The organism is Nocardia terrae (assembly GCF_009760405.1).
GTDB classification, from domain to species: Bacteria; Actinomycetota; Actinomycetes; order Mycobacteriales; family Mycobacteriaceae; genus Nocardia; species Nocardia terrae.
The window spans coordinates 1-115,343 of record NZ_WRPP01000013.1; the positions used below are offsets into that span (position 1 = coordinate 1).

Here is a 115,343-nt window from a genome sequence, read left to right on the forward strand (position 1 = left end):
CCACCGCTGTCGTCTTCGGTTTCCTGGGCCTGGCCACCGCGTCAGTATCGGCCACGACCGCAGTCATCGCATCAGAGTTCATGTGCCACTCCTTGATTCGGAGTTACACCGTTGTTCTTACAGTCCCCGCACCTTGGTTACCGGGCCGAAAACCTGTCCAGGTAGCGGGGATTGGGGATAGGTCGGTAGCAATGACCGTGTTGTGGCAGGCGATTCTTGGTGGATCCGGGGCGGTACTTGCGGCGATCATTGCGGGATCGGTTGCGGTACGGAATGCTCGTAGGACTCCGCATGACGTGTTGAAATCGCTTCTGGACATTCTCAAGGACGAGCACATCTGGCGGGAGGACCGCGCGATTCTGGAGGTAGCGGTCCATCGGGAGATCCAACGTATTCGAGCGCTGAACGAGGCTCGGCTCCAGGGGTTCTGGGCATATCAGCGAGAGCGACTGTTGGGTGAGATCAGCCCATTAACACTCCGGCTGAGTCTCCCGGCGCTCGTGCTACCGCTATGTAGCATTCTGATGGTTTTCGTCGGACCGGTACTCGGTGTCGGCTCCTACGACGGCAGGTATTTCTACTCCAGGGGACCTGCGGAGTTCGGGCTGCTGGACAACAACTTTGGGACCGTTTCGTTCTCGCGGCTCGCGATGGGTGCAGCTGGGTACCTGCTGTCCGTCGGCACACTGATTGTGGTCGGGCTGATGATCGCGCGCCAAAGGACTACGCCTCTGTGGCGTGGATGGACGATCTTCGCGGGGCTCCTCCTGACGGCCACGTTGGTCGTCTATGTCGGATATCGAATCATCCTTCACCCCAAGACCTCGAACACCGTTGATTGTCCCGGTCTGCCTGACCCCCCTGCTAGCGGGTACTTCGCTTGCTACGGTCCGCATCCCGCAAGCATCCGGGCGTCCTGGATCGACCTTCAATTTCACTCGTGGCTGTTCATCTCTTCGCTCGTGTTGGTGATTCTTGTATCGGCTACGTATCGGTGGCTCCCGGAACTGTGGCGAGGTGCGCAGAACGTACGCAATAGGGTCGTGAGCGGTTTCTTCGACCCAACGTCGCCAACATAGAAGCCGCAGGTAGACGGCCACCCCCAATCGGTAGTCATCAGCTGCAAACGTCGAGACAGATCTTCATTGTCAACACCGTGATGACTATTCCTGGCGCGGACGCCCATCCGGATCGAGCATCATCTGGAGATCGAGTACTCGCGATTCGATGCCCTGTATCGACTGTCGGAGACAGGCGTCCACTACAGCATGGGCTTCCGCGACGACCAGGGCGCGATACTCGGCGGGTGTCCAGTGTTGGTGAAGGCCATAGCCTTCGAGTTCCTCATCGGATAGTGCCGTGAACTCGGTCACGGCCGAAAGGAACTCCCGCAATACTCCATCGCCGAGGAAACGCTCCCAGCCCTTGGACCGCCCTTCGGGCGAGGTGTTCAATGCATCCTTGGCCTTGAACTCAATCTCGTCGGCCAGAGCATGCAGCCAAAAGCGAGATGGGCCGCGGATGCTCTCCGGTGAGTACTTCATCAACCTTGTTGCCGGACTGCGCTCCCAGCGCGTGTATCGAGTGAGCTGTGCTGTGGCGAACCGTTCCAAGCCGTCGTCGATCAACTTCTCGCGAGTGCGCGGAGAAAGTGACATAAGTCACACTATCGCATCCGGTGGGTGTTTCGTCGGAGAAGCGGCCGGTCAAGTCGTGCCTGTGCGTCCAGGATGTGTCTAGAAAGTAGGGCGATGCTGGCGTTGCGTACACCCGTCCAAGGTCGTGTGCGGTTGTCTCGTGCGCTCCGGATAGTGAAGTGCTGCAACAGCTTTCGAAGCTTTCGGTACGTGCCAGATTGTATGTGGTAGTCATCCGCCCAGCTCCTCGGCAGGTTTCTGGTTCGAGTCCAGATGCGGGAGCCTAATTCGGCCCCTGACCAGATATGCCTGGTCAGGGGCCGAATTCGTTTTATCCATCGGCTTGGATCATGTCCAAGAAGGCGCCGAAATTTCAGCGCGACAAGATTCGTCAACGGGGCGCCACGCGGGAATCTCTGCTCCAGCAATCTCGACGGCACGGGCGGCTCTTTGTCGGGGGTCAGGACCAGGGTTGGAGGAGCTGGCGGGTTTGGTCGGCGAGGTGGGTTTGGAGGAAGGGGCCGAAGCTGATTCTTGCGATGCCGGTGCTGATGAGGCGTTTGGGGGCGTCGGTGGGTGTGGTGACGGCGTTGACCGGTCGGGGGAGTTCGGTGGTCAAGCGGTGCAGGGTGTCCGGGGTGTGGCGGCCGATGGGGTAGAGGACGTCGGCGCCGGCTTCGGCTGCGAGGTGGAGGCGTGCTATCGCGCGGTCGATGCGGTCGGCTTCGTCGCCGTCGTGGCGGAGGAAGAGGTCGGTGCGGGCGTTGAGAACCACGTGGATGCCGGAAGTGTCGGCGGCGCTGCGTAACTCGCCGATGAGGTCGGCGTGTTCTTGGGGTGCTCGTAGGCGATTGCCCTCGCTGTGTACCGAATCTTCGATGTTGAGGCCGATGGCGCCTGCCTGGAGTAGTCCTTCGATGAGCTGTGCGGGTTTGGCACCGTAGCCTGATTCGAGGTCTACGGACACGGGAATATCCACCGCGGAGGTGATTTCGTGGACGCGGGCCAGGACCTCGTCGAGGGTCATGCCTTCTCGGTCGGATTTGCCCGCGGCGGCGGCCAGCGGGTGGCTGCCGACGGTGAGGGCGGCGAATCCAGCTTCCTGCACCAGGTTTGCCGACCACGCGTCCCATACGGTCGGCAGGATCACGGGCGTGCCGGGACGGTGGAGCGCGAGGAACGTTGTTGCCTGGTTTGCGAGAGTCGTCATGTCGTAGTCCAAATCGATAGTGCGGAACGGTTTTCCGTGGTTCAGGCGGCGAATCCGGTGCGCCAGCTGGGGTGTCGCGGTACCCAGCCCAGTGAGCGGGCTCGGGCGTTGGAGGCGCCGCGCTCCCAATCGGCGCGGCCTGTGGTCGGGGTCGGGGCGGGGGCGCCCACGGCGGCGGCCAGGGCGGGTACCCACTCCCGGCCCGGAGCCGGTTCGTCGTCGACGATATTGACCACGCCGCGGGGCCAGTCGAGGGCCGAGACCGCGGCGGCAGCGGCATCCTCCACGTGGACGAACGACGCGACCGCATCGCCGGCGATCAGTCCGCCGAGGAAGGCCGCGGCGGGATCGGTGGTTTCCCCGCGCAGCACGTCGGCAGCCAGGCCGTCGCGGCGGTACCAGGTGCCCGGCCCGTACAGCAGGCCGTAGCGGAGCACGACGTGCTCGTCGATCTCGGCGACGGTGTTCTCCAGCTCCGCGATCCCCGCGACCATCGTCGCGCGCGGCTCGGCGGCCGCGAGATCCAGAGGTGTGTCCTCGTCGGCGGGCAGTTTCCCGGGTTCGTAGGCCCAGGCCACCGACTGCGCGATGATGCGGCCGACGCCCGCACGATGCGCCGCGTCCACCAGATGGCGGGTGCCGATGCGCCGAATGCGGCTGTTGTCGGCCGAAGTCCCGCCGTTGAGCGCGGTCAGTTGATGGACCACCGCGTCGGGAGCCGCTGCGGCAACGGCCCTTTCGGCCGCGGCGGCGTCGAAGATATCGAGCAGCGCACCCTCGGCGCCCCGGGCGCACAGCCTGTCGACACCCTGGCGGGTTCGGGAGGTCCCGACGACGTGATGGCCTTGTTCGAGCAGCTGTCCGACCAGGTAATGGCCGACGGCGCCGGTGGCGCCCGCTACGAATACACGCATGACGACTCCTTGCTTCGAGATTCGGTCATGGGATCAGCTCACCTGAACGCCACCCGCCGACCAATGCGCAGCTCGTTCCCGTAGCGATAACGAATGCTTATCCTTCGAGGCGGGGTGCCACCGGGCCGAGATGCCGTCGGCCGCCGGAGTTTTCGAAAAGCGCGCCTGATACGAAATTTGATACAATGTGGCGTGGTCCGCGCGGCGTCCAAGTGCCTGCGGCGGTCGTGAATGGGGTGTCCGTATGCGGTTTATCGATTTGACCGTAGGTGCGGCGGAGGAATGGTCCGAACTGACCAACACCTTCGTGCCGATGGAGCACAGGTACCTGTACACCCAAAGCTGGCGGTCGAGGCTGACCTGTCAGCAGAGCGGACAGTACAGCCTGCTGAGGTGGGACGAACCCGAGGGACGGATCGCTCACCGCACCCCCGGCAACGTCAAACGTGTTCCGGCGGACGACTTCTACTGGCTGGTGATACCCGACCGCAGCATCTTCGGTGTCCGGTGGAGCGATGATCCGCGCTCACCCACGCCGACGGTGTGCCGCGGTGCCGATGTGACCGCCCGTGACGTCGCCGGCGCGGCGGTCCGAGTCCCGGAGGGGCGGGCAATGGTGATGGGGCTGGATCAGGAGTGCCGATTGCGGCCCGGCGCAACCGCCTACGCCATGCAGATCCCGCGCACCGAAATCGATCACGCGCTGGCGCCGGCCGGACCGATGCGGACCTTCCTCGATCTCGACACCGGGCTCGGCCACGTGGTGAATTCGATGATTCGCAGTGCGCACGGGGAACGAGACCGGCTCTCGGAGTCGGAGTTCAACGCGGTTTGCGATCGCATCAGCGAACTGTTGTGCCTGCTGCTGACCGGCGACCTGCGCCCCCAGCACAACCACCTCACGGAAACGGCGGAGACGGTCCGGCGATACGTGCGCGAAAACATCGGGACCGGGGATGTGCGTCTACCGGCCGTGGCGACCGCACTGGGCTGGTCGCCGCGTCAACTGCGGCTGGCCTTGCAGCAGGCCGGGACGACCTACCGCGATCTGCGCCGCGAGGAGTCCCTGCGAGCGGCACGCACCATGCTGGAGCGGCCGAGCCCGCCGATCGCGGAGGTGGCGGCCCGTTGCGGCTTCACGGTGACGTGGTTCTCGGCGGCGTTCAAGGATCGTTTCGGGGAGACTCCGCGAGACTTCCGTAAACGCCGGCAAGCCGAATCCGCGGATTACCGGTTACTCGTCAAGAAGTTCCGGACGGACTTCAGGACGTAGGTCGGATTCTCTTCCAGCACCCAGTGATTCGCACCGGGAACCACGTCGGTGGTGACGTGCTCGGCGACCCGGGTGGTGAGGGATCCGATGGAGGCGCCCATGCTGTGCTCGCCGCCGATGCCCAGCACCGGGACGGTGAGTTTGCCGCCGGTGGTGATGAGCGCTTCGACCGCCTTCTCCCCGGTGTCCTGCTGGCGGAAGTACTCCAGTCCGGCGTGGGTGTGGCCGGGCTTTCCGAAAGCGGCGATCAGGCCGTCGCTTTCGGCCTTGTCGATGGCTCCGTCCGCTTCCCGGTAGATGGCGCCGTAGAAGACCGATTCCTTGCCGTCGATGAGTTGTTCGGCCAGTTCGTCTTTGGGGCCGTTGGCCAGCCAGTCCCACCAGAAGGTGCCGGGTTTGCTCTGCACCAGGGTGAGGTAGTCGGCGGGCGGCGGCGCCTCGAGGATCGTCAAATGCTCCAGGTCGGAACGGTATTCGACGGCATAGGCCAGCGCGATCGCCCCGCCCCAGTCGTGGCCGATGAGGTCGAATCGACCCAGTTTCAAGCCCTGGGTGACCGCGTGGATGTCGGCGGCAACGGCAAGCGCCTGATAGCCCTCATCGCTCTTGGCGAAGCCGGAGTCGCCGAATCCCGGCAGATCGATGGCGACCACGGTGTGGTCCTCGGCCAGGTCGGGGGCGATCTTCTGAAATGCCCGCAGGTCTTCGGGCCACCCGTGCAACAGCACGATCGCGGGACCCTGTCCGCCCTTGACATAGTGCATCGAGATCCCGTCGGCGTCGACGATGCCGTCCTGGAATCCCGGGAATGACACAGGTTTCGGCGCCGAATCGTCGCGGGCGGATGAGCAGGAAACCGCGGCGAGCAGTGCCGCGACGAGCAGCGCCGCAAGCGCGGCGACCCGATTGCCCGATGGCGTGAATTGCTTTGGCATGCTGGAACCCAACGCGATAGGACCGTCAGTTGGATGCGTAGAAGCTGCGTCCGGCGAGACCGCCCGAGACGGACCAGACCTCCACGATCCGGCCGTTCTCGGCGCGCAGGATATCGGTGCCGCTGATATCGGTGATCGCGCCGTCGGGGGCGGTGATGCGCGCCCGGTAGGGCCGGGCCACGATGCCCGTTCCGGTCTCGTCCATCTCCACGACCGGCACCGCGTCGGGCGCGAAGCTCAGCCCGGGCACCTCGTCGTGGAAGCTCTGAATCTGTGCCACAAACGATTTCGGGTCCCGGATGGCGTCGTAAGCCGAGGCGCCGGGCTGGGCATAGCGAAGCACGAATTCCGGGGCCAAGATCTTCTCGGCCAAGTCGTAGTCGCGGTTCCACATAGCGGTCCACTTGTCGAACAGTTCGATGCCGAAGTCACGCACCTGTACTCCTTGATCAGTTGGTGCTCTGGTTCGTAGGCTCAGTTCATCGGGTGGGAGCCGACGAGGGACGGGTAGTCCTGTAGTTCCAGGTTTTTCGAGCCTTCGGCCATCTTCATCATCATGTCCATGCCCTTGGAGCCGAGAAACCAGTTTCGGAACTTCAAGCCCCAGGCGGTTTTCGGGCACAGGAAGCGGCCCGCGTTCGCATCGCCGGAAATCTTGGCGTACTTGCGCATGATGTTGTCGTAGCGGGCGAAGGCCACGGTGTGATCGCCTGCCGCGGTGGCGAGTTCGCCGGCGAGAACGTATGCGCCGACCATGGCCAGGCCGGTGCCGAAGCCGGCCAGGGTGTTGCCATATCCGGCGTCGCCGAGCAGGGCAACGCGTCCGCGGGTGAATCGCTTCATCTTGCGGACCTTGGCGATGGCATCGAGGTAGAAGTCATCGAAATTGTCCATCTCGTCCAGCATCTGGGGCACTCGCCAGCCCACCTCGGCGAAGATTTGCTTCACCAGCCGCCGTTGCGCACCGACATCGTCACGGGCGTAATCGATTTCAGGCGAGGCGAACAGGTACATCTGCTGCGCCTTGGAACCACCCGAGACGGCGTAGCGGCCCGCGATGTTGTGACCGTAGGAAGTGATGCGCTCGCGCTGACCGGCCGGAGTGCCGGTCCAGGGACTGGCGCCGGCCACACAGTAGTAGTGGCCCTGGTGCTGAACGAAGTCCTTTTCGGGCCCGAAGACCAGCCGCCGGACCCGTGAGTGGATGCCGTCGGCGCCGAAGACCAGATCGAATCGCCGCGGCGCGGAGCGCTCGAATTCCACCCACATCGCGTCGTCGGTCTCGGTGAGCGCGGTGATCGAGTCGCCGAAGATGTATTCGCAGCTCTGCCAGGTCTTTTCATACATGATGTGGGACAGATCGCCGCGCAGGATCTCGACATCGCCGCCGGTGAAGTCCCCCGAGATGAACCCGACCTGCTCGCCGGTCTCGTCGACGAGAACGGTATCGGTCTTACCGGTCTGACGTGCGTAGACCTCCGCGAGGATACCCATCCGCTCCAGCACCCGATGGTGGGTTTCCCCGGTGAAGTCGACAGCCTGCCCGCCCGGCCGCAATGCGGATGCCTTCTCGACCACCGTGACCGCGAATCCGTACCGGTTCAGCCAATACGCCAGCGCCGGCCCCGCAATGCTGGCGCCGGAGATGAGAACGGTCCTGTTACGCATGATGGTTCCTCGATTCGGTGTCAAAATTTCCGTCACCCGCGTTCGCTCAGGCGCCGAACATGGCTGCCGCCTCGCGGCCGTGCTTCTGGTTGGCGGTCACGTAGGGGCGGAGGCGTTGCTCGTAGGCGGTGAACGCGGTGGTGTGGTCGCCGTTGGACTCGGCGAGGCAGGTGGCGAGGGTGTCGGCTCCGATGAGGGCTTGGGAAGTCCCCATGCCGGAAGTGGGTGCGGCGCAATAGCCGGCGTCGCCGACGAGCACGATGCGGCCCTGCGACCAGCGATCCATTTCCACCTGGCAGGCGGAGGAGAAGAGGAAGTCCGGCGCGTCGGTCATCTCCTTCAGCAGGCGCGGCACCGCCCAGCCCGCCTCGGCGAAGGCGGCGTGCACGAGTTCCTGCTGCTGGGCGCGGTCGAGCAGGTCCACCTCGGCCGATGGTGTGGCGAAGGACAGACTCACCGTCATTCGATCGGATTCGTTGGCGCTGAACAGCAGTAGCGCGCGGCCGGGTGTGCTCTGGAGCACGACACGATGGTCGAGGCCGAGGAAGTTGGTGGTGGTGAAGCCCGCGCCGGACATGCCCAGGTGGCCGACGAACCGCGAGTGCGGCCCGAACGCGAGCCGCCGCACCGTGGAGTACACGCCGTCAGCGCCGACCACGAGGTCGAAGCCGGCGGGTTCGTGATGTTCGAACCGGACTCGCACCTCGTCGTCGGTCTGCTCGAGCTCGGTGATCGAGTCACCGAACAGGTAGCGCACCTGCTCGGCGGTGATGCGGTGCAGAATGCGGGTGAGATCCTTCTTCGGGATCTCCAGGTCGCCCGCGAACGCCTCGCTGGGCAGCTCGCCGGTCTTGTTGCCCTCGGCATCCACCAGATCCGTGCCGCGCATGTGGGTGTCGTGACCGCGCACCTCGCCCAGGATGCCCATGCCGTCGAGCACGGTGAAGGCGTCGCCGCGGAAGTCGACCGCGTATCCGCTGCCGCGCAGCGATGGCGCGCGCTCGACCACGGTCACGTCATAGCCTTGGCGGTGCAGACCGTAGGCCAGCGCCGGCCCGGCCACGCTCGCACCGGAAATCAGAACTCGTTTACTCATTGCGCACTCCAGGTGACCGGCAGTCTGTGGGAACGGTGGATGATGAGAATCGGCCCAGCCGGTCTCTCGCCGATCAGTAAATGTCGACATCCGTTCGGTCGCCACCGCAATTCACAACTCTGCCCCGCAACCGAATTCCGTTGTCACGAAACGTAAGTACGAGGCTTTCTCCAACCTGTTGCTACGCAGTCATTCTCGTGCCGAGGCCGGGGAGGGGGAGGGTTGCGACCCATTCGCGGGCCATGTCATTGGCTCGGATCAGGGTCGAGGCGTCGTGGCGGGCGTGGTCGCCGACCTGGGTGGCGCCTCGAGCGGTGAGGTGGGCGGCGGCGAGTTCGCCGCCTCGGTTGAAGGAGTCGCCGTAGACGGTGTCGCCGAGTCCGAAGACGGCGAAACGTAATCCGGTGAGGTCGGGGCGGGTGGATTCGAGGCGGGCGAAGAAAGGTTCCGCGCCAGTAGGGAGTTCGCCGTCGCCGTAGGTCGAGCAGACGATGATGTGGAAGTGGGCCGGGTCGAGATCGGCGGGGTCGAAGTCGAACATGTCCTGCATCGACACGTCGTGGGACGAAAGCTCGTCGGTGAGACTCTCCGCGACTGCTTCCGATGTACCCATTTCGGATCCGAACAGAATCGCGATGCGCACTGCTACCCCTCTCGATCGAGTTACTAAGGCTACCCTAACTCGAGGGGAGTGGTGGTCGCTCGTGATGGGCCCAGCTCGCCCGCAGCTGACCCGCGGGCTGGACTCCGCCTTCGACCTCGGCGAGCCTCACATCCGGTTCTCGTCGCGGGAGGCGGAGACCGTGAAGGGGCCGATGGTGCGGTCGTAGGCGGTGCGGATCTGGGATTCGGCGTCGGTGAGGTAGTCGGCCAGTACGGTCGAGGTTCGGGGTGGTTCGGGGGTAGTCACGCAGGGCCGCGCATTCGACGATGCGGCGGCATTTGTAGACCTCGGCGATGTCGTTCGTGGTGGGGACGCGGACGAAGACGCCGCGGTTGAGTTCGTGGGTGACTAGGCGTTCTTCGATGAGGGTTCGGAAGGCTTCGCGGACGGTGTTGCGTGAAACCTTCAGGGCCTCACAGATGCCGGGAGCACATCGTCTCCCGATTCCTCCCCGAGGGCGACGTATTCGACGGCGGCGTAATCCAACTCCCTCGCCCCCCGAGCACCGACACCATGGAACGATTCGTCTTCGCCGTCCTCGAACTCACCGGCGGCACCCTGTTCTCCCCCCAATTCGACGGCGCGATCACCGCCAACCCCGAGCAACTGCCCCACATCCCCGACGACCTCTCACCCTGCCTGGTCGAGAGCTGGCAGCAAGTGCGGTCCCGCAGCATCGCCTCCTCGTGAAACACTGGGAAGTCAGTTATCGCGTTCAGGTGAGTTCGGAGTGGTCGGGTTGTCGGGGGTTGAGCGGTTCGAGATTCGGGCGGGGGAGGGGGAACGCGCGGGGCAGGTGTTCGAGCGGTGGGAGGCGGGGCTGACCGAAGCGTATGTGCCGCTGGCGGTGTCGCCGCTGAGGGCGGGGGCGTTTCAGGGGTGGATCGCGTTGAGGGCGTATGACGACATGTCGTTGTCCACTCTCGGGGCCAGTGCGCAGCGGGTGGATCGGACCAAGAGTCTGATCGCTCGGACGGACGACGAGGTGTTGCTGACCAGCATTCAGGTGGCGGGGCGCGGGCGGTTGTATCAGGACGGACGGGTTGCCGAGATCGGGCCGGGGGAGATGGCGTTCTATGACAGCACCCGGCCGTATCACTGGGAGTTCGAGGGCGATTGGGAGATGGCTGCCGCGCAGGTGCCGTTGAGCCGGTTACGGGAGCGGGCGGGGATCACCTCGGCGGAGATACCGACCGCGACCGTGATCACGCGCGACAGCCCGGGGGCGGTGGTGTCGCGGTTCCTGTACGAGCTGGCCGAGCTGCAGAACACCGCGCCCGCGCACGCCGCGGCGCTGGCCGGTTCGGCGGTGGATCTGCTCGCCTCGGCGATCACGCTGACCGCGGGTCGCGCGGTGCCCGGTGCGGCGGTCGAAACGCTGGCCAGGCGACGGGTGGTGGAGTTCATGCGGCGGCACTGCGCCGATCCCCGGCTCACGGTCGACGGGATCGCGGCGGGCTGCGGGATCTCGCGGCGGACCCTGTATCGGCTGCTCGACCAGCTCGACGACGGTCCGGCCACCATGCTGCGGCGCATGCGCGTCGAGCTGTCGTGCGAATTGCTCGTCGCGCGCGCCGATCTGCCGATCACCGCGGTCGCCCACGCCTGCGGCTTCACCACCGAACGGCAGTTCTACCGCGCCTTCCGGATCGAGATGGGCATGACACCGGCCGCCTACCGGTCGAGCGGCTCGGCGTGATCACTCCCGCGCCACGGCCCGCATCATCAGCGGCTTGTCCGGCCCTCCGATGAACGAAAGCTGCGCTCGGATCGGATCATTCGTGGTCCGTCGCAGATCCAGGCGCTGGGCGACGGTGGCCATGGTCAGCACCGCCTCCATGGTCGCGAAGTTCTGCGCGATGCAGATCCGCTTGCCCGCCCCGAAGGCCAGCGACGCCTCGCGATGCGGGCGCGTCATGTTCTCGGGCAGATAGCGTGTCGGATCGAATTCCATTGCGCGGTCCCAGACCCGGGGATTGCCGTGCACGCCGTGCAGGCTGATCATCACCGTGGTCCCGGGCTTGATCCGATATCCCGCCAGCACGTCCTCGCGCAGCGCCACCTTGCTGGTCGCCATGACCGGCGGGTGCAGGCGCATCGTCTCCATGAAGACGGCCTTGGTCCACGGCAGCTTCTCGACATCGGCGGCGGTGGGGAGGCGCCCGCCCAGCACGGTGTCGAGCTCGTCATGGAGGCGCTTGCGGACGTCGTCGTGCTCGGCCAGCAGTTTCCACGCCCAGGTCAGCGCGGTGGCGGTGGTCTCCATGCCCGTGCCGATGAAAGTCATGAGCTCGTCCTGGATTTCGAGATCGCTGTAGCTGTGCCCGGTTTCGGGGTCGGTGGCCGCCATGAGCAGGCCGAGCAGATTGTCCGTGCGGGTGATCCGGCCCTCGCGGTGGTCGGCGATCATTCCCGCCACCGTCTTCTCGATACGGCGCAGCCCGAACATGATGTGCGGGCCCATCACCCACGCCATGGCCCGCGCGGTGCGGAGCGGTAGTCGCGAGGCGGCCTGCTTGTCCGGCTCCTCGGTGTGGCGCACCACCCAGTTCGCCAGTGACCGCAGCGGCCGGCTGGCACCGCTGACGACGCCGAAGCTGAAGAACCTGAGCAGCTGCTCGAGCTTGATGGTCGAGATCGGTCCGTTCGGGTCGGTGCCGAACATGGTGCGCGCCACGATATCCAGTGACAGCCGGATCATCTCCGCGCCCACGTCGACCGGTTCGTCCGCCTCCCACAGCCGCCGCACCGAGTCCTGCGCCGCCTCCACCATCGGCGCGTCGAACTGATCGATGGCGCTGCGCGCGAAGATCGGCTGCACCAGCCGCTGGTTGCGGCGGTGGATCCGATTGTCGCGCTGCGTCACCAGACCCTGACCGAAAACAATGGCCAGCAGGTCGAATTCGGCGCCGTTGATGTAGCCGTCCTGATTGGTGACCAGCAGCTGCCGAACCAGTTCCGGGCTGCGCACGAGGACGAACTTCGCGATGGGCAGTCGCGCGACCAGCACATCGTCCTGACCGGGCAGCTCGGTGGCCAGGTACTCCAGAACGGTGCGCTCGCGCACGCGCCGCGGCAGCGCCAACGCCAGCCGCCAGGATTCCCGCCAGGTCACCGGTGTGTTGTGCCAGCGCATGGGCGCGGGCAGCCATCGCGGCGGGTGTAGTTCGGTGCTTCCCATGGCCGATGCCGTCATGACACTTCCCGGTGCGATCGAAAGCTGCTCACCCCGTGGGGTTTACGGTCGCATGTTACTGAAGGGTAGAGCGTCGGCGCGGGTACTTCGCGGGTTTCGAGGGTGAACAGCTCAGCGGTGGACCGCCGTGCGGGTGAAGGCGCCGTTCAGGTACGCCGCGCGGCAGGCTCGCCGGGCGATCTTGCCGCTGGAGGTGCGGGGGATGGATCCGGCGGGGACCAGCACCAGATCCCGCACGGGGACGCCGTGGCGTTGGGTCAGGGCGGCCCGCACCCGGGAGATCACCAGGTCCGGGTCCACTTTGCCGATGCCCGCGCCGCGTTCGGCGACGATGACGAGCTGGTCGGAGTTGTCCTCGCTCGCGGCGGGGCGGTCGGAACCGGGAATCTCGTTGGCGGGCACCGAGAAGGCGGCCACGAAGCCCGGTCGCAACGCGGTGCTGGCGTCCTGGGCGGAGTGTTCGAGATCCTGCGGATAGTGGTTGCGGCCGTCGACGATCACCAGATCCTTGACCCGGCCGGTGACGTACAGCTGGCCGTCCAGGTACGCGCCGAAGTCGCCGGTACGCAGCCAGCGTGCCTCGGTGGGCACGCCGTCGGCATGGCTGTCCTCGACGAGCCTGCGCACCAGCTTGTTCCGGAAGGTCTTCACGGTCTCGTCGGGCCGATTCCAGTAGCCGACGCCGAGATTGCCGCCGTGCAGCCAGATCTCGCCGACCGCGCCGTCGGGGCGCTCCTTCCCGGTCTCCGGATCCGCGATCACCGCCCACTGCGATCGGGCGAGGTAGCCGCAACTGACCTGTGCCACAGCGTTTTCGCGCTCCGAGCCGACGCGCACCATGCGACCGGCATTGAGCCGCTCCCGGTCCACGTGCACCACCCGGGCGGCGACCTCGGCCTGGGTGGCCGACACGAACACGGTCGCCTCGGCCATGCCGTAGCAGGGTTTGATGGCGCTGCCGGGCAATCCGTACGGCGCGAACGCCTCGGTGAACGTGCGCATGGCCGATACCGTCACCGGTTCGCTGCCGTTGATCAATCCGATCACCTTCGACAGGTCCAGTGCGACGCCCTCCGCGGGGCGGCCGCGGGTCGCGGCGTATTCGAAGGCGAAATTCGGTGCGGCGGAGAAGATTCCGACGTCACCGGGCTTCGCGCCGAGTTCCTTGATCCAGCGGTAGGGCCGCCGGATGAAGGCGCTCGGGGACAGCAGGGTCAGGTAGCGGCCGCACACCATCGGCAGGATCACGCACAGCAATCCCATGTCGTGGAACAGCGGCAGCCAGGTCACGCCGCGGCAGTTCGCGTCCAGACCCAGCGCGTCGGACAGTTGCAGCAGGTTGGTGGCGACCGCGCGATGGGTGATCTCCACCCCGGCGGGCGTGCGCGTCGATCCCGACGTGTACTGCAGGTAGGCAATGGAATCCGCGGTGCTGTCGGGTCGCCGCCAGCTCGCCTCCAGGGCGGCGGGCACGGCGTCGACGGCGAGGATCCTGGGTCGCGACGCGCCCGGCCGATGGCCGTAGAACTGCCGGACCCCGGGCGCGGACCCCACCGTGGTGAGGACCACCGCGGGCGCGCTGTCGGTGAGCACCGCGCGCAGGCGATCGGAGTGCCCGGGCTCGTCGGGGGTGAACAGCGGCACCGCGATCGCGCCCGCCGCGATGGCCGCGAAAAACGCCACCACGTAATCCAATCCGTGCGGGCACAACACCGCCACCCGGTCGCCCGGCGCGCTCACCTGCTGGATCCGCGCCGCCACCGCGCACACCCGCAGCTGGAATTCCGACCAGGTGAGCTCGTGGTACTCACCGTTCGACGCCCGCGAATAGTCGGCGTACCGGTACACCACGTCGTCCCCGTGCGCCGCGACCCGCTGATCGATGAGATCCATGAGCGTGGTGCTCGCCGGAATCTCGATCTCGGACTGACCGGCGAACGGGGTTTCGACCATATGCCTGCTCCTGCTGGAATGAATTCGGATGTGCAATAAAAGCTTTCACGTCCCGAACCCGCCAGGCAAAGTGTGCTGTAACTCGGTGAATCGGAATGTGATTGGAGTTATTCCGATTCGAGGGCGAATGTCCCTATGGCAGCGCGATGTATTTGGTCTCCAAATATTCTTCGATGCCCTCGGTTCCGGCCTCGCGCCCCAACCCGGACTGCTTCACGCCGCCGAAGGGCGCGGCCACATCGGAGATGATGCCGCGGTTCACACCCACCATGCCCGATTCCACCGCCTCGGCGACCCGCAGCGCGCGGTCCAGATCCCGGGTGTAGATGTAGGCGGCCAAACCGAATTCGGTGTCATTGGCGGCGGCGACACCGGCGGCCTCCCCGTCGAAGCCGGTAATGGCGGCCACCGGGCCGAAGACCTCCTCGCGCAGGATGCGGGCGTCGGCGGGCACCTCGGTCAGCACCGTCGGCTCGTAGAAGAAGCCGGGACCCGCGACCGCGGTCGCGCCGGTGGCGACCTTTGCGCCCTTGTCGATCGCGTCCTGCACCAGTTCGGCCACCGAATCCCGCTGCTTCGCACTGATCAGCGGGCCGACCTGGATTCCGTCCAGATGTCCCGGACCGATCTTCAGCCCGCGCATGCGTTCGGTCAGCCGCGCGGTGAACTCCTCGCGCACCGCGTTGTCGACATGGAATCGATTGGCGGCCGTGCACGCCTCACCGATATTGCGCATCTTCGCGGCCATCGCACCGTCCACCGCGGCGGCCAGATCGGCATCGGCGAACACCACGAACGGCGCGTTGCCGCCCAACTCCATGGAGGTGCGCAACACCCGCGAAGCCGACTGCGCGAGCAGTACCTTGCCGACCGGGGTCGAGCCGGTGAAGGTCACCTTGCGCAGCCGGTCATCGGCGAACATCGGATCGGTGAGCCGCGCCGCCTGCGATGTCGGCAGGATGGACAGCACGCCCGCGGGCAGTCCGGCCGCCGCGAAGACCTCGCCCAGCAGCAGCATGGTCAGCGGGGTCTCGGCGGCGGGCTTGACCACCATGGTGCAGCCCGCGGCGAAGGCGGGGGCGATCTTGCGGGTGCCCATGGCCAGCGGGAAGTTCCACGGCGTGATGGCCAGCGTCGGCCCGACGGGCTGTTTGGTCACCAGGATGCGGCCGTTGCCGGACGGCGACGGGGTGTAGCGGCCGTTGATCCGCACCGCCTCCTCACCGAACCAGCGCAGGAATTCACCGCCGTAGACCACCTCGCCCTGGGCCTCGGCCAGCGGCTTGCCCATCTCCAAGGTCATGAGCAGGGCGAAGTCGTCGCGCCGGGCCATCACCAGTTCCCAAGCGCGGCGCAGGATCTCGGCGCGCTCCCGCGCGGGGGTGGCGGCCCAGTCGGCTTGCGCGGCGACCGCGGCGTCCAGCGCGCGCATCCCGTCGGCGGGGGTGGCGTCGGCCACTTCGACCAGCACGGCACCGGTCGCCGGATCGTGCACGGGGAAGGTGCCGCCGTCGCTCGCGGGGACCTGCTCACCGCCGATCCGGAGTCCGGTCGGGACGGCAGCCAGCAGCTCGGCCACATCACGCATAGCGAGTTCTCCTCTATCTCCATCGATTTCGAGCCCGGGAACGCTCAGCCCGCCAGCTCCCGCACCACCTCGGCCAGCACCCCGATGCCGTCGGCGAGCAACTCGTCGCCGATCACCAGCGGGGGCAGCAGCCGGATGACGTTTCCGTAGGTGCCGCAGGTGAGCAGTACGACGCCGCGCGAGAGAGCCTCGGCGGCAATGGCTTTGGTCAATGCGGGATCGGGTGTGTCGCTGTCCGGCCGGACCAGCTCCATCGCCAGCATGGCTCCGCGGCCACGCACGTCACCGATAACCCCGGTGGCGTCGGCCAATTCGCGCAGCTTCGGCATTACGGCGGCCTCGATGGCGCGTGCCCGGGCCGGGAGGTCCAGCTCCCGCATCACTTCGATACTGGCCAGCGCCGCCGCGCACGCCACCGGATTGCCGCCGTAGGTGCCGCCCAGCCCGCCTGCGTGCACGGTGTCCACCAGGTCGGCGCGCCCGGTGATGGCCGACAGCGGCATGCCTCCCGCGATGCCCTTGGCCATGGTGACGATGTCGGGCGTGATGCCCTCGTGTTCGCTGGCGAACCATGCTCCGGTGCGGGCGAATCCGGTCTGCACCTCGTCGGCGATGAACACCACCCCGTGCTCGCGCGCCCACTCCGCCAGTGCGGCAAGGAATCCCGGCGCGGGCACGATGAATCCGCCCTCGCCCTGAATCGGCTCGATGATGATCGCGGCCGCCGCATCCGCCCCGATCTGGACCTCGATCTGCGAAATGGCCCGTGCCGCAGCCTGTTCCCCGGTCAGCCCGTCGCGATAGGGGTAGGACATGGGCAGCCGGTAGATCTCCGGTGCGAACGGACCGAAATGCGCCTTGTACGGCATGGATTTCGCGGTCAGCGCCATGGTCAGATTGGTGCGGCCGTGATACGCGTGATCGAACGCCACCACCGCGGCCCGCCCGGTCGCCAGCCGCGCCACCTTCACCGCGTTCTCCACCGCCTCCGCGCCGGAGTTGAACAACACGGTCCGCTTGTCGAAAGTGCCGGGCGTCAGCGCCGCCAGCTCTTCGGCCACCCGGACATAACCCTCGTGGGGCGTGACCATGAAACACGTGTGCGCGAACCGCGACGCCTGCGCGGCCACCGCCGCCGCCACCGCCGGATGCGACGCCCCCACCGACGTGACCGCGATCCCAGAACCCAGATCGATCAGCGAGTTGCCGTCCACATCCACGATCACCCCGCCGTCGGCATCGGCGGCGTAGACCGGCACCGACGACCCGACCCCCGCCGCCACGGCCGCCTTCCGGCGCGCGGTCAGCGCCTGCGAACGCGGTCCCGGAAGCGCTGTGACGAGGTCGCGTCGCTGCGGCAGGCGATAGTCGATCGAGGTCATGGTGGAGGTCTCCCGGTCGAAGGTCGGTGGCGGCGATCACCAGTCTGCGGTACGAACCGCCAGGTCCCCTGTGCCGAATTGGACAACATGCCGGGCCGGAATCGACATTCTGTACACTCCGACCGATGCCCGTTCCCCTCGGCTGGGTATTGACCCAGCCCGACCTCGCACTCCGCCTGCGCGGCGGCTCCGCCGGGCTCCGCCGCGACATCGACCTCGTCGTCACCACCGAACTCGAGCCCCCGTTTCGCTGGCTCTCCGGCGGCGAACTCGTCCTCACCACGGGAATGCGCCTGCCGCCCGACCCCGCCGGGCGCACCGAGTATGTGCGCGAACTCGATCGATGCGGAGTCGCCGGCATCGGCTTCGGCATCGGACTGACCCACGACGAGATCCCGCTCGAACTGATCACCGCCGCCGATGAAATCGGCATCCCACTCTTCGAAGTACCCCTCGCCACCGCCTTCGCCGCCATCGTCGAGCGGGTCTCGGCCCGCATCGCCGAACTCCAATACGACGCGGTGCTGCGCGCCAGCCGCGCCCAGCCGCGCATGACCCGGGCGCTGATCCGATCCGGCAGCGCGGCCATCGTGCGCGAACTGGCGAACTCACTCGATGCGACGGTGCTGGTCATCGATCCGAACGGCACCGTGATCGACTCGCACCCAGGGGAACCCGCCCCCGAGCTCGTCGCTCGGGTGCGCGCGGCGGTGCTCGAGACCGCAGCCGCCGGGGCGGGGGTGTGGACCGACAGCTCGGGCGCGTCCATCACACATCAGCGGATCGGGCTGGACCGTCGCCGCCACGGCCACCTGGTCGTGGTCGGTGACACTCCGCTCGGTCCTGTCGACCAGATCCTGCTCGGCCACGCGAACTCCCTGCTGGCCCTGGATTTCGAGCAACCGGCCCGGCTGCACCGGACGCAGCATCGGCTCAACGGTCAAGCGCTGGGGTTGCTGCTGGGCGCGAGTGTCGATCCGAGTCCGGCGTGGGAGCAGCTGGCACTGGCCTCGGACGCGCGCGGACGCATCAAAATCCTTGTCGTCGTGTGCGATTCCGAGAGTTCAGCGGAGTCGGTCGAAGCGGCCCTCACCGAGCTCGTCCCGGCCGCGGGGCATTCCTTGTTCGCGTACCGCGAAGCAACCGGCGTCGTGCTGGTATTGCCCGCCGATTCCACGTTCGCCGAGTCGCTACGGCCCGAAAGCTTCGGCGGTTCCGGCGAACTCATTCGAATGGGTGTGAGCGGCGGGCATCCGCTCCGGGATTTGGCGGCTGCCGTCGAGTCCGCGCGTCTCGCCGCGTCGACCGCTGAACCGGGCAGCCCTCCGGTCGATTTCACCACCCTGATGTTGCTGTCCTTTCCTCCGGCGCGAGAAGTGCTCGAGGCCATGGCTCACACCCGGCTCACCGCACTGGTCGACTACGATCGCCGCCACGGCACCGATCTCCTCGCCGGTCTGCGCGCCTTCCTCGAGTGCAACGGCCAATGGGAGTCCGCCGCCGCGACTCTCCGCATCCACCGTCACACCCTGCGCAAACGCATCGCCACCGCCGCCGAGATCCTGGCTCTCGACCTGGACAGCGCCCGTGTTCGCGCCGAGCTGCTGCTCGCCCTGCTCGCTACCGCCGGGACGTGGGATCGGACACGCTGACCAAGATCGCTTGTGTGAGGCCGCGACCGTCCGGTAGTTTCTACGTATCTACTTAGTAGATACGTAGAAGACTCGGGCCGTGGACCACCCGCGGTCGAGGACGCCGATGGGACCGGCGTCGTGTGCGGCGGGATTGTGCGAACCCTCATCACGCGCAAGACCGTTGACGCAGCAGGGGCGGGGCCGCAGGTCAGCGGCCCCGCCCCTGGTGGTTCGGGTGCGCGGAGCGGGGAGGTCAGACTCGGGCTCTGATCCACTTGTAGATGACCAGCACGATGATCGCGCCGATGATGGCGCCGATGAAGGCGTGCTTGACCGGGGGATGGACGTCGAAGTGGTGGGGTGAGAAGACCAGGCTGCCCAGGGTGCCGCCGACGTAGCCGCCGATAATGCCGAGGACGGCGGTCCAGATGATGCCGAAGTCCTCCTTGCCGGGGACCAGGAGGCGGGCGATCGCGCCCGCGATGAGGCCGATGATGATCATCGTGATGATGCCCATGGCGTGCTCCTTGCCTTGAGATACCGCATTGTCGAAGGTAGCAGGGCTGCCGGTCTGGATGAGCGTGTCGCAATACATCAGCGTGGCCAGGTGGCAGGTACCGGTACCGGTGTCGAATTGACGGTTTCTCGGGCGGCGAAACACTCGTCGACGCCCGGATTTCGAGACGATGATGGGATTCGGACGACTTCATGACGATCCGAAAGGCACGCGCATGAGTGAGAATGCGCCGGAAACTCCCAATCTCACCGGCCAGGGCGACCTGGCCCGGACCATCGCCGCCCGGGGCGGACTGGCGGCGCCGGAGGAGCCGTTCGTCATCGAGCACCGCGAAGCCCTCATCTACATGCTCTGTCAGGCGGCCGAACTCGAGCACGGCATCATGTGCCAGTACCTGTTCGCGGCGTTCTCGCTCAAGACCTCGGCCGAGGAGGGGCTCGAGGCCGACGAGCTGGAGAAGGTCACGCGCTGGCGAAAACTGGTGTCGCACGTGGCCACCCAGGAGATGCTGCACCTGTCGCTGGTGCACAATCTGCTCTCCGCCATCGGCGCGGCGCCGCACATGGCGCGGCCCAACCTGCCGCTGCCGGCCGCGCACTATCCGGCGGGAGTGCAGCTGGCGCTGCTGCCGTTCGGCGAACAGTCGTTGCGGCACTTCATGTTCCTGGAGCGTCCCGAGGGCATGGACCTCGACGATGCCGAGGGCATCCAGAGCCTCGGCCGCGCCGCCGCGCACATGGAGCAGGGTGAAATCGTGCCGCGGCTGCAGGATTTCGCGACCGTCGGGCACCTCTACCGCTCGATCGAACGCGGCATCGAGCACCTCGCCGAGAAGTACGGCGAGCGCTGGCTGTTCGTCGGCCCGCACCGCGCCCAGGCGACCCAGAAGCATTTCCGCTGGCCGGAATTGGTGGCGGTGACCGATGTGGCGTCCGCGAAGCTCGCCATCGACACCATCCTCGAACAGGGTGAGGGCGCGCGCGGCGACTGGCGCGACGCCCACTTCGGTCAGTTCGTCAAGATCCTCGACGAGTACGAGCAGTGCCTGCGCGACAACCCGGACTTCGACCCGGTGCGCCCGGTGCTCGCGGCGAATGTCCGTGCGCCGGAACGGGATATCCCGGTGCCTCTGATCAGCGATCCCGACACCGCCCGTGTCACCGACCTGTTCAATGTCGGCTACGAGATCCTGCTGCAGATCTTCGAACGCTTCTTCGCCCACACCGAGGAGTCCGACGCGCAGCTGCGGACCCTGGCCGACGCCACCGTCGCTCTCATGTTCAGCGTCATCCGCCCGCTCGGCGAACTCATCACCACCTTGCCCGCCGGTCCTGATCACCCGGGCAAGACCGTGGGTCCGAGCTTCGAATTATTCTATGAGACAGACTATTTGATGCCGCACCGCGAGGCCGCGTGGACTCTGCTGGCCGAGCGGCTCGGTGAAGCTGTCACGCTGACCGACGACATCCGGGCGGACGTGCCCGCGGTGGGGGAGCAACTGGTCCCGATTGCGAAGGCGTTCGCAGACATTCAATCCACGCTGACCGCGCACTTCCCGAGCTGGAACGCCCACGCCCGCCCCGAAATCCTCGGCCTCGACCCCGCCGTACAGACCGCTGCCCGGCAGCGCGCCGACGAGTTCGCGGCGCGCGTAGCCGGAATCGACGCGGGCACAGAGCCGGCCGACCTGTTCGCCGCCGCCTACGCACTCACCCGCCACCCGGCCCCCGCCGGCGTCATACCCCGCCTCGCCGACAGCGTGCTGCGCCCCCTCTCCGAAGCCGTAGTCCGACAGGGACTCGGCCCGGCCGGCGCCTCGTCCCCGCCCTCGGGCAGCACCGCCACACCGCGGGCCACAGCCGCCGCGCAGACCGCCGGTGCTGGACCGCAGAACTTCGCCGCCGCAGCCGAAAGCGTGGCATCCACTGGTTCGGCGGCCGCAGCCGCCATACACGCGCCTGCGACGGAGTCGGGCTTGGCCGAGCGGTTGCAGGAGCTGGCTGTCGCGGCGACCCGGTTGCGGGGCCGCAGCGATCTGCTCGAACTCGTCGAGGCTGCCGCCGCGCTGCAGGATCTCGCCTGCGCGGTCCTGCCGGTGAGTGAAAGGGCTGGGCTGCGTGCGGAATTCGCCGGATTGCAGGCTGAGTTCGCCGCGTCGATCCGGACCGCCAAGAACGGGCCCTACCTGGTGACGAATGTGGCGATCGTCGACCACCTCGGACTGCCGGTGGAGGTCGGCCCGACCGTCGCGCTCTGCCGATGCGGGGCGTCGGCGCTCAAACCCCTCTGCGACGGCAGCCACGCCCGGATCGGCTTCAATGACGCGAAAGATCCCGCGCGGGTGGCGGATCGGCGTGACACGTACGCGGGCGAGCAGATCACGGTGTTCGACAATCGCGGCATCTGCCAGCACTCCGGACTGTGTACAGACCGGATTTCGACGGTATTCCGCACCGCCGCAGAGCCTTTCGTCGCACCCAATGGCGGGCGCATGGACGAGATCGTGCGTGCCGTGCGGGCCTGCCCCTCAGGGGCCCTGAGTATGGCCTTCGATGGCGTCGAGGCGCGTGACCTCACCGATTGGAACGGCACCCGGGAACCGGTCATCGAGGTGACCAAGGACGGGCCCTACCGCGTTCGCGGTTCGGTCCCGCTGGCCGGACCCGACGGCGGCGATATCGAGCGCGCACAGGGTGCGTCCACCGAGCACTGCGCGCTGTGCCGCTGCGGGCAGTCCCGCAACAAGCCGTTCTGCAGCGGAATGCACTGGTACGTCGGATTCCAGGACCCGGTCCTCGCTCCCGGTCAGGAACCCACCCTCTTCGAGTGGGCGGGCGGCTATCCGGCGCTGACCAGGATGACCGCGCTGCTCTACGAGAAGCTGATCCCCGACGACCCGGTCCTGGCCGCGGTTTTCGCCGCCGCCGACCCGGATCGCGCCCGGCGCGAAGCCGATTGGATGGCGGCTGCCTTCGGCGCGCCCGGCATGGCCGCGGAGCCGCTCGCCCGGCCCGTCCTCACCGACGAACAGCGCGAGCGCTGGGCGCGGCTCTGCCTGCGGGCGGCCCGGGACGCCGGGCTCCCGGCGGATCCCGAATTCCGTTCCGCCTTAGCGGCTTTCGTCGAGTTCGCCGCGACCGCCGAGGGCGAAGCGCCGGAATGGGATTGGGGCCCGCTCGGGGTGCCGTCGGCCGAAGCCGCACCGACCGGCACCGAGGCGGCCGAACCGGACCTGCCCGGCCCCGACGAGGCGGTGGGCTTCGCCGCCCACATCAAACCCCTGTTCCGGGAAAAGGATCAGCGTTCGATGAGCTTCGTCTTCGACCTGTGGTCCCTGGACGACGTCACCAAGCACGCCGCCGAGATCCTCGGCCGCCTCACCGCCGGCAACATGCCCTGCGACGGCGCCTGGCCCGCCGAGAAGATCGCCGTCTTCCGGCGCTGGACCGAAACCGGCATGCGCCCGTAGCCGTCCCACCGGTTCGTCGACCGTAGGCCCGGCAGCGATGCCCGTTCGCTGCCGGGCCTGTTCGTGTCCGCCCGCGGCGCCGGCCGAAAATCGGTTGTCATACACCGAAACTCGCGGGAAACAAACGGAATACGAATAATTCGATTCCGGTTGACAGCCGTGCGCGCCGGGCGGAGCATAGTTGCGTATTACGGCACATGGTGCGCAATACGCAACACTCTGGAGGCTCGGTCATGCAGCCGCGAGTCGTCATCATCGGTGCGGGAATCGTCGGCACGGCCCTGGCGGACGAGATCACCCGGCTCGGCTGGACGGATGTCACCGTGCTCGATCGGGGCCCGCTCTTCCGCACCGGCGGATCCACCTCACACGCACCGGGTCTGGTGTTCCAGACCAATCCGTCCAAGACCATGGCCGAGCTGGCCCGCTACACCGTCGAGAAGTTCGGCGCGCTCGAGGCGTTCGACACCGTGGGCGGGCTGGAGGTGGCCACCACCCCGGAACGATGGACCGACCTGCATCGCCGGCACGGGTGGGCGCAAGCCTGGGGGATCGAGGCCCGGCTGCTGGACGCGGGCGAATGCGCGCGGCTGCATCCCCTGCTCGACCCCGACCGGGTCCTCGGCGGATTCCACACTCCCACCGACGGTTTGGCGCTGGCAGTGCGCGCCGCCGAGCGGCAGGCGGCCGCGGCGGCCGACCGCGGCGGCCGCTTCATCGGCTATTGCGAAGTGGTCGAGGTGATTTCGTCCTCCGGGAGGGTGACCGGCGTGCGCGCCCGGGACGGGCAGGAGCTGCCCGCCGATATCGTGGTGAGCGCCGCCGGATTCTGGGGTGCGCAACTGGGCCGCGGTGTCGGACTCACGGTTCCGCTGGTGCCCATGGCGCATCAGTTCGCCAAGACCGGCCCGGTCCCCGCGCTCGCCGGTGACGAACGGCTGCCCATCCTGCGCCACCAGGACGCCGATCTGTACTACCGCACCTACGGTGACCGGATCGGCATCGGCTACTACGGGCATCGCCCGCGGCCGGTCGAGATGGACACCCTGCTCACCGACACCGCCGGGGAGCCGATGCCGTCCATGCTCCCGTTCACGGCCGCGGAGTTCGAACCGGCCTGGGCCGAGACCCTCGGCCTGCTGCCCGCGCTCGGGGAAACCAAGGTGGACGAGGCCTTCGACGGCATCTTCTCCTTCACCCCCGACGGCTTCCCGATCCTGGGCGAGCACCGCGACCTGGCCGGATTCTGGGTCGCCGAGGCGGTGTGGGTGACGCATTCGGCCGGGGTGGCGCGCGAGGTGGCGCGGTGGATCGTCGAGGGCGCACCGGGTATCGACCTGCACGAGGCCGACCTGTACCGGTTCGAGGAGGCGGCGCGCAGCCCGGAGTTCATCCGGAGTACCAGCGTGCAGGCGTTCGTCGAGGTGTACGACATCATTCACCCGCACCAATACCGCAACTCCCCGAGGAACATCCGCACCGGTCCCTTCCACGCGCGGCAGCGGGAGCTGGGAGCGTTCTGCTACGAGGGCGGGCTGTGGGAGCGACCGGCCTGGTACGAGGCCAATGCCGGGCTGATGGCGGAGGTCGCCGCGCAGGGCGTGGCCTTCCCGGCCCGCGACGACTGGTCCGCGCGCTTCTACTCGCCCATCTCGATCGCCGAAGCCGCCTGGACGCGAACGCATGTCGCCATGTACGACATGACTCCGCTGACCCGCTACGAGGTGACCGGAACCGGCGCGACCGCCTTCCTGCAGGAGCTGACCACCAACGACGTCGGTAAGAAGCCGGGTGCGGTCACCTACACGCTGCTCCTGGACGGCGCCGGGGGAGTCCGCAGCGATCTGACCGTCGCCCGGCTCGGCGAGTGCCACTTCCAGGTCGGCGCGAACGGTCCGCTCGATTTCGACTGGCTGACTCGCCGCCTGCCCGGCGACGGCAGTGTCGTCCTGCGCGATATCACCGGCGGCACCTGCTGTGTCGGAGTCTGGGGACCAGATGCGCGGGACATGGTGCAGCCGCTGTGCCCGGAGGACCTGTCGCACAAGGCATTCGGATACTTCAAGGCCAAGAGCGCCTATCTGGGCAGCATCCCGGTCACCATGCTGCGGGTCTCCTACGTCGGTGAACTCGGCTGGGAGATCTACACCAGCGCCGAACATGGTGCGGCACTGTGGGATCTGCTGTGGGAGGCCGGGCGTCCCCAGCGCGTGATCGCCGCGGGCCGCATCGCCTTCAACAGCTTGCGGCTGGAGAAGGGCTATCGGTCCTGGGGCACCGATATGACCACCGAGCACACCCCCGATGCCGCCGGACTCGGATTCGCCGTCCGCATGAGCAAGCCGGACTTCCTGGGCAAGCGGGCGCTCGAGGCCGCACCGCCGCCGCGACAACTGCTGCGCACCCTCGTCCTCGACGATCCGGCCGCCGTGGTGCTCGGCAAGGAGCCCGTCTTCATCGACGGCGCGGTCGCCGGATACACCACGAGCGCGGGCTATTCCGCCACCGTCGGCCGCACCCTCGCCTACGCCTGGCTCCCGGCTACCGCCCAACCCGGCGACGAGGTCGAAATCGCCTATCTCACCGAGAGATTCACCGCGCGGGTGCACGCCGATCCGGTGGTCGACCCCGAGATGGCCCGGATTCGGAGGTAACCATCATGACCGAAACCTACGACGTCATCGTCATCGGCCTGGGCGGCATGGGCAGTGCCGCCGCCTACCACCTGGCCCGGGGCGGGCACCGGGTACTGGGCCTGGAACGGTTCACGCCCGCCCACAGCAACGGCTCGAGTCACGGCGGCTCGCGCATCATCCGGCAGTCCTACTTCGAGGACCCGGCCTATGTGCCGCTGCTGTTGCGGGCCTACGAATTGTGGGAGCGCCTGGCCCGCGACGCCGGGGACGAGGTGTACCGGCTCACCGGCGGGTTGTACGTCGGGCCACCGGAGTGCGTGACCGTCGCGGGCAGCATTCGCGCCAGCCGGGAATGGTCGCTGCCGCACGATCTGCTGGACGCACGCGAAATACGCACGCGTTTCCCGAATTTCACCCCCGAACCGCACTTCATCGGCCTCTACGAGGAGCTGGCCGGATTCGCCCGGCCCGAACGTACCGTCGCGGCGCACCTGCGGCTCGCCGCCGCGCACGGCGCGACGCTGCGCTTCGGCGAGGTGGTCGAATCCTGGCGGGACTCCGGTACCGGCGTGACCGTCAGCACCGCCTCTGGCACCTATACCGCTGGCCGACTGGTGATCTGCCCCGGAGCGTGGGCACCCGGCCTGCTCGCCGACCTGGGCGTCGAGATCGACATCGAACGGCAGGTCATGTACTGGCTGCAGCCCGACACCGGCGCCGAGCGGTTCGAACACGACCCCATCTACATTGCCGAGAACGACTCCGGCGCACAGATCTACGGCTTTCCCGCCATCGACGGACCCGACGGCGGAGTGAAGACGGCCTTCTTCCGCAAGGGCATCCGATGTACCCCCGACACCATCGATCGAACGGTGCATCCGGCGGAGATCGACGAAATGCGCACCCGGGTAGGGGAATTGCTGCCCGCGCTGAACGGTCCCGCCGTCCACGCCGCCACCTGCATGTACTCCAACACCGCCGATCAGCATTTCGTGATCGCCCGGCACCCCGCTCACCATTCGGTCACCGTCGCCTGCGGATTCTCCGGGCACGGCTTCAAATTCGTGCCGGTGGTCGGCGAGATTCTCGCCGAGCTCGCCATGACCGGCACGACCCGCCACCCCATCGACCTGTTCGCCCCGCAAAGGCTGGTATCCCTGTGAGTTCGGCACTGATTCCCACCCTCGGCGGCGAGTACTACTGCGACCCGGCCGTATTCGCCAAAGAGCAGGAGCGCATCTTCGAACGGATGTGGTTCTGCGCGACCCGCGCGAGCGACCTGGCCGACCCGGGAGCGTTCCGCCGCATCCAGGTCGGTCGCGAGAGCGTGCTGGTGGTGCGCGGCCACGACGGCGAACTGCGCGCCTTCCTCAACGTCTGCCGCCACCGCGGGGCCCTGATCTGCACCGAGACCGAAGGACAGGTGCGGCGCACGCTGCGCTGCCCGTATCACGCCTGGACCTACGCACTGGACGGCAAACTGGTCGCCGCACCCAATATCGGTTCGCTGCAGGATGATTCGGGGTCCCCGATCGACCGCGTCGCCTACGGGCTGATCCCGGTCGCGCTGCGCGAATGGCTCGGCTACGCCTGGGTGTGCCTGGCCAACGAGCCGCCCGCCTTCGAGGCCGACGTGATCGGCGCGGTCACCGGACGACTGGGTGACGCCGCCGCCATCGACCACTACGGCATGGAACGGCTCGCGGTCGGCAAGCGCGTGGTCTACGACGTGGCCGCCAACTGGAAGCTGATCGTCGAGAACTTCATGGAGTGCTACCACTGCGCGACCATTCATCCCGAACTGGTCGAGGTGCTGCCCGAATTCGCGAAAGGCTATGCGGCGCAGTACTACGTCGGCCACGGCGCCGAGTTCGGCGACCGCGTCGACGGTTTCACCGTGGACGGCCGGGCGGGCTTCGAGGCGCTACCGGGTCTCACACCCGAACAGGACCGCAAGTACTTCGCGATCACCATCCGGCCGACGGTCTTCGTGAACCTGGTGCCCGACCACGTCATCTTCCACCGCATGTACCCGATGGCGCACGACCGCACCATCGTCGAATGCGATTGGCTCTACGCGCCCGACGTCATCGAATCCGGCGGCGTGCTCGACCATTCCGTGGAACTGTTCCATCGGGTGAACGAACAGGACTTCGCGGCCTGCGAACGGACCCAACCGGCCATGTCCTCGCGCGCGTATCGGCAAGGCGGCGTGCTGGTTCCGGCCGAACACCACATCGCCGAATTCCACGCCTGGACCCGGCAGCGGATCGAGGATCCGCAATGTTGAGCGACGACGAACTCTGTTGCGGGCCGAGCCTCTACATCGACGGCAAATGGACCAACGCGCTCGGCGGCGGCACCCGTGACATCGTGAATCCGGCCGACGGCACGGTCATCGCCACCGTGGACGAGGCCGATCGGGCCGATGCGGTGGCCGCCGTCGCCGCGGCCCGGGCGGCCTTCGACACCGGCGGTTGGCCCGCTACACCGGTGTCCGAGCGGGTCGGGTTGCTGCTGCGCATCGCCGACTCACTTGCCGCCGAGCGCGACCGGCTCGCCCGCATCGAAACCCTCGACACCGGAAAGACCCTGCGCGAGAGCTATATCGACGTCGACGACGTGATCGCCGTCTTCCGCTACTACGCGCACCTGGCCGCCACCGGCGCCGACCGGCTCGTCGACATCGGCGATCCGGCGATCGTCAGCCGGGTGGTGCGCGAACCCGTCGGCGTGTGCGCCCTGATCGCGCCATGGAATTATCCGCTGCTGCAGATGTCGTGGAAGATCGCGCCCGCGCTCGCGGCCGGCTGCACCATGGTGGCCAAGCCCAGCGAGGTCACCCCGCTGAGCACCATCGCCCTGGTGCGCCTCATCGACCGCGCGGGGGTGCCGCCGGGTGTGGTGAACCTGATCCAGAGCAGCGGGGCGAGAGTCGGTTCCGCGCTCACCGACACCCCGGACGTGGATCTCATCTCGTTCACCGGCGGCGCGGCCACCGGCGAGATCATCGCGGGCAAGGCCGCCCGGCATATCACGCGGGTGGCGCTCGAACTCGGCGGCAAGAATCCGCACATCGTGTTCCCCGACGCGGATTTCGACAGCGCGGTCGACGCCGTGCTGACCGGCGCGTTCCTGCACTCCGGCCAGGTCTGTTCGGCGGGAACACGATTGATCGTCCACGAGTCCATCGCCGACGAGTTCGTGGCCGCGCTGGCCGGCCGCGCCCGCGCGATCCGCGTCGGACCCGGCCTCGATCCCGCCAGCGAGACCGGTCCGCTGGTATCGGAAGCGCATCGCGCGAAGGTGGAAGCCTATGTGGCGCTGGGCATCGCGGGCGGGGCCCGGCTCGTCACCGGCGGCGCGCGGCCGGACGATCCGGCGCTGCGGGACGGAAGTTTCTACCTGCCGACGATTTTCGACCACTGCCACCGGCTCATGCGCATCGTGCAGGAGGAGACCTTCGGCCCCATCCTGACCGTCGAACGCTTCACCACCGACGACGAGGCCCTGATGCTGGGCAACGACACCGCCTACGGCCTTGCGGCGGGCGTCCGCACCGCCGACCTCGCCCGCGGCGAACGATTCACCCGCGCCCTGCGCCACGGCACGGTGTGGCTCAACGACTTCGGCTATTACACCCCCGCGGCCGAATGGGGCGGCTTCGGCCGCTCCGGCATCGGTCGCGAACTCGGCCCCTCCGGCCTGGCCGAATACCAGGAAACCAAACACATCTGGCACAACACCGCGCCCGCGGTGGGCGGCTGGTTCACCGACAACTGAATATGGTTCTCAGCGTTTAGTTCCGAAAGTTGGTCCGTCATGACGACCACCCGTCCACCCGCTCCAACCAGCACTCCGGCCCACGATCACGGCATGGCGGAATTCGGCTATCGGGAATCCCTGAGCCGAAGTATCGGGAAATTCGCGAGTTTCGCCGCCGGTGTCAGCTATATCTCCATTCTCACCGGCACGTTCCAGATGTTCTATTTCGGCTTCGGCACCGCCGGACCCGGATACCTGTGGTCCTGGCCGGTGGTGTTCGTCGGGCAGCTCGCCGTGGCCCTGTGCTTCATGGAGCTGTCGGCGAAGTATCCGGTCGCGGGCTCGGTCTACAACTGGGCCAAGAAGCTCGGCAGCCGGGCGGTCGGCTGGTCGGCAGGCTGGCTCATGCTCACCGCCTCCATCGTCACGCTATCGGCGGTGGTCCTGGCCTATCAGCTGAATCTGCCGAAACTGTGGAGCGGATTCCAACTCGTGGGCGACGGCACCGGCAGCCACGACTACGCCACCAACGCGGTGATTCTCGGGACCGTGCTCATCGTCTTCACCACCGTCGTCAACGCCTTCGGCGTGCGGCTCATGGCCATGATCAACAGCGCGGGCGTGTTCATCGAACTCATCGCCGCGGTGCTCATCGCGATCATCCTCGGCGTCCACGTGACCCGCGGCCCGAGCGTGTTCTTCTCCAGCAACGGGTACGGGGCCGGGCAGAGCGGCGGCTATCTGAGCGCCTTCCTGGTCGCCTCCCTGGCCTCCGGGTACGTCATGTACGGCTTCGACACCGCCAGCTCGCTGGGTGAGGAGACCGTCGAGCCTCGGCGGACCGCGCCCAAGGCGATCCTGCGAGCGCTGTTGGCGTCCTTCGTGATCGGCGGCGCGATCCTGGTATTCGCGGTCATGTCCGCGCCGAATCTGGGCGACGAGAAGCTGGGCACCACCGACGGCGGCTTGCAGTACATCGTCGAACAGGTGATGTGGGGCTGGCTGGGCAAGGTCTTCCTGGTGTGCATCGTCATCGCCGTAACCGTGTGCGCCCTGGCCGTGCACACCGCCGCCATCCGGCTCACCTTCGCCATGGCCCGCGACAACGCGCTGCCGTTCGGGGAGAAGCTGGCTCGGGTCAGCCAGAAGCACCGGACGCCCATCATTCCGGCCGTGGTGATCGGAGTGCTGGCGGCGCTCATCCTGGTCATCAATATCGGTCAGCCGCAGGTGTTCACGGTGCTGACCTCCATCGCGGTCGTGATGATCTATCTGGCCTATCTGCTGGTCACCGGGCCCATGCTGTGGCAGCGGCTCAAGGGCGGCTGGAAGCCGCAGGAGCTGGTCGAGGCCGGGTACTTCTCCATGGGGCGCTGGGGGCTGCCGGTGAACATCTTCGCGGTGCTGTGGGGCCTGGGCATGGCGATCAATCTGGCCTGGCCGCGCTCGGCGGTGTACGGCGGGCCCTGGTACAACACCTGGGGCGCGTTCATCTACATCGGCGTCATCACCGGGGCGGGCCTGATCTGGTTCGGGCTCAGGGGAATTCGCGTCATCGGTGTGCTCGCCTCGCATGCCGCCGTGGAATCCGAGGTGACGGCGTGAGCGACACCTTCGACTATGTGATCATCGGCGGCGGCTCGGCCGGATGCGTGGTCGCCGCACGACTCAGCGAGAACCCGGACATCACCGTCTGCCTGCTCGAGGCCGGGCCGTCGGACGTCGGCGACGAACGCATCCTGCGGCTCGCGGACTGGATGCTGCTGCTCGAATCCGGTTACGACTGGGACTATCCGGTGGAACCGCAGGTCAGCGGCAACAGCTTCCTGCGCCACGCCCGCGCCAAGGTGCTCGGCGGCTGCTCCTCGCACAACTCCTGCATCGCGTTCCATCCGCCCGCCGAGGGACTGGCCGAGTGGGAGGCCATGGGCGCGACCGGGTGGGGGCCCGACGGGCTGCTGCCGTATCTGCCGAAACTGCAACGCACCGTGGAGATCCGCGACATCCCGGCCAAGGACCCGTGCGGCGACGCGGTGCTCATGGCCGCCGCGCTGGCCGGGCTGCCGACCGTGGAATTCAACCGCGGGACCACGGTGACCAACGGGGCCGGATGGTTCCAGATCAATGCCGACGCCGAGAACGTACGCATGTCCTCGTCGCACGCGTATCTGCATCCGATCATGGGGCAGCGGAAGAACCTGGAGATCCGCACCGGGTGCTGGGTCAGCGAAATCCTGTTCGACGACACCGATTCCGCCATCGGGGCCCGCTATCGGCGACCGGATCTCACCGGGTTCGACACCGTGCGCGCCCGGCGGGAGGTGATCCTCAGCGCGGGCGCGATCGACACCCCCAAACTGCTCATGCTCTCGGGAATCGGTCCGGCGGACCATCTCCGGGACATGCGGATCGCGGTCCGGGTGGATTCGCCGGGGGTCGGCTCCAACCTGGACGACCATGTCGAGGGTCTCGTGTTCTGGGAGTCCCCGTGCCCCATGGTCACCAGCTCGACCCAGTGGTGGGAGATCGGGCTGTTCGCCACCACCGAACCGGGCCTCACCCAGCCGGATCTGATGATGCACTACGGCAGCGTCCCCTTCGACATGAACACCGTGCGCTGGGGCTATCCGACCACCGAGAACGGCTTCTGCCTCACACCCAATGTGACGCAAGGGCATTCACGCGGCACCGTGCGCCTGCGCTCCCCCGACTTCCGTGACAAGCCGCGCGTGGACCCGCGCTACTTCAGCGACCCGGACGGGCACGACGAACGGGTCATGCTGCACGGCATCCGGCTGGCCCGGGCCATCGCCGAGCAGCCGCCGTTACGGGAATGGGTGGCAAGGGAATTGGCTCCCGGGCCCGAGGCCGTCACCGACGAGGAACTCGTCGACTACATGCACCGGACACACAACACCGTCTACCATCCGGCCGCGACCGCGCGCATGGGCGCGATCGACGATCCGATGGCGGTGCTGGATCCCGAACTCCGGGTCAAGGGCGTGCGGGGGCTGCGGGTCGTGGATGCCTCGGCCATGCCGAAACTGCCCGCGGTGAATCCGAACATCACCATCATGGCGATGGGCGAGAAGTGCGCCGACCTGGTACGGGCGGAAGGCCGATAAACTGGGCGTGTTATGGCGAAACAACCGGAATCCGGTGTCCCCGTGCAGTCGGTGGACCGTGCGCTGACCGCCCTGGAAATCGTGGCCAAGCTGGGTTCGGCCGGGATCACCGAGATCGCGGCCGAACTAGGCGTGCACAAGTCCACCGTGTCGCGGCTGATGGCGGTGCTCGAGGCGCGCGGCTACGTCGAGCAGCTGTCCGACCGGGGCAAGTACCGGCTCGGCTTCACCGTGGTCCGGCTGGCCGGATCCTCCAGCGCCCACCTGGATCTGCGCCGCCAGAGCCAGGACCTGTGCGACGAGCTCGCGGCCCGGGTCGGGGAGACCACCAATATCGCCATTCTCGACAGCGACCGCATCATCAATGTCGCCGAGGCCGTCGGCTCCGCGGGCATCGCCCTGCGCACCTGGATCGGGCAGAGCTGCCCCGCCCACGCCACCTCCAGCGGCAAAGTGCTGCTGGCCGATCTGCCGGCCGCCGACCTGCGTTCCCGGCTGCGCAAACGCCTGGAATCCTTCGCCCCCAACACCGTCACCGAACTGGCGGTGCTGCAGACGCAGCTGGCGGAGGTCCGCGCCCAGGGCTGGGCGTCGTGCGAGGAGGAACTCGAGATCGGCCTGAACGCGGTCGCCGCCCCGATCCGCGACAGCGACGGCCGCATCATCGCCGCCCTGAGCGTCTCCGGCCCGTCATATCGCTTTGCGGCCCAACGCTTCCCGGAGATCGCGCAGCAGGCGGTGGAGGCCGCCGACGCGATCTCCCGCCGCCTGGGCCATCACGGCTGACGCGCGTTCAACGCGGCAGCCTCCGAGTGGATTTCGATACCGCCGAAGAAGTCTCGAACATCTCCCACGAATTCGCGAAGGCCACCGGACCGTTGCTTCCGATCCCGGCCCCGATCGAAGTCGGTGGCGGTCGATTCGGCACAGGGATGCATCGGAGAGCCGTTCGCGCCGCCGATGATCGACCGCCGGAGCGAGCCGCGGAACTACTTGGCGTTCTGGACCTTTTGGACGGCGGTGGTGAAGAACTTCTCGAAGGCGGGCTGGTCCGGGGTGTCGCTCCAGGTCGAGACGCGGACACCGACGGTCAGGCCGCGCACGGTGGCATAGCCCTCGAAGGTGGTCTGGTCGAGGGGGACGGCGGTGCCGATCGTGGTGGAGCTGGTGGTCTTGTAGGCGATGGCGTCGGTGCCGGACAGGGCGGCGGGGACGGTCAGCTTGTCGAACTTGGTGGTGGAGTCGGCCTGCTTGCCGTCGGTGTTCGAGCTGACCTTCACCTCGGGGCACTTCTGGTGGTTGTCAACCATTTTCGGGAGATCGGCGACATTGCCGGAGACGTAGTCGACGTACATGGTCATGTCCTCGGTGGACGCCACCGAGAACGACGCCTTGGACAGGATGTCCTTCCCGGCCGCGGCCACATCGAGCTGCGGGCCCTTGCACTCGGCCGGGGTGACGGTGGCGGTGGCCATGGTGGCGCCGAAATTGGACAGGGTCGACTGCAGCTTGTCCTGCGGGATGTCCATCTTCTTGGTGCCCGAGGGGAATTCGGATTCCACCAGCACCAGCTGGTCCCGGGCCGTGCTCGGAGCGCTGCCGGACTTGGCGGAACCGTCGTTTCCCCCGCAACCGGCAATGAGCAGGACCGCGCACGCGGTCGCCGACGCGATAATTCCCTTGGTCATCACCCGGCAGAGTGTGCCAGGGTCGCGCGGCGACCGCATGCGGGGGTGCGGAGCATCTCAGGCCAGGTGGATCGGCAACGCGGCGATGTCGTTCTGGGTCATGACCGGAAGGTTCACGATCTGCTCGACCGGAACGGCCAAGCGCAGATCGGGGAAGCGGTCGAACAGGGCGGGGAGGCCGATGGACGCTTCCAGACGGGCCAGGGCCGCGCCGGGACAGATGTGCGGGCCGTAGCCGAAGGCGATGTTGCGGTTGGCCGTCGGCCGGGTGATGTCGAACTCGTCGGCGTCCTCGCCGAACACGGCGGTGTCACGACCGGTGGCACGGTAGGACATGACCACGCCCTCACCCTTCTCGATCACCGTGTCGCCGATGGTGATGTCCTCGGTGGCGAAGCGCATGAGCAGATGGGTGACCGGACCGTCCCAGCGCAGGGTCTCCTCGATCACCTGCTTCCACTCCACCTCCTCCGCGCGCACCTGCGCGAGCTGCTCGGGGCGGGTCAGCAAGGCGCGCACCGCGTTCAGGATCAGGCTGACCGTGGTCTCGTGGCCCGCGGCGACCAGCGCCTTGAGGTTGCCGACCACCTCCTCCTCGGTGAGCGGCTCACCGCCCTCGTCGGCCAGGATGAGCGCGCTGGTGAGGTCGTCGCCGGGTTCGGCGGTCTTGCGGCGGACCATCTCGGTGAAGTAGACGTCCATGTCCTCGATGATCCGCAGCCGCTCGTCCTGCGGGGTCACCATGGAGAAGAACTTCTTGTACCAGTCCAGCAGCATCGGCTGATCGGCGCGCTCCACGCCCATCAGCTCCGAGATCACCCGCATAGGCAGCGGATAGGCGAAGACCTCCTTGAGGTCCACGGCCGCGCCGTCCTGGCCCGCCTCGTCCAGATTGTCGAGCAGCTCCTTGGTGAGCCGTTCGATGTTGGGGCGCAACTCCTCCAGACGGCGCGGGGTCAGCGCCTGGGTGGTCTTGATGCGCAGGCGACGGTGCTCGGGGCCGTCCACGGTGAACATGGAGCGGCCCGCGTCGATCATGCCGATCAGCGGCCACTGCCGGGTCACCACGCCGTCGGTCCACAGCTTCCAGGCATCGATGTCCTTGATCAGCCTTGTGTCGGTGAGCAATTGGCGGGCGACGGTGTGATCGGTGACGGTCCAGGCGGGGACGCCCAGCAGCTCGATCCGGGTGATCGCCCCGGCGGCGCGCAGGCGGGCGGTCTCACCCGCGAGATCACCCACCATCGGATCGATACTGATGGCGTGTGGGCATGCGGAACTCACTGGAAACCTCCGAGAGCGCGAACAGGTGTGAAAACAACGGGGAGAGAAGCCATTCCCCGCAGGAACGGCGAAGGCCGCCGCGTCAGCCGCGGCGCGGGCACCGCGAGATCAATGTCGGGCAGCCGGTCCAGCAGCACCTCGATACCGGTCCGCGCGATGGTCTCGGCGATCTGCTGCGCCGGGAACGGGCAGCGGTACTCGCCGTGGCTGAAGGCGAAATGCGCGCTGTTGCCGGTATGGGCCGCGGCGCCGACCGACTGGCGCACGTGCGGATCGGTATTGGCGGCCGCCAGCCCGAGCAGCAGCAGATCGCCCGCGCGAATCGTCTTGTCCGCCAAGCGAGTATCGCGCGCTGCCCAGCGACCGGCCAGGATCGAGGTCGGGGAGTCCTCCCACAGCACCTCGTTCATCGCCTGGTCCACACTGCGCCGCCCGCCGCCCAGCGCGGCGGCGAAGCGGTCGTCGGTGAGCATCAGGCACACCGAGTTGACCAGCCAGTTCGCCGTCGGCAGGTGACCGGCGGCGGTGACCGCCATCAGATCGTTGACGTACTCCTCGTCGGTGAACCGCGCCGGGCAGGTCAGCATGCGCGAGACCAGATCCTCACCCGGGGTGGCCTTCTTCACCGCCAGCAGATGCTGCATGTACTGCATGAACTGCCCGTGCGCCGCCTGGGCGTCCGCGCCGCCGTCGGCCATCACCTTCATCGCGCGGGCCAGGCCGGGGCCCTCGGAATCGGGAAAACCCAAGAGCCAGGCCAGCACCAGCACCGGCAGCGGCTCGGCGAAATCCGCCACCAGCTCGGCCGTGCCGCGCCCGCAGAAGGCGTCGATCAGCCGATCGGCCGAACTCTCACAGACACGGCGCAATTCGAAGGGATCCACCGATTCCAGCGCCGGTTCCACCATGGCCAGATGCCGTCGGTGCTCCGCGCCCGCGGTGAAGTAGATCGAGGGCATCGGCGAGCCCACCATGGGCAGCAGCGGCCAGTCCGGCGGAATATTGGGCCACTGGTTCCACAGGCTGACATCGCGCGGGAACAGCTCGGGCGAACTGGTGACCTGATGCATCTCCCGATAGCCCAGCACCAGCCAGGCCGGAATGCCGCCGGGCAACTCGACCGCCGCGAGCGGCCCGTGGTCGCGGCGCATTTCGCGGTAGAGCGCGTGCGGATCGGTGTGGAAGCGGGGGCCGCTCAGCGGCACGACGCCGGGCTCGGTCATGCGGGACTCCTCCAACGGGCGGTCTCCGGGTGATGGAGGTGCTCGACCAGGGTGATCAGGACCTGCTTGCAGGCGTCGCGGTCGCGGGCGTCGCAGTCGACCAGCGGGATGTGCGAATCCAGATCCAGCGCCTCGCGCACTTCCGACAGCGCCGACCCGGGGCTGAAGTTGTTGCACGCCACGATGAACGGCATGCGCTGGTGTTCCAGGCGGTCGATGGCGTACCAGGAGTCGGCGATGCGGCGCTGGTCCACCAGCACGATCGCGCCCAGCGCCCCGCTGAACAGCCGGTCCCACAGGAACCAGAAGCGTTCCTGGCCGGGGGCTCCGAACAGATACAGCACGTGCTCGTCGTCGATGGTGATGCGGCCGAAGTCGAAAGCCACCGTGGTCGTGGACTTTCCGGCGATTCCCGCCAGATCGTCGACCTCGCTGCCGGCCTGGGTCATGGTGGCCTCGGTGTCGAGCGGGCGGATCTCGGAGATCGAGCGCACCATAGTGGTCTTGCCGACCCCGAAGCCGCCCACGATGACGATCTTCAAACCCTGGCGGGCCGCGGCGGACAGGGGCGCGTCGGCGCGCGCGGGACGGGTATCAGAGCTTGCGGAGTCCAACGAGCACCTTTTCCAGCGTGTTGGTGTCGGGCACCCAATTCGATTGCCGCGAAGCGTGATCCGGGTGACGCACGGTGATCTTGCCCGCGTGCAGCAGGTCCGACAGCAGAATGACGGTGATGCCGACCGGCAGGCGCAGCTCGGCCGCGATCTCCACCACCGCGGTCGGCGCGCGGCACATGTCGAGGATGGCGGCGTGCTCGGATTGCATGCCGCGCACCGGATCGCATTCGCTCACCACCAGGGTCACCAGATCGAAAGCGTCCGAATCCGGTTGGCTGCGACCGCCGGTCAGCGTGTAGAGCCGATCCGGATCCTCGTCTGGCCTGGTCACGACACGCTCGCCCCCGGAACCCGCGGCGCGGCCGTCAAATGCTCGCCGAGCTGCTCGACCAGCTCGCGCATCTGATGGCCCACCAGCCCCGCGTCGGCGTCCTCCGCGGCCACCACCGCGATATGCGCCCCCACCCCGGCCTCCACGATGAACAGAATCCCGCCGTAGAACTCGGTCATCGACTGCCGAACCCCACCCCGGCCGTCCCCGAACTCCACCGACGCGCCGTGCGAAAGACTCTGAATCCCCGCCGCGATGGCCGCCAGCTGATCCGCGCTGTCGGTCCCCAGCCCCGCCGTATGACAGATCTTCAACCCGTCCCCCGACAGCAGCAGCGCATGCCGCGCCCGCGGCGTACGCACCAGCAGCTGCTCCAACAGCCAACCCAAATCTGTGGCGGACGGTGTCATCGATCGGTCTCCGAGAGGGTCGCAGGGATGGGAAACGCGCCACCGCGGTAGTCGTGGGACGCGGTCATCGCTCGAGCTCCGAGGGGGCCTCGGACGCAGGAAATGGTGTGCCACCATACGTTTCGCGGTGCGGGCCATCGTGTCGGAAGCCGGGCGACCGCGGGCCGGTGCTGTCCTCGGCGACCGACGCGGGTGGAGTGGCGGCGGGGAAGGAGCCCGTGTCGTAGCGGGCCGCGGCGCGCGCGTTCTCGCGAAACTCGCCGCGCCGCACCGCGTCCAGCAGCGAGGACGGGAGCAGCGACGTGTCGTCGCCGCTGCCGGTGTCGGGTCCCGGGCGGTTCGGTGACGGCGCGGCCGAGGCGGGTTCGCCGCCGGGCGGCACCACGCCACCGGCCGAACCGGTCGGCGTGGCGTGGTCTCCGGGACCGGCCGGACCGAGGTTGGTGAGCGGTGAAGTCGTTGAGCCGCCGGGGACTCCGCGGCCGGAAACAGCGCGTTGGAAGGCCGCCATCGCCGAGGGGCGGGCGGGTGGGCGCGGCGGGGGAGCGGTGGCCGGGGCGGCGAGGCCGTCCGGGTGTACCGCCGCGAGGGTGCTGCCGCGGCGGCGCTTGGGGAGGCCGCTGGAAGTGGCTGCGTGCTGAGCGATTTCGTCGAGGCTCGCGGCTGGAGCCGCCGGGGGCAGGTCGACTATGGGGATCGGCCCGCTGACCGCCGCAGGGGGAAGAATCGCCGCCGGGCTGGTGTCGGCTCTGTCCGAGGTGGAATCTTGGCTGCTGGCAGCGGGGTTCGCGGGTCGGGCGGCATCCGCCCCTACCGGGGTGAGGCGGTTGAAGGTGCCGGAATTGCGCTCCAGGCGGGTGGTCAGTTCGCGGGGGACGACCACCACGACCGCGGTGCCGCCGATGGCTGAGGGGCGGTAGCTGACGGTGAGGTCGTGCTTGCGGGCCAGGTGGCCGACGACCGCCAGGCCGAGGCGGGTGCCCGACAAGGACGACAGGTCGGCTCGGCGGTGCTCGCGGGAGACCGCGGATTCGGCGCGGCGCAAGGCGGATTCGCTCATGACCAGGCCGCTGTCCTCGATGGTGATCACGATGCCGGCGGGAACCTCGGCGGCGTAGACGTGGACCTCGGTGGTGGGCGGGGAGAAGTTGCAGGCGTTGTCGAGCAACTCGGCCAGCGCGTGCATGATGCCCTCGGCGGCATGCCCTGCGATGGCGATCTCGGTGATGGCGCGCAACCGGACGCGCTGATACCCGGCGACCCGGCCCATCGCGCCGCGCAGGATCGACTCCATGGCAATGGGTTTGGCCCAGCGGCGGCCCGAGCGCGCGCCGCTGAGCACGGCGATGCTGTCCGCCAGCCGCCCCGCCTGGGCGGTGCGGTGATCGAGTTCGAGCAGATCGGCCAGCACCTTCGGATCGGCGTGCCGATGTTCCATCTCGCGCAGTTCGGCCAGCATGCTGGTGCTCATCGCCTGCATACGACCCGCCGCCCCGGCGAAGGCGGCCATGGCCGCGGCACGCCGGTTCTCGCTTTCCCTGGCCGTGCGGGAGTGCTGGTTCACCTGCTCCTGGAGGCCGTGAATCCTGGCCTCCGACTCGGCGATTCGCGCCTGCGTCGCCGACATGGCCGTCGCGACATGGGCTTCGGCCTGCGCCCGATAGCCCAGCGCCTCCTGCCGGACCCAGCGCACCCGCTCCCGGTAGTACACCGCCATCGTGATCGCGGCGGTCAGCGACAGCGCCGCCACACTCGCACCGATCGCCAGCGGCAACCGGAATTCATTGGGGGCGAAGAAGACCGCGACCGCCACCCCGCCCGCCGTGATTGCCAGCGCCCCCGCCGACATCGCATAGGGCAGGCGCTGACTCCGAACGGTATGGTGCTCCCCGCTCGGCGGATTCACTGATTCCGACACGCTCCGTACTTCCGCACTACCTCGACCTGGGCGAACGCCCGGGTGCCCCCGACCGCACCCGGGTGCGCGGGCCGTGCGAAATGCGCGGACCGACAAGCGGATTCGGATCTGCCGGACGAGCATAAGCGCACCGAACCCACCGCGCTACCCGAGCGCGAAGCCGCTGGCAAACGCCGGTCCCGATGATCGGAATCCGCTCAGGCGCGGGAGAGCACGTGGTTGCGGGTACTGCTGACGCCGTAGCCGAGCACGGCCGCCAGATACAGCACCAGCGCCGCCGCGGGCAGCAGCAGGCCGATCGCCGCGATCACGTCGAAGACCACGAAACCCACGACGGCCTGCATGCTCTCGCGCCGGGCGAAGACGGCGTCGTAGCCGGGCTCGAACAGATCCGGATCGCGGCGCAGCGCGATCCACATCACGAACCAGGCCGCCGCCTGCAACGCGCCCACCACACCGTAGAAGGCCGTCGCCACTCTCGCATTCCAGCCGCCGTCCTCGAGATGGTGGGCCAGCACGGTGGTCGGGAACGGCAGGAACGCCACCGCCAGGAGCAGCAGCAGATTGCCGCAGTGCAGCAGGCCGTCCATCTTCCGGATCCGGCCGAAGAAGCGGTGGTGGCACAGCCATATCACGCCGACGGTCAGAAACGAACCGGCATAGGCGAGGTAGCTGGGCCACAGGCCGGTGAGCTCGTGCCACAGATTGCCGTCCTCGGTCTCGGGGACGCGGATCTCGAGGACCAGCAGGGTGATCGCGATGGCCATGACGCCGTCGCTGAAGGTCTCCACGCGGGTGGTGTCGGTCAGCCGGGAATTACGCTCGGTGGCCGGGCTCGGCGCGGGGTCGGAAGTGAGGGAATCCGGGTGCTGCATACCGGCATTATCGAAGCCGAGCGGTCAGGCGTCGATGTCTTCGAGTTCCTGGTCGCGCATGCGCCGGCCGGCGATCAGTGACCCGAGGGCGAATCCGAAGATCGGGATGCTGACGATCGGCGACCATGAATTCACCTGCGGTCCCGCTGGGTGCAGCAGCGTCACCACCCGGATGATCGCCAGCGTCAGACCGCTCAATCCGCCGAACATGTACAGCGACAACGGTAATCGGAATCGCGTCGGCACGCTGCGATAGCTGAGCACGGACCCGGCCAGCACCGCGGCGTTCACCGCCAGGCCCGCCAGCGCCAGAATCCAGTTGTGCGTCTGCACGGTCACCGACGAGGGATGCAGCGGGTCGTAGGTGAGCAACATCGCGGCTTCGACCGCGAGCAGCCCGATGTAGAAGGCCCGCTTCAACAGCGCCCGTCCCCAGGCGTCTGCCACGGTCACCCCGATCAGGGCTCCGGCCGCGACCAGCGACACATCCGCGATCAGCCCCGGGAAGCCCTCGAAATGCCCACTCGGCAAGGTCATCCGATTGGCCGACCCGTTGACGGCGGGGGTGCGCAGCACCGCCCAGACCGCGAGCAACGCCATACCGATCGTGAAGGGCCGCGATTCGGGGGCCTTCCAGCGGGGCAGCCGGGCCGCCGCCGCGGCGAGCGCGCACAGGGCGGCGAGGATCGGCGCGATATTGCTCACCGGAACAGCCTCGCCCCGGCCTCCCCGCGCGATGGTCTGCGCTCCGGCGTGTCCTCCGCCTCTTTATCCCTCCGCAACAACTCGGTGAGCAGTTGCCGCGTGGAGGCTTGCCGGATCGCGCTGCCGGACCCGGCCCGCTGCGCCTCGGCCTCGGTAATGATCCCCGCCACCACCTGCACCTCCACCGGATTGGCGCTGTAGGCCCGAGCGATCTCGATCAGCGTCTCCACCGGCGGTGTCGGCAACGCCAGATGCCGCGCCAGGGTGGCCTGCGGAATCCCCGTCACCACCGCCATGGCCCGAGTGCTGTCCCCACCGGTCAGCTCCTCGATCCACCCTTTCAGCTGATCATGCACGCACCGATTCTCGCATGCGCCGCCCCAGCTTCGAGACATGGCATACGAGTTCGCGGACTGTGCCCGTCGCAGCGGCGCGGATCCCCGCTCGTGCTGCCGGCGACCGCCCTCTCGACGCGGATCGTGCCGACCGCCGGCGGTCCCGGAATCGGTCAGGCAGCGCGTCCGGCCGGCTGGCGGTGACGGTGGTCATCGGCACCGATATCCGGTCTTCGCCGAGTACATCCGTTGCGGCTTACCGGTGGAACGCGGCGGCTGGAATCGTGCTGTGGCCGGAGGGTTCCCATGGCTGCGCGCAAGTTCTGCGGCGATGCCGCGGGAGACGTGCGGAACGGGTTGGAGTTCAGCGGCTTCCGGTGCGGACGCCGTCTCGGATCTGGTACACGCGGGAGGTGGTGATGTCGCCCGCGGCCTTGGCGATGAGAAAGACGCGCTCGCCGGCGGCGGTGGCGTTCTTGATCTTGTCGCGCCAGATCGCGTCGGCGGCCTGGGCGGCCTGCTTGGCGGCTTCGCGGGCGCGGGTGGCTTCGCGGATGTCGTTCAGCAGCGGGGTGGTCATGAGACACCTTTCGTCGTCCCGGGGGTGGGCGGCGGGTCTCGCCGCGGTTACCAAACTATTCGGTCGTATGAGTCGAAGTCAAGGCTGCTTGCCTCGAAAATGGATCACACTCGGTTCGCTCTCGGAGAAACCTTCACGACTCCGCTTGACCTCAACGTAAGTCGAGGTTCGATGCTCGATTCAGACACACGGAACGAGTTCGACCGAGAGGCAATGACATGCGAGTGATGCAGGCGAAGGAATTCGGCGGACCCGAGGTGCTGGCGGTGACCGAGGCTCCCGACCCGGTCGCGGGTCCGGGCGAGGTGGTGGTGCGGGTCGCGGCCGCGGACGTGATGTTCCTCGACACCACCATCCGCAGCGGCTGGGCCGTCAACTTCTTCCCGGTCGAGCCGCCGTTCGTGCCGGGCGGTGCGGTCGCGGGCACGGTCGAGGCGGTCGGGCCGGGCGTGGACGCGGAGTGGATCGGCAAGCGGGTGGCCACCCCCACGGCCGCCAGCGGGATCGGTGGCGGACTGCCGATCGGCGGATACGCCGAGCGGGCGCTGGCCAAGGCCGCCACCCTGGCCGTCGTCCCGGACGAGCTGAGCTTCGTGCAAGCGGCGGCCCTCGCGCACGACGGACGCACCGCGCTCGCTGTCGCCGATCACGCGGTGATCGTGCCGGGGCAGTGGGTGCTGATCACGGCCGCCGCCGGTGGTCTGGGCACGCTGCTCATCCAGCTGGCCCGGGCGGCCGGTGCCCGGGTCATCGCCGCCGCGCGCGGCGAGGCGAAACTCGCACTGGCGCAACGGCTCGGCGCGCACGAGGTGGTCGATTACTCCCAGCCCGATTGGGCCGAGCAGGTGCGGGATCGGACCGGCGGCGTCCAGGTGGTCCTCGACGGCGCGGGCGGCGAGATCGGCCGGGCGGCGCTCACCGCGATCGAGCCGGGCGGTCAGCTCATCGCCTACGGCAACTCCGCGGGCGGTTTCGCCGCTGTCGACGCGGAAACCGCTGCGGCCCAGGGCATCACCCTGGTCTCCCTGTTCGAGATCGCCACCCCGGACACCGACTGGTCCGCTCTGCACGACCGGGCCCAGGCCGCGGCCGCGGCCGGCGACCTCGAGGTCGTCATCGGCCAGACGTTCCCCCTGGAGGAGGCCGCCGCCGCGCATGCCGCGATCGGTTCCCGCGCGGCCGTCGGCCGCACCATCCTCACCGTCTGATTCGGCGTGTCGTGAACAACCGCCCAGTCCATCGGCGCAAGGTGGACTGGGCGGAACGCGAACGCGGAGGTGGCAATGGGTTGTCGGACCGGAGTTCTCGCGGCATTGATCGCCGGGGCGTGCCTGGCTGGGTCCGGAACAGCGGGCGCCGCCCAGCCCGTACCCACCGACATCCAGCCGCTGGACGTGCCCGACCGGACCTCGATCTCGGTGCGCACCCTGGTCCCCGGCGTCGGCTGGGGCACCGCCAACGAGACCGAAGAGCGTGCGGCCCTGTCGATTTCGAAGCTCTACATCGCCGATTACGCGCTGCGTCACGGCGACGGCTCCGCGGGCGACCGGGACCTGTGTGAACGCATGATCCGCAAGTCCGACGACGCCGCGGCGGACCGGCTCTCCGCCAAATACCCCAAGGCCATCGACGCTGTGGCCGCCGAATACGGCCTGACCGCCACCCATGGCGGCGGCGACTGGGAGCTGTCGAGCACGAGCACCGCCGACGTCGCCGACTTCCTGGCGGCCAAGGTTCGCGCCGATCCCGACAGCCCGATCCTGGCCTGGATGGAAGAACCCGCCGAGAGGGCCGCCGACGGCACCCGCCAGGACTGGGGGACCGCCCGCCTGCCGCAGGTTCTCGGCAGTAAATGGGGGTGGTCCGACCTGGGCGACCCGGAAGTCGCCTCGGCCTCCTTCGGTCCGGGTTTCACGGTCTCCGCGCACACCTACGGCACGGCCGAGCAGCAGACCCAGGACGTGCTGGATGTGCTGTGGGGTCTGATCGGAGAGCTGACGCCACCCCGGCACTGAGGTGACCTGCGCCACCGAAAGAATCACTTGCGTTCGGAATGGTTGTGAAAGCACAATCATTGTGTGCTTACAACTGTCGAGGGGCTGAGTGCGCGCCGGAAGACGATCATCCTGGTCACCTGCTGCCTCAGCCTGCTGATCTCGTCCATGGACGCGACCATCGTGAACGTCGCGATCCCCACTATCCGCGCCGATCTGGGCGCGCCGCTGTCGAAGCTGCAGTGGATCGTCGACGTCTACACCCTCACCCTCGCCAGCCTGCTCATGCTCTCGGGCGCGGCCGCCGACCGCTTCGGCCGCAAGCGCGTCTTCCGCATCGGCCTGCTCACCTTCGCGGCCGGATCGCTGCTGTGCAGCCTCGCGCCCACCATCGAGGTGCTGATCGGCGCGCGGTTCCTGCAGGCCATCGGCGGTTCCATGCTGAATCCCGTTGCCATGTCGATCATTACGACCGTCTTCACCGGCAAGGTGGAGCGGGCCCGCGCGGTCGGCGTGTGGGGCGCGGTCGTGGGCATCTCGACGGCGATGGGCCCCCTGGTCGGTGGCCTGCTCATCGACAGCCTGGGCTGGCAGTCGGTGTTCTGGATCAATCTGCCGATCGTTGCGGTCGCACTGGTGCTCACCACCGTCTATGTGCCGGAATCGAAGTCGGCCAATCCGCGCAGCATGGACCCGATCGGGCAACTGCTCGCCATCGCGGTGATGTTCACGCTGGTGTTCGGCCTGATCGAGCGGCAGCCCGCCGTCTTCGCGGTCTCGGCGCTGGCCCTGGCCGGATTCGTCTGGCACGAGTCGCGGCACCCGTCGCCGTTCATCGATCTGCGCTTCTTTCGCAGCTTCCCGTTCTCCTCGGCCACCGTCATCGCGGTCTGCTCGTTCGCGGCGCTGGGCGCGTTCCTGTTCGACATGTCGCTGTATCTGCAAGGCACCCGCCACTTCTCGGCCGTGCACACCGGACTGCTCTACCTGCCGATGGCGCTGGGCATGCTGGTCTTCTCCCCGCTGTCGGGCCGCCTGGTCGGACGCCACGGCACCAAGCCGTCGCTGCTGATGGCGGGCAGCCTGATGGCCGTGGCCGCCATCGGTCTCACCCTGCTGCGCGCCGACACCCCGATCTGGCAGCTGGTCATCACCTTCGCCCTGTTCGGCATCGGTTTCGGTATGGTCAACGCGCCCATCACCACCACCGCGGTCAGCGGCATGCCGCTCGATCGCGCGGGCGCGGCGTCGGCGGTGGCCTCCACCAGCCGTCAGGTCGGCGTGAGTCTCGGTGTGGCACTGTGTGGTGCGCTCACCGGTGCCGGATTGTGGTGGACCATCACGGGTTTCGCCATGGCCGTGACCGCGCTGGGCGTGGCCGCCAATACCGACTGGGCGTACCGTTCGCGAGATCGCATCGCCCCCCTGCTGGAACAGAAGGTCCCCGCTCATGCCGGATGACACGCCCACGACCGATGAGGTCTGGCGGCAGCTCAACCACGTCGTGGTGGACACCCGCGACGCCTGGAAGCGCGCGGTGGCCGAGCGAACCGGCATGCCGTTCAGCCGGTTTCGGGTGTTGCGGCGGCTGCTTCCGGGCGCGCTGAGCGCTAAACAGCTGGCGGTGGCGGCCGGAATGGACGCCCCGGCCACCACCGTCGTGGTCAACGATCTCGAGGAGCGCGGCCTGGTGACCCGCGAGATCGACCCGAACAATCGGCGCAGCAAACTCATCTCGCTGACCCGGGCGGGTGAGGAGGTCCTCGCCGAGGCCCTCGCCACGCCGTATCCCGCACCCGCGGAATTGGCCACGCTCGACCCGTCCGACCTGCGCACACTCCACGCGCTGCTGCGCAAACTCGAACACTGACTTACTCGTTCGTGATTGAACCGTTATCGTTTGTCCCGTGCGACACCGACACTGGACGTCCCTGGCAGCCCTGACCGCCGCCCTGCTGATCGCGGGCTGCGGGCAGAGCCTCACCGCCACACCGGTTTCGGCGTCCGAGCCGCACCCCTCCCAGCAGTCCCCGGCCGTTCCGCTGTTCCCGATCGCCGGCCAGACCGTGGTCATCGATCCCGGCCACAATGGCGGCGGCGCAGCCCATCCCGACCAGATCAATGCCCAGGTGCCCGACGGGCGCGGCGGCATGAAGCCCTGCAACACCACCGGTACCAGCGGCAATGACGGGTACACCGAGCACGAGTTCAATTGGGATGTGGGGCAGCGGGTGCGCGATCTGCTCACCGCCCGCGGCTATCACGTGATCATGAGCCGCGACAGCGACGACGGGGTCGGGCCCTGCGTCGACGATCGCGGCACCCTCGGCAATCGCGTCGGCGCGGCGGCCGTGGTCTCCATCCACGCCGACGGCGCGCCCGCGGGCGACCACGGCTTCCACGTCGCCTACTCCTCGCCCGCGCTCAACGACGCCCAGTCCGGGCCGTCGGTGCAGCTGGCCACCACCCTGCGCGACACCATGGTCGGCGCGGGCTTCACCGACTCCAACTACGTCGGCTCCGACGGCCTGGACCCGCGCGCCGATCTGGCCGGACTCAATTTCTCCGAGCGGCCCACCGCACTGGTCGAGTGCGGAAACATGCGAGATCCCGGCGACGCCGCCGTCCTCGAATCTGCCGACGGCCGCGCCCGATTCGCGCAGGCCATCGCCAATGCCATCGCGGCCTATCTGAACTAGCACAACAGTCTGAAGTACTCACGGCGCGGGGTGTGTGTGCGCCCGGTTTGCCGTGAGTAGATTCGTCACGTCATTTACGGAATATTTTCGGGAAACCGGACAGACAGAGTTCCGGGGAGGACTCCTTGACCACCACCGACGTACGGCCGCGCTCGCGCTTCGCGAACTGGCTACTCGAGGACTCGGGTGACCAGTACGCGCAGATCACCGGCCCGATGGCCAAGAAGCCACCCAAGGAGCATCAGCACTCCTGGTGGAAGGTCATGTGCCTCACCGGTGTCGACTACTTCTCGACACTCGGCTACCAGCCCGGCATCGCGGCCCTGGCCGCGGGCGTGCTGTCGCCGCTGGCGACGCTCGTGCTGGTCGCGCTGACCCTGCTGGGTGCGCTGCCGGTCTACCGGCGGGTTGCCAGGGAGAGTCACGACGGTGGCGGCTCGATCGCCATGTTCGCGAAGTTCCTGCCGAACTGGTGGGGCAAGTTCGCCATTCTGGTGTTGCTGGGCTTCGCCGCCACCGACTTCACCATCACCATGACGCTCTCGGCGGCCGACGGTGCGGCCCACATCGTCGAGAACCCGCTCATGCCGTCCTTCCTGCACGACCAGAACATGACCATCACGCTGGTGCTGCTGGCTCTGCTGGCGGCGGTGTTCCTCCGGGGTTTCAGTGAGGCCATCGGCATAGCGGTCGGGCTGGTCGGCGCCTACCTCGCGCTGAACCTGGTGGTCGCGGTCGTCGGCATCGTGAAGGTGCTGCAGGCGCCGCACCTGGTCACCGACTGGACGCATCTGCTGACGGCCAAGCACGGCAATGTCTTCGCCATGATCGGCGTCGCGCTGCTGGTGTTCCCGAAGCTGGCCCTGGGCATTTCCGGCTTCGAGACCGGCGTCGCGGTCATGCCGCAGATCAAGGGCAATCCGGCCGACTCCAAGGAATACCCGCGCACCCGCATCATCGGCACCCGCAAGCTGCTGACCTCCGCGGCGCTCATCATGAGCGGGTTCCTCATCGTCACCAGCTTCATCACCACCGTCCTCATTCCCGAAAAGGAGTTCGAGGACGGTGGACAGGCCAACGGCCGCGCGCTGGCCTTTCTGGCGCACGAATATCTGGGCAATGCCTTCGGGACCGTCTACGACATCAGCACCATCGCGATCCTCTGGTTCGCGGGCGCGTCGGCCATGGCGGGTCTGCTCAATTTGGTGCCGCGCTACCTGCCGCGCTTCGGCATGGCACCCGAATGGGCGCGCCAGATTCGGCCGCTGGTGCTGGTTTTCGGGTTGGTCTCATTCGCCATCACCTGGTATTTCAACGCGAATGTGGACGCGCAAGGCGCGGCCTATGCCACCGGTGTGCTGGTGCTGATCACGTCCGCGGCCGTGGCCGTGGGCATTTCGGCCTGGAGTAAGAAGCAGTACTCGCGCGTGCTCGGATTCGGCGTGGTATCGCTGATCTTCACCTACACCACCATCGACAACATCATCGAAAAGCCCGCCGGTCTGCACCTGTCGATCCTGTTCATCATGGCGATCATGGTGGTGTCCTTCGCCTCCCGCATCCGCCGGGCCTTCGAGTTGCGGGCCGTCGACGTGGTGTTCGACGAGAAGGCGTGCCAGATGATCGATCAGCTCGCCGAGCGCGGTGAGATTCGCATCGTCACCCACGACATCACCGATGGGCGCTCGCCGGAGGAGTACGCGGAGAAGGAAGCCGATCAGCGGCGCGAGAGCCACATCCCGGCGGACGAGCCCATCCTCTTCCTCGAGGTCATCGTGAAGGATCCCTCGGAGTTCAGCACCACGCTGAACGTGACCGAGGTGGATGTGGAGGACTACCACATCCTCACCGTCGAGGCCGCGGCCGTGCCCAACTGCATCGCCTCCATTCTGATCGCCATCCGCGACCGCACCGGCGAGTGCCCGCACGTGTACTTCGAATGGACCGAAGGCAACCCGCTGGTCAACCTGATGCGGTTCATGTTCTTCGGCGAGGGCGAGGTCGCGCCGGTGACCCGCGAGATCCTGCGCCGGGCCATCCCGCGGCGGTCGCAGCGGCCGCACGTGCACGTCGACAGCTAGACCCCCGGAACGCTAGGACCGGCGGCACCCCCCTCCCGCGCCGCCGGTCCTCGCCCGCGCTCCGGATGGCGAAGCGAGGTCTGGGCCGCATCAATTGCCCGCTGCGGCCTTCGGGTCGGTCGATCGAGCCGACATTTCACGGCACATCGGATGGCTGCGCCGTTCGGGCCGGTCGACCGGACCTGGGTTTCACGCCGCATCCGATGGACGGGTGCGGCGCTCGGATCACGCGACCGGACCTGGGTTTCGCGCGGCATCCGATGGGCTGTGCTGCGCCGATCACGCGACCGGGCCGAGGATGCGGCGTCGGTAGCGGGCGTAGCTGCGGGTCGCGGTCAGGCGCAACAGGAGTCGTGGCGCGGCGGGGACCGCGGTGAGCATCAGCGCGGTGACGTCGGGTGGGGCGTCGGCGGTGAGCATCCCGAAGACCATGGGGGCCAGGCGTTTCGGAAGCGCGGCCGCGCCGCTCGCGCCGAGCTCGTGCCATTCGGCGGGAGTCAGGTGGCGGGCCGCGAGTGGCAGGAGTTCGCGTTCTTCGGTCTCGAGGTGCTCGGCCAGCGCGCGGTGCAGATCACGCAGGTGCGCGGCGAGCGGTCGCGCCGCCTCGGCCGTGGGCTGCCGCTCCCAGCGGGCCAGGGCCGCTTCCGCGTTCTCGATTCCGGCGTGGATTTCGCGGTGCTGCCGCTCCGCTGTTCCCAGCGATTCGGTGAGCTGCGCGCCGCAACGCTCGACGAGCTTGGGCAACAGCAGCCGATCTTCGCCCGAGTGATGGTGTTCGAGAATGTCGAGCAGCAGTCGCGCGTGTCCCGCGACCGCCGGCACCCGTTCGGTGCTCGCCGTGGTCACCAGATCCGGCAGCCCGCCGAATTCGCGCAGCAGTCCGGCGTGCACGGCCTTCATGTCCCGGGTGTCGACGTGCTCTGTCCGCCCCATGGTGCTCATGCACTCACCGTCGCGTACCCGCCCGCGCCGGGGCCATCCCAGAAATCTGGTGACTTCGCCTGTTCCGGTGCAGGATTGGCTGGTGGTTGGGGTTCGACGTCGGGATCTGCGCGCCCGCATGGAGTTGCTGGCGGCCGCTGGGCTCGAGACGCACGACTTTCTGTTCGAGGCGGCGGAGCTGCTGGATCGCGCGATGGGCGTCGAATTCCTGTGTGCCGCGAGCACCGATCCGGCGACGGGTCTGGTCACCGCCAGTGTCGGCACGCGCCCGATCGAGCTGTGCGACAGCGAGTTCACTCGCTACGAGAACGCCGACCCGGCCGATCTCAACCGCCTCGCCGAGCTGGCGGTGCGACCGAACCCGGTCGGCGTGCTGGCGCTCGAGTCGGCCGGTGATCCCGCCCGCAGCCTGCGGTACCGCGAATTCCTGCGGCCGCGTTTCGATTTCGAGCACGAGCTGCGGTGCGTCTGCCGGGTGTCGGAGGTCGGCTGGGGCGCCTTCGGCATGTACCGCGCGGGCGGGGCCACCGGATTCGGTGAGGACGACGCCACCGAGATCGCCGCGCTGGGACCGGTGATCGCGAGCGGGATCCGCCGGGGGCTGCTGACCGGGCCGGTGTCCACGGCCCCGGAATTGACGGGTCCGGCGGTGCTCGTCGTCGACGCGGACGACACGGTGTCGGCCATGACCCCGGACGCGTCGGCGGTGCTGGCCCGGCTGCGTCCGCCGTCGTCGGGCGTCGTCTTCGGTCCGATCGCGGACGCGGTGGCCGCGGTGCGGTTTCCGGGTCGCCGGGCGGCGGCGCGGGTGCGCGCGGTCACCGGCGAGTGGTGGGTGGTGCGAGCCGCCCCGCTGACCGGCGCGCCGCCGGGCGCGGTGGCGGTGACGTTCGAGCGGCCCGGAGTGGTGGATCTGCTGTCGCTGGTGGTGGCGGCCTGCGGGCTTACCGCGCGGGAGCGGGCGGTGGTCGATCTGGTGCTGCGTGGGCGCAGTACCGCCGAGATCGCGCGGGCGCTGCACCTGTCGGCGTATACCGTGCAAGATCATCTGAAGGCGATCTTCGCCAAGACCGGTGTGCGCAGCCGCCGGGAGCTGGTGGCGCGGCTGCGGCCGCCGGAGCCGCTCGGCGTCGATACGAATTAGCTGTAACTCGTGGTTTCATACATAGGTAGAATATTGCTACGCTCACGCAGCAAACGCGATATGAGACCAGGAGTACCGATGAAGCTACTTCCCAATCTGGGCCGCCGACCGGTGACGGAACCCGGCGAGGTAGCCCTGCAGGCGCGCAATGTGAAGTTCGATTGGTCGCGGACCGAACCGGTCTGGATGAAGAAGGAACCGATCGCCTCCCACGTCCTCAATGCCCTGAGCATGCTGCTGCCCGAGGGCGAGCGCATGTTCCTGGTGACCTTCGGCGAAGCCCTCGAACTGGTGAAGGACGAGAAGCTGCGGGAGGCCATGATCGGCTTCATCGGGCAGGAGTCCATGCACGCCGAGAGTCACGGCGGCGCGCTCGAAGAGGTGCTCGCGGCGCACGGCATCGACGTGGAACCGTATGTGCGGCAGACGGAATACATCTTCCGCAAGACGCTGGGCCCGCGCGAGGCCGCCAGTGAGGCCGTGCGCCAGCAACAGCTGGTCGAGCGTCTCGGCGTGATCGCGGCGCTCGAGCACTTCTTCGCCTGGCTCGGCGACTGGGTGATCAACGCCGATCTGGAGAAGTTCGACGCCGACCCGCAGATGCTGGACCTGTTCCGCTGGCACGGGGCCGAAGAGGTCGAACACCGCATGGTCGCCCACGATGTGGCCGAGTACTTCGAGATCGGATACGTGCGCCGCGGCGCGCTCATGCTGATGGTCTTCCCGATCTTCATCGCGCTGATCCTGCGCGGCACCAAGTTCCTGGTGCACGCCGATCCCTCGCTGCCCGACCACCGCTATCCGATGCTGATCGGGCGCATCTTCGCGGGCATGTGGCGGCGGTCGATTCCGGGTATCCCGTCGCTGCTGATCAGCGCGCTCTCGACCTTCAAGCCGGGCTACACCCCCGAGACCGTCGGTTCGACCGCGCAGGCCGTCGCGTATCTGGCACAGTCCCCGGCCGCCCGGGCGATGGCCTCGTGAACGAGAGAACCATGGGCACAGGGCAATTCGCGCGCGGCGGGGTCGCGCGGCGTGAGCAGGCCACGGCTACAGCGCGACTCGCGCACGCCGGAGCCGAGCGCGGCGAGGTGAGGGTGTGAGCGCGGTTCGTCCCGTCCCGACCGTGCCGCCGCAGGACCTGTTCGGCAAGGGCCGCGCCGACCGTGCCACCCGGGTGGTGAACTTCATCGCCGAGAGCCGGTTGCGCTGGACCACTTTTGTGAACCGGCACGAGCCGCAGGCTCCGGTGAACGACTGGCGGATTCCGCTGGTCGTGGTGGAACGCCGGGTCGAGGCGCACGACACCGACGTGATCAGTCTGCTGATGACCGCGCCCGACGGGCGGCGGCTGCCCGAATGGCGGCCGGGCGCGCACCTGGATCTGGAGTTGCCCTCGGGTCGGGTGCGGCAGTACTCGCTGTGCGGTGACCCGGCCGATCGGCACGCGTATCGCGTTGCGGTGCGGCGGATTCCAGAGGGCAACGGCGGATCGCTGGAGGTGCACGACGAGCTGAAGGTCGGCACCGCGCTGACCGTGCGCGGACCGCGCAACGCCTTTCCGTTCGTGCTGCCCGGATACGGATCCTCCGCCAAGCGAGTGCATTTCGTGGCCGGCGGCATCGGAATCACGCCGATCCTGCCGATGATCCGGATGGCGGATCGACTCGGGGTGGACTGGAGCATGGTGTACGCGGGGCGTTCCCGCGACACCATTCCGTTCCTGTCGGAGGTGGAGTCGTTCGGCTCGCGGGTGACCGTGCGCACCGATGACGAGCACGGGATTCCGACCGCCGCGGACCTGCTCGCGGGCGTCGGTTCGGATACCTCCGTCTACTGCTGCGGCCCGGTCGTGATGACCGAGCTCATCGCCGACCGGGTTCGTGAAATGCCCGGCGTGGAACTGTATTCCGAGCGCTTCTCGCCCGCCCCCGTGGTGAACGGCACCGCCTTCCAGGTGGAGCTGGCCCGCACCGGCGAGGTCATCGACGTGCCGGCCGACAAGTCGGTGCTCGAGGAAGTGCTGAAGGTCCGTCCGGACAGCTCGTATTCGTGCCGTCAGGGCTTCTGCCGCACCTGTGTGGTGCGGGTGCGCTCCGGTGACGTCGACCATCGCGACACCGTGCTCACCGACGCCGAACGTGCGGCCGGCGACATGCTCATCTGTGTATCCCGTTGCGGCGGGGAACGTTTGGTGCTGGACCTCTAGCGCCGTCTCAACGAGGAGAAGATCGTGACCGATCACCCCACCGTCATCCCCGCCGCCGAGCGCATGGTGCGCAGCGGCGAATTCGACATCGCCGTCTACGAATACGGTGAGCCGTCGGCGGAAACCATTGTGCTGGTGCATGGTTGGCCCGACGACAACCATCTGTGGGATCGGGTGGTGCCGCTGCTCGCCGACCGCTTCCACGTGGTCACCTACGACACCCGCGGGCACGGCCGCTCCACCCGCACCGACCGCACCGAGGACTACCGGCTCGACCACTTCGCGGCCGACTTCTTCGCCGTGGCCGACGCGGTGAGTCCCGATGCGCCCGTGCACATCCTGGCCCACGACTGGGGTTCGGTGCAGATGTGGGAGGCGGTGTGCGAGCCGCGGGCGGTCGGCCGGGTCGCCTCGTTCACCTCGGTGTCCGGGCCCAACCTGGACCACCTGGGCGCGTGGGCGCGGACGAACCTGTCGCGCGGCAAGGTGTGGGGGCCGTTCACTCAGCTGCTGTCCTCGATGTACACCGGGCTGTTCATGACGCCGGGCGTGCCGCGCGTGGTGTTGAAGCCGCTGGGCACCGAGAAGATGTGGTCGCGCTTCGTCGGCCTGATGAACGAGACCTCGCCGGAGAACATCAAGCTCGGGCCCGAGTTCCGGCGCGACTTCTTCGACGGCATGCGCATCTACCGCGCGAACATCCTGCAGCGCATGGCAGATCCGCGCGAGCGTCGCACCGAGGTGCCGGTGCAGCTGATCATCGCGCGCCGCGATGTGGCGGTGCGGCCCGCCGGATACGACGACACCAAGGACTACGCGCCCAACCTGTACCGGCGTGAGGTCGGCGGCGGGCACTGGCTGCCGTTCTCGCATCCGGAACTGCTGGCCACCTCCACCGTCGAGCTCATCGACGCGCTGCGCACGGGGGAGACCTCGCGCGGGCTGCGGCGCGCCGAAGTCGGTGTGGCGCAACGCCCGTTCGAGAACCAGTTGCTGGTGATCACCGGCGGCGGCAGCGGCATCGGGCGGGAGACCGCGCTGGCGTTCGCGCGCGGCGGGGCCGAGGTGGTGTTGAGCGACATCAACCTCGACTCGGCCAAGGAGACCGCGGAACTCATCGCACGCGAAGGCGGTACGGCACACGCCTATCAGCTCGACGTGTCCTCCGCGGAGGCCGTCGCCGCGCACGCCGACGAGGTCATCGCCCAGCACGGCGTGCCCGACATCCTCATCAACAATGCGGGCGTGGGCGCGGCGGGCGACTTCTTCGACACCTCCGCCGCCGAGTTCGACCGGGTGCTGAACATCAACCTGCACGGAGTCATCAACGGCTGCCGTTCCTTCGGCAAGGCGATGGCCGAGCGCGGACTCGGCGGGCACATCGTGAACCTGTCCTCGATGGCCGCCTACACCCCGCAGCGCGGCTTCGCCGCCTACTCGACCTCCAAGTCGGCGGTGTTCATGTTCTCCGACTGCCTGCGCGCCGAGCTGTCGGGCCAGGGCATCAGCGTGCACACCATCTGCCCCGGCATCGTGCACACCAATATCGTTGCCACCACCCGCTTCTCGGGTGTTTCCGCGGAGGAGGAGGCGGCCAAGCAGCAGCGCTACGACAAGCTGTACGCCGCGCGCCGCTACGGGCCCGAGAAGGTGGCCGCGCAGATCGTGAAGGCGGTCGAGCGGGGACGCGATGTGGTGCCGGTGACGCCGGAGGCGTGGATGCAGTACCGGTTCAACCGGTTCGCTCCGGCCGTCGCCCGGTTCTTCGCGGCGCGCGTCAAGCTGACGTAATCGGCTGTTCCCGGACAGGGCGCGCGTCAAACCTCGCGTGACAACCCGAATTCCCTGGTCTGTGCCTGCGGGCCAGGGGTCGGTAGCGTCGTGCCATGGGGGCATTGATCGTGACTGTAATCGCCGTAGCGGGCTTCGCCTTGTGCCTGTGCCTGATGAGCCTCGCCCGATATCGGCTGGCCACTGTGCGGCAGCGTCGGCAGCGTCAGCAGAAATGGCGTAGCGGCACGTATCGACGCGGTACCGCCGGTAGTGGTCAGCAGGGCTTCGGCTCCACCGGGCGCACTTACACCGGCGGAATCGGAAGTTGCACCGCGACCGGCTGCGGCGGCGGCAATTCCGGCTGCGGCGGTGGCCACGGTCATCACGGCGGTCACAGTGGCTGCGGTGGCGGCAGCAGCTGTGGCGGTGGTGGAGGTAGTAGCTGTGGCGGTGGTGGGGGTAGTAGCTGTAGCGGCGGTAGCAGCTGCGGCGGCGGCAGCAGCTTCTGATCCGGCTTCAGGCTCCCGAGCGCAGCGAGTCCTCGATGTCGGACACCCGCTCGGCCGGGATGCCCCACGGATGCTCCACTCCGACAACGGTATCCAGATCCCACAGCACGCATCGCTCGCCCGGCCGGGCCACCAGGGACCAGGCCACCACGGTGCGACCCAGTTGATCACTCATCGAGTCGGCGCCGGGCCCGGTCACCGCGTCGCCGGCCGGGAAGTGGTGCAGGAAGCGGCCGTACGCGGAGTCGCAGAACCGGGCATAGCGCATCGTGCACAGGATCAGCCCGTGCCACGCCTCGTCCACCGCGTGCGAGGGCATCCCGATCACCTGATCGTCGCGCATGGCGGCCCCGCAACACCGCAGCCATTGCCGCAGACCGGTTTCCACCAGGTCTCTGGGCTGCCACGGACACGTCTTGAACACCGCTTCCGGTAGCACCAGGTCGTCCACGGCCCGATTGATCCGATCGAGCCGTGGACGCTGAAAACGCTGCAGCCGCATGACGTCACGCTACCCACTCGCCCCGGCCTTCGTGTCGAGCCGACGTGGCGGGTACCCAATTCCGCGGGGCTCACACCGACGTCGGGTCCCCCAGAAAATGGGTTTGTCCTGCCGATTCCCCCTCGCGTAGCTTTCGGCGTATCCCGCGGTCGCCACGACAGCGGGAAAAGGGGGAGATGAACAATGCTCGGAGGAATTCTCTGTGCCTGTGTTGTGATCGGCGTGATCGTCGTGACGGTCAAGGCCATCCGCGAAGAGCCCGCCCGTCCTCGGGGAAGGCGCAGCAGCGTCTGGGGTTACGGGTCCAGCGGCGACTGGGGTGGTTCGAGCGGCTGCGGCGGCGGGTCCGACGGGGGCGGCCACCATGGCTGCGGTGGCGGGCACAGCGGTTGCGGCGGCGGGAGCGGCTGCGGCGGTGGCGGCTGCGGGGGCGGTGGTTGCGGAGGCGGCAGCTGACCGGTCCCTCACCCGATCTCGGCGGCGGTCTCCGGCGTATGGCCCTTGTCGCCGCGGGTGGCGCGCAGGCTGGTGACGGTCACCGTCGCCAGCACCACGATGATCACCAGCAGCGATGCGGCCGTGGGGATCTGGGGGACACCGCTCCAGATGCCGTGCGCCCAGTGCAGGACCAGCTTCACACCGATGAAGGCGAGGATGGCGGCCAGGCCGTAGGCCAGGTGCACCAGGCGCGAGAGGGCGGCGTGCAGGACGAAATACAGTGCGCGCAAACCGAGTAGGGCGAAGGCGTTGGTGGCGAACACCAGGAACGGGTCGCCGGTGACGCCGTACACGGCGGGGACGGAGTCGACGGCGAAGACCAGGTCGGTGGCCATGACCGCGCCCACCACCAGGGCCAGCGGGGTCAGCGCGCGGCGCAGCTTCGACGGCCGGTCCGGATCCGCTTGCTGGACGACCATTTTGGTGCCGACATAGTCATCGGTGACCGGCCAGAAGCGGCGCAGCAGGCGCACCGACTTCATGGTGGCGATGTCGACGTCCTGCTCGTGCCCGCTGAGGGCGTCGGCCAGCAGCTTCACCGCGGTGACCAGCAGGATCAGGCCGAACAGCAGGAAGGCCCAGTCGAGGGTGGCCAGGGCGGCCGCGCCGAGCGCGATGAAGATGCCGCGCAGCACCAGCGCGCCGGCGATGCCGTAGAGCAGCACCCGCTGCGCGAGCGCCGCGGGCACCGCGAAGGCCGACAGCAGCAGCATGAAGATGAACAGGTTGTCCACCGACAGCGACTTCTCCAGCAGATAGCCGGTGAAGAACTCCATCGCGGGGGATCCGCCGTTGTTGAACCACAGGAACACGCCGAACGCGACCGGCAGGGCGATATAGAAGACCGTCCAGCCGATCGCCTCCCGCATCGACACCTCGTGCGGGCGTCGGGTGAGCGCGAAGTCGAAGATCAGCAGGGCCAGCACCACGACGATGGTTCCGGTCCACAGCCAGGGCGTGCCGACCGTGTGGATGGTGGTGGAACTCGCGAGAACGGACAGGGTAGGACTCATGGGACCTCCTCGGGCAGGGGAAACCAGCCGAGGTCTCCTTCACCCTGTCCAAGGGCAACCACCCGGGGGACGCGACGGCGCGGCCCGTACTGACCGGAATGATTCTTGGGAAGTACTCCCCTCTAGGTCCGACATAGTAGTCGACCCTTACCCGTGCGGTCCACCCGACCCGCCCGGCTCAGCGTGGTGTGAGCACAACCACGGCAATCGGCCGCGTCGTCATCTTCTGATACTGCGCGTATCGGCCCTGGTTCACCTTGTCCGCGAGCTGGAACCGTCGCGCGTACTCCGGATCGTCGGGGTAGGTGGCGGTGGCGGTGACCGGTATCCGCTTGGTCCCCACCTGAATCTCGCAGTCCCCCTTGGCCTTCACGTTCGCCAGCCACCCCGGCGGCCGCGGCGACCCGCCATTGGACGCGGTCACCAGGAAGCTGTCGCCGTCCTTGGCGTAGGTCAGCGCATTGGTGCGCTCCTTGCCCGTCTTGCGCCCGATCGTCCGCAGCAACAGCGTCGGGTTACCGAACAGCAGCCGATGACCGACCACCCCGTTGCTGTTCTCGTAGATCCATTGATGCGCCTTCAGCGCGTTCACGAACAGTCCCGCCATGCCCTGCCTCCTGCCGTCGTGGTCTCCGCCCACACTAACGCTTCACGATTCGGTCACGATCCCGTGGATACGTTCGCCTGGCCCTGCTGCTCAGCTGTTCGAAACACGCACCACAACAAAAGGATTCACCACCATGACCACCACCCTCGTCACCCCGATCAAACCCCGCAACCCGGTGCTGGTGTGGCTGGTCTGGCCCCTGACCACCCTCGGCATCTACTTCTTCGTCTGGTACTACAAAATCCACAAGGAAATGGCCGACCTCCGCCGAGACCCCGAAGCCCCCGTAACCGGCCCCCTCCTCGTCATGCTCTTCCTCTCCTGGACCGGCATAGCCGCCCTCATCAGCTTCTGGCGCACCGGCACCCGAATCCGAGAATCCCAACAAGCCGCCGGCCTGGAAGGCACCTGCACCCCAGCCCTGGCCTTCCTCCTCAACTTCCTCTTCGGCCTCGGCGTCCTCTACTACCAGCTGGAACTCAACAAAATCGCCGACCACTCCGCCTGACTCCCACTCGTTGTCCTGCCCACTTCCCCGGGGCAGGACACCCCGCCCCCGCTCTCGAGTAGGCATTCCCCCAGCGGTCGCGGTAACATCGCGACGCCCGCGCACCAGCCGCGGCCCGGGGCGGTAGCTCAGTCGGTTAGAGCCGTGGACTCATAATCCATTGGTCGCGGGTTCGAGCCCCGCCCGCCCCACTTTTGGTCCCTGACCTGCAGGCATCCGCCGACCGAGAGTCGGTTTGATTCAGAACGAAGCTCGTGGACCAATGGATTCCCGGAGGCGAGCGATCTTATTGCGCTGTGAATCCGCGAATGAAGAACGGGATGTTGTTCCGCTCAACGTAATTGGCCCCACGGTTGAGGTTAGCGTTGGGTGATCCGCTGTTGCATGGCTGTGGCGACTACTGAGTCGCCCTGGGCGCTGGGATGCCAGGGGAAGCCGAGTAGTTCGGTGTGGGGGTCGAGGGCGCCGTCGAGCCAAGGGGTGGGAGTGCAGGGGCCGTGGCCGGTGGTCAGGGCTCGGGTGTCCAGGAAGTCCAGGTTGAGGAGGGTGGCGGCTTGGCGTTGGGCGGTGTCGAGGTGGTCGAGGTATTCGGTGATTGCGGAGGCTCGGGGTTGGGTTATGTTGAGGCCGAGGATGGTTGCGCAGGCGGTGGTTTGGCCGGGGGTGTGGAGTTCGGGGTAGCCGATGAGGGTTATGTGGGCGTTGGGGGCGTAGTAGCGGATGTAGTCGACTGCTTGGCGGATTCGGGTGGCGTAGGTCTGGGCGGTGATGGTTTCGGGGTCGGGGGCTCGGCCCTGGTCTATGGCTTCGGGGCCGCAGCCGTTGAGTAGGTCGGTCAGGCAGGGGAAGGCTCGGGAGAGGGGGATGGGGGTGTCGAGGCCCCAGGCGTCGTTCATGCCCAGTTGGATTGTGACGGTGTGGGTGCGGGGGCCGAGGGCGCCGTCGGACATGGCTCGTTTTACCTGGTGGGCCAGGGTCCAGCCGGAGGTGTCGATTGAGCCGCCCTGGCAGGAGGTGTCTTCGACGTCGTCCGGGGGTAAGGCCAGGCGTTGTGTGAGTTGGGTGGGCCAGGAGGTGGATACGTGTTTGCAGCCTGTGTCGCCGCTCGAGTTCAGGAGGTCGAGGATCTGGCCGTTGGCGGAGAAGGAATCGCCTATCACCACAAGGGTTTTGCCGGTGGGTTCCTCGGCCGTGGCCTGGGGGGACAGTGTCGCCAGCACTGCCGCGGTGCCGCAGGCCACGGACGCGGCCAGCACGCGCATCCGAGTCGAACTCTTCACTGGTCGTACACCTCGTATCGATCCGCCGGGAAACATGCGAAGTGTGCATGCTTCAGATTTGCTCACTGTAGCTGTGAGGGTGATGTCGCCGCGGATCGATCGCGAATTCGATGGCAGGTCCCGGGGTGGAGTCGACGGCGGTCGAGACGCGCCTGCCCTCACTGCGCCTTGGTGGCCCAGAGGATGACGTTGGTGCCGAAGAACTTCCTGGTCCAGCCGATGTCGTGGAAGCCGGTATGGCTCAGCAGGATGGCGAGTCGGCGAGGGGAGTCGAAGGTGCGGGTGCTGGATTCCAGATAGGTGTAGGAGGTGCGGTCGCCGGACACGAGCCGGCCGAGCAGGGGGACGATTGTGCGCAGGGCCCAGTCCAGCAGGGGCTCGAGGGGGCCGGTGGGTGGGCAGGTTTCGAGGATGACCAGGCGGCCGCCGGTGCGGAGGACTCGGCGTTGTTCGTGGAGGGCCTCGGCGAGATTGTCGGTGTTGCGGAGCAGATAGCCTTCGGTGACGGCGTCGAAGGATTCGTTGTCGAACGGTAGGCGGGTGGCGTCGGCCTGTAGCCAGTGGACCGCGTGTGCTCCGGGTTTGGTCTTGGCGTGCAACAGCATTCGCTCGGAGAAGTCGACTCCGGTCACCGTGGCGGCGGGGTATCTGCGGGCCGCTGCCAGGGCGATCGCACCCGTGCCCGTGGCGAGGTCCAGCAGGCGGCCGCCTGGGGGCGGGGCCGCCCGAGCGGCGACTTCGCGGCACCAGCGGGCGTGGCCGCCGAGGGTCATGACGGTGTTCATGCGGTCGTAGTAGCCGGCGATCTTCTCGAAGATGCCGTGTACCTCAGCGTGTTTCGGCATGGGCCTGCTCCTTGCGCACCTCGTGGCTGTGCACGCGTCCGCGGAGGTAGCGGACGTAGGCGCTGTGGTGGCTGCGCGGCGGGGTGCCCGGGACCAGGGCGGTTTCGGCGAGGTCGAGGGAGTCCTCGAGGAGGGCGTCGTGCAGCCAACGCCAGACGAGGGGCCAGGCGAGGCGGTCCCAGCCGTGGGTGGTCATGATCAGCTCGTGCGCCAGGCGGGTGTGGGTGGCATCCACCGCTTCGACGATGAACCCGTGGGTTCCGTCGAAGCCGCGCGGGCTGTGGAATCGGAACCGCACCTCTTGTCCCGGAACGTATTTCACGCAGGTGTAGCGGATGCGTCCGTGGCCGCCGTCGGCCCCGACGTCCAGTGGCCGATCGAAACGCATTGCAGGCCAACGGTCGACGGGCCACAACTGGTCGTCGTCGGTGGCGAGGGTATCGAGCAGCAGGCCGACCGATCCGGCGTCGGCTGCGATCACGCGGCTGTGGACATTGCGCACCATGAGCTGCGACCTTTCATTTAGCGACTACTCTCTAATTGCAATTAGAGGCTACTCTCTAGAACGTGTCAAGGAAACCCGCGCACACTGCCGACTCGCTGCTGGACGCCGCCGCCGATATCGCGGCCGCCGACGGCGCCGCCGCGATCACCATGAGCGCCATCGCGGCCGCCACCGGTGCCCCGAGCGGCTCGGTCTACTACCGTTTCCCCGACCGGGCCGCGCTGCTGTCGGGTCTGTGGCTGCGCACGATCGAGCGATTTCAGCGCGGGTTCCTCGCGGCCTTGGAGATCGATCCACCGCACGAGGCCGCCGTGCGGGCCGCCCATCACGTCACCGACTGGTCGCTGCGCCACCCCACCGACGCGGCGGTCCTGCTCGCCGGGCCGGAGTCGTTCGGATCCGCGCAATGGAGCGCCGAAGCCCGCGAGGCGGCCGCGGCCCGGCAGACCCTGGTGAACGACGCCATGCGAAATCTGGCCGACCGCTTGGGTTATCGCAGCGAGGCCGATCGTGAACGCCTGGCACTGTTGATCATCGAATTGCCCTACGCCGCCGTGCGCCGCAGCGCCCGCAACCCCGACGCCGACCTCGCCGGGATGGCCCAGGCGGTGGACCGGATCGTCCGTGACGCCATGGAAGTCGGCTGACCGGGGCTCGAATCGTCAGGGTCGGGTGCGGCGCGCACCGGTGCTGCGGACCACGAGGGTGATGGCGGCGGCAAGGATGATCGTGACCAGCGCGATGAGAGTTGTCGCGGTCCAACCGAACCAGGCGACCGCGGCCGCACCGAAGGCGGTACCCGCGCTGCCGCCCACGAAGTAGACGAGCATGTAGGCGCTGTTGAAGCGAGCGGTGGCGCTCGGGTCGATGGCGAGCACGGTGCTCTGGTTGGCGACCTGGGCGGCGAACAGTCCGGCGTCGAAGAGCGCCAGGCAGAGCAGGGTGATGGGGGTGTCGGACAGCGTTGCCGACAGGGCCGCGGTCGCGATGGCCGCGAGGGCGAGGCCGGTGAGGATCACGCGGCGGGGGCCCACGCGGTCGGTCCACGTTCCGGCGATACGGGTGGCGATGATGCCGAGCAGGCCCGCGCAGGCGTAGAGGCCGATGCGCTCGGGGGAGTAGGAGAACGGGGGCTCGGAGAGCGCCACGGCCAGGCCCGCCCAGATCGCGCAGAAGGCGAAGAACCACAGGGCGCCTCGGCTCGCGGCCAGCCGGAGGATCGGGTGGCGGGCATACAGGCCGGGCAGGCCGCGCAGCAGGCTCAGATAGCTGGTTGCGGTGTCCCCGTTCGCGGCGGGCAGGACCGCTCGGGCTGCCGAGCCCACCGCCGCGCAGGCGGCCGCGAGCAACAGCAGCATCCCCCGCCAGCCGATGGCCTCGGCCAGCCATCCACCCACGATGCGGCCCACCAGGATTCCCGCCGAGATTCCCGCGGTGACGATTCCGAGCACCGTCGCCCGTCGGCCGGGATCGGCGAATCGTCCTGCTACCGAACTCAATTGGGCTCCGACCGAGGATCCGGCCCCGATCAGTCCGACCGCGATGCCGAGTAGCCACGGCGAGCGCGCGGCGGCCGCGGCGGCCAAAGCGATTCCCAGCGCCCAGAATTGGACCGATACCACGGTCCGTGGTGCGCTGCGGTCGATCAGCGGCACCAGCAGCGCGAGCCCCAGCATGTACCCCACTGGCCCGCACGCCAATGCCACCCCGACCTCCGCCAGTGACGCGTCGAGCGACCTTCCCACCGCCGCGATGGCAGGTTGCAGTGGGTAGATGCCGGCGGTGCCCAGGGCGGCGGCAACCGCCATGAACCACACCACCGGCCTCCGTATACCCGTATCCCGTTCGACGGCAATCAGTTCGGTTCCCATGGGATCCGACGCTACGAACACCCGCCCCGCGAGTCTGGCGAGAATCGGGCATCACCGTCGTCGGCGACGGTCAGATCACGAGGCAGGAACTGCCGCCGTTGATTCCGGTGCCGACCGTCAGGACGGCACTGCCGGGCCGGAGATATCCGGCCCGGCAGTGTGGCTTCGGGTGATGCGCGGCGGTCGTCAGATGACGAAGAAGCCCACGACGCAACCGATCACCGCACCGGCGACCAGACCGATGAACAGGCCGGGGATCGAGCCCAGGATGAGGGCGATCAGGCCGAGGACGGTACCGATCGCGCCGAAGAGGGCGGCGCCGACCGCACCACCGGCGATACAACCGATGACACCGATGTCCTTCAGCTGCGCTTGGGCGATCTGCTGCACCCCGTCGTTGTAGGTGCTCGTGCTGATCGGCCCGTTGCTCTCGCGGGGCCAGACGGTGAGGCTGCTGCCGTCCTCGGCGACCTCGGCGCGCAGGTGGACCGGGTAGCCGTTGAGCTCGTAGTCCGTCGGGATCTGTTCGACCACCGTCCCGTCGGCCGCCTCGACGGACACCGTCGAGCGGTCCTCCGAGAGCGTGAACCGGCCCTCGCTCAGCTGCGTGACCACGCCCTGGTGGTCCTCGGACAGCGTGGAGGTGTAGGTCAGGCCGTGGTCCTGGCCGCCGACCGTCAGCGGTACCTGGGCCTCGCCATGGGCGGTTGCCGTCGCCATGACCGTGGCAGCGATGGTCAGCATCGATGCCGCCGCGAATTTCCTGAACTGCATGCGCTCGCCTCTCATTCGATGTGGAATGCCGGTCGGCATTTCCGTGAATTGGGGACATACGCTCAGATCAAGTGCAGAGATATTGCTATCACAGAAAAGACCGGTCGGTATCAACTAGGACGATGGGCGTGTCCGAACACCGGACATCCCGCTGAGTGGGATCGAATCCGGGCCGAAAAGATATATGACTCCCTGCACAACGGGGGTTCACGGACCGCCGCCGGACTGTTCGCCGCGCGATTGCTTCCGGTTCATTTCGCGCCGATAGAACAGCTCGCGATCCATTTGTGAGACATGCGGTCACGGTTAGTGGTCCCGGGTTTCACGCATGAACAAGGAGTTTTTCAGGTGTCATTTTCTGTGCGGCGCAGCGGAATCGTCTTCATGATTTCCGCGGGTCTGCTCGCGTCCCCGTTCCTCGGCTCGGTGGCCGCCGACCATTCGGCGCTGCTCGCGGTGCCCGCCGCGTCGGCCAAGCCCAACAAGGAGCAGGTCGCGGACGCGCCTCGCCTGGCGAGCGTGGTGAACTTCCGGGACGTCGCCGGAACCGGCCAGGGCTACCCGGCCCAGGGCAGCCACCACCTGAACAAGGGCGTGTTCTACCGCTCGAATGCGTTGACCCCCAACGACGCCGACCTGGCGACCCTGAACGCGCTGCACCTGAGCACGGTGTTCGACCTGCGCAGCTCCGACGAGATCGCGCAGAAGGGCGACCGCGTGCCCGCGGGCGCGAAGTACGAGAACATCTCGATCTTCTCCGGCAACCTGTCCACCGGCGTGCCGAGCTTCACCTCCCCCGACGACGCGCGAAAGTTCATGCGCGACATCAACAAGTCCTTCGTCTCCGACGCCGGTGAGCGCGGCAAGTTCGCCGACCTGCTCACCCAGCTCGCCGACCAGCAGGGCCCGGCCGTATTCCATTGCACCGCCGGCAAGGACCGCACCGGCTGGGCCTCCTACCTGCTGCTGAGCCTCGCCCGCGTGGACGACGCCACCATCATGAGCGACTACCTGCTCAGCAACGACTACCTGGCCGTCAGCAATGCCGCCACCCTGGCCCAGATCAAAGCCGCCAAGGGTGAGGCCGCCGCCGCCGTCTACGCGCCCCTGCTCGGCGTGGACCGCACCTACCTGCAGGCCGGAATCGACCAGCTGGTCGCCGATTACGGCTCGGTCGACAAGTACCTGAAGGACGGCCTCGGCCTCAACGGCCACACCATCGAACAGCTCCGCCACAAGCTCACCCAGTAGTCCCCGTCGTCGAGTGGCACATCCTGGAGGGCGAATCGGGCAATGCCCCGCCGGCGTGTGCCACTCGGCGCTGTCCAAAGTCCCTTCTTTGCGGTGGATTCGGGCAAAACGGCTCGGTGGGGAGCCTGTCGGCGGACCGTGGTGGATATGGCTAGCACCCGGGCAGGGAACCCGGGTGAGCTGGACGGAGTCGTCCGGCTGGGTCCGAGGAGACAGGCAATGGCAACCGCAACCCATATTCAGCAGATCGAGGTCCCCGCGTCCTATCACATCGCGGAGCACGCGGCGTTGACCGATATCGTCGACGATCTCGCCGGCAGCACGCCGGATTTCGTGGCGTTCCAAGTGCCGGGGGAGGGCGGGTGGACCGATATCACGGCCGCCCGGTTCGCCGGCGAGATACGCGCGGTCGCCAAGGGGCTCATCGCCTCCGGCGTCCAGCCGGGTGACCGGGTCGCCATCATGTCGTCGACCCGGTACGAATGGACGCTGCTCGATTTCGCCATCTGGACCGCCGGGGCCTGCACGGTCGCCATCTACGCGACCTCCTCGACCGAGCAGGCGCGCTGGATCCTCGAGAATTCCGGCACCCGGCTGCTGATCGTGGAGAACGCCTCGCACCGAGGCGTCGTCGCGGAGATCGGCGGCGCGGATCTCGGGCTGCTGTGTATCGACGAAGGCGCGGTGGACACCCTCGTCGAACGCGGAAGCGCGCTGGACGACACCGTTTTGAAGCAGCGGCGCGAGGCCATCGGCGCGAGCGCACCGGCCACGTTGATCTACACCGCGGGCACCACCGGCCGTCCCAAAGGCGTGATGCTGACGCACGGCAATCTGCTCGCCGAGGTGACGGCGGTGCCGATCGCCTTGTCGGGCTTCGTGTCCGCGGGCGATCGCACGCTGCTCTTCCTGCCGATGGCGCACGTGTTCGCCCGGGTCATCGCGATCGGAACCCTGGTGATGCGCGTGACGGTCGCGCACACGTCCGACTGGTCCACGCTGTCCGACCAATTCGCTTCCTACCGGCCGGAATTCATCCTGGCGGTGCCGCGGGTCTTCGAGAAGGTCTACAACGGCGCCCGTCAACGTGCCGCGGACTCGGGGCGCGGCCGCTTGTTCGATCTGGCCGCCGACACCGCCATCGCCTGGAGCGAGGCACTACAGGACGGCGGTCCCGGGCCCCTGCTGCGTTTGCGGCACGCCCTGTTCGATCGGCTGGTCTACTCGAAACTCCGTGCGGCACTGGGTGGCCGGTGCCATGCGGCGGTATCGGGCGGCGGACCGCTCGGCGCGCGTCTGGGGCACTTCTTCCGCGGCATCGGCCTCACGGTTTACGAGGGCTGGGGTCTCACCGAGACCAGCGCCGCGGTCACCGTCAACACCGCCGACCGCATTCGCATCGGCACCGTCGGCCGTCCCATCGAGGGCCACGGGGTGCGTGTCGCCGCCGACGGCGAACTATTGGTGCGCGGACCGGTGGTGTTCTCCGGTTATTGGAACAATCCGGCTGCCAACGCCGAGTCCTTCGAGGACGGCTGGTTCCGCACCGGCGACCTGGGATACGTCGATGCGGACGGGTTCGTCGGCATTACCGGCCGCAAGAAGGAGCTCATCGTCACCGCGGCCGGCAAGAACGTCTCGCCCGCACAGCTCGAGGATGTCGTGCGCGCGCATCCGCTGGTCGGCCAGTGCATGGTGGTGGGCGACGGCCGCCCCTTCATCGGGGTGCTGGTGACCATCGACCGTGAGGCGCTGCCGGGTTGGCGGCAGCGGCACGGCGTGGACGAGGCGACGCCGGTCACGGATCTGGTCGGTCACGCCGGGTTGGTGTCCGAGATCGATTCGGCGGTCGCCGCCGCCAATGCCACGGTGTCGAAGGCCGAGTCCATCAAGAAGATCCGCATCCTGTCCGATGACTGGACCGAGGCGGGCGGCGAGCTCACACCGAAGCTGTCGCTCAAACGGCCGGTGGTGCTGAGCAAGTACGCGGCCGAGGTGGAGGCGCTGTACAGCTGAGCCCGGGCCGCACTGTATTCACCCGACCCGCAAGGGGATCGAGTGGCGCGGCGAGGTGGCGGACGCTGCCCGTCCACCACCTCGCCGTTACCGATATCCCGCTGACGCAGTGGGATTCGGCTGGTGACTACTCGGCGATCGCGGCGCCGACGAAAGCACCGATGACCGCACCGATCACGCAACCGGGGATCGCGCCGATCAGGAAGAACCAGATTCCGATGAGGATGCCGATCACGCAGCCGACCACCGCGCCGACGACTATCCCGGCGGCCACATCGGCATCGGCCTGGTGCATGAACGGAATATCCTGCGAGGTGATCGCGGCCTCGGTGGGCCCGCCGACCGGAGTCAGCGTCACCGAGCTGTCGCTGTTCAAGGCCGCGTCGACGCGCCCGACCTGACCGTTGTCCGCGGTGAGCGTCAACGGAATCGCGCCGACGACCGTACCGTCGTCCGCGACGACCCGCACCGCGTCCGGTGCGAGCACGAAGTGGCCCGAGGCCAAGGTGATCAGGGCGTTGGAGTGGTCGGCCGCCAAGGTGGTGGTGTATCCGACCGAGCCATCCACCCCGTTGACCGTGACATCGGCGAGCCCCGCCTCGCCGTGTGCCATGGCCATGGTGATTCCGGTGGCTGCGATGGCGAAGACCGTTGTCGCCATCATCTTCTTGGTGAACATTTCCTTTTCCCATCCGTTCGGGGATTCCTTTGACGTTCCCCCGACGAACGGCACCGGATGATGTGTGATCAATAATGCGCCTGAACCCGCCCCGTGTCCATGGGCATAGACGCTGATGGGGAGGGTTTTTCCAGGCTGCGGCGTTCGACCTCGCGCAGCAGCGCGTGCACCCGGGGATCGTGGGCCAGGCCGAAGTCGAGCACCCGGTTGATCACACCCCGCAGCAGCGAGTACGGAATCCACGCGCCGGGTGAAATCGATTGCGACGCACGCCGTTCGATCGCGTCGGCCACCTCGCGCGCGGCCCGCTCGGCGGTGATGCGGGTGCTCAGCGGCCACGGCAGCAGCGCCTCGATGCGGCGGCCGAGGTCGTCGCGGTCGAGGGTGGAGTGGGTCATCTCGGTATCGACGATCCCGAAATACGCGACGCCCGCGCTCGCCCCGTGCGGCGCGAGCTCCACTCGCAGCGCCCGGCCGAGCTGTTCGACCGCCGCCTTGCTGATCATGTACGGCGCACCGCCCATCCCGGGCGCGAACGCCGCGCACGAGGACACCACCGCGACGTGCCCGCGCGCGGTGATGATGTGGTCCAGCGCCGGATGCACGGTGTTGAACACCCCGGTGAGATTGATGTCGAGGACCCGGTCGAAGTCCGCGGGCGCGATGGTCCGCAGCGTCGCGGGCCGCGGCACCACACCCGCGTTCGCGACCACGATGTCCAAATGCCCGAAGTAGGCGGCCACCTGGGGAATCGCCTCGGCCATGGCGGCCCGGTCGGAGACGTCGGCGATGACCGGCAGCGCGCGCTCGCCCAGCGCGGCGGCCACCGAGGTGGCGGCGCGGGCGTCGACGTCGACCACCGCCACCGACGCGCCGCGCCGATACAGGATTCCGGCGAGCTCGCGCCCGATGCCCCGCCCGGCCCCGGTGATCAGGGCGACCCGCCCCGCGGGCCGGAAATGACTGGTGCACGGCAGGCAACGCGGTGTGGACATCAGCGGCTCATCTCGTAGGACTCGGCATCGAATCGCCGCGTGCGCCTGCGGTATTCGAAGCTCCAGTTGGGGTACAGCCCGGCATTGCGGCCGTCGGCGGTGGTGTAGTAGCTCTGGCAGCCGCCGGTCAGCCAGACGGTGTCGGCGCTGCGGCGGTCCATCTCGTCGAGGAAGGCGCCCTGCACCTCGGGGCGCAGTTCGATGCGGCCGATCTCGTAGTCGCGCATGGTCTTCAGCGCGTCCACGATGTAGGCGATCTGGGATTCGATCATGTAGATGGCGGACTGGTTCCCGGCCGCGCCGAACGGGCCCAGCGTGCAGAAGAAATTGGGGAATCCGGCGACGGTCGCGCCCAGATAGCTCTGCGGCTCTTCGTGATACAGGTCGGCGATGGAACGGCCGTAGCGTCCGATGAAACGGTGGTAGGCCGAGGGGATGGAGGTGAATCCGGTGCCGTAGATGATCGTGTCGACGGGATGCTCGGTGCCGTCGCACAGCACGATCGAATGCGGCCGGATCTCGGCGATGGCCTCGGTGACGACCTCGACATTCGGCTGGTCGAGGGCGGGCAGGTAGGCGTCGGAGAAGATGGCGCGCTTGCAGCCGATGACGTAGTCGGGCGTCAAGGTCTTGCGCAGTGCGGCATCTCGCACCTGCCGCATCAGCTGCAGCCTGCCCAGGGCCTCGTAGGGATGCCGGAACCGCTTGTCCACCAGGGAGATCAGGCCGAAGCCCTCGATGGCCGCGTACCAGCCGCCGCGTATCGCCCGCTGGGCCAGCGGGATCCGGCGCAGCAGCAGGCGTTCCAGGCCGAGGGTGCGCCGATCCATCCGGGGCACGATCCACGGCGCGGATCGCTGGAACAGCAGCAGCCGGTCGACCATCGGCTGGATCTCCGGCACGAACTGCACCGCCGAGGCCCCGGTCCCGATCACCGCCACCCGCTCGCCGGTCAGCTCGTGGTCGTGGTCCCAGTGCAGGGAATGAAAAGTCTTGCCCTGGAACCTGTCCAGCCCGGGAAGCTCGGGGTACTTGGCTTCGGCGAAGATCCCGGCCGCCGAGATCAGGATGTCGGCGGTCAGCGAGCTCGTGCTGGTCTCGACCCGCCAGACCGACGCGCCCTCGTCCCATCGGGCGTCCATGAGCTCCGCACCGAACCGGATGTGGCGCACCACATCGTGTTCCGTGGCCACCCGCCGCAGATACTCCAGGATCTCCGGCTGCCGCCCATAGGTCCGCGACCAGTCCGGATTCGGTGCGAACGAGTAGCTGTAGAGCTGCGACGGCACATCGCACGCGCACCCGGGATACGTATTGGCCCGCCAGGTCCCGCCCAGATCCTCCGCCCGCTCGAGAATCACCAGATCCTCGAATCCGGCCTCGCGCAGCTTCACCGCCAGCCCGATGCCGCCGAATCCGGCCCCGACAACGGCGATCCGGACATGCTCGGTTGTTTCCGCTTGAATCGACATGAAATCTTTCCGTTTTCAGAGATCGAGCACGAGCGCGTCGCCCGCGGCGCGGGACACGCAGAGCAGCATCCGGTCGGCCCGCTCGGCGTGGGTGAGCAGCCGGTCCCGGTGATCCACCGCGCCCGCGCGCACGCCGACCTTGCAGGTGCCGCAGAAGCCTTGGCGGCACGAGTAGTTCACGTCCGGGAGCACGCGGCGCACGGCGGTGAGCGCGGTCTCGTCGGCACCGACCCGTACGCTCCGGCCGGTGCGCGCCAGCGTGAGGTCGAAGGCGCGGCCGTCCACCACCGGTGGCGCCGAAAAGCGTTCCGTATGCAGGGATCCGGTGGGATCCAGCTCGAACCGGCAGCGTTGTGCGGCCGCGAGCATGGCGGGCGGGCCGCACACATACACCGCGGCGCCGGGCTCGGCCCGCGCGATGATCGCCGCGACATCCGGGGGACCGACCTCGTCATCGGGTCGTATATCGGCGTCCGGCAACTCATCCAGGAACGGCATCGATTCCCGCGACCGTCCCGCGTACACCAGCCGCCCCCGGTCACCGGCGGCCTTCACCATCGGCAGGATCGGCGTAATCCCGATCCCACCCGCCACAAACAGATACGACGGCGCATCCACCAGCGTGAACGCATTGCGCGGCCCGCGAATCCGTACTCGATCCCCGACCCACAGCCCCTCGTGCACCTCCCGCGACCCGCCCTCACCCTCCGGAATCAACCGCACGGCGATCCGATACCGGCCCCGGTCCAGCGGATCCCCGCACAGCGAATACTGCCGCTGCCGCCCCGACGGCAGAAACACATCCACATGCGCCCCCGGCCGCCACCTCGGCAACTCCCGCCCGTCGGCCGCTCGCAGTGTCACCGCGAGTACATCCGCGGCCGCCCACTCCAGCTTCTCGACCACCGTGGCCAGCTCGAACCCACTGCGTCGCACCGGATTCGGTGGCGACAGCACCGGCGCGGCGATCCCGCTCACGAACACCCGCTTGTAGGCATCCATCACGCCGCCCAGCACTCGCAGCCCGCGCGGCACCGTTGATTGCTCGGTCCCCGGGCTCACTCTGCTGCCGCCCGTGCCGCGGGGGAGTGGGCGAGGTACCGGAGCGCTACGTCCATCGGGCCCAGCTGGGAGGGATGGAATCCGGGCCGCAGGTAGCGGGGGATCTCGGTGAAGAACACTGTCCAGCTGGGGATTACGCCGCGGCGGGTCGCGTTCAGGAACTGCAATCCCCAGAAGCGGCCCTTGTCCGGTGAGGGATCTTTCCGATAGAGGTAGCCCGCGGAGAGGATGAACAACGGGAGCAACGTCACGCTGGCGAGGACGCCGGTGCGTGCCTTGCGCAGGTACCCGCCGTCCAGGTGCATGTACGCGTCGTAGACGACGCTGCGGTGTTCGACCTCCTCCGCGCCGTGCCAGCGGACCAGGTCCAGCATGGCCGGGTGCATGCCCTTGTCCTCCAGAATGTCGGCCTCGAGCAGCCATTCGCCGAGCACGGCCGTGTAGTGCTCCATGCCCGCGAACAGGCCGAGGCGCTCCTTGAGCCACTGTTCCTTGGCCCGTCCGGTCAGGCCGTGATCGCCGAGGATCCGATCGACCAGCCAGGCAATGCCTTTGACGTAGGAGTCGACATCCAGGCCGAGGGACCGCAGGTGCCGGCGTGCGGCCTCGTGGCTGGCGGCGTGCATGGACTCCTGGCCGACGAAGCCGGTCACTTCCTCGCGTAGTCGCTCGTCGTCGATGTAGGGGAGGGCCTCCGACAGGGCCTGCGCCATGGCCCTTTCGCCCTCGGGTAGGACCAGGTGCATGACGTCGACGATGTGGGTCGCCAGTACCTCGCCCGGAATGTAGTGCAGCGGAACCGATTCGAAGTCGAATCGGACGTCGCGGGCGGAAATGGCGTGTGCCTCGTCGCTGTAGTGGCGCTGCGTTGCGCCAGCTTTGTCAGCCATGTCCGAACCGTACAGCGCAACAAATTTTATGGCAATGTTGCAGCCACAAAATGTCCGAGATTGTTGCATCGGCGTGGACTGCTGCTAGCGTTGGACCGGTGACCACCGCCTCCGAAACCCCGCTGACCCGCACGAATGCCGCCGATTCCATCGAGACGCGGATTCTGGACGCGGCGCTGGCGCAGTTCCAGAAGCTCGGGGTCAAGAAGACGACCATCGAGGATGTCGCCAAGCAGGCCGGGGTCGACCGGGTGACCGTCTACCGCCGGCTCGGCTCGCGCGACGACCTGGTGCAGGCGGTCGTGAGCCGGGAGGTCGGCAACCTGCTGGCCGAACTCGCGGGCATGCCCGACCGGCACGAGGATCTGCCCGGACTGGTCGCCGACATCTTCGTCCGGGTGATCACCGGGTGGCGGGCGCATCCGCTGGTAGAGCGGCTGCTCGCGGTCGAACCGGAGCGAATCCTGGTGAAGCTCACCGTCGAAGGCTCGACCGTGTTCGCCATGTCGGTCGCGGCCACCGTCGACATTCTCGCGCGGGCCGCCCGCAAGGGCCTGTTCGAGGCCCCCGCCGATCTGGCGACGCGCACCGAGATCGGCTGCCGCGTAGTGCATTCGCTGATCCTGGTGCAGGGCGGCGCGGCCGCGCTCGAAACCCCGGAGGAGCTGGCCGAATTCGCGCGCACGTATCTGGTGCCGATCCTCACCGGCCACCCCGGTGAGTGATTCGGGCCTCACAGCGGCATACCCCTACGTAACCGTAGGTTTGCCGTAAGTAAGCTGACTTTGCGATGCGATCCGACGAGGGAGCGACCGAGGTCATGACAGCTGTACCCGCAACCATGTGCGCGGCATTTCAGGCGACCACCGCCCGGAACCCGGAGGCGGTCGCGGTGCGCACCGCGGGCGACGCGATCACCATGACCTTCGGGGAATGGGACGCGCGGGCCCGGGAGCTGGCCGGCGGGTTCGCGGCCCTCGGCATCGGACGCGGCTCGACGGTCGCGCTGATGATGACCAATCGGCCCGAGTTCTATCCCGTGGACACCGCGGTCGCGCATCTGGGCGGGGTCCCGTTCTCCCTGTACAACACCTCCTCGCCCGAGCAGATCAACCATTTGCTCAGCGATTCCGGGGCGACCGTCGTGGTCTGCGAGACACAGTTCCTGTCCGCGATCGAACAGGGCCGCCACGGCACGGGAGTCCGCTACATCGTCTGCATCGACGGTGAGGGCGGCATGAGCCTGGACGAGCTGGCCGCGGCCGCCGATCCGGACTTCGACTTCGAATCCGCCTGGCGGGCAGTCGAGCCCGACGACACGTTGACGCTGATCTACACCTCGGGGACCACCGGGACGCCGAAGGGTGTGCAGATCACGCACGCCAATATGGTCGCCATGGTGGACGCCAGCATCCGGCTGGCCGACGCCACCCACGAGGAGCGGGTGCTGTCCTTCCTGCCCTCGGCACACATCGCGGACCGCTGGTCGGCGCTGTATCTGTGCATGGCGCTGGGCAATACGATCACCACGGTCGCCGAGCGCGCGGGATTCGCTCCGGGACTGGCCGATTGCCGCCCGACCCTGCTCGGCGCGGTGCCGCAGGTGTGGCAGAAGCTGCGCACCGGGATCGAGGACAAGCTGGGTGAGGCCACCGGAGCCAAGGCGGCGCTGGCGAAATGGGCGGTGCGGGTCGGACGCCGGTACTCCGATGCCAGGCTCGACGGCGATCACATCGGGATGGCTTTGCGCGCCCGGCACGCGGTGGCGGATCGGCTCGTGCTGTCGAAGGTGCGCGTGGCGCTGGGCCTGGACGACCTGAAGATCGCCATCTCCGGCGCGGCCCCGGTCTCGCCCGAATTGCTGCGCTGGTTCAACGGATTCGGCATCGAGGTCAGCGACGCCTGGGGCATGAGCGAGGTGTCCGGCATGGGATCCATCTGCCCGCCCGGCCGGGTCCGGCTCGGGACGGTCGGAAAGCCGTTGGACTGCTTGGAGGTTCGCATCGCCGAGGACGGCGAGGTGCTGGTGCGCGGTCCCATCGTGATGAAGGGCTACCTCGGCCGGCCCGAGCAGACCGCCGAGGTCCTCGACGCCGACGGCTGGCTGCACACCGGCGATATCGGCAGCCTCGACCTGGACGGGTACCTGCGGATCCTCGACCGCAAGAAGGAACTGATCATCAATGCCGGCGGCAAGAACATGTCGCCGGCCACCATCGAGAACTGGGTCAAGGCGTTCAGTCCGCTGGTGGCGCAGGCGATCGCGGTGGGGGACAACCGCAAATACAACGTCGCCCTCATCGCCCTCGACCAGGAAGCGGTGACCGGGTTCGCCGAAAAGCACGGGCTGGCCGCCGATCCCGTCGTGCTGGCCGCGAACCCGGAGCTGGAGAGCATGATCGGCGCGGCCGTGCACGCCGCCAATGCCAAACTGTCGCGGGTGGAGCAGATCAAGAAGTTCCGCATCGTGCCCGACTTCTGGCAGCCCGGCAGCGAGCTGCTCACGCCCACGATGAAGCCGCGCCGCAAGCCGATCCACGCCCGCTACGCGACCCTCATCGAGGACCTCTACGCCTGAGCTACAACACCGCCTGGGTCTGGGTGACCTTGGCGACGAGTTTGCCCGCGTCGTCGCGGATCTCGGTCTCCACCACGATGAACTTGCGGCCCGCGTGCAACGGGGTGGCCGTGGCGGTGGCGTGACCCGAGCGCAGGGCGCGCACGAAGTTCGTCTTGGACTCCACCGTGGTCGTACCCTGCGCGCCCTCGGGCAGATTCAGGAAGGCGCAGACCGCGGCCGTCCCGTCGGCCAGCGACATGAGCGCGCCGCCGTGCATGGAACCGCCCAGCGTGCACAGGTTCTCGCGCCACGCCAGGCGGCTGCGCACCAGCTCGGGACCGCATTCCAGCACCTCGACACCGAGTCCCTCGGTGAACGGCATGGTGGCGAACAACTGCGTGCCGACCGGGTCGGTGGCGATTTCGGTGTCGGTCATGAGATCGACTGTGCCCGACGCCCGGCCGGGAGTCGATTACTTCCCAGGTAATGGAACCCGGGCCGTGGTGTGCGGCCGGGGGCCGGGCCTTCTGGAAGACTCGCCGAGTGCAGGTTGGTGTGCTGGGGCCGGTTCGGGTCCATGCGGAGGACGGGACGCCCGTGGAGATCCCGGGATTCCGGGTGCGGATGCTGCTGGCTCGGCTGGCGTTGGAGTCCGGGCGGGACGTGCCGGTCACTGCGCTGATCGACGGGCTGTGGGGTGCGGAACCGCCCGCCGACGCCGCGGGCGCGCTGCAGGCGCTGGTGTCGCGGCTGCGCAAGGCCGTGCGCGGGGTGGGCACGGTCGAGTTCGGGACCGGCGGTTACCGGCTGCCGGGGATCACCGTGGATGCCGACCGGTTCGAGGAGCTGGTGCGGCAGGGGCGCGGGGAGCTGGCCGCCGGGCGTGCGGAGGCCGCCGCGCGGATCCTGGGCGAGGCGCTCGGATTGTGGCGGGGACCCGCGCTCGGGGATGTGCTGGACGCGCCGTTCGCGCAGGCGAGTGCGACCCGGCTGGACGATCTGCGGGCGTCGGCGATCGAGGATCGGTTCGAGGCCGAACTCCGATCGGGCCGCTTCGCCGACGTGCTGACCGAGCTCGACGGCGCGGCCGCGGAGAATCCGCTGAGCGAGCGACTGGCCGCCCTGCGCATGCGGGCACTGGCCGCGGCCGGGCGGCAGTCCGACGCGCTGGCCGTGTACGAGGACATGCGGGCGCGGCTGGACGAGGAACTCGGCATCGACCCGTCCGCCACCCTGCGCGACACCCACCTGGCCCTGCTTCGGGGTGAGCTCGAGATCCCCGCTCCCCGCAGGGAAGCCGTGACTCGCGCGCTGCCGGTCCGCCTGACCGGTTTCATCGGCCGCGACACGGAATTGACCGAACTGGCCGGGCTGCTGGACGATTCGCGGCTGGTCACGATTGTCGGCCCCGGCGGCGCGGGCAAGACGCGGCTCGCACTCGAGGCCATGGACCGCCACACCACCGGTGCGGTGTTCTTCGTGCCGCTGGCCGAACTGGGTGCTCCCGACCAGCTCGCCGACGCCGTGGCGGGCGCACTCGACAGCGATACCGCCGACCGGCCCGACAAGACTGCCCGGCTGATCGAGCTGCTCGACGTCGGCCCGGCCGTGCTGGTGCTGGACAACTGCGAGCACGTCATCGCGGCCGCCGCCGAACTCGCCGAGCACGTCCTGGACCGGCTGCCGCAGCTGCGTGTCCTGGCCACCAGCCGTGAACCGCTGGCCATCACCGGCGAGACACTCTGCCATCTCGGCCCGCTGGAACCGCCGGTCGAGACGACCGATCCCGCTGTGGCCCAGCGCTCCCCGGCGGTCCGGTTGTTCGCCGACCGCGCCGCGGCCATCCGCCCGGGCTTCGCGATCGATGACGCCACCGTCGGCCCGGTCGTGGAGATCTGCCGTCAACTCGACGGTCTCCCACTGGCTCTGGAACTGGCCGCCGCCAAACTGCGCGCCATGAGCATCGATCAGATCGCCCGCCGCCTGGGCGACCGCTTCCGCCTGCTGACCTCCGGCAGCCGCACCGCGCTGCCCCGCCAGCGCACCCTGCTCGCGCTGGTGGAATGGAGCTGGGACCTGCTCGAAGACTCCGAAAAACGGCTGGCCCGACGGTTTTCCGCGTTCCCAGGCGGTGCGAGCGTCGAGGCGCTCGAAGCCGTCTGCGCCGACGCGGACCTCCCCGCCGACGACATCCTCTATCTCCTCGACGCCCTGGTCGAAAAGTCGCTCGTCACCGTCACTTCGGACGACGCACCGCGTTACCGGATGCTCGAGACCATCCGCGCCTACGCCGCCGACCAACTCGCCCGCTCGGGAGATGATCTCGGCACCCGCTTCACCGACTACTACCTCGGTCTCGCCGAACACCACGAATCCCAACTACGTGCCGCCGAACAGCTCGACGCCATAGCGGTTTTCGACGCCGATCACGCCAATATGGCCGCCGCGCTACGCATTGCCCTCGGTGACACCTCCGGCGCGGCGTCGGGCGGCGATCCGATGGTCGCGGCCCGCTTGGTGCGGGCGCTGTTCTGGTACTGGGGAATTCGCGGGATGAGCACCCAGTTCGAGAGCTCGCTCACCGCGGTGCAACAGCTGGGGGACCGGCTGTCCGATCAAGCCCGGGCGGCCTTCGGGGTGATCGCGTTGATGGCCGGGGCCCCGCCGGCCGGCACTTCGCTGTCGGCGCTGATCGAGGACTGCGTGCGGGCCGGTGGATTGGAATACCACCCGGCCATGCCGCTCTGGGCCGCGCTGATGGCGGGCCGCGCCGACGACGACAAGCTGGCCGAACGGCAGCTCGAGCGGGCCATGACCTGGTCGGACCCGTGGGTGCGGGCCAGCGCGCACCTCGCCCACGACATCGCGCTGACCGGTCAGGGCCGATTGCCGGAGGGAGCCGAGGCTCGGCGAGAAGCCCTGCGCGGCTTCGAAACCGTCGGCGACCGCTGGGGCCTGGGCATGACGCTGCTCGCCATCGGCCGCGACCACTCTTTGCGCGGCGAGCACGACCGGGCCCTCGCCGCCTTCGGGCGCGCCGTCACCCTCGCCTCCGAACTCGACACCGAGGACGACATCCTCGCCGCCCGCACCGCCCTCGCCGAGGAGCGCATGCGCGGCGGCGATCTGGCCGAAGCCGAACGCGATATCGAGGCCGCCCGCCGCCTGGCAGCCGATCACGGCTTCTCCCGCCTGTCGACCGTCATCCTGTTCTCGACCGCCGAACTGCACCGCCGCTCAGGCGATCTCGCCCAGTCCTTCCGAGACCTCGACCACCTCGAACACCGCGTCCGCCGCCTGCCCTACCCCGAAGCCATGGCCGCCCACCGCATAGCGACAGCCCGCCTCCGCAACCACCTCACCGGCGGCACCCCCGAACCGGCCCGAGCCCTCCTGCCCCGCGTGATCGAAGGCTCTTTCGTCTACGGCGATTCCGCCTCGGTAGCCCAATCCCAAGCCCTCACCGCCGAACTCCTCGCGAAACTCCACCTCCTGGAGGGCAACCCCCACGCCTCCGCCACCGCCCTCGGCCTGACCGAATCCCTCCGCGGCACCTTCGACCACGGCGAATCCGAACTCTCCGCCCTGATCGCGGAACTGACAACTCAGCTGGGCGACAGCGAGTTCCGCGACGCGTACCGCCGCGGCAGCGAGCTGCCCCGCTCGGAGACCCTCGACCTGCTCGCGCGGGAGGCGGCCCGCTGAGACTCAGCCAGAACCCGCCCAACCGCTGAGGGGCACACCCCGAAGCCCGGACCGACCATCCCACGAGGCGACCCGCCGCGCCTTCCGGCCCCGAACTCACCACCCCGGCTGCCGGGTGGTCGTGCCGTTCCGTACCGGGATGTGGCCGAGGCCGGGCAGGAGTAGACACGCGATCAGCCGGAATCCACTGTGGAGGAGGGGATTCCGGCCGAGGACGGGTCAGACGGTTGTGGGGGTCAGGAGATTCGGGTGAAGAGGCGGCCGGCGAGGTCGATGCCGGTGATGGTGCCTTCGGAGTCGCGGCTGAAGAAGCCGCGCTGGCCGGTGAAGGAGCCCGCGGTGATGACGTATTCGTCGCCGTCGCCGGGGAGCAGGCCGAAGGGGAACGGCGGGTGGTCCTGGGGGATTTCGGCGTCGGGGGCGGCGGCGCGGATCTCCGGCTTGACCTTGCATTCGAGGTAGAGCTGGGTGCCCTCGGCGTAGCAGGTCATGGTCATGGCGTCGATGTCGTAGACGCCGAACAGTTCCGGGGCGCGGTCCGCGTCGAAGAGGACCGGTTCGGGGTCGGCGTCGACGACGCCGAGGTAGTGTTCGAGCGCCCAGCGGATGATGGCCTGGTTGGCGGGGATGCCGTCGGGGCTGGCATTGGAGAGCACCACCACCGCGAAGTTCCGCTCGGGAACCAGCTGGAAATTGGCGAACTGGCCGAAGCCGGAGCCGTCGTGGCCCACGGTGCGGACGCCGTCCACGTCGCGCAGCATCCAGCACAGGCCGAAGGCGTCGGCCAGGGTGCTCGCCCGCAGTGCGACGGTCGGCTGCTTCATGCGGTCCAGCAGTTCGGCCGAGAGTACCGTCCCGCCCTGCTCGCCGCGGCCGTCACCGAGGTGGAATCGGCCCCAGCGCAACAGATCCGAGACCGTGGAACCGAGCCCGCCGCCGGGGTTGTTGGCGCGGCTGCCCTTCCAGGACCGCGACACTTCGAGCTCCCCGTCGGCTTGGCGCTCGTGCCCGGCGGCGAAGCGTCGGGTCATGACGTCATCGCGGAAGTAGAAGCTCTCGCGCAGTCCGATCGGGGCGAAAACCGTTTCCGCCACCACCTTTTCGAACGGTTCACCGGTCACGTTCTCGATGACCCGGCCGAGCAGGTTGAATCCGGCCTGGCTGTAGGACGGGCGCTCGCCGGGCGCGCCGATCAGCGGCAGTTCCGAGAGCGTGGCGACGAAGGCGGCCAGCCCGTCGTCACCCTCGCCGGTGTTGTTGATGATGTTCCACTCCAGACCGGCGGTGTGGTTGAGCAGCTGCTTCACGGTGATGGCGGCGGCGTGCTGCTCGTCGGCCAGCTTCAGCTCGGGCACATAGGTCCGGACCGGCGCGTCCAGATCGACCTTCCCCTCGTCGACCAGCCGCAGGAGCGCGGTGGTGGTGAAGGTCTTGCTGGTCGATCCGATGGCGAACAGGGTGTGCTCGGTGATCGGGACCGGGTTCTCGGTGCTGGTCACGCCGTGGTTGGCGTGGATCTCACGGCCGTCGACCCAGATGCCGACGGCAACGCCGGGCATGCCGTACTTCGCGGCGGTGGCTGCGACGAATTCGGTGAGCGCGGCGTCTGTGGTGGTCACGGTGTTCATGGGATGGCCTTTCGAGCGGGTTTGCTTCGTTGCCCATGACGATGCCGACCCGCGCTGACAGCCCGCCGACAGTGCGCCGACAGCCGCCGACAGCGGTCGAACCGGCTTGCCGAGCAGCGTCGTGAGTCAGGTCACCCGGGTCTTTTCCATGCCCTGACCGGCGCTGAAACACCCCTCTCAGGACGACCTCAGCTTCAGGCCAGCAATTGCTTATCGCCCGACGGCAAGGTGAAGGGCTGATTCGTTCTGAGTGGAAACAACCTGCCCGAAGGAGAAATGCGTGCGTTCGACGAAGATCTGGGGCAGCGTGGTGTTGGCGTTGACGGCAACCGTTCTGCTACCCATCGCCGCGGGCACCGCCTCGGCCGATGCGAGCACTTCGCTGAACTACGCGGGCACCTCCGCCGACGGCTCCAAGATCGCCTCCAGCACGGCGACCGACGGGCGCAATATCACCCTGCAGGTCTATTCGGCCGCCATGGACAAGAACATTCGCGTCGATGTGCAGCGCGCCGCCGACGTCTCGCAGCCCACCCCGGTGCTGTACCTGCTCAATGGCGCGGGCGGCGGCACCGACTCCGCTACCTGGCAGAAGCAGACCGATGTCCTGAACTTCCTGGCGGACAAGAACGTCAATGTGGTGCAGCCGGTCGGCGGCGGCTTCAGCTACTACACCGATTGGCGGGCACCGGATCCCACGCTGGGCGTGAACAAGTGGAAGACCTTCCTCACCGAGGAGCTGCCGCCGCTGATCGACAAGGCGCTGAACACCAACGGCCGCAACGCGATCGCTGGCCTGTCCATGGCCGGAACCTCGGTGCTGCAGCTGCCGATCGCCGCGCCCGGCCTGTATCAGTCGGTGGCCGCCTACAGCGGCTGCGCGCAGATCAGTGATCCGATCGGCTACAACTTCGTCAATACCGTGGTGGCCGCGGGCGGCGGCGACAGCAAGAACATGTACGGACCGCAGGGCGATCCCATGTGGGCCGCCAACGATCCCTACGTCCACGCCGACCAGCTGCGCGGCCTGAATCTGTTCATCTCCAGCGGTTCCGGCCTGCCGGGCCAGTGGGACACCCTCGACGGCCCGCACACGTTGCCCGGCACCGGAGGCTGGGTCAACCAGATGACCGTCGGCGGCACGCTCGAGGCCGCCACCAACTACTGCACGCACAACCTCAAGACCAAGCTCGACGGCCTCGGCATCCCGGCCACCTACGACTTCACGCCCACCGGCACCCACTCGTGGGGCTACTGGCAGGACGCGCTGAAGCAGTCGTGGCCCGTTCTGGCTGCCGGTCTGGGCCTACCCGCCTGATCGGTAACAGCGAAACCGGCACGCCTCCAGGGGAAGCGAGCCGGTTTCGTTCGTTCTCCGGGGTCTACGCGGTCAGCTCGAAGTTCGGGTAGCCGTTCTCGCGCTCCTCGTCGCAGTACCGGCGGTAATTGCCGAAACCGCCGATGTAGGGCATGAATACGCGCTTCTTGCCTTCGATGTTCGCGCCCATGTACCAGGAGTCGGCCTTCACGAACAGGGTGCCCTCGGCGACCTCGAGCAGGTGGTCGGTCCACTTGACCGCCGCCTCCTCACGCGTCTCGACGGTGCGAATCCCGTTGGCGCGGCAGTGTTCCACCAGCGCGAGCACCCAGTCGAGCTGCTGCTCGGAGTGCAGCACCATATTGGCCATCACCGACGGCGTGCCGACGCTGTTGATGCTGAACATGTTCGGGAAGCCCGGAATGCCGAAGCCCAGGTAGGTGACCGGGCCGTCGGCCCAGACGTCGCCGAGGCGGGCGTCGTTCGCGCCGTGCAGGTCGATGCGCAGCAGGGTGCCGGTCATGGCGTCGAAACCCGTTGCGTAGACGAGGGTGTCGAGCTCGATGAACTTCTCGGCGGTACGGATGCCGGTCGGGGTGACTTCCGCGATGGGTTCGCGGCGCAGGTTCACCAGCTCCACATTGGGGCGGTTGAACATCTCGTAGTACCCGGAGTCGGTGCAGATGCGCTTGGTGCCGATCGGGTGATCGTACGGGATGAGGTCGTCGGCGACCGACTGGTCGTCGACCTTGGCGCGGATCTTGGCGACGGCGAACTCGCGCACCAGCTCATTGGCGGCCAGATCGCTGTTCTGGTCGGGGAAGACCTTGTTGAACAGCACGCCGCCGCCGTTCCAGCGGTCTTCCATGGCCTGCTCGCGCTGTTCGGCGGTGAGGTCCAGGGCCTTGATCTCGAGCGAGCGGTGCGGTGTGGCGGCCGGTGCGTAGTAGGAGTTCTCGCGCCGCTGCCGGTAGGTGGCGCGGATCTCGCTCTGTTCGTCGTCGGTCCAGGGGCGGTTGGGCACCGGCACACTGAAATTGGCCGACCGCTGGAACACGGTGAGCGCCTCGGCTTCTCGCGCGATGACCGGCGAGACCTGGATCCCCGAGGAGCCGGTGCCGATGACGCCGACCCGCTTGCCCTCGAACGAGACGCCCTGTTCGGGCCACTGCGCGGTGAAGAGTTCCTCGCCCGCGAAGGTCTCGATGCCGGGGATGTTCGGCTTGATCGGCGTGGACAGGCAGCCGGTGGCGAAAACCACGAACTGCGAACGGAATTCGTCGCCGCGCTCGGTGCGCAGCGTCCATTGCGCGGCCGCCTCGTCGAAGCGCGCCGCGGTCACGCGCTGCCCGAAGCGGTAGTGCCGCTCGAGATCGAAGCGCTCGGCCACATGACGGATGTAGGCGAGAATCTCCGGCTGCGCGGCGAAACGCTCGGTCCAGGTCCAGCTCTGCTGCAGTTCCTCGTCGAAGGAGTAGGAGTAGTCGACGCTCTCCACATCGCAGCGCGCGCCCGGGTACTTGTTCCAGTACCAGGTGCCGCCGACGCCCGCGCCGGCCTCCAGGCCGAGCACGTTCAGTCCGGCCCGCGCCGCCTGATGGACGCCGTACAGTCCGGCGAATCCGGCGCCGATGATGATCACATCGAATGGGCTGCCCTGCTCGGGATGCATGCGCGACCTCTCAGTATTCGTCTTGCGATATTTCGAATAGGCATATCGTCAAGGCGAATGCGGGCACGCGGCGATAGCAGGTCCCACTGACCAGGAGGGCAGTCCCGGCGGTTACTCGTGCGCGGGTTCGCCCGTCACGATGTGGTCGGCGTGGTTCAGGCCCTCGCGGACCAGCCGCGCCAGGTGGCCGTCGCGAATCCGGTAGATGATGCGGCGGCCGTCGCGGCGGGTGTCGACCAGTCCGGTGAAACGGAGCTTGGCCAGGTGCTGGCTGACGGCCGTGCGAGACGCGCCGCAGGCTTCGGTCAACGCGGTGACGTCGGCCTCACCCTCGGCGAGGATCCAGAGAATGTGCAGCCGAGTCGGATCCGAGAGCATGCGGAAGGTGGCGGTCGCCGCGTCCAGCCGGGCCTGATCCGGATCGACCGGGTGGGCGAGACTGGGGTGCGACGATACCGATTCCGCCTTGGTCACTCTCGGTCACCTTCCTGCCGCTGTCACCGCCTCGATGCCCGCCGGAGCGGATGCGGGCCACGCGCGGGCCGCGATCGTAGCTGCCAGTGTAGCGAGGGCGGCCAGCACGATCGCCGTGGTCGGCAGGCCCGCCAGCGCACCCAGTTTGCCCGCGATCGGGTAGGTGATCAGGAAGCACGCGTGCGAGAGCGAGAACTGCGCGGTGAAAACGGCCGTGCGCGTATCGGGTTCGGACTGGGCGCGCAGCAGGCGCGCGGACGGGGTGTTGATCAGCGAGGTGCCCGCGCCGAGCAGCACCCAGGTCAGCGCCAGCAGCACCGCGCCCGCGGAGCGGGGGAGCAGCGTCGGCAGGGACGCGGCGACCAGGCCCAGGGGCAGCAGCACGCAGCCGGTCATCATGAACCGGCGATCGGGTACCGACCGCAGCAGGCGCGGGGCCGACAGCGCCACCGCCATGGACCCGAAACCGAAACAGCCCAGCGCCAGCGCCACCCCGGTGTTCGAGCCGCCGAGCTGATCCCGCACGTAGACAACGGTATTCACGATCACCAGCGCGGTGGCCGCGGCCACCACCATGTTCATGGCCAGCAGCCCGCGCAGCACCGGGCGGTCCAGCATGATGCGCGCGCCCTCGGTGATGCGCTCGAGCAGCGGGGCCGAACGCTGCGGCGGGGCGAGGCGAGGTAGCCGGGTGGTCACCACCAGCAGCGCCGAGGCCACGAATCCGGCGGCGGTGCCGACGAACAGCGAGTGGTAGCTGATCACCGTGAGCAGTGCCGCCGCGAGCATCGGGCTCAGCAGCGACTCCAGGTCGTAGGCCAGCCGTGACAGCGAGAGTCCGCGGGTGTAGTCCTCCTCGTCGACCAGCACCGACGGGATCAGTGACTGGAACGCGGGGGTGAAGGTGGCCGAGGCCGACTGCAGCAGCGCGATCAGCACGTAGATCTGCCAGGTGTGGTGGACGAACGGCAGCATGAGCGCGATCAGCGCGCGCACCGCGTCGGCCGACACCAGTACCAGCCGTCGCGGCAGGCGCAGGGTGAGGGCCGAGATCACCGGTGCGACAGCGACATACGCCACCATCTTGATGGCCAGCGCGGTGCCGAGCACCGCGCCCGCCTGTCCGCCGGCGATCTCGTAGGCGAGCAGGCCGAGGGCGACGGTGAGCAATCCGGTGCCGACCAGGGCGACCACCTGGGCGGTGAACAGCTTGCGGAACTGGGGGTGGCGGAGCACTTCGAGCACTCGGCCACTATACGACAATACGTGCGCAGGTGTGCACATGATGTCCGATATATGTTTCCCCGTCCGGATCACGGGGGGTTAGCTGGGTGATTCGTCGCTATCCTCGCTGGCATGGGGAGGAAACTCGCGACCGGTGTGCTGGCCGCCGTGGCGCTGGCCGCGGCTGCCTGCGCGCAGCATCCGGGGACCGCGCCCTTGGCCGGTAATCCCGCCCCGCGCCCTGTCGGCCCGGCCTCGACGACCCCGGCCCCGCCCGTCTCCGATCTGCCGCCGTGCGGCGATATCGCCTCCGCCGCAACGCCTCCCGACTGCTATCTGCAATCCCGCGACTCGGCCGGACTGACTTTCGAAGTGCGGCACACCGGCAGCGGGCAACGCGCCTCGGTCGGCGTCACCGTGCTCGCGCCGACCGGCACGACCGTCCAGACCCTCACCGAACGCGACGTCGGCACCACCGCACCGCGCCTGCGCGACCTCGACAACGACGGCCGCGACGAGCTGATCATCCCGATCATGACCGCCGACGCCAACACCCGCTACATCGTCTACCGCGCCACCGCCGACGCCGTGCCGTTCCACCGCGCGGGCGAACTCGCGGGCATCGTCCTCGACACCACCGCGACCGGCTACGTCGTCGTCACCGCCCACGACGGCTACGAACTCTGGAAGATCGAATTCTGGACCTTCGACGCCGACACCCTCCAACCCCTGGTCACCGCCGAAGTCCACTTCCTCGACGACGGCACCGGACACATCGGCGGCAGTCGATGCACGGTCACCGACACCGGCGGCCTCGCCCGCACCGGCCTCACCCTCGACGATGCCACCACCCAGTTCTGCGCCGAGCCGACCGTATTACGGGTCAGGCGTTGAGGATCCGGGTCTACCTCGGGGATGTTCCCGATACCGGCCGATCACCCGTGGGGCGAGGATGAATACAGGTCAGCTCACCGGCTTCGGGTAGCGCCGGCGCAGCCACTCGGCATAGTCGAACGACACGGCCTCGCCAGCGGAGTCGAGGCACAGCGCAGCGTCGCGCACTCGTCGGACGGCTCGGCCGATCGGTGGCACCGGTAAGGGGATCAGCGTCTGGGCGAGTGTGTGGCGTCGGATATCGGCCAGGTCGCTCAGGGTCTGCACGACCGGGCCGCCGACGTCGCGGACTCGGCCGGAGGGGCCTGCCTCGACCGCGTCGGCCAGGCGGCCCGCGACGGCGACCACGTCGACGGGCTGGAACCGCATCGAAGCGCGTGGGGCCAGGCGCAGCTTTGCGCTCGCACCGAGAATCTCGTCGATGAGCTCGTGGAACTGGGTGGCTCGCAACAGGGTCCACGGGATCGGGCCCTGGGTGACCACCCGCTCCTGCGCCACCTTGGTGCGGTAGTAGCTGAACGGCACCTGCTCGCAGCCGACGATCGAGATCTCCACGTGGTGGCTCACCTTGGCGCGCTGTTCGGCGGCCAGCAGCGTCCGCACGCCCTCCACCATGACCGGTGCGCTGCGCAGACCCCGGTGGCCGGCGGCGTCGACCACCGCGTAGACACCCTCGAGTGCCGCGTCCAAACCCGCGCCGGTCGACAGGTCAACCGAACGATGCTCGGTACCCGGCACCGGATCGGCGGGTGCGGACCGGCTCAACACCCGCACCGCGTGTCCCCGGGCGACCAGATCCCGCACCACCGGCAGGCCCAGAGTCCCGGTGCCGCCCACAACCGCTACCTGCATATCGAATCCCCTCAGCCGACGTGCTCATCTCGGACGCTAGAACCACAACGTGTGCCGCTCAACATGATTCATCGCATGCCGTCTGATTACCCACATTCGGGCTCACGTCGCGCGTCGGTGCGGTTGGATGCGGCCGCCCCGGCTGCCGTCGATCGGATTCCCGCATCGTCGGTGTCCCAACGAGGTTCAGAGATGCGCGCCCTTGGTGCGGTTGCAGGCGCGGCAGAGGATCTGCAGGTTGGCGGGGCTGGTCGCACCGCCGATGCTGATCGGGATGATGTGGTCGAATTCGAGGTAGTGGCCCTCGCCGCATTCGACGCACTTGCCGCCGTCGCGCTGCCAGACAACGGCCTTGACGTCCGGGGGGATGGTGCGGGTGTCGCGGCGGCCCGGGGTGAGGGCCAGGCGTTTGGCGATGCGGAGCGCGCCCTCCATCGCGGCGGCAACATAGTCGGGATCGGCGACCTCGAGGATCGCGCCGCCCCGTGACGAGGTGGCCGACACCTCGACCAGGCCGTCCGCCGACGTCACCGAAACCACTCGGGCCCAGGGTATTTCGGTGCCCGCGTCGGATCCGGTGAAGCGCAGCTTACGGCTGCTGACGATGAGGCGCCCCTCGGTGCGCTTGGGTCCGCGCGCCAGTTGGCGGATGTGCGCGGCGGCGACATCGAGGTGCACGCGTTCATCGGGGTCCAGGTGCAGGCCCGTGGTCCGGGCGAGCGGCAGCTCGCCGGAGCGCAGCCGGGTGAGCAGGCGGCCGCGGTGCAGGCGGCGGCGCAGATCCTCGATGAGCGGGCCGGACAGCGACAGCTCGTCGACCGCGTCCTCGAACTCCTCCAGCACCGCCTGCTCGACCACGCCGTCGGCGAAAGCGAAGGCCACCAGGCGTTCCAGCTGCTCATGGGCCGGGGCGCGCAGCAGCTCCACGGCGGCGGCACGATCGATGCGCTGATAGCGCAGGGCGGCCCAGAGCGCGTCCCAGTCCTCGTACGCGCCGAGACGGCGCAGCGTGCGTTCGGCGCGGGGACGCCAGTCGGCCAGGTATTCGGCTGTCTCGGCGGCACATTCGCGGCACAGGTGCGCGGCGCCGAAGAGCCGGCGGCGGCGGGGCTCGCCGCAGCGCGGGCAGTGCCGGGAATCCCGCGGCGGCACAGGGCGTGCCGCCGCGGTCCAGGCGGCGCCGTCCCACCAGCGCAGCCGCGCCGGGTCGCGCGGGTCCGGATGCCAGTCCGCGCGTTCGGAATCCGCGGGCGGGGGAGTGCGGCGCGGCTCCGGCTCCGGCGTGCGCGCCGGATCCAGCCGCACCCCGAATTCGCGAACCAGCCCCGCCAGGCTGACACCGCCGTCACCCAGCGCCCGGAACTCCCAGTGCCGCGGATCGTCCTCGCTCCGCGTGAACTCGCCCAACACCATGGCGGGCACCGCCTCCGGCACGTCCACCTCGTACGAGACGACCGGATGATCGTGATCGAACACCGTCAACCGCAGCTCCGAGACATCGGAGAACCGCCCCGCCACCGACCCGATGACCACGATCCCCGCCACCTCGGACCCCGTGCGCGGCAGCGATACCGACAACCGCGCCGTCCCGGGTTCGGCCTCCCGATCCACCGTCACCGCCTGCGACACGTGCCGGGGCGCGTCGAACCACACGAAGTCCCGATCCGAGCGCGCGCGCCCGCTCGCCCCCACCAGCACGGCCTGCCCCCGCACCGGCGGCCCCGCCCGCCACGAAAGCACCACCGTCAGAAGCGATGTCGGAACCCGCGTAAACCCACCTTTGGTCAGTTTCATCGTGCCCGAATGATGCCACGACCCACCGACAACAGATCGCGGCCGACCCTCCACCGGAATCTGAAAAATGTCCGGCACAGTAGAGGCATGAGCAACCCCAAGGGCGGCCGCCAGCAGCCCACACCGCGCGCCAAACCCTCGACCCCGCGCGTCCCCACCGCCGGAGACATCCTGGCCGCCGCCCAGGCCGCCGTCGAAGCCGCCCAGACGGCCGCCGGTCAGGCCCTCGACTCGGCCCAGGTCACCGCCACCACCGCCTTCGACACCGCGGTCCGCCTCCCACCCGCCTCCATCCAACTGGCCGCCCAACTCCCCGACCTCATCCAAAGCCTCACCACGGCGGTCGAACGCCTCAACTCCACCATCGACCGCCTCGACCGCACCCTGGCCCTGGCCGAACCCGCCTTCCTCGCCTACGACAAAATGCTCACCCGCCTCGAATCCCTCACCGCCCTCGGCGAAGAGGTCTTCACCCGCCTCGACAAACTTCCCGGCGTCTCCCTCCTCGGCCGCTTGACCGGCACCCGCGAAACCCCCGAACCCGAGCCCCCGCAGGACAAGTCCCGCCGCACCCGCCGCAAGTAGCGGACCGACCCGGGCGGTCCTTCAGCGGTGAGAGGAAAGCGGAACGGCTGTGCCCATGCCGGGGAGGGCGCGGAGGGCGGCGGCGGCTTTCCAGACCATTTCGTGGTACTCGTCGGCGGGGTCGGAGTCGAGGACGACTGCGCCGCCCGCGCCGATTCGCCAGCGGTTGTCGTGGCGCACGGCGGTCCGGATGACGATGTTGAGGTCGGCGGTGCCACCGAGGCCGAGGAAGCCGATGGTGCCGGAATAGATGCCGCGGGCCTCGGTTTCGAGGGCGTCGATGATCTCGAGGGTGCGGAGTTTGGGGGCGCCGGTCATGGAGCCGCCGGGGAAGCAGGCGCGCAGGGCGTCGAGGGGGGTGAGGCCGGGGCGGAGGGCGCCGCGGACCGTGGACACCAATTGGTGCAGGGTGGTGTAGGTTTCGACGGCCATGAGGTGGGGGACGTGGACGGAGCCGATCTCGCAGACACGGCCGAGATCGTTGCGGAGCAGGTCGACGATCATGAGGTTCTCGGCGCGGGTCTTGGGGTTGCGCGCCAATTCCGCTGCCAGGTCGGCGTCTTCGGCGGGGGTGCGGCCGCGCGGCGCGGTGCCCTTGATCGGCTTGCTCTCGACCGTGCGGGAGCGGTCCACCTTGAGGAAGCGCTCGGGGGAGGAGCAGGCCACCTCCAGGTCCGTGAAACGCAGGAAGGCGGCGTAGGGAGCCGGATTGCTGCGGCGCAGAGTGCGATACACGGTGAGGCCGTCGGCGTCGCCGGGCGGATACGCGCTGTCGGTGAGGCAGATTTCGTAGGACTCGCCGGCGAGGAGTTGCTCCTGGCAGGCGGCGACATCGGCCAGATACCGTGCGCGGCCGCGGGTCAGGTAGGGCGCGACCGCCGCCTCGTCCAGGTGTAGTTCGAGCGGTGGCGGATTCTCCCATGTCGGGAGGGTTTCCACGATCGCCTCGGTGGCGGCCAGCCAATCCTGGGCCGCGCCGGCGGATTCCGGCTCGGACAGGGCCAGCAGATGTGTCCGGCCCGCCTCGTGGTCGACCACGATCAGCCGATCGGCGAAGATCCACTGCGCGTCGGGCGTGGGCGCGCGATGCACCGCCAGCGCGCCGCAGTCGGCCTTCATCTCGTAGCCGAGATACCCGACGTAGCCGCCCGCGAAATCGAAAGGCACATCCGGGAAGTCGATGTCGCGGCGGCGGAGCTCGCCCGACAGGTAGTCGAGCACCCCGCCCGGCACCTCACGGCGACCGCCCGCGGATTCGATCACGACGTGCCCGCTGCCGACCCGGTAGCGCACGACCTCGGCCAACGGCCCGGAGGCGTCGCCGAGGAACGAGAAGCGATCCAGGCCGGGCTCCACATGCTCGCTGTCGAGCCAGAAGGCATGCGGGGACGCGGAATACAGCGCGTCGAACACGGCTTCGGCATCGACGGCCCGTTCGATCACCCGCTGCTCGACCCGGTAGCGAACCGGCGCGGCCACCACCGAAGTCCCGGCGCCGATCGGCGCAGCCATCGCGGTGTCGCCGGCACGCGGCGAAACACCGTGCCGCCGCTGCCATTCGACGGTCAGGTCGGCGAAGTTGCGCAGCAGCAGTTCACCGTGCTCGCTGGAGATGGACTCGGGATGGAACTGCACACCCCACTGCGGCCGCGTCCGGTGCCGGACGCCCATGATCACCCCGTCGGGAGCGGTCGCGGTGACCTCCAGGACCTCCGGGAGCGGCCGCGCCGCGCACAGCGAGTGATACCGCACCGCCGAGAAGTCCTGCGGCACACCGGCGAACAGCTCCCGCCCGTCGTGGGTGACGCGATCGGGATACCCGTGCCGGGCCTGCGGCGCGGCGATCACCGCCCCGCCCGCCGCGATCACGATGCCCTGATGCCCCAGGCACACACCCAGCAAAGGCAAGTCCGCCCGGGCGATCAACTCGGCCGAGATGCCGAAGTCGCGAGGAATGTCCGGCCGCCCGGGACCGGGGGAGATGACGATGTTGTCGAACCCGTCGAGCCCCAGCTCCTCGATCGATCCCACCTCGTCATTGCGCACGACCGCAGGCTCGATCCCGTTCACCTTGCTGATCAGCTGATACAGGTTGTAGGTGAACGAGTCGTAGTTGTCGATCAACAGGGTGCGCATTTGAGCACGAACATTACGCCTGCGGTCCCGAAACACCACGCCCCGACCTGCGTGAACGAGGCCCCCGCCACTACTGCGGGCGGACGCCTTCAGTTCTCTCGGCGGCCTGGGGCACAATGGGCGGCATGTCTGTAGCGCAGCCGGTCGAGGTGGATCGTGACGTCGTCGATTTCGCGATCGTCGGGAAATGGATGGAAGAGCAGGGCTTGCCCGGCGGCGAGTTCGAGGATGTGAAGCCGCTCGGCGGCGGCACCCAGAACATCATGCTGCGCTTCCGCCGCGGCGGCGCCGACTACGTGCTGCGGCGCGGGCCCAAGCATCTGCGCGCGGCCAGCAACACCGTCATCCAGCGCGAGTCCCGCATCCTGGGTGCGCTCGGCGACACCGAGATCCGCGCCCCCAAGGTGATCGCCGCGTGCCCGGACGAGTCCATGCTCGGCGCGTCGTTCTACCTGATGGAGCCGATCAACGGCTTCAACCCGCAGAACGAGCTGCCCGAACCGCACGCCTCCGACCCGGAGGTGCGCCGGCAGATGGGCCTGTCGGCCGTCGAGGCCATCGCTCGCCTCGGCTCCCTCGATCACGAGGCGCTCGGCCTGGCCGACTACGGCAAGCCCGAGGGCTTCCTGGAACGCCAGGTGCCGCGCTGGCTCAAGGAACTCGAGTCCTACAGCGTCAACGAGGGCTACCCCGGCCCGGAGATCCCCGGCGTCCAGCAGGTCGGCGAGTGGCTCGACCGCAATCGCCCCACCACCGCGAAACCCGGCATCCTGCACGGCGACTGCCACCTGGCGAACATGATGTTCTCCTTCGATGGCCCCGAGGTGGTGGCCATGGTCGACTGGGAGATGTCCACCATCGGCGACCCACTGCTGGATCTGGGCTGGCAGATCGCCACCCGGCCCGAGCCCGGCACCACCGGTGCGGCTCTGGTCGGTTCGCTCGGCGCGGTGGGCGGGCTGCCCACGGCCGAGGAGATGATCGCGCACTACGGGCAGTTCTCCGATCGCGACCTGAGCCACGTCACCTGGTACTCCGTGCTGGCGTGCTTCAAGCTCGGCATCGTGCTGGAGGGCACCCATGCGCGCGCCTGTGCGGGCAAGGCGCCCAAGCAGGTCGGCGACTTCCTGCACGCCATCACCCTCGAGCTGTTCGAGAAGGCGCACCGCTGGATGGAGTGACGGCGAACCTGTCGCCATCTTGCCGATGGGTGGCTGAATGTTGGTGGACGGCAATCTAACGCCAACGTAAGTTGTCTGCCATGCCGATCGTTCCCGATGCCAAAGACTGGACCTGGGTGCTCGAACGCCCCTGCGCCGACTGCGGATTCGACCCCGACACCATCGCCTTCGAGGCCGTGCCGGGGTTGACCCGCGACAGCGCCGCCCGCCTGGCCGCGGCCCTGGAACGACCGGACGCGAGCCTGCGGCCCGACGACTCCACCTGGTCGACCGTGGAATACGCGGCCCACGTCCGCGACGTGTGCCGCATCTTCACCCACCGGCTCGACATCACCCGCACCGCCTCCGCCCGTCCCGGACCGGCGATCGGCGGCTACGACACCACGGTCACGGTGGGGGACAACGGGATTCCCATGTTCGCCAACTGGGACCAGGACGCCACCGCGCTGGCCGAGAACTACGCGGCCGCCGAAACCGCCGCCGTCGCGGCCGAACTCGCCACCGCCGCCGAAATCGTCGCGCACGCCTTCGAATCCGTGCCCGTCGCCGAGCTGGATCGGGCGGCCCTGCGCAGCAACGGTTCCGCGTTCACCATCGACTCCATGGCCCGCTACTTCATCCACGATCTCGTGCACCACGTGCACGACGTCCGGGGCTAGCCCGGCTCGGTCAGCGGCAGCGGAGCAGGGCCTCGCGCAGATTGCGGGAGCGGACATCGTCGAGCACCGCCAGGCCCAGGCGGTTCATCGCATAGCCGAAGCCGAGACCCGTTGCCGGATCGGCGAATCCGAACGAACCGCCGTAGCCGGTGGTGCCGTAGGCGCGTTTGTCCGAGCCGAAGCGGAAACTGCCGCGCGACTTGCGGAAACCCAGGTGGTAGCGGCTCGGGGTGAGCAGCACCAGATCCTCGGCGGGCACGTCGTCGGCGGTATCGGCGGCGGCCAAGCGGTCCAGCAGCTCTCGCTCGATGGGCAGCTCGCCGGTGCGCGCCGCGGCCGCACCGTAAACGCGGGCCAGCGCGCGGGCGGTGCCGACACCGCCGTGCCCGGGGCTCTCGACCGCGAGGAACTCGCGGCGGGCCGCCTTGGCGGCCGCGCCCATGCGCGGACTGTTGAGCGCGCGATAGGACAGGCCGCGCTTGCCGTAGAGCTGAATTCCGATGCGCACCGGCAGATCCCGCTCATAGCGCAGGATATCGAGGCCCTCGGTCGCCGACATGGTGGCGATGCGATCCATCGAAACGTCTTCGGGCAGACCGATATAGAAGTCCAGGCCCAGCGGCTCGGCGAACTCCTCGGCGAAGATCCGGCCCAGCGTGCGATGCCGTGGATCGACGCGACGGATCAACTCCCGCTGATACAGCCCCGCGGTGATCGGGTGGTAGCCGTGCCGAGTTCCCGGTCGCCACAACGGTTTCTGCTCCGCCAGCACGGCCGCCGTGCCATCCAGGTCCGCCACATCCGGCAGCCGCAGCACCCGATCCAGCGCGGGCACGCCCGCCTGATGGTCCAGCAGCTGCCGCACGGTGATCGACTCTTTCCCGTGCGCGGCGAACTCCGGCCAGTGCAGGGCGACCGGATCCTCGTAGCCGAGCAGTCCCGTCGACACCGCCCACGCCACCACGAACGCGGCCATGCCCTTGGTGGAGGAGAACACCGGGGCCATGGTGTCGCGCTCCCACGCCACTCGCCGATTGCGATCGCGCTGCCCGGCCCACAGATCCACCACCGGCCGATCCCCGTCGAATACGGCCACGGCCGCACCGATCTCGCCGTGCCGGGTGAAATTGCGGCGGAACGCGTCGGCGACCGGGCCGAAACCCGAGTCCACCTCGCCGTGGATCGTGACCTGCTCACTCATGATGGGTCCGATCGTAACCGGGTCCGGCGACCGCGCACGGCGGTCACTACGCCAGCGCATAGCTGTGAGCAGTGCAAACAGCTCTCGACACGACACCCTGATGTCCGGAATGCACCTCTGACCAGGTAGCGTGGCCGTACATGCCCGGAATCGCGCGGATTACCTCATCATTGCTGCGGACCAAACCCGTCGAACAGCTCACCTCCGACGGCGAACACACCGCCCTGCGCCGCAGCATGGGCCTGATTCCGCTGATCTCGCTGTCGGTCGGGGCGACCCTGGGCACCGGCATCTTCGTGGTCCTCGGCGAGGCCGCGCCGCTGGCCGGACCCGCCGTCGTGGTCTCCTTCGTGATCGCCGCACTGGCCGCGCTGTTCTCGGCGCTGTCGTACGCCGAGCTCGCCAGTGCGGTGCCGGTGTCGGGCTCGGCCTACTCGTATACCTATGCGACGCTGGGCGAGATCATCGCCTGGGTGTGCGGCTGGTGCCTGCTGCTCGAGTACGGCGTCTCGGTCGCGGCGGTCGCCGTCGGGTGGGGCGCGTACCTCAACGAGTTTCTCGGCTCCACCATCGGCTGGCGTATTCCGGACGTGCTGGCGCAGCCGCCCGGTGACGGCGGGGTGTTCAATCTGCCCGCGGCCGTCGTGGTGTTGTTCGCGACCGTCGTGCTGCTGGGCGGCATCCGGGAGAGCGCGCGGGTCACCACCGTCACCACCATGATCAAGATCGCGGTGCTGATCTTCTTCGTGTGCGTCGCGGTCACCGCGTTCAACTCCTCGAACCTGCACCCCTTCGCGTCCTACGGCGTCTCCGGCATCGGCGCGGCGGCCTCGATGGTGTTCTTCTCCTTCATCGGCTTCGACGCCGCCTCCACCGCGGGCGAGGAGGCCAAGAATCCGCAGCGAGATCTGCCGCGCGCCATCATCATTTCGCTCGGCATCGTGACGCTGGTGTACGTCGCGGTGGCGCTGACCGCCGTCGGCGCGGTCGGCATCGACGGCGTCAGCGGCTCGGGCGCGTCCCTGGCCACCGTGCTGGAAGTCGTCACCGGACGCGGCTGGCCCGCCACCATCCTCGCGGGCGGCGCGGTCATCGCCATCGCCTCGGTCGTGCTGACCGTGCTCTACGGGCAGACCCGCATCCTGGTCGCCATGTCCCGCGACGGGCTCATGCCCAAGGTGTTCTCGCGGGTCGGCAAGCAGCGGGTGCCGACGGTCAACACCCTCATCGTCGGTGGCGTGGTCGCGGTGCTCTCGGCGCTGGTGCCGCTGGGAGAACTGGTGAACGCCACCAATATCGGCACCCTGGTCTCCTTCGGCCTGGTGAACATCGGCGTGCTGGTGCTGCGCCGCACCAAGCCCGAGCTGCCGCGCACCTTCCGCACCCTGGTGCCCCTGGTCCCGGTGATCGGCGTCGCCATGTGCGTGTGGCTGCTCATCCACCTGCCGGGCGTCACCTGGCTGGCCTTCACCCTGTGGTCGGCGGTCGGACTGGTGGTCTACTTCGGCTACGGCCGCCGCCGCTCGGCCCTGAACAAGGTCGCGGTGGCGGAAACCGTAGGCTCGTAACGTGCGAGCGCTCGATCAGATTCGACAGTGGCCGGTTCCCAACGCGGCGGCGGGTGTCGCCGTCCGCGGCAAAGGCGTGGTGGACACCGAGGGTGATACCGCGAAGGTCTTTCCCCTCGCCTCGGTGACCAAACCCCTTGTGGCGTACGGGGTCCTGGTGGCGGTCGAGGAGGGGGCGATCGAGCTGGACCAGCCCGCGGGCCCGCCCGGATCCACGGTGCGGCACCTGCTCGCCCACACCTCCGGCCTGGCCTTCGACTCGACCGCGGTGCTGGCGCAGCCGGGCGCGAAGCGGATCTATTCCAGTGCCGGGTTCGAAGTGCTCGCGGATTTCGTTGCGGCGCAGACGGGTATCGCGTTCGATCAATATCTGCGCGAGGCCGTTTTCGAGCCGCTGGGCATGAATTCCTCGGCGCTGGCGGGTCCCGCCGGGCATGCCGGGCGGTCCTCGGTCGCAGATCTGCTGCGCTTCGCCGAAGAATTGCTGGAACCCTCGGTCGTGAGTGCGGAATTGGTTTCCGAAGCAAGCACAGTGCAATTCCCGGATCGCAATGGCGTACTTCCCGGATTCGGGTCGCAGCGCCCCAACGACTGGGGTCTCGGATTCGAAATCCGCGATCACAAGAAACCGCACTGGACCGGCGCCACGAACTCGCCGCGCACCTTCGGGCACTTCGGCCAGTCCGGGACATTCCTCTGGGTCGACCCGGACGTCGGCATGGCGTGTCTCGCGCTCGCGGACGAAAATTTCGGTGATTGGGCCCGTATTGCCTGGCCGCCCCTCAGTGACGCCGTAATCGCGGAGTTTGGGTAGCGCCCGACACGGGCATTAAGTAACACACGCAACACCGGGCACTCCAGTAAACTCGGGCAACGCCGAGCCACGACATGGGCCGTTGGGGAAGACGTCCCTCGTCGAGCCGGAGGTGTCAGTGGTGCGTGCGTCTAGTCAGTTCGCGGAGGCGACGTCTGGAGTCGTCTACATCCATTCGTCGCCGGCGGCGCTGTGTCCGCACATCGAATGGGCGCTCACCTCCACCCTCAAGGCTCCCGCGAAACTCCGCTGGACCGCCCAGCCCGCCGAGTCGGGGCAGCTGCGCGCGACCACCGATTGGTACGGTCCGGTCGGTACCGGCGGGAGATTAGCCAGAGCATTGCGCGATTGGCCGGTCCTCTATTTCGAAGTCACCGAGGAACCCAGCGAGGGTGTCGACGGCGAGCGCTTCTCCTTCGTCCCCGGCCTCGGCCTCTGGAGCGGCGCGACCGGCGCCAGCGGCGACATCATGGTCGGCGAGAACCGCCTGCGCGCCATCGTCGCCGAGGCCCGAGCCCACGGCCGCAACTCCGCCACCGAGATCGCCGCCGCCATCGACCGCGCCCTCGGCACCCCCTGGGACGACATCCTCGAGCCCTACCGCCTCGGCGGCGACGGCGCGGAGGTCACCTGGCTGCGCCGCGACGTCGGCTGACCGACCCCGCCGCGCTATCGGCTGATCGATTCCGCCGCGACATCGGCTGACAGGTCGTGCCGAACTACGCGTGGCATCCCTCGCGAACGCCGCGAACCGGGCAGAATGCCCAGGGGAGGGGCACCCGACGAGGAGGCTTTCGTGCGGACCACAGCGAAGATCGCAGCCGTGACAGCGAAGATCGCGGGCGCGGCACTGGCCATCGCCGCCGCCTTCGCCCTCACCGCCTGCAACGACACCTCCTCCACCGCCGCCTCCGGCACCTCCACCCACCCCGCCGCGGCCCCCACCTCCGCCGCCGCCTTCCCTGCAGCCGGCCACCAGGCCGTCCAATGCGGCACCGGCCCTTGGGGCCTCGCGGTGGTCGCCTCCACCGCCCACGGCGACGACTTCTGCCCCACCGCGATCTCGGTCGTCAACGCCTACGCCGGCCAGCGTGCCAAGCAGTCCACCGGCGACATCGCCGTAGAGGTCGACACCATCCGCTGGGTCTGCGGTGAGCGCCAAGGCAGCCCGAACCCCTACCAGGAATGCTCCAGCCAGAACGAGTCAGCCGACAAGGTCCGCCTGCTCTCCTGACCTTTCGCCACGGCGGATGGTCATCACGGCGACCGCGGTGAGGCCCAACAGGATCAGCGTCAGGGCGAGCATCGCGGGGTTGCTGCCTTTGCGGCCGTCGGACCACGGGCCGATCGGCTGACCTAGCGAATCAAGGTCCGCCGCTACTCCCGACTCCCAGCCGTCGTCTCTCGGCGGAAGATGAATGCGCTGACGATCACCAGAGCAGCCAGAACCACCACCGAAAGCCGCAGCGCGACAGGTCCGTCGATGAACATCTGCGAGCTGTCCGAGGTGTGCTTCGGGACGCCTGAGCGGTTCATACCCGCGCCCGATCCGCCATCGGATCCGGGTCGTCCAGCGGTTCCACCGGCTTCCCGTCCAGCACGCGGGCGAGCCGGTCGGAATCCAGCTGGCCCTCCCACCGGGCCACCACCAGGGTGGCGACGCAGTTGCCGAGCAGGTTCACCGTCACCCGCATGGAGTCCATGAGCCGGTCCGCACCGAGCAGAATCGCCACGGCCGCAACGGGAATCGAGCCGTGCCCGATGGCGCTGACGGTCGCCGACAGCGCCAGGAAGGAGGAGCCCGGCACACCCGCCATGCCCTTGGAGGTGAGCATGAGCGCGGCCAGGGCGGTCACCTGCTCGCCCACGCTCAGGTCGACGCCCAGCGCCTGCGCCAGGAACAGCACGCAGATCGCCAGGTACAGGGTCGCGCCGTCGAGATTGAACGAATAGCCCGTCGGCACAACCAGACCCGTGGTGGCGCGCGAGCAGCCCGCGTCCACCAGCTTGGTCATGATGCGCGGCAGCACCACCTCGGTGGACGCCGTGCCCAGCGCCACGAACAGTTCATCCTTGATGTAGCGCAAGAACTTCCACAGGCTCGCACCCGCGAAGATCCGCGTGATCGCGGCCAACACCAGAATGAACAGCAGCGCCGCCCCGTAGCAGCACGCGATCAACTTCCCGTATGTGCCAAGGGCTTTCAGCCCGTACTGTCCGATGATGTAGGCCATCGCCCCGAACGCGCCCAGCGGCGAGAGCCGCATGATCCAGCCGATCACGATGAACAGGATCCGGCTCACGTGGTCGATGGCCTCCAGCACCACCGGTGGCCCGTTCTCCCCGAACTTCGCCAGCGCCAGCCCGAACAGCACCGACACGAACAGCACCTGCAGCAGCTTGTTCTCGGCGAACGCCGAAACCAGTGACGTCGGAATGATGTTCAGCAGGAAATCGACGGTGTGCGGCAGCTCCGCCTTCTGCGTCGTCTTCGCGATCTGGTCAGCCCCCGTGGCCAGCGTCTGCGCGTCGATGTGGAACCCCGCGCCCGGCTTCACCAGGTTCCCGACCAGCAGCCCGAACAGCAACGCGAAGGTGGTCACCACCTCGAAGTAGATCAGTGCCTTGACCCCGATCCGCCCGACAGACTTGAGATTCCCGACGTGCGCGATCCCGAGCACCACCGTGCAGAACACGATCGGCGCGATCACCATCTTGATCAGCTTGATGAACCCGTCCCCCAACGGTTTCAGATCGGTCCCCAGCCACGGCCAGAACTTGCCGACCACGATGCCCGCGACCACCGCGATCAGCAGCTGCGTGAACATCGATCGGTACCACGGTGTTCGCGGGACCGTGGTCGCCCCGGCTGCGAGCGTCTCTGACATGCCCCGCACGCTAGAAAGCCCCGGTATCCGCCGCGTATCGGGGACGTGTCAACAAAATTTCGTAAGTTTTGTACACGCGGGCGGGTGGTCCCGGGTATGGCGTTGCTCTTGCCGCTGTGACCTGCGGAGAGTTCCCCAGGAAGCGCGGCGGGCGTCGATATGGGTGACAGCTACCCGTTCGACCAGAAAGCCGCGCCAGCATGAAATTCAGCCTTTACCTCCCCACCGGGCTCGGACACGATTTCGCCGGGCACACCGATCCGGTCGCGGCCTACGAAACGATCACCGAGCTGGCCCGGGCGGCCGACGAATCGGGATACGAGACGGTCTGGGTCGCCGACCATTTCGTCCCGTTCCCGCCCGCACCGGACTACGTCTTCGAAAGCTGGACCACACTCACCGCGCTGGCCCGGGACACCGGCCGCATCCGTATCGGTCAGATGGTGACGGGCAACAATTACCGCAACCCCGCCCTGCAGGCCAAAATGGCCTCCACCCTGGACGTCATCTCGCACGGCCGCCTGACCTTCGGCATCGGCGCGGGCTGGTACGAGGACGAATACACCGCCTATGGCTACCGATTCGACGACGCACCCACCCGGTTACGGCAACTCGGCGAAGCCGCCCGCATCATCCGCTCGATGTGGACCCAGCCCGAAACCACCTTCGACGGCAAGCACTACCGAGTGCACAGGGCGCTGAACGACCCCAAAGGTGTTCAGCAGCCGCACATCCCGCTGCTGATAGCGGGCGCCGGTGAGAAGGTCACCTTGAGACTGGTCGCCGAGCACGCCGACGCGTGCAATGTCCAGGTGTCGCCGGATGAACTGGTCCGCAAGTACCGGATCCTCGCCGAACACTGCGCGGCGCTCGGCCGCGACTACGACACCATCACCCGCACCTCGACCAGCTACTGCATCATCGCCGACACCGATGCCGAAGCCCGGGCGCAAGTCCCGCCGTGGTCGCCCATGGTCTTTCCGGGCGAACTGGCCGACTACGGACTCATCGGCACCCTCGACACCATCAGAGACCGGATCGCCGCCTACCAAGCCGCAGGCGTCGACGAACTCCTGATCGGTTTCCACAACTCCCTCGACCCGGGCACGGTGCGTGATTTCGCCAAGGAGTTCATCGACGCGGATGAATTGCCCTGACCTGCGCGGAGTTACCTTTCGTCGGCCGATCGAGTCGATACCTACGATGGTTTCGAACGGCGAAACCCGGCCGACGGCAGGAGTTCCGATGACGCGTGACCGGCGTGCGGCGGTCAGGGCCGCGCGTGGAAAGACCGACAGTGACGTGGCGGCGGACCGGAGGTTCGTCGCGGAAACCGAGCGGCACCGTCGTGAACTGCTGGCCCACTGCTATCGAATGGTCGGTTCCGTGCACGAGGCCGAGGACCTGGTGCAGGAGACCTACATTCGCGCGTGGCGCGGGTACGCGAGATTCGAGGGCCGGTCCTCGATCCGCACCTGGCTCTACGCCATCGCCACCCGGGTCTGCCTGGACGCCCTGGCCGATGATCGGCGACGGCTGCTGCCCGCCGGCTTGGGCGACCCCTACCAGGGGCCGGATGCCCCGCCCGACCCCGACACCGGGTCGGGGATCTCCTGGCTGCAGCCGCTGCCGGACGCACTGATCGCCGACTCGGCCGACGATCCCGAGTCGTCCGTGATCGACCGCGAATCCCTGCGTTTGGCCCTGGTCGCCAGCCTGCAGCACCTGCCCGCCCGCCAGCGCGCGATCCTGATCCTGCGGGAGGTGCTGGCCTTCACCGCCGCCGAAACCGCCACCATGCTCGGCACCACACCGGCGGCAGTGAAGGCCGGCCTGCAACGAGCCCGCCTCCGGCTCACCGAACTCGACACCGCTCCCGATGACCTGATCGAACCCACCGACCCGCGCGCCCGCACTCTCCTGGCGGGCTACATCGCCGCCTTCGAACACTCCGATGTCACTCTGCTGGAACAGGTCCTGCGCGCCGACGCCACCTTGGAAGCAACCCCGTACAAGAACTGGTACGCGGGCCGAGCGGCCTGCATGCGTCAACTGGAGCGGTACGTCCTGGGCGCGCCGGGCGACTGGCGCATGCTGCCCACCAGAGCCAACGGCCACCCGGCCGTCATCGCCTACCACCGCGACGGAGACGGCCCACCGACCCCCTACGGGGTCGCGGTGCTGACACCCACCGCAACCGGCGTGACCAGAGTGATCGCCTTCCAAGACCCGAGCCTGGTCGCCGCCTTCGGATTCCCGGCCACACCCACGCCTCGCCGATGACTCGGTCTGGAACGACACAGCGGGCGGTCTCCAAAGGAGACCGCCCGCTATCGCGTTGCCGTGTAGTCGATTACAACGGGATGTTCTTGTTGTGCTGGGGGCGGGACGGGGCCGCCGCCAGCGCCGCGGCGATGGTGGAACGGGTCTTGGCCGGGTCGACGATCTGGTCGACGACGCCGATGGCCATGGCGCGCTCGACGCCGCCGGCGATGCGCTCGTGCTCCTCGGTGAGGCGCTCGAGCATGGCCTCGCGCTCCTCCTCGGGGGCGGCGGCGAGGGCCTTCTTGTGCAGGATGCCGACCGCGGCCTTCGCGCCCATGACGGCGACTTCGGAACCGGGCCAGGCGTAAACCGCTGTGGCGCCGAGGGATCGGGCGTTCATGGCGATGTAGGCGCCGCCGTAGATCTTGCGGGTCACCAGGGTGACGCGGGGGACGCGGGCCTCGGCGAAGGCGTGCAGCAGCTTCGCGCCGCGGCGGACCACGCCCTCGAACTCCTGGGAGACGCCGGGCAGGTAGCCGGGGACGTCGGTGACGACGATCAGCGGGATGCCGAAGGCGTTGCACAGGCGCACGAAACGCGAAGCCTTCTCGGCGCTTTCGGAGTTGAGGCAGCCGCCCAGGCGGATCGGGTTGTTGGCCAGCACGCCGACGGTGCGGCCGCCGAGGCGGCCCAGGCCGACCACCATGGAGCGGGCGTAACCGCCCTGCAGTTCCTCGAAAGTGCTTTCGCCGTCGACATTGTCGAGCAGCTCGTTGATGATCGGCTTGACGTCGTAGGCGCGCTTGGCCGACTCCGGCATCATGGCCTTGAGGTCGACGTCGCCGTGTTCGGCTGCGGCCAAATCGAATTCGCCCTGCTCGGCGAACATCGAGACCAGGCGGCGCGCGCGGTGCATGGCGTCGGACTCGTCATCGGCGACGATGTGGCAGACGCCGGACTTCTTGCCGTGGGTGATCGGGCCGCCCAGGGTCGCCATGTCGACGCTCTCGCCGGTCACCGTCTTCACGATGTCCGGTCCGGTCACGAAGACACGGCCTTCCGGGGCCATGATCACGACGTCGGTCAGTGCGGGACCGTAGGCGGCGCCACCGGCGGCGAAGCCGAGCACCACGGAAATCTGGGGGACCTGGCCGGACGCGCGGACCATGGCCTCGAAGACCAGTCCGACCGCGTGCAGGGCCTCGACGCCCTCGGCGAGACGCGCGCCACCCGAATGCCACAGGCCCACAACGGGAATCTTGGATTCGATGGCGGTATCGATCGCATCGACGATGTGCTTGCAACCCTCGACGCCCATGGCGCCGCCCATCACGGTCGCATCGGAGCAGTAGGCGACGGTGCGGACACCGTCGATCTCACCGATGGCGGCGAGCACGCCGGACTTGTCGCGGGGGTGCAGCGGAAGAACGGTTCCGGGATCGAAGAAGCGCTGCAACCGGCCCAGCGGGTCGCGGGGATCGGTCGTGGTATCCGCATGTGCGGGAGCCATGATGGTCATCGCAAACTCTCCTCTAGAGGAAAATGCGGTCGCTTGGAGCGGCTGCGAAATGTCGAAAATCCCGGCAGGGGATTGCGGGTCTGGGATCTCGATCCGAGATCCCCTGCCGGGACCGCTTGTCTTACTGACCGGTTCTAGAAGTGCGCGGTGCTTCTGAGTGCGCGTCAGTACCGGCCGAAGGCGAGCGCGACATTGTGCCCACCGAAACCGAAGGAGTTGTTGATCGCGTACTGGATGTCCTGCTGGCGCGCCGCGCCGTGCACGACATCCAGGTCGATCGCCGGATCCTGGTTCTCGAGGTTCAGCGTCGGGGGGACGATGCCGTCCCGGATGCTGAGCACCGTGAGAATCGACTCGAGGGCGCCGACGGCGCCGATCGAGTGGCCCAGGGCCGACTTGGGCGCGTAGACCGAGGCGTGCTGGACGCCGGCCTTGTGAATCGCGTTCGCTTCCGCGGTGTCACCGACGGGGGTGGCAGTCGCGTGGGCGTTGATGTGGGTGACGTCCTTGGGCGACAACCCGGCGGTCTGCATCGCACGCTGCATGGCGCGAGCGGCACCGCTGCCCTCCGGATCGGGAGCCACCAGGTGGAACCCGTCGGAGGTGATACCCGCGCCCATGAGCCGGGCGTGGATGGTGGCGCCGCGAGCCTTGGCGCTCTCCTCGGTCTCGACGACCATGAGCGCGCCCGCCTCGCCGAAGACGAAGCCGTCGCGGTCCTTGTCGAAGGGGCGCGAGGCCGCCTTCGGGTTGTCGTTGCGGGTCGACATGGCCCGCATCATGGAGAACGCGGCGATCGGCACCGAGTCGATGAAGCCCTCGACACCACCGGTGACCACCATGTCGGCGTCACCCATGACGATCATCCGCCACGCGTTGGCGATGGCTTCCGAACCCGACGAACACGCCGAGACCGGAGTGATCACTCCCGCCCGGGCCTTGAGTTCGAGACCGACGACGGCCGAGGGGCCGTTCGGCATGACCATCTGTACCGCCAGCGGCGAGATCTTGCGGTAGCCGCCGTTCTTCAGCTTGTCGACCGAGTCGATGAGCGCGTCACCGCCGCCGAGGCCGGTGCCGATGGCGACACCCAGCCGCAGCGGGTCGATCTCGGGCGAGCCCGCGTTCTTCCACACCTCGCGACCGAGGGTGATAGCGAGTCGCTCGACATACGCCATACGACGGATCTCGACACGATCGAGGAGCGTGTCCGGCGACACCTTCAGGTGGCCGCCGATACGCACCGGGAGGTCGTACTCCGCGATGAAGTCGTCCTCGAGAGTGTCGATGCCGCTCTCGCCGTTGAGGAGGCCCTTCCACGTCGCATCGACGTCACCGGCGATCGACGTGGTCGCCGCCATGCTCGTAACGACGACGTTGGGGAAGTTCCCGTTCAAGGTGGAAGGAGTGGTCACGGTGTCGGTTCCTACTCGCCCTCGGCGCCGAACTTGGCCTTCAGCTCGGCGGCCGCGTCGGAGTTCTCGGCCTCGAGCTTCTGGATGTACGCCACCGCGTCGCCGACGGTCTTCAGGCTCGCCAGGTCCTCGTCGGGGATCTTGACGCCGTACTTGTCCTCGGTCTGGACGGCGATCTCGACCATCGACAGCGAGTCGATGTCCAGGTCGTCGACGAAGGACTTCTCGATGGTGACCTCGGAGGGCTCGATACCGGTCACCTCTTCGATGATCTTGCCGAGCTCTTCGACGATCTGTTCCTGGGTCAGAGCGGCCACTGTGGTGGCTCCTTATCTTCTGTAGAGGGGTGGGAATTTTTCGTTGTTTGCGACCCGATTGCTCCATCGCCGTTGATGGGAGCGGGCCGCGAGCCAAGCTAGCTTGTTGCGGCCAGCTCGGCGAGCGCGGGGAGATCCGCGGGGGTCTTCAGCGCCAGATTCGGGGTGCCCTTGAGCTCCCGCTTGGCGATGCCGACCAGGGTGCCCGCCGGCGGCAGCTCTGCCACCGCGGAAACCCCTGCCGCGCGAATCGTTTCGGTGCACAGGTCCCAGCGCACGGGGCGCGTGACCTGGGCAGCGAGCTTGTCGATCGCATCGCGACCGGAGTTGACCGGCTGACCGTCGAAGTTCGACAGCAGGGTCCGCACCGGCTCGCTGGGCGCGATCTGGGCGATGGCCTCCGCCACCGCGTCCTGGGCGGGTGCCATGAACGCGGTGTGGAAGGCGCCGGCGACCGGGAGTGCACGGACGCGGGCCTTTTCGGGCGGGTTCGCGGCCAGGGCTTCGAGCGCCTCGAGCTTACCCGCGGCCACGATCTGACCCACCGCATTGCGGTTGGCCGGAACGAGCCCGAGCTCCTCGAGACGAGCGAGCACCTCCGCTTCGTCGCCACCGAGCACCGCGGACATGCCGGTCGGCTCGAGCGCGCAAGCCTTGGCCATCTCCGCTCCGCGGATGGCGGCCAGGGTCACCGCGTCATCGGCGGAGATGACTCCGGCGACGGCGGCGGCGGCGAATTCGCCGACCGAATGTCCGGCGACGATGGTATCCGCGGGAATCGAGTCCTGCGGGATTTCAGCAAAGGCAAGCAGAGCGGCCGCGACGACGAGCGGCTGGGTGACAGCCGTGTCCACGATCTCTTCCGCGGTCGCAGTCGTACCCAAACGCAGCAGGTCCAGCCCCGCGGCCTTGCCCCACAGCGCGATGCGATCCGCGGCGCCGGGAAGTTCGAGCCAAGGGGTGAGCATGCCGGGTGTCTGAGAGCCCTGTCCAGGGGCGAGCAATGCGATCACGGGATTAAGAAAACACTGTGGTGGCGCTCTCACGAGATGTCGGCGCGAATGAAGGTTGCTTGGCACTTTTGTGAGGAGTCCACAAAAGACCAAGTGGGTTGTCCGGATCGCCCCATCCGCGAATCTCGTTACAGCCCATCCTGAGGGTCTGTGACGGGAGTCACATCAGTGGCAGGAGTGGGCGATTCGTTACGAGTTCGAGTCAGCCTGCCTACTGTGGCCGCGATTCGTAACACATAGGCATCGCGCGGATTCATGGGATCTCGACCCGTGATGTCGGCGATTCGCTTGAGCCGATAGCGCACCGTATTTGGATGAACGAACAGCTGGCGGGCGCAGGTCTCGACGGCTCCACCGCAATCCAGGTACGCGTCCAGCGTGTCCGAGAGATCGGCGCTGGCGGCGGCCAACGGTAGCACGAGGTGCTCGTTCAGGGCGTCCACCGCCGCGCGGTCGCCCAGCAGGGCGCGTTCGGGTAGGAGTTCGGAGGCGTGCACCGGTCGCGGCGCGCCCCGCCAGCCCACCACGGCCTCCATCCCGGCCATCGCCTCGACCGAGCTGACGTGCCCGGCGGAGAGGGTTCGCATGGTCGGGCCGATCACCACCGGACCCTCGGAGAAGGCCTCGGCGAGCAGATCCGAGAGGAACTGGGACGGATACATCGGGTCCCCGAGATGTCCGCTGACTACCATCACCAACCGCGAACCCTGCACCACGGCGAGGGCGTTGCGGTTGTGCCGGGCGGCGACACTATGTACGGAACTGACAACGGCCACCTGATCCTTGGGGGGCGTTCCCACAAGGACGGTCGCGGGGGCGGTGGCATCCCAGTTGAGAGTGGCCGCGCGCGAGAGCATCTCGGGGCCGGTGTCGCCGCGCACCACCGCGTCGACGACCAGGGCCTCCAATCGGGTGTCCCAGGCGCCGCGGGATTCGGCCGCGGAGGCGTAGACCGAGGCGGCGGCGAAACCGAGCTCACGCCCGTAGCGCAGCACCGCCTCGGTCAGCGCGACCAGCTGACGGTCGTTGCGCGCCAACGCCGGCAGCCACTGCTCGAAGAACTCCATGGCCACCCGGACCATGTCGACGGTCTGGCGCAGTGTGAGCCGCCGCGCCAGATCGTCCGGAATCACTTGGAAGGCATCGAGACTGAATCGGATATCCGATTCGGGGTCCTGCAGCCATTCCAGGAAGTTCACCACCGCCGTCTGCACCAGCATCTGGACGCCGGCGCGCTGGGCGGCGTCCAGATTGGCGAAGAACGGCAACCGATCCTGCATCGAGGCCACGGCCTCGGTCGACAGGCGACCGGAGAACTGCTTGACCCTCTTCAGAAGCGTGTCCGGAAGCGGGTCGCGCGTCTGCCGATTCGGAGAGAGCGCGCCGGTCGGGAGATAGACCTCGTGGGAGGAGGTGCCCTCTTCGTTGATCCGGCGCGGCCTCGGCGGTTTACGTTCCACGGTTCTTATGTTCGGTTATGCGTCGCCACCTTCGGTACCGGGTACGGCCTTCGGCGCGGCGTTCACGTCGTCGATGGCGTAGCGGCGGGCCGCCTCGGACACCGTGGCCTGGGCGATCCGGCCCTGATTGGCCAGCCCTTGCAACGCCGCCACCACGATGGACGCGGCATCCACGTTGAACACGCGGCGCGCCGCCGGGCGCGTGTCGGAGAAGCCGAAACCGTCGGTGCCCAGGGTGATGTACTCGCCCGGCACCCACTGGCGGATCTGATCCGGCACGGCGCGCATCCAGTCGGAGGCGGCCACGAACGGTCCCTGCGCCTTGGACAGCACCTCGGTGATGTAGGGCAGGCCCGGATCCGTGTCGGGGTGGCGGAGTTTCGCGATCTCCTTGGACAGGGCTTCCTTGCGGAGCTCGCCCCATGAGGTCACCGAGTAGAGATCGGCCTGGACATTCCACTCGTCGGCCAGCATCTCCTGGGCGCGCAGGCCGTCGGGCATGGTGACGCCCGAGACCAGGATGTTCGCGCGCAGAATGCCCGCGGAACCGGGCTTGTAGAGATAGATGCCCTTGAGCAGGCCCTGCACGTCCAGGTTCTCCGGCTCGGCCGGCTGCACGTACGGCTCGTTGTAGAGGGTGATGTAGTAGAAGATGTCCTCGCCGCCGAACTCGTGGTGCACCGAGTGCGCCTCGGGATCGGTGCCGGGCAGCGCCTCCTGGTAACCCTGGGCCAGGCCGCCGCCGTACATCCGGCGCATGCCGTCGCGCACGATGTGGGCGATCTCGTAGGAGAAGGCCGGATCGTAGGGGACGCACGCCGGGTTGGTGGACGCCAGCAATAGCGAGTGACCGTCGTTGTGCTGCAGTCCTTCACCGGTCAGCGTGGTCCGCCCGGCGGTCGCGCCGAGGACGAAGCCGCGGGCCATCTGGTCCGCCGCCGCCCACAGACCGTCGCCGGTGCGCTGGAAGCCGAACATCGAATAGAAGATGTAGAGCGGGATCATCGGCTCGCCGTGGGTGGAGTACGAGGTACCCACCGCGGTGAAGCTCGAGGTCGAACCGGCCTCGTTGATGCCCTCGTGCAGGATCTGGCCGACGCTCGACTCCTTGTAGGCGAGCATCAGATCCGCGTCGACCGACGTGTACAGCTGGCCGTTGCGGTTGTAGATCTTCAACGACGGGAACCACGAGTCCATACCGAAGGTGCGGGCTTCGTCGGGGATGATCGGCACGATGCGCTTGCCGATCTCCTTGTCGCGCAACAGCTCCTTCATCAGGCGCACGAACGCCATGGTGGTGGCCACCGACTGCTTGCCCGAACCCTTGCGGACGCTGCGGTAGGCCTCGTCGCCGGGGAGCTGCAGCGGCTTCGCCATGGTGCGGCGCTCGGGGACGAAACCGCCCAGCTGGCCGCGGCGGTTCATCATGTACTGGATCTCGGGCGCGTCCATGCCGGGGTGGTAGTACGGCGGCAGGTACGGGTTCGCCTCGAGCTCGGCGTCGGTGATCGGAATGCGCTGCAGGTCGCGGAACGCCTTCAGATCGTCGAGGGTCATCTTCTTCATCTGGTGCGTGGCGTTGCGGGCCTCGAAGTGCTTGCCCAGGCCGTAGCCCTTGATGGTCTTGGCGAGGATGACCGTCGGCTGTCCCTTGTGCGCCATGGCCGCGGCGTAGGCCGCGTAGATCTTGCGGTAGTCGTGGCCGCCGCGCTTGAGGTTCCAGACCTCGGAGTCGGACAGGCCCTTGACGAGTTCCTTGGTGCGCGGATCCCGGCCGAAGAAGTGCTCGCGTACGTAGGCGCCGTCATTGGCCTTGTAGGTCTGGTAGTCGCCGTCGGGGGTGGTGTTCATCAGGTTCACCAGCGCGCCGTCGCGGTCGGCCTGCAGCAGGGCGTCCCACTCGCGGCCCCACACCACCTTGATGACGTTCCAGCCGGCGCCGCGGAAGAACGACTCCAGCTCCTGAATGATCTTGCCGTTGCCGCGGACCGGGCCGTCGAGGCGCTGCAGGTTGCAGTTGATGACGAAGGTCAGGTTGTCCAGGCCCTCGTTGGCCGCCACCTGGATCAGGCCGCGCGATTCCGGCTCGTCCATCTCGCCGTCGCCGAGGAACGCCCAAACGTGCTGGTCGGACGTGTCCTTGAGGCCGCGGTCGTGCAGGTAGTGGTTGAAGCGCGCCTGGTAGATGGCGTTCATCGGGCCCAGGCCCATGGAGACCGTGGGGAATTCCCAGAAGTCCGGCATCAGGCGCGGGTGCGGATACGACGACAGGCCGTGGCCGGGGCCGCCGTGGCTGTATTCCTGGCGGAAGCCGTCCATCTGGTCCGTCGTCAAGCGGCCTTCCAGGAAGGCGCGGGCGTAGATGCCCGGCGAGGCGTGGCCCTGGATGAAGATCTGGTCGCCGCCGCCGATGTGGTCCTTGCCGCGGAAGAAGTGGTTGAAACCCACCTCGTAGAGCGCCGCCGAGGACGCGTAGGTCGAAATGTGGCCGCCCACACCGATTCCCGGGCGCTGGGCGCGGTGCACCATGATCGCGGCGTTCCAGCGGATGTAGGCGCGGAAGCGGCGCTCGACCTCTTCGTCGCCGGGGAACCACGGCTCGTTCTCGGTGGGGATGGTGTTGACGTAGTCGGTGGAGGTCAGCGCGGGGATCGCGACGTGGCGTTCACCGGCGCGCTCGAGCAGGCGCAGCATGAGGTAGCGGGCGCGGCCGGGGCCCTCGCGGGTCAGCATCTCGTCGAAGGAGTCGAGCCATTCGCTGGTCTCCTCCGGATCGATGTCCGGCAGGTATGACGCCACCCCCTCGCGAATCACTCGAACCCGGCCTCCCGCCGGGGATTTGCGGGTCGATCCGGCCTCCGGCCCCTGGGCGCCGTTGGCGGAATTCGACGAAGTCGGGTGCATCAAGTCGGTCAAGACGTTTGCTCCTCGTACACATGGGGTGGGACATCTGGTGTGGCGTCAATACCCCGGGTAGCCGTTGGTGCGCGGCGTACCCGTAACGATTGGTCTGGGGCGCATCTCACATCCTTGCCGATGATGCGGCCCAGGTCATCATGTCAGCCCGAAATCCAGTACGGTTGCGCAGGGAACCGCGCCGCTAGCGACGGCATCCACACCGCCGGTCTGGATCGGGGAGGACTCGAGTGAAGCTGCTGAACCCGCGGGGGTTCGGATTGGTGTGCGCCGGTGCGGCCGTGGCGATGGGGCTGGTGCTGGCCGGGTGTGCGAACACGGTCGAGGGTACCGCTACCGCGAATCAAGCCGAGGTGAGCTCGTACAAGGCCGAGGCGGCGACGTCCGCGGCGGCGGCCAGTTCGTCCAAGGCCGCGGCGGCGATCGCCAAGGCGACGGCCGACAACTGCGACACGTTCCGCAAGACCACCGGCACCCAGGTCGACCGCTACAACGAGTTCGTGGACGCGCACGACGCCAGCACCGCCGACCAGATCGCCAAGCGGGACGCGGCGGCCGGCGCGCTCGAGGACGCGGCGAAAGCGGTCGAGGCTCAGGTGAACTCGGCCGGGGCGGGGCTGCCCGCCGATCTCGCGGGCAAGTTCACCGACTACGTGGTCGCGGCGCGCGCGTTGGCCGCGGAGATTCGGAAGATGTCGTCCGGGTCGTCGGTGGCGCCGCTGAACGACGCGAGCAAGAAGGTCAACGACGCTCTGACGGCGGTCCGGAACGTCTGTCCGGCGAAGTGAATCCGGGCTGTCCGGCGCGTCCCTCGGGTCTCACATACGACATTTAGGGTGCGATTTCGGCCGATCGGCTTGCGCTGAGGGCTTTTACCATGTTCGCTTGCAACTACCTATTGTCGGGAGTTGAGGAGGACACCACCGTGGTCGCCGCGGCGGACGCGCAGAACTACGCTCAGAAGCTTGGCATTGCACACGGCATGGTTGTTCAAGAACTGGGCTGGGACGAAGATACCGACGACGAACTGCGGGCGGGTATCGAGGAAACGATCGGTTCCGAGTTGCTTGACGAGGACACCGACGAGGTTGTCGATGTCGTGCTGCTGTGGTGGCGGGACGGGGACGGCGATCTCGTCGACGAGCTGATGGACGTTGTCAGTCCGCTCGCGGACGATGGCATCGTCTGGGTCCTGACCCCCAAGACCGGCCAGCAGGGTCATGTGGACCCCAGTGAAATCGCCGAGTCGGCTACCCCCGCCGGCCTCACCTCGACCACCCCGGTCTCCCTGGGCACCTGGACGGGCACCAAGCTCACCCAGCCCAAGACGCCCTCCAAGCAGCGCTGAAACCTTCCACTAAGGTTTCAGTGAGCCGAGCGGCACGCGTGGATACCCCGTGTCTCCATCGCGTGCCGCTCGCTGCTGGGTCGCGAATGTGGCCCGGCGCTGCGCCAGGACACAGGATGGAGGGGTAGCTATGCCGCTAGAGGTCGGTACGGTCGCACCGGACTTCACGCTGAAGGACCAGAACAACCAGGAAGTCACGCTGTCGAGCTTCCGCGGCGAGAAGAACGTCCTGATCGTCTTCTACCCCTTGGCCTTCACCGGCATCTGCCAAGGCGAACTCTGCAAGGTCCGAGACGAACTCCCCAAGTTCCAGAACGACAACGCCGAGATCCTCGCCATCTCCGTGGGCCCACCCCCCACCCACAAGATCTGGGCCGCCGAACAGGGCTACACCTTCCCGCTGCTGTCCGACTTCTGGCCCCACGGCGCGGTAGCCCAGTCCTACGGCGTCTTCAACGAAAAGTCCGGCTACCCCAACCGCGGCACCTTCGTCGTCGACAAGGACGGCATCATCCGCTTCGCCGAGATGAACGGCCCCGGCGAGCCCCGTGACCAGCAAGCTTGGGAAAAAGCGTTGGCCACACTAGATTCATAACCCGTCGCCCGACTTGCTCGGGCGCCCGGGGCGTATAGCTCAGCGGTAGAGCACTGGTTTTACACACCAGCGGTCGGGGGTTCGATCCCCTCTGCGCCCACTTTCGAAAACCCAGGTCACACCTGGGTTTTGCGTATCGATTCCGATCTTGGAAGCAGTTCATGTTGGCACTCGTGTAGCAAGCAGCGTTTGCCGGACGCTGTCTGAGCCCACTCGTCTGTCTAGGGTTGATCATGCTCGGGTGGCTCATGCTTCGAGTTCCCTGTGTGCGACATGACAAGGAACGGTCCAGGTACGGTGAGCCATCAGCAATAAACCGGTAGCCTGACGTGCATGCTTACCAGGCTTGAGATTCGAGGCTTCAAGAACCTCCTTGATGTCCAAGTCGACCTTGGCCCGTTCACATGCATCGCGGGTGCGAACGGTATGGGGAAGTCGAACGTGTTCGATGCTATCGAGTTCCTGTCGCACCTGGCGTCTGAACCGTTGATGGAGGCGTCGCAGCGGGTACGTGGTGCGACTGGCATGCGAGGTGCTGATCCTCGGGATCTGTTCTGGGATGGATACCGCGACCATGAGCGCCGAATCTCTTTCGCTGCAGAGATGATCGTGCCAGCAGAGGTCGAGGATGATCTAGGAGCGCCCGCACGGGCTACCGCTACTTTTCTCCGTTATGAACTGGAGCTCGGGTTCTCGGCGCCTCAGGGCGAAAGTAGCGTTGGAAGGTTGACGTTGTGCCGTGAAGAACTCCGTCACATCAACCGAGGGGATGCCCCCAAGCACCTGCGATTCCCTCACAACGCAAAGAATTTTCGCAGTGCAGTCGTCCTTGGGCAGCGTCGCGGCGGAGCATTCTTGTCGACCGCGGAGCGGGACGGTTCGATCGTCATCAACGTCCATGGCGACGGCGGAAGCTTCGGTAAACCGCAGCCAAGGCCAGCAGCAAGGGCGGGCAGGACAGTCCTCAGCACAGTCACGACCAACGACTATCCAACGATCCTTGCCGCTCGCCGTGAGATGCAGAGTTGGTATCGGCTTGCACTGGAGCCCTCGGCGCTGCGTGCGCCAGATGGATTCGCTGATCCTCGCTCAATGGAAACTGATGGACGTCACCTCGCTTCAACCCTGTTCCGAATTGCCAACGAAAAACTTTCAGGCCAACTGAGCGCAGATCCTGATTCCGTGTATGCACAGGTTGCCGACCGGTTGTCAGATCTCTCGGGTGTGAGCGTTGAGAGTCTGACTGTCGAACCTGATCAGGTTCGTGAGGTTTTTACGTTGTTCCTCAGAGAACGTGGAGGACTACAGCTACCGGCTCGCGCGTTGTCTGAGGGTACGCTCCGATTCTTGGCTCTGTGTGTGTTGCTTGAGGATCCAGCGTTCACTGGACTTGTCTGCATGGAGGAGCCTGAGAACGGTATTCACCCGGGGAATCTTCCCGCGATGGTGCAGTTGGTGCGGGACCTTGCAGTGGATCCCAAATTTTCCCCAGGACAGGGCAATCCATTCCGGCAGGTCATCATAAACACGCACTCGCCGGGTGTCTTTCAGCTCTGCGACCCCGCTGATGTGCTGCTTGCGGAGACTCGTCCCTACCGGACTGCGGACGGGACTGTGACTGCGGCCTTATCGCTGCTGCCATATCAGGACTCATGGCGGAGGACATCGAGTGGCCCGACGTTCTCGAAAGCGGACGTGCTCCCGTATCTTGCGGCGCCGGTAGGAGCTCAGATTGCCCTTCCATTGGAGATGGTGGGATGAGCCGCAAGGTTTACCCCGGCCTGTTCATTTGTGAAGGAAGTTCCGATCAGCCTTTGGCTGAGATTATCGAAACGCTCTTTGTTGAGCGCGGTGTCGATGTTCGACTGTCTCATCCTGACTTCTCGTTGCTACCCAAGGTTGCAAAGGACGTTGGGTCGCGGGTGCGTGCCGGAATCGAGCTGCTTGGTGGCGTCGTTGATGTGATTGTCGTACACCGGGATGCAGATAATGCAGGTCCGGAGGCTCGCCGCGATGAAATCGATAGGGCCGTGAAGTCGGTCTACAGTGCAGCCACTACGGTGCCGGTCATCCCAGTCCGGATGACTGAGGCATGGCTTCTACTAGATGAGCGGGCTATCCGGAGGGCAGCGGGTAATCCGAGAGGGCGCAACGAAATCCAACTACCTGGTCTGCGGCGGGTGGAATCTGTTGCAGATCCGAAGCACTTGCTTCAACAGTGTCTACTTCAAGCTGCCGACTGTACCGGTCGACGTCGCGATCAGGTTTCGAAACGTTTCAATGAGCATCGCCGCCAGTTGCTTCGGCAGATTGACTGCTCGGGTTCTGTAACTGAACTGCCGAGCTGGCAGCAACTGATCGCCGATATCGACGCAGCGGTTGCGGTTCTTGCCCTATCCAGCTGAGTCCGCCCAACCGGATTGGTCTGACCACATGTCTGTGCCGAACGGGTGGGATCGATCTACGCTGGATTCGCAACAGGTTTACACACCAGCGGTCGGGGGTTCGATCCCCTCTGCGCCGACTTCGAAAGCCATGTCGGGCATGGATTTATGGCGATGTTCGAGGTTGGCTGTCTCGCTCTCGCGGGAACAG

Annotated in this window: 102 protein-coding genes, 2 tRNA genes and 1 pseudogene; 48 read left to right on the forward strand and 57 right to left on the reverse strand. The window is 67.9% G+C overall.

Annotated elements, in window-relative coordinates:
* Positions 1-191: 191 nt before the first annotated feature.
* Positions 192-1,079: a hypothetical protein gene (locus GPX89_RS39540; protein ID WP_157392916.1), complete on the forward strand. Its 888-nt coding sequence runs from the start codon at positions 192-194 to the stop codon at positions 1,077-1,079.
* 84 nt (positions 1,080-1,163) lie between these two features.
* On the opposite strand, the gene GPX89_RS39545 is transcribed toward GPX89_RS39540, so the two are convergent.
* From GPX89_RS39545 to GPX89_RS39555, 3 genes are all read right to left on the reverse strand, one after another.
* Entirely contained in the window at positions 1,164-1,658 is a 495-nt protein-coding gene (locus tag GPX89_RS39545; RefSeq protein ID WP_157392917.1) for a hypothetical protein, read from the reverse strand.
* Between the two features lie 439 nt (positions 1,659-2,097).
* The gene (locus tag GPX89_RS39550) at positions 2,098-2,847 is read right to left on the reverse strand and encodes an isocitrate lyase/PEP mutase family protein (RefSeq protein ID WP_157392918.1); all 750 of its coding nucleotides are present in this window, start codon (positions 2,845-2,847) and stop codon (positions 2,098-2,100) included.
* 41 nt (positions 2,848-2,888) lie between these two features.
* Positions 2,889-3,761, reverse strand: coding sequence for an NAD-dependent epimerase/dehydratase family protein (locus tag GPX89_RS39555; RefSeq protein ID WP_157392919.1), 873 nt, complete (start codon positions 3,759-3,761; stop codon positions 2,889-2,891).
* A 244-nt stretch (positions 3,762-4,005) separates the two neighbouring features.
* Between GPX89_RS39555 and GPX89_RS39560 the strand changes: the two genes are divergently transcribed.
* Positions 4,006-5,034, forward strand: coding sequence for an AraC family transcriptional regulator (locus GPX89_RS39560; protein WP_157392920.1), 1,029 nt, complete (start codon positions 4,006-4,008; stop codon positions 5,032-5,034).
* Here GPX89_RS39560 and GPX89_RS39565 read toward each other — a convergent pair.
* From GPX89_RS39565 to GPX89_RS46110, 7 genes and pseudogenes are all read right to left on the reverse strand, one after another.
* The gene (locus GPX89_RS39565) at positions 4,989-5,969 is read right to left on the reverse strand and encodes an alpha/beta fold hydrolase (protein ID WP_157392921.1); all 981 of its coding nucleotides are present in this window, start codon (positions 5,967-5,969) and stop codon (positions 4,989-4,991) included. The two genes, GPX89_RS39560 and GPX89_RS39565, sit on opposite strands and share 46 nt — an antisense overlap.
* A gap of 25 nt (positions 5,970-5,994) precedes the next feature.
* On the reverse strand, positions 5,995-6,405 hold the full coding sequence (locus GPX89_RS39570; protein ID WP_198347805.1) for a nuclear transport factor 2 family protein: 411 nt from the start codon (positions 6,403-6,405) through the stop codon (positions 5,995-5,997).
* Positions 6,406-6,443: 38 nt separating this feature from the next.
* Positions 6,444-7,637, reverse strand: a complete 1,194-nt coding sequence (locus GPX89_RS39575) for an FAD-dependent monooxygenase (RefSeq protein ID WP_157392922.1) — start codon at positions 7,635-7,637, stop codon at positions 6,444-6,446.
* 46 nt (positions 7,638-7,683) lie between these two features.
* Positions 7,684-8,733, reverse strand: a complete 1,050-nt coding sequence (locus tag GPX89_RS39580; RefSeq protein WP_157392923.1) for an FAD-dependent monooxygenase — start codon at positions 8,731-8,733, stop codon at positions 7,684-7,686.
* 181 nt (positions 8,734-8,914) lie between these two features.
* Positions 8,915-9,376 (reverse strand): flavodoxin domain-containing protein, encoded by a 462-nt coding sequence (locus GPX89_RS39585; RefSeq protein ID WP_328602846.1) that lies wholly within the window; start codon positions 9,374-9,376, stop codon positions 8,915-8,917.
* 126 nt (positions 9,377-9,502) lie between these two features.
* Complete coding sequence (locus GPX89_RS46105) at positions 9,503-9,643, reverse strand: hypothetical protein (RefSeq protein ID WP_157392925.1); 141 nt, start codon at positions 9,641-9,643, stop codon at positions 9,503-9,505.
* Between the two features lie 82 nt (positions 9,644-9,725).
* Positions 9,726-9,920 (reverse strand): annotated as a pseudogene (locus GPX89_RS46110) (hypothetical protein); the annotation flags it as partial.
* On the opposite strand from GPX89_RS46110, the gene GPX89_RS39600 reads away from it, so the two are divergent.
* Entirely contained in the window at positions 9,911-10,087 is a 177-nt protein-coding gene (locus GPX89_RS39600; RefSeq protein ID WP_157392926.1) for a hypothetical protein, read from the forward strand. The pseudogene GPX89_RS46110 and the gene GPX89_RS39600 sit on opposite strands and share 10 nt — an antisense overlap.
* Before the next feature lie 40 nt (positions 10,088-10,127).
* Positions 10,128-11,096 carry an AraC-like ligand-binding domain-containing protein gene (locus GPX89_RS39605; RefSeq protein ID WP_157392927.1) on the forward strand — a complete coding sequence of 323 codons (969 nt, stop codon included), beginning with the start codon at positions 10,128-10,130 and terminating at the stop codon, positions 11,094-11,096.
* Here GPX89_RS39605 and GPX89_RS39610 read toward each other — a convergent pair whose 3' ends face one another.
* The 4 genes from GPX89_RS39610 to gabT form a co-directional block, all read right to left on the reverse strand.
* Positions 11,097-12,593 (reverse strand): cytochrome P450, encoded by a 1,497-nt coding sequence (locus tag GPX89_RS39610; protein ID WP_157392928.1) that lies wholly within the window; start codon positions 12,591-12,593, stop codon positions 11,097-11,099.
* Positions 12,594-12,704: 111 nt separating this feature from the next.
* Entirely contained in the window at positions 12,705-14,546 is a 1,842-nt protein-coding gene (fadD32, locus tag GPX89_RS39615) for a long-chain-fatty-acid--AMP ligase FadD32 (RefSeq protein WP_157392929.1), read from the reverse strand.
* A 133-nt stretch (positions 14,547-14,679) separates the two neighbouring features.
* Positions 14,680-16,134, reverse strand: a complete 1,455-nt coding sequence (locus GPX89_RS39620) for an NAD-dependent succinate-semialdehyde dehydrogenase (RefSeq protein ID WP_157392930.1) — start codon at positions 16,132-16,134, stop codon at positions 14,680-14,682.
* 44 nt (positions 16,135-16,178) lie between these two features.
* On the reverse strand, positions 16,179-17,516 hold the full coding sequence (gabT, locus tag GPX89_RS39625; RefSeq protein WP_157392931.1) for a 4-aminobutyrate--2-oxoglutarate transaminase: 1,338 nt from the start codon (positions 17,514-17,516) through the stop codon (positions 16,179-16,181).
* 125 nt (positions 17,517-17,641) lie between these two features.
* Here gabT and GPX89_RS39630 point away from each other — a divergent pair, with 125 nt between their 5' ends.
* On the forward strand, positions 17,642-19,168 hold the full coding sequence (locus GPX89_RS39630; RefSeq protein ID WP_157392932.1) for a PucR family transcriptional regulator: 1,527 nt from the start codon (positions 17,642-17,644) through the stop codon (positions 19,166-19,168).
* 235 nt (positions 19,169-19,403) lie between these two features.
* On the opposite strand, the gene GPX89_RS39635 is transcribed toward GPX89_RS39630, so the two are convergent.
* The gene (locus GPX89_RS39635) at positions 19,404-19,667 is read right to left on the reverse strand and encodes a GlsB/YeaQ/YmgE family stress response membrane protein (protein WP_157392933.1); all 264 of its coding nucleotides are present in this window, start codon (positions 19,665-19,667) and stop codon (positions 19,404-19,406) included.
* Positions 19,668-19,881: 214 nt separating this feature from the next.
* Here GPX89_RS39635 and GPX89_RS39640 point away from each other — a divergent pair, with 214 nt between their 5' ends.
* The 8 genes from GPX89_RS39640 to GPX89_RS39675 all read left to right on the forward strand — a co-directional run bounded on the left by GPX89_RS39640 (position 19,882) and on the right by GPX89_RS39675 (position 33,448).
* Positions 19,882-23,136: a ferritin-like domain-containing protein gene (locus tag GPX89_RS39640; protein ID WP_198347806.1), complete on the forward strand. Its 3,255-nt coding sequence runs from the start codon at positions 19,882-19,884 to the stop codon at positions 23,134-23,136.
* A gap of 233 nt (positions 23,137-23,369) precedes the next feature.
* The gene (locus GPX89_RS39645) at positions 23,370-25,790 is read left to right on the forward strand and encodes a GcvT family protein (protein WP_157392935.1); all 2,421 of its coding nucleotides are present in this window, start codon (positions 23,370-23,372) and stop codon (positions 25,788-25,790) included.
* 5 nt (positions 25,791-25,795) lie between these two features.
* Positions 25,796-26,935, forward strand: a complete 1,140-nt coding sequence (gene solA, locus GPX89_RS39650; protein WP_157392936.1) for an N-methyl-L-tryptophan oxidase — start codon at positions 25,796-25,798, stop codon at positions 26,933-26,935.
* The gene (locus GPX89_RS39655) at positions 26,926-28,062 is read left to right on the forward strand and encodes an aromatic ring-hydroxylating oxygenase subunit alpha (RefSeq protein WP_328602879.1); all 1,137 of its coding nucleotides are present in this window, start codon (positions 26,926-26,928) and stop codon (positions 28,060-28,062) included. Before solA ends, GPX89_RS39655 begins: the two co-directional genes overlap by 10 nt.
* Positions 28,056-29,555, forward strand: coding sequence for an aldehyde dehydrogenase family protein (locus GPX89_RS39660; RefSeq protein ID WP_157392937.1), 1,500 nt, complete (start codon positions 28,056-28,058; stop codon positions 29,553-29,555). Before GPX89_RS39655 ends, GPX89_RS39660 begins: the two co-directional genes overlap by 7 nt.
* Before the next feature lie 39 nt (positions 29,556-29,594).
* Positions 29,595-31,142, forward strand: coding sequence for an APC family permease (locus GPX89_RS39665; protein WP_157392938.1), 1,548 nt, complete (start codon positions 29,595-29,597; stop codon positions 31,140-31,142).
* Positions 31,139-32,662, forward strand: coding sequence for a GMC family oxidoreductase (locus tag GPX89_RS39670; protein ID WP_328602847.1), 1,524 nt, complete (start codon positions 31,139-31,141; stop codon positions 32,660-32,662). Before GPX89_RS39665 ends, GPX89_RS39670 begins: the two co-directional genes overlap by 4 nt.
* Before the next feature lie 12 nt (positions 32,663-32,674).
* Complete coding sequence (locus GPX89_RS39675; RefSeq protein WP_157392939.1) at positions 32,675-33,448, forward strand: IclR family transcriptional regulator; 774 nt, start codon at positions 32,675-32,677, stop codon at positions 33,446-33,448.
* A gap of 203 nt (positions 33,449-33,651) precedes the next feature.
* Here the strand turns inward: GPX89_RS39675 and GPX89_RS39680 are convergent, their stop codons facing one another.
* From GPX89_RS39680 to GPX89_RS39730, 11 genes are all read right to left on the reverse strand, one after another.
* A complete protein-coding gene (locus GPX89_RS39680) occupies positions 33,652-34,350 on the reverse strand; it encodes a hypothetical protein (protein WP_157392940.1) in 699 nt (232 codons plus the stop codon).
* 57 nt (positions 34,351-34,407) lie between these two features.
* Complete coding sequence (locus tag GPX89_RS39685; protein WP_157392941.1) at positions 34,408-35,595, reverse strand: cytochrome P450 family protein; 1,188 nt, start codon at positions 35,593-35,595, stop codon at positions 34,408-34,410.
* Between the two features lie 35 nt (positions 35,596-35,630).
* A complete protein-coding gene (locus tag GPX89_RS39690; protein WP_157392942.1) occupies positions 35,631-36,857 on the reverse strand; it encodes a cytochrome P450 family protein in 1,227 nt (408 codons plus the stop codon).
* Entirely contained in the window at positions 36,854-37,471 is a 618-nt protein-coding gene (locus tag GPX89_RS39695; protein ID WP_157392943.1) for a GTP-binding protein, read from the reverse strand. Before GPX89_RS39695 ends, GPX89_RS39690 begins: the two co-directional genes overlap by 4 nt.
* The gene (locus GPX89_RS39700; protein WP_328602848.1) at positions 37,452-37,805 is read right to left on the reverse strand and encodes a DUF742 domain-containing protein; all 354 of its coding nucleotides are present in this window, start codon (positions 37,803-37,805) and stop codon (positions 37,452-37,454) included. The genes GPX89_RS39695 and GPX89_RS39700 overlap by 20 nt, the downstream gene beginning before the upstream one ends.
* A complete protein-coding gene (locus GPX89_RS39705) occupies positions 37,802-38,215 on the reverse strand; it encodes a roadblock/LC7 domain-containing protein (RefSeq protein WP_157392944.1) in 414 nt (137 codons plus the stop codon). Before GPX89_RS39705 ends, GPX89_RS39700 begins: the two co-directional genes overlap by 4 nt.
* A 64-nt stretch (positions 38,216-38,279) precedes the next feature.
* On the reverse strand, positions 38,280-40,133 hold the full coding sequence (locus tag GPX89_RS46115) for a sensor histidine kinase (RefSeq protein WP_328602849.1): 1,854 nt from the start codon (positions 40,131-40,133) through the stop codon (positions 38,280-38,282).
* A gap of 197 nt (positions 40,134-40,330) precedes the next feature.
* Positions 40,331-41,008, reverse strand: a complete 678-nt coding sequence (locus GPX89_RS39715) for a TMEM175 family protein (RefSeq protein WP_157392945.1) — start codon at positions 41,006-41,008, stop codon at positions 40,331-40,333.
* A 24-nt stretch (positions 41,009-41,032) separates the two neighbouring features.
* A complete protein-coding gene (locus tag GPX89_RS39720; RefSeq protein ID WP_157392946.1) occupies positions 41,033-41,713 on the reverse strand; it encodes a hypothetical protein in 681 nt (226 codons plus the stop codon).
* Complete coding sequence (locus GPX89_RS39725; protein ID WP_157392947.1) at positions 41,710-42,069, reverse strand: hypothetical protein; 360 nt, start codon at positions 42,067-42,069, stop codon at positions 41,710-41,712. The genes GPX89_RS39720 and GPX89_RS39725 overlap by 4 nt, the downstream gene beginning before the upstream one ends.
* A 343-nt stretch (positions 42,070-42,412) precedes the next feature.
* A complete protein-coding gene (locus GPX89_RS39730; RefSeq protein ID WP_157392948.1) occupies positions 42,413-42,628 on the reverse strand; it encodes a hypothetical protein in 216 nt (71 codons plus the stop codon).
* Between the two features lie 218 nt (positions 42,629-42,846).
* On the opposite strand from GPX89_RS39730, the gene GPX89_RS39735 reads away from it, so the two are divergent.
* The 6 genes from GPX89_RS39735 (at position 42,847) to GPX89_RS39760 (ending at position 49,402) form a co-directional block, all read left to right on the forward strand.
* Positions 42,847-43,836, forward strand: a complete 990-nt coding sequence (locus GPX89_RS39735) for a zinc-binding dehydrogenase (RefSeq protein ID WP_157392949.1) — start codon at positions 42,847-42,849, stop codon at positions 43,834-43,836.
* Positions 43,837-43,911: 75 nt separating this feature from the next.
* Positions 43,912-44,643 carry a serine hydrolase gene (locus GPX89_RS39740; RefSeq protein ID WP_157392950.1) on the forward strand — a complete coding sequence of 244 codons (732 nt, stop codon included), beginning with the start codon at positions 43,912-43,914 and terminating at the stop codon, positions 44,641-44,643.
* Between the two features lie 63 nt (positions 44,644-44,706).
* Positions 44,707-46,083 carry an MFS transporter gene (locus GPX89_RS39745; protein WP_328602850.1) on the forward strand — a complete coding sequence of 459 codons (1,377 nt, stop codon included), beginning with the start codon at positions 44,707-44,709 and terminating at the stop codon, positions 46,081-46,083.
* Positions 46,073-46,492, forward strand: a complete 420-nt coding sequence (locus tag GPX89_RS39750; protein ID WP_157392951.1) for a MarR family winged helix-turn-helix transcriptional regulator — start codon at positions 46,073-46,075, stop codon at positions 46,490-46,492. The genes GPX89_RS39745 and GPX89_RS39750 overlap by 11 nt, the downstream gene beginning before the upstream one ends.
* A 37-nt stretch (positions 46,493-46,529) precedes the next feature.
* On the forward strand, positions 46,530-47,321 hold the full coding sequence (locus tag GPX89_RS39755) for an N-acetylmuramoyl-L-alanine amidase (RefSeq protein WP_328602851.1): 792 nt from the start codon (positions 46,530-46,532) through the stop codon (positions 47,319-47,321).
* Positions 47,322-47,446: 125 nt separating this feature from the next.
* Positions 47,447-49,402, forward strand: coding sequence for an APC family permease (locus GPX89_RS39760; protein ID WP_157392952.1), 1,956 nt, complete (start codon positions 47,447-47,449; stop codon positions 49,400-49,402).
* Between the two features lie 279 nt (positions 49,403-49,681).
* Here GPX89_RS39760 and GPX89_RS39765 read toward each other — a convergent pair whose 3' ends face one another.
* The gene (locus GPX89_RS39765; protein WP_157392953.1) at positions 49,682-50,344 is read right to left on the reverse strand and encodes a hemerythrin domain-containing protein; all 663 of its coding nucleotides are present in this window, start codon (positions 50,342-50,344) and stop codon (positions 49,682-49,684) included.
* 82 nt (positions 50,345-50,426) lie between these two features.
* On the opposite strand from GPX89_RS39765, the gene GPX89_RS46120 reads away from it, so the two are divergent.
* The 4 genes from GPX89_RS46120 to GPX89_RS39785 all read left to right on the forward strand — a co-directional run bounded on the left by GPX89_RS46120 (position 50,427) and on the right by GPX89_RS39785 (position 55,488).
* The gene (locus GPX89_RS46120; protein ID WP_157392954.1) at positions 50,427-51,488 is read left to right on the forward strand and encodes a helix-turn-helix transcriptional regulator; all 1,062 of its coding nucleotides are present in this window, start codon (positions 50,427-50,429) and stop codon (positions 51,486-51,488) included.
* 78 nt (positions 51,489-51,566) lie between these two features.
* Entirely contained in the window at positions 51,567-52,472 is a 906-nt protein-coding gene (locus GPX89_RS39775; protein ID WP_157392955.1) for a metal-dependent hydrolase, read from the forward strand.
* A 115-nt stretch (positions 52,473-52,587) separates the two neighbouring features.
* On the forward strand, positions 52,588-53,697 hold the full coding sequence (locus GPX89_RS39780) for a PDR/VanB family oxidoreductase (RefSeq protein WP_328602852.1): 1,110 nt from the start codon (positions 52,588-52,590) through the stop codon (positions 53,695-53,697).
* 63 nt (positions 53,698-53,760) lie between these two features.
* Positions 53,761-55,488, forward strand: coding sequence for an SDR family oxidoreductase (locus GPX89_RS39785; protein WP_157393084.1), 1,728 nt, complete (start codon positions 53,761-53,763; stop codon positions 55,486-55,488).
* Positions 55,489-55,514: 26 nt separating this feature from the next.
* Here the strand turns inward: GPX89_RS39785 and GPX89_RS44085 are convergent, their stop codons facing one another.
* The 4 genes from GPX89_RS44085 to GPX89_RS39805 all read right to left on the reverse strand — a co-directional run bounded on the left by GPX89_RS44085 (position 55,515) and on the right by GPX89_RS39805 (position 58,599).
* Positions 55,515-55,856: a hypothetical protein gene (locus GPX89_RS44085; protein ID WP_198347807.1), complete on the reverse strand. Its 342-nt coding sequence runs from the start codon at positions 55,854-55,856 to the stop codon at positions 55,515-55,517.
* Between the two features lie 130 nt (positions 55,857-55,986).
* Positions 55,987-56,481 (reverse strand): glycine-rich domain-containing protein, encoded by a 495-nt coding sequence (locus tag GPX89_RS39795; protein ID WP_157392956.1) that lies wholly within the window; start codon positions 56,479-56,481, stop codon positions 55,987-55,989.
* A gap of 464 nt (positions 56,482-56,945) precedes the next feature.
* Positions 56,946-57,992 carry a TerC/Alx family metal homeostasis membrane protein gene (locus tag GPX89_RS39800; RefSeq protein ID WP_157392957.1) on the reverse strand — a complete coding sequence of 349 codons (1,047 nt, stop codon included), beginning with the start codon at positions 57,990-57,992 and terminating at the stop codon, positions 56,946-56,948.
* A 178-nt stretch (positions 57,993-58,170) separates the two neighbouring features.
* Positions 58,171-58,599: a nitroreductase family deazaflavin-dependent oxidoreductase gene (locus tag GPX89_RS39805; protein ID WP_157392958.1), complete on the reverse strand. Its 429-nt coding sequence runs from the start codon at positions 58,597-58,599 to the stop codon at positions 58,171-58,173.
* A gap of 133 nt (positions 58,600-58,732) precedes the next feature.
* Between GPX89_RS39805 and GPX89_RS39810 the strand changes: the two genes are divergently transcribed.
* Entirely contained in the window at positions 58,733-59,107 is a 375-nt protein-coding gene (locus GPX89_RS39810; RefSeq protein WP_157392959.1) for a DUF4234 domain-containing protein, read from the forward strand.
* A 117-nt stretch (positions 59,108-59,224) separates the two neighbouring features.
* Positions 59,225-59,298 (forward strand) — tRNA-Ile (locus GPX89_RS39815).
* A 168-nt stretch (positions 59,299-59,466) separates the two neighbouring features.
* Here the strand turns inward: GPX89_RS39815 and GPX89_RS39820 are convergent.
* From GPX89_RS39820 to GPX89_RS39830, 3 genes are all read right to left on the reverse strand, one after another.
* Positions 59,467-60,387: an SGNH/GDSL hydrolase family protein gene (locus GPX89_RS39820; RefSeq protein WP_157392960.1), complete on the reverse strand. Its 921-nt coding sequence runs from the start codon at positions 60,385-60,387 to the stop codon at positions 59,467-59,469.
* Positions 60,388-60,545: 158 nt separating this feature from the next.
* Positions 60,546-61,232: a ubiquinone/menaquinone biosynthesis methyltransferase gene (locus tag GPX89_RS39825; RefSeq protein ID WP_157392961.1), complete on the reverse strand. Its 687-nt coding sequence runs from the start codon at positions 61,230-61,232 to the stop codon at positions 60,546-60,548.
* Complete coding sequence (locus tag GPX89_RS39830; protein ID WP_157392962.1) at positions 61,216-61,737, reverse strand: SRPBCC family protein; 522 nt, start codon at positions 61,735-61,737, stop codon at positions 61,216-61,218. Before GPX89_RS39830 ends, GPX89_RS39825 begins: the two co-directional genes overlap by 17 nt.
* Positions 61,738-61,799: 62 nt before the next feature.
* On the opposite strand from GPX89_RS39830, the gene GPX89_RS39835 reads away from it, so the two are divergent.
* On the forward strand, positions 61,800-62,384 hold the full coding sequence (locus tag GPX89_RS39835; protein ID WP_157392963.1) for a TetR/AcrR family transcriptional regulator: 585 nt from the start codon (positions 61,800-61,802) through the stop codon (positions 62,382-62,384).
* A gap of 15 nt (positions 62,385-62,399) precedes the next feature.
* Here GPX89_RS39835 and GPX89_RS39840 read toward each other — a convergent pair whose 3' ends face one another.
* Positions 62,400-63,608 carry an MFS transporter gene (locus tag GPX89_RS39840; RefSeq protein WP_157392964.1) on the reverse strand — a complete coding sequence of 403 codons (1,209 nt, stop codon included), beginning with the start codon at positions 63,606-63,608 and terminating at the stop codon, positions 62,400-62,402.
* 186 nt (positions 63,609-63,794) lie between these two features.
* The gene (locus tag GPX89_RS39845) at positions 63,795-64,382 is read right to left on the reverse strand and encodes a hypothetical protein (RefSeq protein WP_157392965.1); all 588 of its coding nucleotides are present in this window, start codon (positions 64,380-64,382) and stop codon (positions 63,795-63,797) included.
* A 348-nt stretch (positions 64,383-64,730) separates the two neighbouring features.
* Here GPX89_RS39845 and GPX89_RS39850 point away from each other — a divergent pair, with 348 nt between their 5' ends.
* Both GPX89_RS39850 and GPX89_RS39855 read left to right on the forward strand, forming a co-directional pair.
* Positions 64,731-65,633, forward strand: coding sequence for a tyrosine-protein phosphatase (locus GPX89_RS39850; protein ID WP_328602853.1), 903 nt, complete (start codon positions 64,731-64,733; stop codon positions 65,631-65,633).
* 237 nt (positions 65,634-65,870) lie between these two features.
* The gene (locus GPX89_RS39855; protein ID WP_328602880.1) at positions 65,871-67,649 is read left to right on the forward strand and encodes an AMP-dependent synthetase/ligase; all 1,779 of its coding nucleotides are present in this window, start codon (positions 65,871-65,873) and stop codon (positions 67,647-67,649) included.
* 127 nt (positions 67,650-67,776) lie between these two features.
* Here GPX89_RS39855 and GPX89_RS39860 read toward each other — a convergent pair whose 3' ends face one another.
* The 5 genes from GPX89_RS39860 to GPX89_RS39880 all read right to left on the reverse strand — a co-directional run bounded on the left by GPX89_RS39860 (position 67,777) and on the right by GPX89_RS39880 (position 72,747).
* The gene (locus tag GPX89_RS39860; protein ID WP_157392967.1) at positions 67,777-68,328 is read right to left on the reverse strand and encodes a hypothetical protein; all 552 of its coding nucleotides are present in this window, start codon (positions 68,326-68,328) and stop codon (positions 67,777-67,779) included.
* 68 nt (positions 68,329-68,396) lie between these two features.
* Positions 68,397-69,323: a short-chain dehydrogenase/reductase gene (locus GPX89_RS39865; protein WP_157392968.1), complete on the reverse strand. Its 927-nt coding sequence runs from the start codon at positions 69,321-69,323 to the stop codon at positions 68,397-68,399.
* Positions 69,323-70,795: a flavin-containing monooxygenase gene (locus GPX89_RS39870; RefSeq protein WP_157392969.1), complete on the reverse strand. Its 1,473-nt coding sequence runs from the start codon at positions 70,793-70,795 to the stop codon at positions 69,323-69,325. Before GPX89_RS39870 ends, GPX89_RS39865 begins: the two co-directional genes overlap by 1 nt.
* Before the next feature lie 15 nt (positions 70,796-70,810).
* The gene (locus tag GPX89_RS39875) at positions 70,811-71,797 is read right to left on the reverse strand and encodes a PDR/VanB family oxidoreductase (protein WP_157393086.1); all 987 of its coding nucleotides are present in this window, start codon (positions 71,795-71,797) and stop codon (positions 70,811-70,813) included.
* Between the two features lie 56 nt (positions 71,798-71,853).
* Entirely contained in the window at positions 71,854-72,747 is an 894-nt protein-coding gene (locus GPX89_RS39880; protein WP_157392970.1) for a metal-dependent hydrolase, read from the reverse strand.
* A gap of 98 nt (positions 72,748-72,845) precedes the next feature.
* Here GPX89_RS39880 and GPX89_RS39885 point away from each other — a divergent pair, with 98 nt between their 5' ends.
* The gene (locus tag GPX89_RS39885; RefSeq protein ID WP_328602854.1) at positions 72,846-73,472 is read left to right on the forward strand and encodes a TetR/AcrR family transcriptional regulator; all 627 of its coding nucleotides are present in this window, start codon (positions 72,846-72,848) and stop codon (positions 73,470-73,472) included.
* A 95-nt stretch (positions 73,473-73,567) separates the two neighbouring features.
* Positions 73,568-75,325 (forward strand): AMP-dependent synthetase/ligase, encoded by a 1,758-nt coding sequence (locus tag GPX89_RS39890; RefSeq protein WP_157392972.1) that lies wholly within the window; start codon positions 73,568-73,570, stop codon positions 75,323-75,325.
* Position 75,326: 1 nt separating this feature from the next.
* Here the strand turns inward: GPX89_RS39890 and GPX89_RS39895 are convergent, their stop codons facing one another.
* Positions 75,327-75,743: a PaaI family thioesterase gene (locus GPX89_RS39895; protein ID WP_157392973.1), complete on the reverse strand. Its 417-nt coding sequence runs from the start codon at positions 75,741-75,743 to the stop codon at positions 75,327-75,329.
* 107 nt (positions 75,744-75,850) lie between these two features.
* Between GPX89_RS39895 and GPX89_RS39900 the strand changes: the two genes are divergently transcribed.
* Positions 75,851-79,012, forward strand: a complete 3,162-nt coding sequence (locus GPX89_RS39900) for a BTAD domain-containing putative transcriptional regulator (RefSeq protein WP_198347808.1) — start codon at positions 75,851-75,853, stop codon at positions 79,010-79,012.
* Positions 79,013-79,248: 236 nt separating this feature from the next.
* Here the strand turns inward: GPX89_RS39900 and GPX89_RS39905 are convergent, their stop codons facing one another.
* A complete protein-coding gene (locus GPX89_RS39905) occupies positions 79,249-80,640 on the reverse strand; it encodes a serine hydrolase domain-containing protein (RefSeq protein ID WP_157392975.1) in 1,392 nt (463 codons plus the stop codon).
* A gap of 280 nt (positions 80,641-80,920) precedes the next feature.
* On the opposite strand from GPX89_RS39905, the gene GPX89_RS39910 reads away from it, so the two are divergent.
* A complete protein-coding gene (locus GPX89_RS39910; RefSeq protein WP_328602855.1) occupies positions 80,921-81,958 on the forward strand; it encodes an alpha/beta hydrolase in 1,038 nt (345 codons plus the stop codon).
* A 64-nt stretch (positions 81,959-82,022) separates the two neighbouring features.
* Here GPX89_RS39910 and GPX89_RS39915 read toward each other — a convergent pair whose 3' ends face one another.
* The 3 genes from GPX89_RS39915 to GPX89_RS39925 form a co-directional block, all read right to left on the reverse strand.
* Entirely contained in the window at positions 82,023-83,630 is a 1,608-nt protein-coding gene (locus GPX89_RS39915) for a flavin-containing monooxygenase (protein WP_157392976.1), read from the reverse strand.
* Between the two features lie 111 nt (positions 83,631-83,741).
* Positions 83,742-84,104 carry an ArsR/SmtB family transcription factor gene (locus tag GPX89_RS39920; RefSeq protein WP_328602856.1) on the reverse strand — a complete coding sequence of 121 codons (363 nt, stop codon included), beginning with the start codon at positions 84,102-84,104 and terminating at the stop codon, positions 83,742-83,744.
* 6 nt (positions 84,105-84,110) lie between these two features.
* Positions 84,111-85,349, reverse strand: coding sequence for an MFS transporter (locus tag GPX89_RS39925; RefSeq protein WP_328602857.1), 1,239 nt, complete (start codon positions 85,347-85,349; stop codon positions 84,111-84,113).
* A gap of 111 nt (positions 85,350-85,460) precedes the next feature.
* Between GPX89_RS39925 and GPX89_RS39930 the strand changes: the two genes are divergently transcribed.
* A complete protein-coding gene (locus GPX89_RS39930; RefSeq protein WP_157392978.1) occupies positions 85,461-86,222 on the forward strand; it encodes a hypothetical protein in 762 nt (253 codons plus the stop codon).
* A gap of 69 nt (positions 86,223-86,291) precedes the next feature.
* Here the strand turns inward: GPX89_RS39930 and GPX89_RS39935 are convergent, their stop codons facing one another.
* Both GPX89_RS39935 and GPX89_RS39940 read right to left on the reverse strand, forming a co-directional pair.
* Complete coding sequence (locus GPX89_RS39935) at positions 86,292-87,074, reverse strand: SDR family oxidoreductase (RefSeq protein WP_157392979.1); 783 nt, start codon at positions 87,072-87,074, stop codon at positions 86,292-86,294.
* A gap of 186 nt (positions 87,075-87,260) precedes the next feature.
* The gene (locus GPX89_RS39940) at positions 87,261-88,817 is read right to left on the reverse strand and encodes a TerD family protein (RefSeq protein ID WP_328602858.1); all 1,557 of its coding nucleotides are present in this window, start codon (positions 88,815-88,817) and stop codon (positions 87,261-87,263) included.
* 138 nt (positions 88,818-88,955) lie between these two features.
* Here GPX89_RS39940 and GPX89_RS39945 point away from each other — a divergent pair, with 138 nt between their 5' ends.
* A complete protein-coding gene (locus GPX89_RS39945) occupies positions 88,956-89,453 on the forward strand; it encodes a hypothetical protein (RefSeq protein ID WP_157392981.1) in 498 nt (165 codons plus the stop codon).
* 21 nt (positions 89,454-89,474) lie between these two features.
* Here the strand turns inward: GPX89_RS39945 and pabB are convergent, their stop codons facing one another.
* Complete coding sequence (gene pabB / locus GPX89_RS39950) at positions 89,475-91,589, reverse strand: aminodeoxychorismate synthase component I (RefSeq protein WP_157392982.1); 2,115 nt, start codon at positions 91,587-91,589, stop codon at positions 89,475-89,477.
* Between the two features lie 116 nt (positions 91,590-91,705).
* On the opposite strand from pabB, the gene GPX89_RS39955 reads away from it, so the two are divergent.
* On the forward strand, positions 91,706-92,770 hold the full coding sequence (locus GPX89_RS39955; protein ID WP_157392983.1) for a phosphotransferase family protein: 1,065 nt from the start codon (positions 91,706-91,708) through the stop codon (positions 92,768-92,770).
* Positions 92,771-92,850: 80 nt separating this feature from the next.
* Positions 92,851-93,429 (forward strand): DinB family protein, encoded by a 579-nt coding sequence (locus tag GPX89_RS39960; protein WP_157392984.1) that lies wholly within the window; start codon positions 92,851-92,853, stop codon positions 93,427-93,429.
* A gap of 10 nt (positions 93,430-93,439) precedes the next feature.
* Here GPX89_RS39960 and GPX89_RS39965 read toward each other — a convergent pair whose 3' ends face one another.
* Positions 93,440-94,630, reverse strand: a complete 1,191-nt coding sequence (locus tag GPX89_RS39965) for a serine hydrolase domain-containing protein (RefSeq protein ID WP_157392985.1) — start codon at positions 94,628-94,630, stop codon at positions 93,440-93,442.
* A 140-nt stretch (positions 94,631-94,770) separates the two neighbouring features.
* Here GPX89_RS39965 and GPX89_RS39970 point away from each other — a divergent pair, with 140 nt between their 5' ends.
* From GPX89_RS39970 to GPX89_RS45705, 4 genes are all read left to right on the forward strand, one after another.
* Positions 94,771-96,198, forward strand: coding sequence for an amino acid permease (locus GPX89_RS39970; RefSeq protein WP_157392986.1), 1,428 nt, complete (start codon positions 94,771-94,773; stop codon positions 96,196-96,198).
* Position 96,199: 1 nt separating this feature from the next.
* Positions 96,200-97,012, forward strand: coding sequence for a serine hydrolase domain-containing protein (locus tag GPX89_RS39975; RefSeq protein WP_328602859.1), 813 nt, complete (start codon positions 96,200-96,202; stop codon positions 97,010-97,012).
* A 121-nt stretch (positions 97,013-97,133) separates the two neighbouring features.
* Positions 97,134-97,667: a DUF3145 domain-containing protein gene (locus GPX89_RS39980; RefSeq protein ID WP_328602860.1), complete on the forward strand. Its 534-nt coding sequence runs from the start codon at positions 97,134-97,136 to the stop codon at positions 97,665-97,667.
* A 141-nt stretch (positions 97,668-97,808) separates the two neighbouring features.
* Positions 97,809-98,246 carry a hypothetical protein gene (locus GPX89_RS45705; protein WP_157392988.1) on the forward strand — a complete coding sequence of 146 codons (438 nt, stop codon included), beginning with the start codon at positions 97,809-97,811 and terminating at the stop codon, positions 98,244-98,246.
* A gap of 298 nt (positions 98,247-98,544) precedes the next feature.
* Here the strand turns inward: GPX89_RS45705 and dctA are convergent, their stop codons facing one another.
* A complete protein-coding gene (gene dctA / locus GPX89_RS39990) occupies positions 98,545-99,900 on the reverse strand; it encodes a C4-dicarboxylate transporter DctA (protein ID WP_157392989.1) in 1,356 nt (451 codons plus the stop codon).
* Positions 99,901-100,100: 200 nt separating this feature from the next.
* Here dctA and GPX89_RS39995 point away from each other — a divergent pair, with 200 nt between their 5' ends.
* Positions 100,101-101,057 (forward strand): LLM class F420-dependent oxidoreductase, encoded by a 957-nt coding sequence (locus tag GPX89_RS39995; protein ID WP_157392990.1) that lies wholly within the window; start codon positions 100,101-100,103, stop codon positions 101,055-101,057.
* A gap of 88 nt (positions 101,058-101,145) precedes the next feature.
* On the forward strand, positions 101,146-102,183 hold the full coding sequence (locus GPX89_RS40000; protein ID WP_157392991.1) for an RNA polymerase subunit sigma-70: 1,038 nt from the start codon (positions 101,146-101,148) through the stop codon (positions 102,181-102,183).
* Between the two features lie 70 nt (positions 102,184-102,253).
* Here GPX89_RS40000 and GPX89_RS40005 read toward each other — a convergent pair whose 3' ends face one another.
* From GPX89_RS40005 to aceE, 6 genes are all read right to left on the reverse strand, one after another.
* Entirely contained in the window at positions 102,254-103,684 is a 1,431-nt protein-coding gene (locus tag GPX89_RS40005) for an acyl-CoA carboxylase subunit beta (RefSeq protein WP_157392992.1), read from the reverse strand.
* 164 nt (positions 103,685-103,848) lie between these two features.
* Entirely contained in the window at positions 103,849-105,099 is a 1,251-nt protein-coding gene (locus tag GPX89_RS40010; RefSeq protein ID WP_328602861.1) for a KasA/KasB family beta-ketoacyl-ACP synthase, read from the reverse strand.
* An 11-nt stretch (positions 105,100-105,110) separates the two neighbouring features.
* Positions 105,111-105,416, reverse strand: a complete 306-nt coding sequence (gene acpM / locus GPX89_RS40015) for a meromycolate extension acyl carrier protein AcpM (RefSeq protein ID WP_033086997.1) — start codon at positions 105,414-105,416, stop codon at positions 105,111-105,113.
* A gap of 98 nt (positions 105,417-105,514) precedes the next feature.
* Entirely contained in the window at positions 105,515-106,429 is a 915-nt protein-coding gene (locus GPX89_RS40020) for an ACP S-malonyltransferase (protein ID WP_328602862.1), read from the reverse strand.
* A 128-nt stretch (positions 106,430-106,557) separates the two neighbouring features.
* A complete protein-coding gene (locus GPX89_RS40025) occupies positions 106,558-107,859 on the reverse strand; it encodes a PucR family transcriptional regulator (RefSeq protein WP_456237944.1) in 1,302 nt (433 codons plus the stop codon).
* A 45-nt stretch (positions 107,860-107,904) separates the two neighbouring features.
* Positions 107,905-110,805, reverse strand: coding sequence for a pyruvate dehydrogenase (acetyl-transferring), homodimeric type (gene aceE, locus GPX89_RS40030; protein WP_157392994.1), 2,901 nt, complete (start codon positions 110,803-110,805; stop codon positions 107,905-107,907).
* Between the two features lie 230 nt (positions 110,806-111,035).
* Between aceE and GPX89_RS40035 the strand changes: the two genes are divergently transcribed.
* The 6 genes from GPX89_RS40035 (at position 111,036) to GPX89_RS40060 (ending at position 115,153) form a co-directional block, all read left to right on the forward strand.
* The gene (locus GPX89_RS40035; RefSeq protein WP_328602864.1) at positions 111,036-111,593 is read left to right on the forward strand and encodes a hypothetical protein; all 558 of its coding nucleotides are present in this window, start codon (positions 111,036-111,038) and stop codon (positions 111,591-111,593) included.
* A gap of 137 nt (positions 111,594-111,730) precedes the next feature.
* Positions 111,731-112,153 (forward strand): DUF3052 domain-containing protein, encoded by a 423-nt coding sequence (locus tag GPX89_RS40040; RefSeq protein WP_328602865.1) that lies wholly within the window; start codon positions 111,731-111,733, stop codon positions 112,151-112,153.
* A 130-nt stretch (positions 112,154-112,283) separates the two neighbouring features.
* On the forward strand, positions 112,284-112,748 hold the full coding sequence (locus GPX89_RS40045; RefSeq protein ID WP_157392996.1) for a peroxiredoxin: 465 nt from the start codon (positions 112,284-112,286) through the stop codon (positions 112,746-112,748).
* Between the two features lie 28 nt (positions 112,749-112,776).
* Positions 112,777-112,848: transfer RNA gene (locus GPX89_RS40050), tRNA-Val, on the forward strand.
* 233 nt (positions 112,849-113,081) lie between these two features.
* Entirely contained in the window at positions 113,082-114,509 is a 1,428-nt protein-coding gene (locus GPX89_RS40055) for an AAA family ATPase (protein ID WP_157392997.1), read from the forward strand.
* On the forward strand, positions 114,506-115,153 hold the full coding sequence (locus GPX89_RS40060) for a DUF4276 family protein (RefSeq protein WP_157392998.1): 648 nt from the start codon (positions 114,506-114,508) through the stop codon (positions 115,151-115,153). The genes GPX89_RS40055 and GPX89_RS40060 overlap by 4 nt, the downstream gene beginning before the upstream one ends.
* The last annotated feature ends 190 nt before the right edge of the window (positions 115,154-115,343 follow it).

Excerpts from the sequence above, each read along its gene's own strand:
- GPX89_RS39875 (WP_157393086.1), bottom strand. The coding sequence starts at position 71,797 with ATGGATGCCTACAAGCGGGTGTTCGTGAGCGGGATCGCCGCGCCGGTG.
- gabT (WP_157392931.1), bottom strand. The coding sequence starts at position 17,516 with ATGACCTCGATCGACTATCGCCTGCCGCAGCGACGCGACCTCGTCACA.
- GPX89_RS40055 (WP_157392997.1), top strand. The coding sequence starts at position 113,082 with ATGCTTACCAGGCTTGAGATTCGAGGCTTCAAGAACCTCCTTGATGTC.
- GPX89_RS39735 (WP_157392949.1), top strand. The coding sequence starts at position 42,847 with ATGCGAGTGATGCAGGCGAAGGAATTCGGCGGACCCGAGGTGCTGGCG.
- solA (WP_157392936.1), top strand. The coding sequence starts at position 25,796 with ATGACCGAAACCTACGACGTCATCGTCATCGGCCTGGGCGGCATGGGC.
- GPX89_RS39575 (WP_157392922.1), bottom strand. The coding sequence starts at position 7,637 with ATGCGTAACAGGACCGTTCTCATCTCCGGCGCCAGCATTGCGGGGCCG.
- GPX89_RS39945 (WP_157392981.1), top strand. The coding sequence starts at position 88,956 with ATGAGCAACCCCAAGGGCGGCCGCCAGCAGCCCACACCGCGCGCCAAA.
- GPX89_RS39705 (WP_157392944.1), bottom strand. The coding sequence starts at position 38,215 with ATGACACCGTCCGCCACAGATTTGGGTTGGCTGTTGGAGCAGCTGCTG.
- GPX89_RS39685 (WP_157392941.1), bottom strand. The coding sequence starts at position 35,595 with ATGGTGGGTGATCTCGCGGGTGAGACCGCCCGCCTGCGCGCCGCCGGG.
- GPX89_RS39730 (WP_157392948.1), bottom strand. The coding sequence starts at position 42,628 with ATGACCACCCCGCTGCTGAACGACATCCGCGAAGCCACCCGCGCCCGC.
- GPX89_RS39560 (WP_157392920.1), top strand. The coding sequence starts at position 4,006 with ATGCGGTTTATCGATTTGACCGTAGGTGCGGCGGAGGAATGGTCCGAA.
- GPX89_RS39630 (WP_157392932.1), top strand. The coding sequence starts at position 17,642 with ATGCCCGTTCCCCTCGGCTGGGTATTGACCCAGCCCGACCTCGCACTC.
- GPX89_RS39960 (WP_157392984.1), top strand. The coding sequence starts at position 92,851 with ATGCCGATCGTTCCCGATGCCAAAGACTGGACCTGGGTGCTCGAACGC.
- GPX89_RS39935 (WP_157392979.1), bottom strand. The coding sequence starts at position 87,074 with ATGCAGGTAGCGGTTGTGGGCGGCACCGGGACTCTGGGCCTGCCGGTG.
- GPX89_RS39665 (WP_157392938.1), top strand. The coding sequence starts at position 29,595 with ATGACGACCACCCGTCCACCCGCTCCAACCAGCACTCCGGCCCACGAT.
- GPX89_RS39740 (WP_157392950.1), top strand. The coding sequence starts at position 43,912 with ATGGGTTGTCGGACCGGAGTTCTCGCGGCATTGATCGCCGGGGCGTGC.
- GPX89_RS39860 (WP_157392967.1), bottom strand. The coding sequence starts at position 68,328 with ATGTTCACCAAGAAGATGATGGCGACAACGGTCTTCGCCATCGCAGCC.
- GPX89_RS39845 (WP_157392965.1), bottom strand. The coding sequence starts at position 64,382 with ATGCAGTTCAGGAAATTCGCGGCGGCATCGATGCTGACCATCGCTGCC.
- GPX89_RS39750 (WP_157392951.1), top strand. The coding sequence starts at position 46,073 with ATGCCGGATGACACGCCCACGACCGATGAGGTCTGGCGGCAGCTCAAC.
- GPX89_RS39930 (WP_157392978.1), top strand. The coding sequence starts at position 85,461 with ATGGGGAGGAAACTCGCGACCGGTGTGCTGGCCGCCGTGGCGCTGGCC.
- GPX89_RS39840 (WP_157392964.1), bottom strand. The coding sequence starts at position 63,608 with ATGGGAACCGAACTGATTGCCGTCGAACGGGATACGGGTATACGGAGG.
- GPX89_RS39540 (WP_157392916.1), top strand. The coding sequence starts at position 192 with ATGACCGTGTTGTGGCAGGCGATTCTTGGTGGATCCGGGGCGGTACTT.
- GPX89_RS39890 (WP_157392972.1), top strand. The coding sequence starts at position 73,568 with ATGACAGCTGTACCCGCAACCATGTGCGCGGCATTTCAGGCGACCACC.
- GPX89_RS39715 (WP_157392945.1), bottom strand. The coding sequence starts at position 41,008 with ATGCAGCACCCGGATTCCCTCACTTCCGACCCCGCGCCGAGCCCGGCC.
- GPX89_RS39675 (WP_157392939.1), top strand. The coding sequence starts at position 32,675 with ATGGCGAAACAACCGGAATCCGGTGTCCCCGTGCAGTCGGTGGACCGT.
- GPX89_RS39775 (WP_157392955.1), top strand. The coding sequence starts at position 51,567 with ATGAAGCTACTTCCCAATCTGGGCCGCCGACCGGTGACGGAACCCGGC.
- GPX89_RS39660 (WP_157392937.1), top strand. The coding sequence starts at position 28,056 with ATGTTGAGCGACGACGAACTCTGTTGCGGGCCGAGCCTCTACATCGAC.
- GPX89_RS39805 (WP_157392958.1), bottom strand. The coding sequence starts at position 58,599 with ATGGCGGGACTGTTCGTGAACGCGCTGAAGGCGCATCAATGGATCTAC.
- GPX89_RS39600 (WP_157392926.1), top strand. The coding sequence starts at position 9,911 with ATGGAACGATTCGTCTTCGCCGTCCTCGAACTCACCGGCGGCACCCTG.
- GPX89_RS40045 (WP_157392996.1), top strand. The coding sequence starts at position 112,284 with ATGCCGCTAGAGGTCGGTACGGTCGCACCGGACTTCACGCTGAAGGAC.
- GPX89_RS39965 (WP_157392985.1), bottom strand. The coding sequence starts at position 94,630 with ATGAGTGAGCAGGTCACGATCCACGGCGAGGTGGACTCGGGTTTCGGC.
- GPX89_RS39865 (WP_157392968.1), bottom strand. The coding sequence starts at position 69,323 with ATGTCCACACCGCGTTGCCTGCCGTGCACCAGTCATTTCCGGCCCGCG.
- GPX89_RS39810 (WP_157392959.1), top strand. The coding sequence starts at position 58,733 with ATGACCACCACCCTCGTCACCCCGATCAAACCCCGCAACCCGGTGCTG.
- GPX89_RS40000 (WP_157392991.1), top strand. The coding sequence starts at position 101,146 with ATGACGCGTGACCGGCGTGCGGCGGTCAGGGCCGCGCGTGGAAAGACC.
- GPX89_RS39915 (WP_157392976.1), bottom strand. The coding sequence starts at position 83,630 with ATGCATCCCGAGCAGGGCAGCCCATTCGATGTGATCATCATCGGCGCC.
- GPX89_RS39545 (WP_157392917.1), bottom strand. The coding sequence starts at position 1,658 with ATGTCACTTTCTCCGCGCACTCGCGAGAAGTTGATCGACGACGGCTTG.
- GPX89_RS39640 (WP_198347806.1), top strand. The coding sequence starts at position 19,882 with ATGAGTGAGAATGCGCCGGAAACTCCCAATCTCACCGGCCAGGGCGAC.
- GPX89_RS39995 (WP_157392990.1), top strand. The coding sequence starts at position 100,101 with ATGAAATTCAGCCTTTACCTCCCCACCGGGCTCGGACACGATTTCGCC.
- GPX89_RS39825 (WP_157392961.1), bottom strand. The coding sequence starts at position 61,232 with ATGCCGAAACACGCTGAGGTACACGGCATCTTCGAGAAGATCGCCGGC.
- GPX89_RS39895 (WP_157392973.1), bottom strand. The coding sequence starts at position 75,743 with ATGACCGACACCGAAATCGCCACCGACCCGGTCGGCACGCAGTTGTTC.
- GPX89_RS39880 (WP_157392970.1), bottom strand. The coding sequence starts at position 72,747 with ATGGCTGACAAAGCTGGCGCAACGCAGCGCCACTACAGCGACGAGGCA.
- GPX89_RS39955 (WP_157392983.1), top strand. The coding sequence starts at position 91,706 with ATGGGCGGCATGTCTGTAGCGCAGCCGGTCGAGGTGGATCGTGACGTC.
- GPX89_RS39970 (WP_157392986.1), top strand. The coding sequence starts at position 94,771 with ATGCCCGGAATCGCGCGGATTACCTCATCATTGCTGCGGACCAAACCC.
- GPX89_RS39555 (WP_157392919.1), bottom strand. The coding sequence starts at position 3,761 with ATGCGTGTATTCGTAGCGGGCGCCACCGGCGCCGTCGGCCATTACCTG.
- GPX89_RS39800 (WP_157392957.1), bottom strand. The coding sequence starts at position 57,992 with ATGAGTCCTACCCTGTCCGTTCTCGCGAGTTCCACCACCATCCACACG.
- GPX89_RS39795 (WP_157392956.1), bottom strand. The coding sequence starts at position 56,481 with ATGCGGCTGCAGCGTTTTCAGCGTCCACGGCTCGATCGGATCAATCGG.
- GPX89_RS39620 (WP_157392930.1), bottom strand. The coding sequence starts at position 16,134 with ATGCGTGATGTGGCCGAGCTGCTGGCTGCCGTCCCGACCGGACTCCGG.
- pabB (WP_157392982.1), bottom strand. The coding sequence starts at position 91,589 with ATGCGCACCCTGTTGATCGACAACTACGACTCGTTCACCTACAACCTG.
- GPX89_RS39905 (WP_157392975.1), bottom strand. The coding sequence starts at position 80,640 with ATGAACACCGTGACCACCACAGACGCCGCGCTCACCGAATTCGTCGCA.
- GPX89_RS39785 (WP_157393084.1), top strand. The coding sequence starts at position 53,761 with ATGGTGCGCAGCGGCGAATTCGACATCGCCGTCTACGAATACGGTGAG.
- GPX89_RS39550 (WP_157392918.1), bottom strand. The coding sequence starts at position 2,847 with ATGACGACTCTCGCAAACCAGGCAACAACGTTCCTCGCGCTCCACCGT.
- GPX89_RS40005 (WP_157392992.1), bottom strand. The coding sequence starts at position 103,684 with ATGACCATCATGGCTCCCGCACATGCGGATACCACGACCGATCCCCGC.
- GPX89_RS39580 (WP_157392923.1), bottom strand. The coding sequence starts at position 8,733 with ATGAGTAAACGAGTTCTGATTTCCGGTGCGAGCGTGGCCGGGCCGGCG.
- dctA (WP_157392989.1), bottom strand. The coding sequence starts at position 99,900 with ATGTCAGAGACGCTCGCAGCCGGGGCGACCACGGTCCCGCGAACACCG.
- GPX89_RS39635 (WP_157392933.1), bottom strand. The coding sequence starts at position 19,667 with ATGGGCATCATCACGATGATCATCATCGGCCTCATCGCGGGCGCGATC.
- GPX89_RS39765 (WP_157392953.1), bottom strand. The coding sequence starts at position 50,344 with ATGAGCACCATGGGGCGGACAGAGCACGTCGACACCCGGGACATGAAG.
- GPX89_RS39645 (WP_157392935.1), top strand. The coding sequence starts at position 23,370 with ATGCAGCCGCGAGTCGTCATCATCGGTGCGGGAATCGTCGGCACGGCC.
- GPX89_RS40060 (WP_157392998.1), top strand. The coding sequence starts at position 114,506 with ATGAGCCGCAAGGTTTACCCCGGCCTGTTCATTTGTGAAGGAAGTTCC.
- fadD32 (WP_157392929.1), bottom strand. The coding sequence starts at position 14,546 with ATGGTCGAAACCCCGTTCGCCGGTCAGTCCGAGATCGAGATTCCGGCG.
- GPX89_RS39565 (WP_157392921.1), bottom strand. The coding sequence starts at position 5,969 with ATGCCAAAGCAATTCACGCCATCGGGCAATCGGGTCGCCGCGCTTGCG.
- GPX89_RS39690 (WP_157392942.1), bottom strand. The coding sequence starts at position 36,857 with ATGACCGAGCCCGGCGTCGTGCCGCTGAGCGGCCCCCGCTTCCACACC.
- GPX89_RS39610 (WP_157392928.1), bottom strand. The coding sequence starts at position 12,593 with ATGACGGCATCGGCCATGGGAAGCACCGAACTACACCCGCCGCGATGG.
- GPX89_RS39870 (WP_157392969.1), bottom strand. The coding sequence starts at position 70,795 with ATGTCGATTCAAGCGGAAACAACCGAGCATGTCCGGATCGCCGTTGTC.
- GPX89_RS39830 (WP_157392962.1), bottom strand. The coding sequence starts at position 61,737 with ATGGTGCGCAATGTCCACAGCCGCGTGATCGCAGCCGACGCCGGATCG.
- GPX89_RS39680 (WP_157392940.1), bottom strand. The coding sequence starts at position 34,350 with ATGACCAAGGGAATTATCGCGTCGGCGACCGCGTGCGCGGTCCTGCTC.